This is a genomic window from Paraburkholderia kururiensis JCM 10599 = LMG 19447, assembly GCF_003986935.1.
Classification (GTDB): domain Bacteria; phylum Pseudomonadota; class Gammaproteobacteria; order Burkholderiales; family Burkholderiaceae; genus Paraburkholderia; species Paraburkholderia kururiensis.
Genome location: NZ_RJZE01000021.1, coordinates 56100 through 140322 on the forward strand (window position 1 = coordinate 56100; position 84223 = coordinate 140322).

At 67.1% G+C, this 84223-nt stretch carries 74 protein-coding genes (1 of these 74 running past the window's edge); 45 read left to right on the forward strand and 29 right to left on the reverse strand.

The window, feature by feature from the left end:
* The 3 genes in view from PKKP23_RS23915 to PKKP23_RS23925 are tightly spaced (at most 12 nt apart) and all read right to left on the reverse strand, a layout consistent with a single transcriptional unit that may run on beyond the window.
* Positions 1 to 785, reverse strand: partial view of an efflux transporter outer membrane subunit gene (locus PKKP23_RS23915; protein ID WP_240659117.1) — the 5' end (the start) only. The gene continues 814 nt to the left of window position 1, outside the view; only the first 785 of its 1599 coding nucleotides appear in the window; it begins with the start codon at positions 783 to 785; its stop codon lies beyond the left edge, outside the window.
* A complete protein-coding gene (locus PKKP23_RS23920) occupies positions 782 to 2116 on the reverse strand; it encodes an efflux RND transporter periplasmic adaptor subunit (protein ID WP_126878693.1) in 1335 nt (444 codons plus the stop codon). The genes PKKP23_RS23915 and PKKP23_RS23920 overlap by 4 nt, the downstream gene beginning before the upstream one ends.
* Before the next feature lie 12 nt (positions 2117 to 2128).
* Positions 2129 to 5371 carry an efflux RND transporter permease subunit gene (locus tag PKKP23_RS23925; RefSeq protein WP_126878695.1) on the reverse strand — a complete coding sequence of 1081 codons (3243 nt, stop codon included), beginning with the start codon at positions 5369 to 5371 and terminating at the stop codon, positions 2129 to 2131.
* A 210-nt stretch (positions 5372 to 5581) separates the two neighbouring features.
* Between PKKP23_RS23925 and PKKP23_RS23930 the strand changes: the two genes are divergently transcribed.
* The 3 genes from PKKP23_RS23930 to PKKP23_RS23940 all read left to right on the forward strand — a co-directional run bounded on the left by PKKP23_RS23930 (position 5582) and on the right by PKKP23_RS23940 (position 8397).
* A complete protein-coding gene (locus PKKP23_RS23930; protein WP_126878696.1) occupies positions 5582 to 6256 on the forward strand; it encodes a heavy metal response regulator transcription factor in 675 nt (224 codons plus the stop codon).
* Entirely contained in the window at positions 6256 to 7662 is a 1407-nt protein-coding gene (locus PKKP23_RS23935; protein WP_126878698.1) for a heavy metal sensor histidine kinase, read from the forward strand. The genes PKKP23_RS23930 and PKKP23_RS23935 overlap by 1 nt, the downstream gene beginning before the upstream one ends.
* Positions 7663 to 7998: 336 nt before the next feature.
* A complete protein-coding gene (locus PKKP23_RS23940; RefSeq protein ID WP_126878699.1) occupies positions 7999 to 8397 on the forward strand; it encodes a DUF2917 domain-containing protein in 399 nt (132 codons plus the stop codon).
* A 130-nt stretch (positions 8398 to 8527) separates the two neighbouring features.
* On the opposite strand, the gene PKKP23_RS23945 is transcribed toward PKKP23_RS23940, so the two are convergent.
* From PKKP23_RS23945 to PKKP23_RS23955, 3 genes are all read right to left on the reverse strand, one after another.
* The gene (locus PKKP23_RS23945; RefSeq protein WP_126878700.1) at positions 8528 to 9688 is read right to left on the reverse strand and encodes a porin; all 1161 of its coding nucleotides are present in this window, start codon (positions 9686 to 9688) and stop codon (positions 8528 to 8530) included.
* A gap of 323 nt (positions 9689 to 10011) precedes the next feature.
* Entirely contained in the window at positions 10012 to 10380 is a 369-nt protein-coding gene (locus PKKP23_RS23950; RefSeq protein ID WP_126878702.1) for a hypothetical protein, read from the reverse strand.
* Positions 10381 to 10400: 20 nt separating this feature from the next.
* Positions 10401 to 11252 (reverse strand): LysR family transcriptional regulator, encoded by an 852-nt coding sequence (locus PKKP23_RS23955; RefSeq protein WP_240659118.1) that lies wholly within the window; start codon positions 11250 to 11252, stop codon positions 10401 to 10403.
* A gap of 92 nt (positions 11253 to 11344) precedes the next feature.
* On the opposite strand from PKKP23_RS23955, the gene PKKP23_RS23960 reads away from it, so the two are divergent.
* The 3 genes from PKKP23_RS23960 to PKKP23_RS23970 all read left to right on the forward strand — a co-directional run bounded on the left by PKKP23_RS23960 (position 11345) and on the right by PKKP23_RS23970 (position 16780).
* Positions 11345 to 12220, forward strand: a complete 876-nt coding sequence (locus PKKP23_RS23960; RefSeq protein WP_161978135.1) for an EamA family transporter — start codon at positions 11345 to 11347, stop codon at positions 12218 to 12220.
* A 472-nt stretch (positions 12221 to 12692) separates the two neighbouring features.
* Positions 12693 to 15320 (forward strand): bifunctional lysylphosphatidylglycerol flippase/synthetase MprF, encoded by a 2628-nt coding sequence (gene mprF / locus PKKP23_RS23965; protein WP_126878705.1) that lies wholly within the window; start codon positions 12693 to 12695, stop codon positions 15318 to 15320.
* 44 nt (positions 15321 to 15364) lie between these two features.
* Positions 15365 to 16780, forward strand: a complete 1416-nt coding sequence (locus PKKP23_RS23970; RefSeq protein WP_240659119.1) for a virulence factor family protein — start codon at positions 15365 to 15367, stop codon at positions 16778 to 16780.
* Positions 16781 to 16923: 143 nt separating this feature from the next.
* On the opposite strand, the gene ahpF is transcribed toward PKKP23_RS23970, so the two are convergent.
* Positions 16924 to 18522 (reverse strand): alkyl hydroperoxide reductase subunit F, encoded by a 1599-nt coding sequence (gene ahpF, locus PKKP23_RS23975; RefSeq protein ID WP_126878706.1) that lies wholly within the window; start codon positions 18520 to 18522, stop codon positions 16924 to 16926.
* A 137-nt stretch (positions 18523 to 18659) separates the two neighbouring features.
* Positions 18660 to 19223: an alkyl hydroperoxide reductase subunit C gene (gene ahpC, locus PKKP23_RS23980; protein WP_017775308.1), complete on the reverse strand. Its 564-nt coding sequence runs from the start codon at positions 19221 to 19223 to the stop codon at positions 18660 to 18662.
* A 461-nt stretch (positions 19224 to 19684) separates the two neighbouring features.
* Between ahpC and PKKP23_RS23985 the strand changes: the two genes are divergently transcribed.
* From PKKP23_RS23985 to PKKP23_RS24000, 4 genes are all read left to right on the forward strand, one after another.
* Positions 19685 to 21043 carry an aspartate aminotransferase family protein gene (locus PKKP23_RS23985; RefSeq protein WP_126878707.1) on the forward strand — a complete coding sequence of 453 codons (1359 nt, stop codon included), beginning with the start codon at positions 19685 to 19687 and terminating at the stop codon, positions 21041 to 21043.
* A 25-nt stretch (positions 21044 to 21068) separates the two neighbouring features.
* On the forward strand, positions 21069 to 21716 hold the full coding sequence (locus PKKP23_RS23990) for a GntR family transcriptional regulator (protein ID WP_126878708.1): 648 nt from the start codon (positions 21069 to 21071) through the stop codon (positions 21714 to 21716).
* A gap of 32 nt (positions 21717 to 21748) precedes the next feature.
* Positions 21749 to 22354, forward strand: coding sequence for an FUSC family protein (locus tag PKKP23_RS23995; RefSeq protein WP_126878709.1), 606 nt, complete (start codon positions 21749 to 21751; stop codon positions 22352 to 22354).
* Between the two features lie 178 nt (positions 22355 to 22532).
* Positions 22533 to 23144 carry a DUF4337 domain-containing protein gene (locus PKKP23_RS24000; RefSeq protein WP_126878710.1) on the forward strand — a complete coding sequence of 204 codons (612 nt, stop codon included), beginning with the start codon at positions 22533 to 22535 and terminating at the stop codon, positions 23142 to 23144.
* A 49-nt stretch (positions 23145 to 23193) separates the two neighbouring features.
* On the opposite strand, the gene PKKP23_RS24005 is transcribed toward PKKP23_RS24000, so the two are convergent.
* Positions 23194 to 24315, reverse strand: coding sequence for a succinylglutamate desuccinylase/aspartoacylase family protein (locus PKKP23_RS24005; RefSeq protein WP_126878711.1), 1122 nt, complete (start codon positions 24313 to 24315; stop codon positions 23194 to 23196).
* A 170-nt stretch (positions 24316 to 24485) separates the two neighbouring features.
* Between PKKP23_RS24005 and PKKP23_RS24010 the strand changes: the two genes are divergently transcribed.
* The 7 genes from PKKP23_RS24010 (at position 24486) to PKKP23_RS24040 (ending at position 29022) form a co-directional block, all read left to right on the forward strand.
* Positions 24486 to 25430, forward strand: a complete 945-nt coding sequence (locus tag PKKP23_RS24010; protein ID WP_126878712.1) for a LysR family transcriptional regulator — start codon at positions 24486 to 24488, stop codon at positions 25428 to 25430.
* A gap of 161 nt (positions 25431 to 25591) precedes the next feature.
* A complete protein-coding gene (locus tag PKKP23_RS24015) occupies positions 25592 to 26215 on the forward strand; it encodes an RNA polymerase sigma factor (RefSeq protein WP_126878713.1) in 624 nt (207 codons plus the stop codon).
* Between the two features lie 71 nt (positions 26216 to 26286).
* The gene (locus PKKP23_RS24020; protein ID WP_017775300.1) at positions 26287 to 26517 is read left to right on the forward strand and encodes a RebB family R body protein; all 231 of its coding nucleotides are present in this window, start codon (positions 26287 to 26289) and stop codon (positions 26515 to 26517) included.
* Positions 26518 to 26892: 375 nt separating this feature from the next.
* Complete coding sequence (locus PKKP23_RS24025; protein WP_199542271.1) at positions 26893 to 27378, forward strand: hypothetical protein; 486 nt, start codon at positions 26893 to 26895, stop codon at positions 27376 to 27378.
* 69 nt (positions 27379 to 27447) lie between these two features.
* Complete coding sequence (locus tag PKKP23_RS24030) at positions 27448 to 28203, forward strand: hypothetical protein (protein ID WP_126878714.1); 756 nt, start codon at positions 27448 to 27450, stop codon at positions 28201 to 28203.
* Positions 28204 to 28282: 79 nt separating this feature from the next.
* Positions 28283 to 28609, forward strand: coding sequence for a RebB family R body protein (locus PKKP23_RS24035; RefSeq protein ID WP_042303906.1), 327 nt, complete (start codon positions 28283 to 28285; stop codon positions 28607 to 28609).
* Between the two features lie 74 nt (positions 28610 to 28683).
* Complete coding sequence (locus tag PKKP23_RS24040) at positions 28684 to 29022, forward strand: RebB family R body protein (protein WP_042303905.1); 339 nt, start codon at positions 28684 to 28686, stop codon at positions 29020 to 29022.
* Between the two features lie 130 nt (positions 29023 to 29152).
* On the opposite strand, the gene PKKP23_RS24045 is transcribed toward PKKP23_RS24040, so the two are convergent.
* A complete protein-coding gene (locus tag PKKP23_RS24045; protein ID WP_240659120.1) occupies positions 29153 to 29893 on the reverse strand; it encodes a Crp/Fnr family transcriptional regulator in 741 nt (246 codons plus the stop codon).
* Positions 29894 to 30087: 194 nt separating this feature from the next.
* Here PKKP23_RS24045 and PKKP23_RS24050 point away from each other — a divergent pair, with 194 nt between their 5' ends.
* The 4 genes from PKKP23_RS24050 to PKKP23_RS24065 all read left to right on the forward strand — a co-directional run bounded on the left by PKKP23_RS24050 (position 30088) and on the right by PKKP23_RS24065 (position 35035).
* Complete coding sequence (locus PKKP23_RS24050; protein ID WP_126878715.1) at positions 30088 to 31131, forward strand: glycosyltransferase family 9 protein; 1044 nt, start codon at positions 30088 to 30090, stop codon at positions 31129 to 31131.
* A gap of 144 nt (positions 31132 to 31275) precedes the next feature.
* A complete protein-coding gene (gene fusA, locus PKKP23_RS24055; RefSeq protein ID WP_017775292.1) occupies positions 31276 to 33324 on the forward strand; it encodes an elongation factor G in 2049 nt (682 codons plus the stop codon).
* Between the two features lie 242 nt (positions 33325 to 33566).
* On the forward strand, positions 33567 to 33833 hold the full coding sequence (locus tag PKKP23_RS24060) for a DUF4148 domain-containing protein (RefSeq protein ID WP_126878716.1): 267 nt from the start codon (positions 33567 to 33569) through the stop codon (positions 33831 to 33833).
* Between the two features lie 329 nt (positions 33834 to 34162).
* Entirely contained in the window at positions 34163 to 35035 is an 873-nt protein-coding gene (locus tag PKKP23_RS24065; protein ID WP_126878717.1) for a phage tail tip lysozyme, read from the forward strand.
* A 172-nt stretch (positions 35036 to 35207) separates the two neighbouring features.
* Here PKKP23_RS24065 and PKKP23_RS24070 read toward each other — a convergent pair whose 3' ends face one another.
* The 3 genes from PKKP23_RS24070 to PKKP23_RS24080 all read right to left on the reverse strand — a co-directional run bounded on the left by PKKP23_RS24070 (position 35208) and on the right by PKKP23_RS24080 (position 38600).
* A complete protein-coding gene (locus PKKP23_RS24070; protein ID WP_240659121.1) occupies positions 35208 to 36827 on the reverse strand; it encodes a glycosyltransferase family 2 protein in 1620 nt (539 codons plus the stop codon).
* Positions 36824 to 37426, reverse strand: coding sequence for a cytochrome b (locus tag PKKP23_RS24075; protein ID WP_017775288.1), 603 nt, complete (start codon positions 37424 to 37426; stop codon positions 36824 to 36826). Before PKKP23_RS24075 ends, PKKP23_RS24070 begins: the two co-directional genes overlap by 4 nt.
* Positions 37427 to 37703: 277 nt before the next feature.
* The gene (locus PKKP23_RS24080) at positions 37704 to 38600 is read right to left on the reverse strand and encodes a DMT family transporter (RefSeq protein WP_126878718.1); all 897 of its coding nucleotides are present in this window, start codon (positions 38598 to 38600) and stop codon (positions 37704 to 37706) included.
* A gap of 294 nt (positions 38601 to 38894) precedes the next feature.
* Between PKKP23_RS24080 and PKKP23_RS24085 the strand changes: the two genes are divergently transcribed.
* Positions 38895 to 39773: a helix-turn-helix domain-containing protein gene (locus PKKP23_RS24085; protein WP_126878754.1), complete on the forward strand. Its 879-nt coding sequence runs from the start codon at positions 38895 to 38897 to the stop codon at positions 39771 to 39773.
* Between the two features lie 94 nt (positions 39774 to 39867).
* Here PKKP23_RS24085 and bla read toward each other — a convergent pair whose 3' ends face one another.
* On the reverse strand, positions 39868 to 40806 hold the full coding sequence (bla, locus tag PKKP23_RS24090; protein WP_126878719.1) for a class A beta-lactamase: 939 nt from the start codon (positions 40804 to 40806) through the stop codon (positions 39868 to 39870).
* A gap of 130 nt (positions 40807 to 40936) precedes the next feature.
* On the opposite strand from bla, the gene PKKP23_RS24095 reads away from it, so the two are divergent.
* The gene (locus tag PKKP23_RS24095; RefSeq protein ID WP_126878720.1) at positions 40937 to 41809 is read left to right on the forward strand and encodes a LysR family transcriptional regulator; all 873 of its coding nucleotides are present in this window, start codon (positions 40937 to 40939) and stop codon (positions 41807 to 41809) included.
* 61 nt (positions 41810 to 41870) lie between these two features.
* Here the strand turns inward: PKKP23_RS24095 and PKKP23_RS24100 are convergent, their stop codons facing one another.
* Positions 41871 to 42752: an MOSC domain-containing protein gene (locus PKKP23_RS24100; protein ID WP_126878721.1), complete on the reverse strand. Its 882-nt coding sequence runs from the start codon at positions 42750 to 42752 to the stop codon at positions 41871 to 41873.
* A 277-nt stretch (positions 42753 to 43029) separates the two neighbouring features.
* Here PKKP23_RS24100 and PKKP23_RS24105 point away from each other — a divergent pair, with 277 nt between their 5' ends.
* Positions 43030 to 43218 carry a hypothetical protein gene (locus PKKP23_RS24105; RefSeq protein WP_017775282.1) on the forward strand — a complete coding sequence of 63 codons (189 nt, stop codon included), beginning with the start codon at positions 43030 to 43032 and terminating at the stop codon, positions 43216 to 43218.
* Positions 43219 to 43411: 193 nt separating this feature from the next.
* On the opposite strand, the gene PKKP23_RS24110 is transcribed toward PKKP23_RS24105, so the two are convergent.
* Positions 43412 to 44326 (reverse strand): LysR family transcriptional regulator, encoded by a 915-nt coding sequence (locus PKKP23_RS24110; protein ID WP_017775281.1) that lies wholly within the window; start codon positions 44324 to 44326, stop codon positions 43412 to 43414.
* A gap of 172 nt (positions 44327 to 44498) precedes the next feature.
* Between PKKP23_RS24110 and speB the strand changes: the two genes are divergently transcribed.
* Together speB and PKKP23_RS24120 are read left to right on the forward strand one after the other, a co-directional pair.
* The gene (speB, locus tag PKKP23_RS24115; RefSeq protein ID WP_126878722.1) at positions 44499 to 45452 is read left to right on the forward strand and encodes an agmatinase; all 954 of its coding nucleotides are present in this window, start codon (positions 44499 to 44501) and stop codon (positions 45450 to 45452) included.
* A gap of 207 nt (positions 45453 to 45659) precedes the next feature.
* A complete protein-coding gene (locus PKKP23_RS24120) occupies positions 45660 to 46415 on the forward strand; it encodes a COG4705 family protein (RefSeq protein ID WP_017775279.1) in 756 nt (251 codons plus the stop codon).
* 167 nt (positions 46416 to 46582) lie between these two features.
* On the opposite strand, the gene PKKP23_RS24125 is transcribed toward PKKP23_RS24120, so the two are convergent.
* A complete protein-coding gene (locus tag PKKP23_RS24125) occupies positions 46583 to 47467 on the reverse strand; it encodes a manganese catalase family protein (RefSeq protein WP_126878723.1) in 885 nt (294 codons plus the stop codon).
* A 113-nt stretch (positions 47468 to 47580) separates the two neighbouring features.
* Here PKKP23_RS24125 and PKKP23_RS24130 point away from each other — a divergent pair, with 113 nt between their 5' ends.
* On the forward strand, positions 47581 to 48459 hold the full coding sequence (locus PKKP23_RS24130; RefSeq protein WP_126878724.1) for a DUF2306 domain-containing protein: 879 nt from the start codon (positions 47581 to 47583) through the stop codon (positions 48457 to 48459).
* 127 nt (positions 48460 to 48586) lie between these two features.
* Here the strand turns inward: PKKP23_RS24130 and PKKP23_RS24135 are convergent, their stop codons facing one another.
* Entirely contained in the window at positions 48587 to 48775 is a 189-nt protein-coding gene (locus PKKP23_RS24135) for a CsbD family protein (RefSeq protein ID WP_017775276.1), read from the reverse strand.
* Positions 48776 to 49086: 311 nt separating this feature from the next.
* Between PKKP23_RS24135 and PKKP23_RS24140 the strand changes: the two genes are divergently transcribed.
* Positions 49087 to 49503 carry a response regulator gene (locus tag PKKP23_RS24140; protein WP_126878725.1) on the forward strand — a complete coding sequence of 139 codons (417 nt, stop codon included), beginning with the start codon at positions 49087 to 49089 and terminating at the stop codon, positions 49501 to 49503.
* Between the two features lie 73 nt (positions 49504 to 49576).
* On the opposite strand, the gene PKKP23_RS24145 is transcribed toward PKKP23_RS24140, so the two are convergent.
* Positions 49577 to 50152, reverse strand: a complete 576-nt coding sequence (locus PKKP23_RS24145; protein ID WP_017775274.1) for a flavin reductase family protein — start codon at positions 50150 to 50152, stop codon at positions 49577 to 49579.
* A 37-nt stretch (positions 50153 to 50189) separates the two neighbouring features.
* Positions 50190 to 51098 (reverse strand): LysR family transcriptional regulator, encoded by a 909-nt coding sequence (locus PKKP23_RS24150; RefSeq protein ID WP_126878726.1) that lies wholly within the window; start codon positions 51096 to 51098, stop codon positions 50190 to 50192.
* Between the two features lie 131 nt (positions 51099 to 51229).
* Here PKKP23_RS24150 and PKKP23_RS24155 point away from each other — a divergent pair, with 131 nt between their 5' ends.
* Together PKKP23_RS24155 and PKKP23_RS24160 are read left to right on the forward strand one after the other, a co-directional pair.
* Positions 51230 to 51883 carry a glutathione S-transferase family protein gene (locus tag PKKP23_RS24155; RefSeq protein WP_126878727.1) on the forward strand — a complete coding sequence of 218 codons (654 nt, stop codon included), beginning with the start codon at positions 51230 to 51232 and terminating at the stop codon, positions 51881 to 51883.
* Between the two features lie 167 nt (positions 51884 to 52050).
* A complete protein-coding gene (locus PKKP23_RS24160) occupies positions 52051 to 53076 on the forward strand; it encodes a pyridoxamine 5'-phosphate oxidase family protein (RefSeq protein WP_420873247.1) in 1026 nt (341 codons plus the stop codon).
* Here the strand turns inward: PKKP23_RS24160 and PKKP23_RS24165 are convergent.
* Positions 53021 to 54001, reverse strand: a complete 981-nt coding sequence (locus tag PKKP23_RS24165; protein WP_126878729.1) for a LysR family transcriptional regulator — start codon at positions 53999 to 54001, stop codon at positions 53021 to 53023. The two genes, PKKP23_RS24160 and PKKP23_RS24165, sit on opposite strands and share 56 nt — an antisense overlap.
* Before the next feature lie 139 nt (positions 54002 to 54140).
* Between PKKP23_RS24165 and PKKP23_RS24170 the strand changes: the two genes are divergently transcribed.
* Positions 54141 to 55016 carry an aldo/keto reductase family oxidoreductase gene (locus tag PKKP23_RS24170; RefSeq protein ID WP_126878730.1) on the forward strand — a complete coding sequence of 292 codons (876 nt, stop codon included), beginning with the start codon at positions 54141 to 54143 and terminating at the stop codon, positions 55014 to 55016.
* Between the two features lie 241 nt (positions 55017 to 55257).
* On the opposite strand, the gene PKKP23_RS24175 is transcribed toward PKKP23_RS24170, so the two are convergent.
* Entirely contained in the window at positions 55258 to 56178 is a 921-nt protein-coding gene (locus PKKP23_RS24175) for a LysR family transcriptional regulator (protein WP_126878731.1), read from the reverse strand.
* Positions 56179 to 56335: 157 nt separating this feature from the next.
* Between PKKP23_RS24175 and PKKP23_RS24180 the strand changes: the two genes are divergently transcribed.
* From PKKP23_RS24180 to PKKP23_RS24195, 4 genes are all read left to right on the forward strand, one after another.
* On the forward strand, positions 56336 to 57589 hold the full coding sequence (locus PKKP23_RS24180; protein ID WP_126878732.1) for an MFS transporter: 1254 nt from the start codon (positions 56336 to 56338) through the stop codon (positions 57587 to 57589).
* Positions 57590 to 57716: 127 nt separating this feature from the next.
* Positions 57717 to 59102 carry a cytochrome c gene (locus PKKP23_RS24185; RefSeq protein ID WP_126878733.1) on the forward strand — a complete coding sequence of 462 codons (1386 nt, stop codon included), beginning with the start codon at positions 57717 to 57719 and terminating at the stop codon, positions 59100 to 59102.
* Positions 59099 to 59593, forward strand: coding sequence for a (2Fe-2S)-binding protein (locus tag PKKP23_RS24190; RefSeq protein ID WP_126878734.1), 495 nt, complete (start codon positions 59099 to 59101; stop codon positions 59591 to 59593). Before PKKP23_RS24185 ends, PKKP23_RS24190 begins: the two co-directional genes overlap by 4 nt.
* A 16-nt stretch (positions 59594 to 59609) precedes the next feature.
* Complete coding sequence (locus PKKP23_RS24195) at positions 59610 to 61892, forward strand: xanthine dehydrogenase family protein molybdopterin-binding subunit (RefSeq protein ID WP_126878735.1); 2283 nt, start codon at positions 59610 to 59612, stop codon at positions 61890 to 61892.
* Positions 61893 to 61935: 43 nt separating this feature from the next.
* Here the strand turns inward: PKKP23_RS24195 and PKKP23_RS24200 are convergent, their stop codons facing one another.
* Positions 61936 to 64995 carry an ATP-binding protein gene (locus PKKP23_RS24200; RefSeq protein WP_126878736.1) on the reverse strand — a complete coding sequence of 1020 codons (3060 nt, stop codon included), beginning with the start codon at positions 64993 to 64995 and terminating at the stop codon, positions 61936 to 61938.
* A 246-nt stretch (positions 64996 to 65241) separates the two neighbouring features.
* Here PKKP23_RS24200 and PKKP23_RS24205 point away from each other — a divergent pair, with 246 nt between their 5' ends.
* A complete protein-coding gene (locus PKKP23_RS24205; RefSeq protein WP_126878737.1) occupies positions 65242 to 66291 on the forward strand; it encodes a helix-turn-helix transcriptional regulator in 1050 nt (349 codons plus the stop codon).
* 31 nt (positions 66292 to 66322) lie between these two features.
* Here the strand turns inward: PKKP23_RS24205 and PKKP23_RS24210 are convergent, their stop codons facing one another.
* Complete coding sequence (locus tag PKKP23_RS24210; protein WP_126878738.1) at positions 66323 to 68182, reverse strand: FAD-dependent oxidoreductase; 1860 nt, start codon at positions 68180 to 68182, stop codon at positions 66323 to 66325.
* Between the two features lie 354 nt (positions 68183 to 68536).
* On the opposite strand from PKKP23_RS24210, the gene PKKP23_RS24215 reads away from it, so the two are divergent.
* The gene (locus PKKP23_RS24215) at positions 68537 to 69445 is read left to right on the forward strand and encodes a LysR family transcriptional regulator (protein WP_017775260.1); all 909 of its coding nucleotides are present in this window, start codon (positions 68537 to 68539) and stop codon (positions 69443 to 69445) included.
* Here the strand turns inward: PKKP23_RS24215 and PKKP23_RS24220 are convergent.
* The 5 genes from PKKP23_RS24220 to PKKP23_RS24240 form a co-directional block, all read right to left on the reverse strand.
* Positions 69432 to 72137 carry an ATP-binding protein gene (locus PKKP23_RS24220; RefSeq protein WP_240659122.1) on the reverse strand — a complete coding sequence of 902 codons (2706 nt, stop codon included), beginning with the start codon at positions 72135 to 72137 and terminating at the stop codon, positions 69432 to 69434. The two genes, PKKP23_RS24215 and PKKP23_RS24220, sit on opposite strands and share 14 nt — an antisense overlap.
* A gap of 362 nt (positions 72138 to 72499) precedes the next feature.
* On the reverse strand, positions 72500 to 72934 hold the full coding sequence (locus PKKP23_RS24225; protein ID WP_017775258.1) for a PRC-barrel domain-containing protein: 435 nt from the start codon (positions 72932 to 72934) through the stop codon (positions 72500 to 72502).
* A gap of 167 nt (positions 72935 to 73101) precedes the next feature.
* Complete coding sequence (locus PKKP23_RS24230; protein ID WP_126878740.1) at positions 73102 to 73539, reverse strand: DUF3331 domain-containing protein; 438 nt, start codon at positions 73537 to 73539, stop codon at positions 73102 to 73104.
* Positions 73540 to 73850: 311 nt separating this feature from the next.
* Positions 73851 to 74615 carry a YoaK family protein gene (locus PKKP23_RS24235; protein WP_240659123.1) on the reverse strand — a complete coding sequence of 255 codons (765 nt, stop codon included), beginning with the start codon at positions 74613 to 74615 and terminating at the stop codon, positions 73851 to 73853.
* Positions 74616 to 74640: 25 nt separating this feature from the next.
* Positions 74641 to 74922, reverse strand: coding sequence for a DUF1427 family protein (locus tag PKKP23_RS24240; RefSeq protein ID WP_205703013.1), 282 nt, complete (start codon positions 74920 to 74922; stop codon positions 74641 to 74643).
* Positions 74923 to 75361: 439 nt separating this feature from the next.
* Here PKKP23_RS24240 and PKKP23_RS24245 point away from each other — a divergent pair, with 439 nt between their 5' ends.
* The 8 genes from PKKP23_RS24245 to PKKP23_RS24280 form a co-directional block, all read left to right on the forward strand.
* On the forward strand, positions 75362 to 77266 hold the full coding sequence (locus PKKP23_RS24245) for an amidohydrolase (RefSeq protein ID WP_126878742.1): 1905 nt from the start codon (positions 75362 to 75364) through the stop codon (positions 77264 to 77266).
* A gap of 35 nt (positions 77267 to 77301) precedes the next feature.
* Entirely contained in the window at positions 77302 to 77721 is a 420-nt protein-coding gene (locus PKKP23_RS24250; RefSeq protein ID WP_126878743.1) for a DoxX family protein, read from the forward strand.
* Between the two features lie 11 nt (positions 77722 to 77732).
* Complete coding sequence (locus PKKP23_RS24255; RefSeq protein WP_017775252.1) at positions 77733 to 78374, forward strand: HD domain-containing protein; 642 nt, start codon at positions 77733 to 77735, stop codon at positions 78372 to 78374.
* A gap of 95 nt (positions 78375 to 78469) precedes the next feature.
* Positions 78470 to 80149, forward strand: a complete 1680-nt coding sequence (locus PKKP23_RS24260; protein ID WP_240659124.1) for an MFS transporter — start codon at positions 78470 to 78472, stop codon at positions 80147 to 80149.
* A 97-nt stretch (positions 80150 to 80246) separates the two neighbouring features.
* Positions 80247 to 81401: an HlyD family secretion protein gene (locus PKKP23_RS24265; protein WP_126878744.1), complete on the forward strand. Its 1155-nt coding sequence runs from the start codon at positions 80247 to 80249 to the stop codon at positions 81399 to 81401.
* A 53-nt stretch (positions 81402 to 81454) separates the two neighbouring features.
* Complete coding sequence (locus tag PKKP23_RS24270; RefSeq protein WP_161978136.1) at positions 81455 to 82903, forward strand: efflux transporter outer membrane subunit; 1449 nt, start codon at positions 81455 to 81457, stop codon at positions 82901 to 82903.
* A gap of 165 nt (positions 82904 to 83068) precedes the next feature.
* Complete coding sequence (locus tag PKKP23_RS24275; protein WP_017775248.1) at positions 83069 to 83890, forward strand: alpha/beta fold hydrolase; 822 nt, start codon at positions 83069 to 83071, stop codon at positions 83888 to 83890.
* Positions 83891 to 84074: 184 nt separating this feature from the next.
* A partial coding sequence (locus PKKP23_RS24280; RefSeq protein WP_126878746.1) for a catalase occupies positions 84075 to 84223 on the forward strand: 149 nt, incomplete at its 3' end.

Genomic DNA, 84223 nt, shown 5'->3' on the forward strand with positions numbered 1-84223 from the left:
TCGAGCAGGCGTTGCGTGGCGTCGAGCGTGCGCAGGTTGAAATAGTCGACGGCCAGCTCGGACTGCATGGCGAGCCGCACGCTTTCCAGATCCGCGGCGCTGGCCTGCTCGTTCGCGCGGGCGGCGTCGTTTTCATGCGCGACGCGGCCCCAGAGGTCCGGCTCCCATGTGGCGTCGGCCACCACGGCGTAGTCCTGGAACGTCTTGCCCGCCGTCTGCTGGTGACCGATGACGTTCGCCGAATCATGCAGGTTCGACGCAGCCGTGGAGGCACCAATGGTCGGGAACCAGTCCGCGTGCGCGGAGGCCACCATGGCGCGCGCCTCGCGCCATTGCGCGGCGGCTTTCTGCACAGTCAGGTTCGACACGTCGACACGCGACTCCAACGCAGCGAGCTGCGCGTCGCCGAAGCGCGTCCACCATGGGCCGCGGGCGGCGGCATCGGCAGGCATGGCGTGCGTCCAGGCGGACGACGCCGCGTCGCCGCCCGCTGCATCAGTGGCAACGGCAGTGGCCACGGCCGGCGACGAGGTGGACAGCGCGCCCTCCTTGTACGCCTCAGGCACATCGACCTGCGGGCGCACGTAGTCAGGGCCGATCATGCAGCCACCCAGCAGCAGCGCTGCGAGCACGCCCGCAAGCGCGACACGAGCGTGCCGCATCGTGCCTTCATCGTTGTGGCGGCAGCGCTGGTCCGCAGCGCAGAGTCCACCCTCGCTTGCCGCCCTGGCGCCGACACGCTGCCTGATACGCCCGACGAGCCCGCAGAAAACATCGTCTCTCATGATTGCGCCCCACCCGCTTGCGCGATGCGCACCTGCTCGCCATCGGTGATCGAGTCCGACGGATTCAGGACGACCTGATCGTTCGCCCCCACGCCGGCGGCCACCTCGATGCGCGTACCGAAGTCGCGCCCCGGCGTGATCGTTTTCAGCACGACGCGATGGCGGGCATCGACGGTCGCGAGTTGCACGCCCTGCGGACGGTACAGCAACGCGTTCACGGGCACCGAAAGCCCCGGCCGCGCGCGGTGCAACGTCAGCCGCAGTTGGCCGTACGAGCCGGGCAGCACCGCGCCGTCGTCGTTGGGCACATCCACTTCCACGCGCAGCGTGCGGGTGGACGGATTGATCGCCCCGCTGTTGCGCACCACGGTGCCGGCATGGCATTCGCCCGGCTGCTGCGTAAGGATGAGGCACGCCGGCGTGCCGTCGCTCACGGACGGCGCATCGTTCTGCGGCACGTCGGCATAGACGCGCAGCGTGCGCGTCTGCGCGAGGTCGAACATCTCTTTGGCCGGACCGCCCGCGCTGCCCGCATCGATCAGCGCGCCCACGTCGACGTTGCGCGCCGTCACCACGCCGTCGAACGGCGCATAAACCTTCTCGTACGACTGCATCTGCGCAAGCCGCGCCACGTTCGACTGCGCCGCGAGCAGCGCGGCGTGCTTCGCCTGCGCGTCGCTCACCTTGATGTCCGTCTCCTGCTGCGAGACCGCGTGCGTGTCGACGAGCTGTTGCCAGCGCGAGGCCGTTACCTGCGCAAGCTGGTCGTTTGCCCGTGCCTGCGCTTCGTCGGCGCGCGCGGCGCGCAGGGCTGCGTCCACTTCGGGAGCATCGATCACGGCGAGCAGTTGCCCCGCCTTCACGTGGGTGCCGATGTCGGCGTACCACGCTTTCAGATAACCATTCGTGCGCGCGAAGACGGGCGTCTGCTGGTTGGCCTCGATGTCGGCCGGCAGCACGAGCGGCTGGTCAGCGGGCGCCACGGTAGGCTTCGTCACCTGCACCGTTGGGACTTCGAGCATCGCGGTCTGCTTCTTCAACGCCGCGTGGGCGGACAGGCGCGGCACGATGCCCGCCGCGAGCGCTGCCGCCACGGCGGCGGCCACCAAGGCAATACGTCGACCACGCCGACCGCGCCGACCGCGCCGACCGCACCGATTCCGTGCTGAGGCCGGTTTGCCGGCAGGCACGTCGGCGGCGGCGTCGGCGGCGCTGCGCTCGCTGTCGTTCGTTTGGCTCGTCTGGCTCGTCCGGTCCGTGTTTTCACCGGCCGAAGCCTCGCCGGGTGCCTGCGCGTCGCGCGCGGCCGTGTCGAAATCGCTGGGAGACATGGTCAACTCCGCTCAATTCAGGATGCTGGTATCGATGGGCTGCTCCACCGCATGGCGCCGCCGCGAGGCGAGCCAGCCGTGCACGAGGGCGAACACCACGGGAAGAAGGAGCAGCGTCGTGGGCGTGCCGGCCAGCAGTCCGCCTATCACGGCGCGGCCCAGCGGCGCGTTCTGCTCGCCGCCGTCGCCGAGACCGAGCGCCATCGGCACCATGCCGATCACCATGGCGAGCGCCGTCATCAGCACCGGACGGAAGCGGCTCACGCCGGCCTCTAGCGCGGCCTTCAGCGGCGCCATGCCTTCGGCGATCCGCTCGCGCGCAAAGCTCACAACGAGAATGCTGTTCGCCGTCGCCACACCGATGCACATCATGGCGCCCGTGAGTGCGGGCACGCTGAGCGTGGTGTGCGTGACGAACAGCATCCAGAGAATGCCGGCCATCGCGCCGGGCAGCGCGCAGACGATCACGAGCGGATCGAGCCACGACTGGAAGTTCACGACCATGAGCAGGTACACGAGCAGCACGGCAAACGTGATGCCGGCCGCCAGACCCGCAAACGAGTCGTGCATGGTCTGCACCTGGCCGCGGATCACGACGCGCGCGCCGCGCGGCAACTGCGCTTTGGCCGCATCGACGATGCGCGTGACGTCCGCGGCCACACCGCCCAGGTCGCGCCCCTGCACAGAGGCGTAGATATCGATGACGGGCTGCACGTTGTAGTGCGACACCACCGCCTGCTGCGAGCCGCGCGAGAACGTGCCGAGCGTGCCGAGAATGCCCGTGACCGCGCCCGCGTTGCTGCCCGATCCGCCCGTGCCCGGCGTGAAGGTGGCCGCGAGCGGAATGTTGGCAAGCGTCTGCAGCGAGTGAATGTCGTACTGCGGCGTCTGCGTAATGACGGGGTAGCTCACGCCATTGGCGGGATTCAACCAGAAGTTCGGCGACGTCTGCGCGCTGCCCGACAGCGCGATCAGCAGGCTGCGCGCCACGTCCTGCTGTTGCAGGCCCGCCTGCAATGCCTTGGTGCGATCCACGTCTACGTTGATGGCAGGCTGGTCGGCGGGCTGCTGAATGCGCAGGTCGACAAGCCCGTCCACGCTCCGCAGCTTTGCGAGCAGTGCATCGGCGAACGCGCGGTTCTGGTCGAGGTTCGTGCCGATCACCTGGATGTCGATGGGTGCGGGCAGTCCGAAGTTGAGGATCTGGCTCACCATGTCCGCAGGCAGGAATGAAAACGTGATGTCCGGAAACGCGGTGCCGAGTTTCTGCCGCAGCGCGGCCACATACTGCGCCGTGGGATGGTGCTTCGCGTTGAGCGTAATGAGGATGTCGGCATCCGCGCTGCCGATGGGCCCCGAACTCGTATAGGAGAGGTTGATGCCGCTCGCCGGCAGCCCGATGTTGTCCACGATGGTGGAAAGCTCGGCAGGCGGAATCACGGTGCGGATGGTGCCTTCCACCTCGTCGGTCAGACGCGCCGTCTGCTCGATGCGCGTGCCCGTCTTCGCCCGCATGTGCAGGCGGATTTGTCCCGAATCGATCTGCGGGAAGAAGTCGCGGCCAAGGAACGGGGCAAGCGCGAGCGAACCGAACGCGATCACGATGAAGCCCGCCACGAAGCGACGCGGCTGCGCGAGCGCCCGTTCGAGCGTGCGGCGATAGCGCTGGCGCAGACCTTCGAACGCGGCCTCGAAGCGCTGCTGGAAACGCCGCAGCGCCTGGAAGCGCGGCGCGCTGCCCGCGTCAGGCAGACCCGCCTCGCCTGTCGATTTCGTGTGTCGCAGTAGATACATCGCGAGCGTGGGCACCAGCGTGCGCGAGAGAAAGTACGACGCCAGCATCGCGAACACCACCGCTTCGGCCAGCGGCGTGAACAGATAGCGCGCCACGCCGGAGAGCAGCAGCATGGGCACGAACACGATGCAGATGGACAGCGTGGAGACGAGCGTAGGCACCGCGATTTCGCCGGAGCCGTAGAGAATGGCCTGCAGCAGCGGCTCGCCCTGCTCGAGATGGTGCGTGATGTTCTCGATGGCGACCGTCGCGTCGTCCACGAGAATACCCACCGCGAGCGCGAGTCCGCCGAGCGTCATGATGTTGATGGTCTGCCCGAGCAGCGAGAGCGCGATCAGCGACGAGACAATGGCGAGCGGAATCGAGATCGCGATGATGAGCGTGGCGCGCCAGCTGCCGAGAAAGAGCAGGATCATGGCCGCCGTGAGCCCCGCCGCGATCAGGCCTTCGCGCACCACGCCCGAGACTGCCGACTTCACGAAGGTGGACTGATCCGTCACGGTGCGGATGTCGAGCGCCGCCGGCATTTGCGAGCGGATGCGCGGCAGGAGCTGCTTGATGTTCGAGATGATGTCGAGCGTCGATACGCTGCCGCTCTTCTCCACTTCGAGCAGCGCCGCGCGCTGGCCGTCGTGGCGCACGATGTTGGTCTGCGGCGCGTAGCCGTCGCGTACGGTAGCGACGTCGTGCAGATAGATCACGGTGCCGTCCGGATTCGCGCGCACCGGAATCGCGTTGAGTTCGGCCACCGAGCGCGCGGCGCCGTTCATGTTCACGTTGTATTCGAACGTGCCGATCTTCGCGGTGCCGCCGGGCAGCACGAGGTTTTGGGCGTTGACGGCGTTCACCACGTCCGTCGGTGTGAGGTGCTTTGCGGCGAGCGCCTGCGGGTCGATGTCGACCATGATCTGCCGCACCTTGCCGCCGTACGGAATGGGCACCGCGGCGCCCTGCACCGTGGCCAGCTGCGTGCGGATGAAGTTGTTGCCGAGGTCGTAGAGCTGCTGTTCGGGCAACGTCTTGCTCGACAGCGCGAGTTCCATGATGGGCACGGTCGAGGCGTTGTACGTGAGCACGAGCGGCGGCAGCGTGCCGGGCGGCAGGATGCGCAAGAGCGACTGCGCGCCCGTGGACGCTTCGCTCATCGCACGCGTGATGTCCGCGCCCGGATGGAAGAAGATCTTGACGACCGCCACGCCGTTCAGCGACTGCGATTCGATGTGTTCGATGTCTTCCACGTCGGACGTCAGCGCGCGTTCGTACGGCGCCACGATGCGGCGCGACAGGTCTTCCGACGAGAGACCGTTGTAGCTCCACACCACGCTGATGACGGGAATGTCGATGTTCGGGAAGATGTCGGCGGGCGTGCGCAGGATCATCAACGGCCCGAGAATCGCGAGCAGCAGCGCGAGAACGATGAACGTGTACGGGCGCCGCAGCGCGACTTTGACGATCCACATGGCGAAGACCCGGGCGCAGAAAAGATGTGCGCAGTCTGCGGGGTCCGCATTTGCGGCTCCATGGCGCAAGAATGACAAAGATGTAATGATGGCCGCGCCGCGCGCCGGGTATCATCGGCAACAGTTTTTGGCTCGTTTGTCTGCTCACTTCCAGCTCTTTCCAGCTTATTTTCTTAGCTCATTTTCCAGTTCACCAACGAGGGTGCCGTAATGAAGGTTCTCGTGATCGAAGACGAGCCCAAGGCCGGCGACTATCTGAAGAAGGGCCTCGAAGAATCCGGCTTTGTCGTGGACGTCGCCCGCAACGGCGTGGACGGGCTGCACCTCGCACTCGAGGAAGCACACGACGTGATCGTGCTCGACGTCATGCTGCCCGGCATGGACGGCTGGCAGGTGCTGCAGCAGTTGCGCGGCCGCAAGGACACGCCCGTGCTGTTCCTCACCGCGCGAGACGAAGTGGAAGACCGCGTGCGCGGCCTCGAACTCGGTGCGGACGACTACCTCATCAAACCGTTCGCGTTCGTCGAACTGCTCGCGCGCGTGCGCACCCTCGCGCGCCGCGGCCAGGCGCGCGAGGGCGACGCACTCACCGTCGCCGACCTCGAAATCAACGCGAGCCAGCGGCGCGTGCGGCGCGCGGGCAAGCGCATCGACCTCACGCCGCGCGAGTTCGCGCTGCTGCATCTGCTCGCAAGACGCACCGGCGAGGTGCTGAGCCGCACGCAGATCGCCTCCTACGTCTGGGACATGAACTTCGACAGCGACACGAACGTGGTGGACGTCGCCATTCGCCGCTTGCGCGCGAAGATTGACGACGACTTCGCCGTGAAGCTGATTCATACCGTGCGCGGCGTCGGCTACGTGCTCGAAGCGAGAGAAGGCTGATGCGCCGGCCGCTGTCGCTCACCGCGCGGCTGGCGCTCTGGTTTGCCGCCATCACGGTGCTCGTGTTCGCGGCGGGCGGCGCCGTGCTCTACGACGCACTCGCCGACCAGATCCGCGCGCAGGACGACCTCGATCTCGTGCTCACCGCGCGCCACCTGCGCCGCCTCGCCGAAGAACTGCAGGGCATCGACGACATCCGCGAGCACGAGTCGCGGCTCAACAGCCTCGTGCTCGGCAACCAGGCGTTCTTCATGCGCATCACGGACAAGGCCGGCAACGTGCTGCTCGAACGCAACCCGTCGCAGTTTGCGATCGGCACGCTGAAGCAGGTCTCGTTCACGCACCGCATTCTCGAACACGACGTGACTGCGTGGCGCGGTGCGGGCGGCTTGAGCCTGCGCGGCGTCGCCACCGGCATGCAGTTGCGCGACGGCAGCGTGATCGAAGCCGTGGTGGGCCGCGAGATGAGCGACCGCGAAGCGTTGCTCGCGCGTTACCGGCTCATCATTGCGGGCATCACGCTGTGCGCGTTCACGGCGGCGGCCATACTCGGCTACGCGGCCGTGCGCGAGACGCTCAAGCCGCTGCGCGACATGGCGGGCAGCGCCGCGCGCGTCACGGTGGGCGCGCTCGATACGCGCATCGATGCGGCACAAGCGCCCGCCGAACTGCGCGCGCTGGCCGACGCGCTGAACGCGATGCTCGCCCGGCTCGAACTCGGCTATCAGCGGCTCTCGCAGTTCACGGCGGACCTCGCCCACGATCTGCGCACACCGCTAGGCAACATGCGCGGCGCGAGCGAGGTGGCGCTCGCGCGACCGCGCTCCGTCGACGAATATCAGGCGCTGCTGGTGTCGAACATCGAGGAATGCGAGCGCCTGTCGCGCATGGTTGAAAACGTGCTGTTCCTCGCGCGCGCCGAACATCCGCAATTCGCGCGCAGCGCGAGCACGTTCGCAGCGCAGGAAGAACTCACGCGCATTGCGGACTACTTCGAAGGCATCGCGGACGAAAACGGCATTGCCCTTCGCGTGGACGCGAAGGGCACGTTGCGCGCCGACGTGGACCTGTTCCGCCGCGCGGTGAGCAACCTGCTCGCCAACGCGTTGCGCTACACGCCGCGCGGCGAGACCGTGACGCTGAGCACCGCGCCAAACGCCCAGGGCATCACGGTCACGGTGGCCAACCCCGGGCCCGTCATCGCACCGGAGCATCTCGAACGGATCTTCGACCGCTTCTACCGCGCCGACGAATCGCGCACGAGCACGGCGGCCGGCTCCACGGGCCTCGGCCTCGCGATCGTGCGGACCATCATGGACCTGCACGGCGGCACCGTGAGCGTGCAAAGCGACGAGGCAGGCACGCGGTTCCATCTGCATTTCCCATCGGCGCGGAAGGCTGCATGAAGGGCCGCATGAGTGACCGCATGAAGGGCTGCGTCCGCTGCGGCGAGCCTGCTCGCGAATGTTTTTTCGGCGCAGGCCGACACAAAGATTGACAATTACCCGCCAGTCGAGACACACTCGTTCGCATGCATACGCCAGCCCTCGCCACCATCGCGATTAATAAGCCAATGAACAACCATTGGGGTTACGCCCGTTGGTTCGAGTCATGGGGGACGCGTGCGCGATAGCAGGTAGCATCACTTGCGTATCACAAGGCCCCGCCGACAAGGTTTGGGGCCTTTTAGTTTGTGGTGACGGCGCCCTTCCTCTGTCGGCTTCTACTGACGGAGAAAGAAGATGGAAGAGGCGTCACAGCAGTCCAGCTTGCAGTCCGCATCTCAGTTGTTAAGCCACCGGCCCGCGCAGCAAAACCCGCGCGACGACGAGGCATTGCCGAAGCTCGTGCTCCATTTCGCGGTGAACCCAGCCGTCACCGTCACCTGGCGCGTCACCGCCGACGCCGAACTGCGCGTGCACAGCGAACGCATCTGGCTCACGCGCATTCGCTCGCCCTACGACTACTGGATGAAGGCGGGCGAGACAATGCGCCTGCAACGCGGCGAGCGGATCTGGCTCAGCACCGACAGCCACGAAGCCGCGCGGGTCTCGCTGACGAGTGCGTGGCGGGCGCCGCGCACGGTGCTCGCGCGTTTCTCGGGCCTGTTCGCCGGCTTGTTCCGCGTGTTCGCAACGTGACGGGAGGCCCGCATTGAAGCGCCATCCGGTCACGACGATGCGGAGCCGCCGCCGCGTACCGCGTTCGCCCTTTCACCCTTTTGGGGGCAACGCGGCCGCGCGGCGACGTGCATGGCGCGACCAACACCGGTCAGAACTTGTGGCGCAGCCCCAGATTGACCATCTCCTGCGTGCTCGTGCCGGCATAGCCGTACGAGCCGATGGACGCCTGTGCCGGCATCGAACCGCCCGTACCGTTGCCCGTCTGGCCGCTCGCGTGCTGATATGCGGCGGTCAAATAGACGTCGGTGCGCTTCGAGAGGTTGTAGTCGGCGCCCAGCGAAACCTGGTGATAAGTGGCGGACGTATCGCCGCTTGCCTTCGTGTAGCTGTAGCCGAGACCCACCAGCAACGGCGCAGCAACCTGGTAGTTCAACCAGCCCTGGCCCGTGTTGTACTTCTCGCTGGAAACGAAGGTCGAGCTGCTGTCGGGACGGTATTGCGCGTTGCTGTAGGCAAGGCCGAACGTGAATTGTCCAAGGGCGTACTGCCCCGCCACGCGTGCGATGGAAAGCGAATGAGCAGTCTGGTAGCCGGTGTTGACGGGACCGTCGAAGGTGCCGTCCGAGGTGCTGTCCCATGTCGTACGCGGCACTGCTGTCGCCTGGCTGTTGGCGGCATAGAAGTAGCCCGCGGCCACGCCGAGCGGCCCGTTCGTGTACGACACCGCCGCCGCGTACGACTGGCCCGCGCCCGTGCTGCCCGCCACGCCGCCGAACGAATACATCGCCTCGGCCTGCAGGCCGTACCAGACCGGCGACGCGTATTTCACGGCGTTGTTCACGCGAAAACTGTTGTCGTAGTTGTCCACGTCGCCCGCCGTGGCGAAGGCGCTGCCGAAGTAGTTGTCTTCGGTGAGGCCCTGCACGAGGTCGATCAGCGGATCGTACTGACGCCCGAGCGTGAGCGAGCCGTACTGCGCGCTCGCCAGCCCGACATAGGCCTGACGGCCGAACAGGCGGCTGCCCTGGCCGAGTTGTCCCGTCGAAGGATTGAAGCCGTTTTCGAGCTGAAAGATTGCATGGAGACCGCCGCCCAGGTCTTCCGAACCCTTGATACCCCAGCGCGTGCCGGAGAGGTTGCCGTTGCTGCTGTTGCCGAGCGCCCAGAGATTCTGGTTGCCCTGAGCGTTGTGCACGTAGGTGATCGAGGTATCGATGGTGCCGTACAGCGTCACGCTGGTCTGCGCGTGGGCCGCGCCGGCCGCAAGCAGTGCGGACGGCGCCAGCATGGTAAGGGCGAGTCTTTTCATTGATGTTCTCCTGTTTATAAACGAGGCAATGCGCGCGAAATGGGCAGCCAATGAGGCACCCATGAGATTGACCCATGCTGCAATTGCCCGAGGGGACTAACCCGCCTTAATTCCAGTCGATTCGCTGACTAAACGCGTTGTATCAAAATGGTGACGAGCGGCCAATGGAATTCCCATTATTCCGCACAATTGTTATTCGACGGATAAGAAATAATGACGGCACCTGCATGCGGTGTATCAGCAGGACCTGTCGCTTTGTACGGCATTCGCCCTGAAACAGCGGCTAAACGGGCACCAGGCGAGCCCGCGAGCGACCGGCTTCGTCATTCCTGCATCACATTCAACACTGAATTGCCATTTCCGGAATCAATATCGTCAGTAGATTTCGCTATATTCGGGCGGCTTTGTTGCATCGTCTTCCCGAAGGCGATCTCCTCGATCTCCACGCTGATTCGGCCCGTCCGGCCGCATGATGCGCTTACGCGGTTTCGGCCGCGTTTTTCTTTTTCGGCGGCTTCGGCCGCGTTTTTCTTTTCCGGTGGCTTCGGCCGCGTTTTTATTTCCTGGCGGCTTCGGCCGCGTTCTTCCCTTTTAATGGCTTCGGCTGCATTTTTCCCATTCGGCGATTCTGGCTGCGCCTTTCTCTCTCGGACTTCGGCTGCACCTCTTTCCCACTCAGCGGCCTCTACCACGTGCGCTCTGCGCGCTTTCTCTACGCCACCAACTGCTTGAGCAACGCCTCCACCGCGTTCACGAGACCGTCCTCTTCATTGCCGGCCCGCCGCGCGAGTCCAATTTCGATGTCGGGCAGCACGGGCAGACCGACCGCGTCGGGCAAGCGCGCGATGCCCGGTCCGGTCGCCGTGGGCAACAGCGTAGCCACGCCGACGCCCGCCCGCACCGCCGCCTGAACCGCCGAAAGACTGCCGCTTTCGAACGCCACCTTCCACTGGCGCCCCGCCTGCGCGAGCGCCGAAAAAATGACGTTGCGCCAGCGGCACGGCTCCGAGAACAGCACGAGCGGCAGCGGGTCCGCGAACGCATCAAAGCCCTCGGCCGCCGCCCACCAGAGCGGCACATGCGTGCCCCAGCGCAGCGGCCGTTCCAGAAACGCAGCATCGCAGAGCGCAAGCTGAATGCGGCCCGCCTCCAGCGCGGCCATCGTCTCGGCACCGCCCAGCACCAGCAGTTCGAGCGTCGTCGAGGGATGCAGACAACTGAAGTCCGCGAACGCGGCGGGCAACGCAGTACCGGTGAGGTCTTCCAGGAGACCCACGCTGCAACGCCCCGACAACGTGGCGCGGGGCGCGCCCGCCAGCGCCTCGCCCGAAAGCGCGACGATGCGCTCGGCGTAGGGCAGCAACGCCATCCCCGCATCGGTCAGCGAAACGCCTTTGGCCGCGCGCTGAAACAGCGCGTCGCCCACCAGTTCTTCGAGCCGGCGCAATTGCTGGCTGAGCGCCGGCTGCGTGCGCCCGAACGCCTGCGCCGCGCGGCTGATGCTGCCGAGCCGCACGCAGGCAAGAAAGACGCGCAACGATCCAATATCGAGATCCATAGCCATAAGAGAACGTTATGGGAGGCGATAGATTCTGCCACGTTCCTTTGAACCCAGCGCGCGCGTACTGTGGTGACACTATCGACGGAGACTCGACCGTGACACCGCAAGCCACCGAATCCGCATCGCCGCGCCTCGCGGGCCCCGCGCTCGCGACGGGCTCCATGATCAGCGTGCAGTTGGGCTCGGCGCTCTCCGAGCCGTTGATGGCCGCGCACGGCTCCGCCTCCGTCACCGCGTCGCGGCTGGTGTGCGCCGCCCTCGTACTGCTCCTGTTGGCGCGGCCGCGTCTCTTGCGGTTGACCGGCGCCCAATGGCGGGCGGCGCTCGCGCTCGGCACGGCGATGGCGGGCTTGACGCTCTGCTACTTCGAGGCAGTGCTGCGTATTCCGCTTGGCGCCACGGCGACCATCGGCTTTCTGGGGCCGCTCGCGGTGGCCGCCACGGCGCTGCGCGGCTGGCCGCGCTTCGCGTTGCCGGTACTGGCCGGCGCCGGCGTGCTTGCCATGAGCACGGGCAGCGCCCACGGTCCGCTGGACCCGGCCGGCATGCTGCTGGCGTGCGGCGCCGCTTTGGGCTGGGGCGCGTACATCGTCCTTACCCGTCGCGTCGGCCAGCTGTTTTCGCAGCAGGAAGGACTCGCGCTGTCGCTCGCCGTTGCCGCCGTCGTCGCCTTGCCGGTAGCGCGCACACTCGATCCGGCCGGCTTGCCCGCCGCCCTGTGGCCGAGCGCCGCAGGTCTCGCGCTGCTCGTGCCGCTCCTGCCGTATTCGCTCGAAATGATGGCGCTGCGGCGCATGAACATGGGCGCCTTCAGCGTGCTCATGAGCCTCGAGCCCGCGATCGGCGCGGCGCTGGGCTTCGTGGTGCTGCATGAACGGCTCTCGGCGACGCAACTGCTCGGCATGCTCGCTGTGATGGCCGCGAGCGTCGCCGCCGTGCGGCTCACCACGCAAGGCCGGGCCGAGGCTTAGTTCCCGAGGCCTGATCCCTGGGACCTGGTCCCCTGAACGCTCGCTTCGACGCGCCCCGTTTGCCCCCATTTACCCCCATTTACCGGCCCACCTTCAGCGGCACTGACTTCCCGGGCTGGCCCCGCTCATCGCCGGCCCGATCGACAAAGCGTCCGCAAAACGCAAATAAACGCCGGCCCGGATTAAATCTTTCATTAACACAACAAATCCAGACATTTCCCTAAAGCCCGTCAACCATTCGGCCGTTATAAGCGTTTGCTGTCTTTTACGAAATCTTTACGCGCGCTAACGGGCGGAACACGCCGGTGGGCGCATACGCAGGCGCGCGGTCACGCGCTAGAAGGGTCGGCGGAAGCTCCGCCCGCCCGACACGCGTAAACAAGCTGTAAAGGATCGACCGTGCCGCCGCCGGACAGCGCCTCGAACTTCGAGGTCACAGCGGCACGATGCCAGTCCATATCCTTGCCGATACATGTCCGACACTGATTCATCCCGCTTCGCCCGTGTCCGTGCTCTTGCGCGGCGCGTCTGTGGCTCGCGGCACCTGCAGCGCTTTACGGTGCCCGTCCTTGCGGCAAGCGTGTGCGCGCTCCTGCTGCTGGTCTTTCAACACCTCTCGCAAACCGTCAATTACCGCTCCGTCGTCTCGCACCTGTATCACCTGAGCGCGAGCGAGTGGATCGGCGCGCTCGGCGCCACCGCCGCGAGCTTCGTGGCGCTCGTCGGCCGCGATGCGGTGGGGCTGCGCTACGTCGATGCCAAAGTGCCGCGCCTGCCGCTGTGGGTGGGCGCCACCGTCGGCTCGGCACTGGGCAACGCCACGGGGTTCGGCGCGCTGACGGGCGGCGCCGTGCGCTGTCGCGTGTACGGCGTGGCGGGCGTCACGCCCGTGCAGGTGGGCCGCATGACCGTGTTCACGAGCGTCACGCTCGCACTGGCCCTCGCGATGATGACGGCGGCCGGCATGGTCGCCTCGGCAGGCACGCTCGCCGGCATGATGGGGCTCGCGCCCGACACGCTGCGGCTCTTCGGCGCAGTGCTGCTCGCCGGCAGCGGCGCCCTGATCGCGGCGTGCGGCACGGCGCCTAAAAAGCTGCGACTCTTCGGTCGCGACGCCCTCTCGTTCAACATTCCGGCACGCCGCGACCTCGTGGCGCAACTCGCGCTCGCCGCAGTCGACGTGGTCGCGGCCGGCCTCGCGCTCTGGGCGCTCTTGCCGCACGGTGACACGTCGGCAGCCGCGCACGTGGGCTTTGTCCAGTTCGTCACCGTCTACGCGGCCGCGATGCTGCTCGGCATGATCGGCCACACGCCGGGCGGCGTGGGCGTCTTCGAGGCGGCGATGGTCTACGCGCTCGGCGGCAGCGTGCCGATGCCGCAGGTGCTCGCCGCGCTGCTCGCCTATCGGGCGATCTACTTCGGCGTGCCGCTCGCGCTCTCCGCCGGCGTGCTCGCCGTCTTCGAAGGATGCGCGCTCAAGGCCCCGCTCGCATCCGGCTTCGCGCAGCGCGGTGCGCAAAGCGTCTCGCAGCTCGCGCCGCTCTTTCTCGCCATCTGCACCTTCGTGGTGGGCGGCATGCTCGTGATTTCGGGCGCGACGCCCGCGTTCATGAAGCGCATCGCGATCCTGCAAACGGTGCTGCCGCTGTGGGTCATGGAAAGCTCGCAGATGCTCGCGAGCCTGTTCGGCGTGCTGCTGCTCTTCGTGGCCCGCGGTCTGCTGCGGCGCCTCGACGCAGCCTGGTGGTTCGCGCTCATCATTGCGTCGCTGAACCTCGCGCTCTCGCTCGCCAAGGGTCTCGCGTTCGTGGAAGCGGGCGTGCTGTGCGTGCTGATTGCGTTGCTGCTCGCCACGCGCAAGCGCTTCAACCGTCATTCGTCGCTGTTCGCCGAACGCTTCACGCCGGGCTGGCTGGTCTCGGTGGGCATGGTGATCGCGCTCGCGGTGTGGCTGCTCTTCTTCGCTTTCCGCGACGTTCAATACTCGCAGCACCTCTGGTGGCAGTTCGCATTCGACGAACGCGCGCCGCGCGCCTTGCGCGCCACGCTCGCCGCCGGTCTGCTTGCGGCGGCGCTCGCGTGCTGGCAACTGCTGCGGCCCGCGCCGGGCCGTTTCGAAAAACCCGAGGAGGCCGATCTGCTCGAAGCCGCGCGTATCGTGCGCGCCCAGGAGCGCAGCGACGCCGTGCTCGCGATGATGGGCGACAAGAGCTTCCTGTTCTCCGAGTCGCGCGAAGCCTTCCTCATGTACGCCAAGCGCGGACGCACGTGGGCCGCGCTGCACGACCCGGTGGGTTCGCGCTGCGAATGGCCCGGCCTGATCCGCCAGTTCGTCGCACTCGCTCACGCGCACGGCGGGCGCGCCGCGTTCTACCAGGTGCGCGCCGATGCGCTGCCGCTCTACCTGGATGCCGGTCTCACGCTCATGAAACTCGGCGAGGAAGCGCACATCGCACTGCCCGAGTTCGAACTGAAGGGCTCGCACCGTGCGCATCTGCGCTACGCGTTGAAGCGCGGCGAGCGCGACGGCTTTTCCATCGAACTGATCGAGCCGGACCGCGTGCCCGACTGCCTGCCCATCCTGCGCGAGATCTCCGACGCGTGGCTGGAAAGCCGCGTGGCGCGCGAAAAGAGCTTCTCGGTGGCGGCCTTCACGGCGGGCTACCTCGCGGCGCAATCCGTGATGCTGGTGCGCCAGCAGGGCAAGCCGCTCGCCTTCGTCACCTTCATGACCACCGACCTCCATACCGAAGCGACGGTCGGCGTGATGCGCCACCTGCCCGACGCTTCGCCCTACGCCATGGAATATCTGTTCACACAGCTCGCGCTGCATCTGAAGAGCGCGGGCTTCCGCTCGCTGAGCCTCGGCGTCGCGCCGCTCTCGGGCATGCAGCCGACACCGCTCGCTTCGCCCTGGCACCGCGCCGCGGCGCTCGCCTGGCGCTTCGGCGGCTGGTTCTACAACTTCCGCGGCCTGCGCGGCTTCAAGAACAAGTTTCAGCCGCACTGGGAGCCACGTTATCTGGCGGCTTCCGGGTCGGTTAGCGTGCTGCTCACGCTGGCCGATCTTTCGCTTTTGGCGGGAGGGTCGCGGTCGTGAAGGCTACTGGGTTGATCCGAGTGGGTTTGATTCGGGCCGCACGCATGGTTCGTGAGCGGGCTTCGGCTTCGGCAGGCCGCAAGGTAGCCGGCTCGCCGCGCCTCGTGCGCGCGGCGTCGGCCGCGCTGTTGACGTTCGCTTCGGCTCTCGCCTTCGCGCCTTCCGCGCACGCCGAAACACCCGACCACGTAGCGGGCGGCCGCTACGGCGACGTCACCGTCACGAAGCCCGCGGGCGACATGCGTGGCTTCGTCGTGCTGTTTTCGGAGGCAAGCGGCTGGGCGCCGTCCGACCAGCAAGCCGCGAACGCGCTCGCGCGCCACGGCGCCCTCGTGGTGGGCGTGGATACGGCGCGCTACGCCGCGAAGCTCACCGCCGCCACGCGCGAAAACTGCCACAAGCTTTACGGCGACGCCGAAGCGATCGGGCATCAGCTTGAACGCCAGGTGGATTCGAACCGCTATTACTCGCCGATCGTCGCCGGCACGGGCGAAGGCGCGCTGCTCGCGGAACGCACGCTCGCGCAGGCGCCGGCCAATACGATTGCAGGCGCGGTATCGGTCGATGCGGACAAGACGCTCGACGCGCGCTTCGCGCCCTGCCCCGCCGACCCGGCTCTGAGCCGCGGCCCCGGGCTGCCTGGATTCCTCGCCAAAGGCGTGACCCGCGCGGCGAATTCCGCGGCCGGCTCCGCGATTCCTGCGACGACAACCGGCGCACACCAGATCACCCAGGAGACGTTCGCTCCCGGCATGACGAAGGCCGCGCGCCTCGTCGCGCTGACCGAGCCGCATCTGCGCGCCGAGGTCCAGAGCGAAGAGGACGTCTCCGACCTACCGCTCGTCGAACTGCCTGCCGCACATCCTTCGGACATGCTCGCTGTCGTGATTTCCGGCGACGGCGGCTGGCGCGATCTCGACAAGACCATTGCCGAAGCGATGCAGCGGCAAGGCGTTTCGGTGGTGGGATGGGATTCGCTGCGCTATTTCTGGCGCGAAAAGACGCCCGCACAAACCAGCCACGATCTGGCCCGCGTGCTGAAGACCTACAGCGCGCGCTGGCACACGCGCCAGATCGCGCTCGTCGGCTATTCGTTCGGCGCCGACGTCATGCCGTTCGCGTACAACCGCCTGCCCGAGGCGCTGCGGGCGAAGGTGTCCTTCGTGTCGCTGCTGGGCTTCGCGCCCGACGCCGATTTCCAGATTCGCGTGACCGGCTGGCTCGGCATGCCCGCGAGCGACAAGGCGCTGCCGGTGAGCCCCGAACTCGCGAAGATGCCGCCCGCCATCGTGCAGTGCGTGTACGGCGAGCGCGAGCCCGATTCGCTGTGTCCGTCGCTCGCGGGCAAGGGCATCGAACTCGTGCGCACGCCGGGCGACCATCACTTCGGCGGTAATTACGATGCGCTCGCGAAGCGCATCGTCGATAGCTGGAAGAAGCAGATCGGTTTGCGCGGCTGAGTGCGGCTAAGTGCGGCTAAACGCGCGCGGCTGATCGCGCCGCATTCCACGCGATCGCATCCCGTCGCGCCCAATGAAAAAACGGCCCGCCATTCATGGCGGGCCGTTTCTTTGCTGAGCTGACCAGCTGTGCCGGCGTCGGCTTATTCCACTTCGGCCAGTTGCTCCGCGTCCTGCTCGCGCTCCACCGACGAGCGGATCAGATGCTCGAACGCGCCCAGCGAAGCCTTCGCGCCTTCGCCCACCGCGATCACGATCTGCTTGAACGGCACCGTCGTCACGTCGCCGGCGGCGAACACGCCCGGCACCGACGTCTGGCCCTTCGCGTCCACTTCGATCTCCCCGTGCTTCGAGAGCGCAACCGTGCCCTTGAGCCATTCCGTGTTCGGCACGAGGCCGATCTGCACGAATACGCCTTCCAGTTCGAGATGACGCTTCTCGCCCGTGGTGCGCTCCAGATAGTGCAGGCCCGTGACCTTGCTGCCGTCGCCGGCCACTTCCGTGGTCTGCGCCTGCTTGATGACCGTCACGTTCTTGAGGCTGAAGAGCTTGCGCTGAAGCACCGCGTCGGCGCGCAGTTCAGCGCCGAATTCGAGCAGCGTGACGTGGCTCACGATGCCGGCGAGGTCGATCGCCGCTTCCACGCCCGAGTTGCCGCCGCCGATCACGGCCACGCGCTTGCCCTTGAAGAGCGGACCGTCGCAGTGCGGGCAATACGCCACGCCGCGGTTGCGGTACTCGCGCTCGCCCGGCACGTCGATTTCACGCCAGCGTGCGCCCGTCGCAATCACCACGCTCTTCGCGCGCAGCACCGCGCCGCTCGCGAGGCGAATCTCGATCTGCTCGCCCGGCACGAGCGCCTCGGCACGCTGCAGATTCATGATGTCGACGTCATAGGCGCGCACGTGCTGCTCCAGCGCCGCCGCAAACTTGGGTCCTTCCGTTTCCTGCACCGAGATGAAGTTCTCGATGGCAAGCGTATCCAGCACCTGGCCGCCGAAGCGTTCCGCCACCACACCTGTGCGGATGCCCTTGCGCGCCGCGTAGATCGCGGCGGCGGCGCCCGCGGGGCCGCCGCCCACCACGAGCATATCGAAGGTTTCCTTCGCGTTGAGCTTCTCGGCCGCGCGCGCACTCGCGCCGGTATCCAGCTTCGCGAGGATCTCTTCCACGCTGCAACGGCCCTGGCCGAAGACCTCGCCGTTCAGGTACATCGTGGGCACCGCCATGATCTGGCGCGCTTCCACTTCGTCCTGGAACAGTGCGCCGTCGATCGTCACGTGGCGAATGCGCGGATTGATCACCGACATCACGTTGAGCGCCTGCACCACCTCCGGGCAGTTCTGGCACGACAGCGACACATAGGTCTCGAAGGCGAAATCGCCGTCGAGGTTGCGAATCTGTTCGATCACTTCCGGCTCGAGCTTCACCGGATGCCCGCCCACCTGCAGCAGCGCCAGCACGAGCGAGGTGAACTCGTGGCCCATCGGAATGCCCGCGAAGCGCACGGCGATGTCCGTACCGGGGCGGCGCAGCGTGAACGAAGGCGCGCGCTCGCCCTGGGCTGCCGCGTCACGATGCTCGGCAAACGTGATGCGATCCGACAGCGAAGCGATTTCCTGCAGCAGCCCCTGCAATTCCGCCGACTTCTCGCCGTCGTCGAGAAATGCGGCGATCTCGATAGGCTGCGTGATTTTTTCGAGATAGCTCTTGAGTTGATTCTTGAGATTGGCGTCGAGCATGGCGATTTCCGGCGAATGGCGGTACAGAAAAAAGGCAAACACCGGGCCACCCGCAGGCGCGAATGGCGCCTGCGGCTCATGCAAATGAGTGGGAAAAGTGGCCCGGTCGGGAACGACCGTGGTCGTTATGAGAGCGTTTAGATCTTGCCGACGAGGTCCAGCGACGGCTTCAGCGTTTCGGCGCCGGGCGTCCACTTCGCCGGGCACACTTCGCCCGGGTGCGTTGCCACGTACTGCGCAGCCTGCACCTTGCGCAGCAGTTCCTTGGCGTCGCGGCCGATGCCATTGTCATGCACTTCGTACAGCTTGATCTGGCCTTCGGGGTTGATCACGAACGTGCCGCGCAGCGCGAGACCTTCTTCTTCGATCAACACTTCGAAGTTGCGGGCAAGCGTAGCCGTCGGGTCGCCGACGAGCGGATAGCGGATCTTGTTGATCGTGTCCGACGTGTCGTGCCACGCCTTGTGCGTGAAATGCGTATCCGTCGACACGCCGTAGATTTCGACGCCCAGCTTCTGGAACTCGGCGTAGTGATCGGCCAGGTCGCCCAGTTCCGTCGGGCACACGAACGTGAAGTCAGCCGGGTAGAACACGACGACCGACCACTTGCCCTTGAGGTTCTCTTCCGAAACCGGCACGAATTCGCCGTTGTGGTATGCCGTGGCCTTGAACGGTTTGACTTGCGTGTTGATGAGAGACATGCGTGCTTTCCTTACGCGGTTGGGTTGAGACGTTTGGGTTGAAACGTGAATAAAACTGCGACAGACGAAGATTACGGGAATGCTGCACCGCTGCAAAATTGGTTAGTTTGATCGCGGGAATTGCCTATCCCTATCGCCTGCTGAGCCGCGCCAGACGGGGCTCGGCGGCATTTTACCCTGCCCGCGCGACGCTCGCCGGAGCGCGGCGGGAGGGCACCGGCATGGCCGGCGCAGCGGGAGCCCGCGGTTTATGACGGTTTCGCGATGCCACACGACAAACAACGCGGCGCCTTCGTTCCTTGCCACGCCGGGCCACGGCGCCGTGCGCGCACGGGCAAATTTGATCAAATTTACAGCGTCCGCTTTCCGTGCCAGGATTTGATCAAATCCAATGCCGCCACGAACCGGTGCGTGTGGCTCACACGCACCCAGCCGCGGGTCACCATTCGAAGGAGCGTCGCTTGAAGATTCGTCACGGTGTGAACTGGGAACGCGCGCAAGCGCTGCTCGAGCACGAACGTCATGCCTTTGCCGCCGCGCGGCCGAAGTCGCAGGCGCTCTCCGCGCAAGCCGCGCAGCATTTGCTCTTCGGCGTGCCGCTGCACTGGATGAACGACTGGTCCACGCCCTTCGCACTCTACGTGGACGAAGCACGCGGCGCCCGCTTCACCGACGTGGACGGCCACCGCTACGTGGACTTTTGCCTCGGCGACACGGGCGCCATGTTCGGCCACGCGCCGCCACCCGTCGCACGTGCGCTCGCGGCCCAGGCCGAACGCGGCTTCACCACGATGCTGCCCAGCGAAGACGCGGTGTGGGTCGGCGCCGAACTCGCGCGCCGTTTCGGCCTGCCCTACTGGCAGTTCGCCATGACAGCGAGCGACGCCAACCGCTTCGTGCTGCGCTGGGCGCGCGCCGCCACGGGGCGCGACAAGATCGTCGTGTTCAACGGCTGCTATCACGGCACGGTGGACGACGTGTTCGTCGATCTGATCGACGGACGGCCCACCCAGCGCGCTAGCCTGCTGGGCCAGGTGCACGGCCTGCTCGAACACACGCGCGTAGTCGAATTCAACGACCTCGCCGCGCTGGCCGATGCGTTGAAGCACGACGACGTGGCCTGCGTGCTCGCGGAGCCGGCCATGACGAACATCGGCATGGTGCTGCCCGAGGCCGGCTACTGGCAGGAAGCCCAGGCGCTCATCCGGCGCCACGGCACGCTGCTTGCCATCGACGAAACGCACACCATCAGCAGCGGCCCCGGCGGCTACGCGAAGGCGCACGGCATCGAGCCGGACCTCTTCGTGCTCGGCAAGCCCGTGGGCGGCGGCGTGCCGTGCGCGGTCTACGGCTTCAGCGCAGAACTCGCGGCCCGCGCGCAGCAGGCGAAGCGCGCCGCGCCGCCCGGTCACTCGGGTATCGGCACCACGCTTACTGCGAACATGCTCGCCATGAGCGCGATGCGCGCAACACTCGCCGAGGTCATGACCGAAGCGGCCTATGCCCACATGTTCGCGTTGGCGAGCCGTCTCGAAGACGGACTCAACGAGGCGATTGCGCGCCACACGCTGCCCTGGTGCGTGACGCGCGTGGGCGCGCGCACCGAATTTCAGTTCACGCCCACCCCGCCGCGCAACGGCAGCGAGGCGAGAGCGCAACTGGACGACGAACTCGAGCACATCGTTCATCTGTACCTGCTCAACCGCGGTGTGCTCATCACGCCGTTCCACAACATGATGCTGGTGTGTCCGGAAACGACGGCCGAAGACGTGGATCGCCTCGTCGATACGTTCGCCGCGTGCCTCGCCGCGCTCACGTGACCCACGCAAAGACACATCGAGGTCAATGAAAACCCGCCATCATCATTCGCTCCAGGACGAGACCTACGCCACGCTGCGTCAGTGGCTCACCGTGGGCCGCTTCATGCCGGGCGAGCGGCTCAAGATCCATCATCTCGCGGCGCAGCTCGGCGTGGGCGAGATGCCCGTGCGCGCGGCGCTGCAACGGCTCGCGGCCGAATCGGGCGTGGTCAATGTGCCGAACTGCGGCGTCGTGGTGCCCCAGCTCACGAAGGCGAAATTCGACGACGTGCTGAACGTGCGCCTGATGCTCGAAGGTGAGGCCGCGGAGCGCGGCGTGCCGCACCTCTCGGCGCGCGACATCGGCCGGCTCGACACACTCGCCGCCGCCATGGCCGACGCGCTCGCGCAAGGCAAGCACAAGCGCTACCTCGACGCCAACGAGAAGTTCCATCTGATCCTCTATCGCGCAGGCGGCTCGCCGCTGCTCGTCGATCTGATCGAAACGGTGTGGCTACAGGTGGGCCCGATTTCGAACCTGCTGTTCGGCGACGCCGCTTTCGCGCAAACGCTCAACCACGCCCACGAAGCACTCATGCAACAGTTGAAGCAACACGACGCAGCCGGCGTGCGGCGCGCCATCGAACACGACCTCGAACACGCGGCCCAATACCTGCGGACGCTCTGCGTATGAAAACACCTCCTGAAGCACCCCCTCGTTCACCGATGAAAACACGCGAAGAAAACCGCATCGATGCCCTCGACGCCCTGCAACGGTCGATGTTCGATCTCATCAAGGGGCTGCCGTTCAAGGGACGTCTGGCCCAAGGTCTGTTGATGGCGTTGCAGGCCGTGTTGAGCGCGAGCCTCGCCTATGGCATCGGCCTCGCGCTGCATACCGAACAGGCGTTCTGGGCGGCGATCACGGCCATCGCCGTCACGCAGAACAGCTACAGCGACACGATGCATCTCTCGCGCGACCAGTTCATCGGGGCGATAGCGGGCGGGCTGGTCGGATTCGCGGGCGCCATGCTGGGCGGCGGCCCGGGCGCCACGAACGCGTGGCCGCATTTCACGCACGCGTGGCTGCATTTCGCGGTCTATATGGCGAGCGTGGCCATCGTCATTGCGGGCTGCTGGTGCTTCAACATGGGAAGCGCCGCGCGCCTCGGCGCGATTACGACCACCATCGTGCTGCTCGTGCCCGCGAGCGGTCCGGCATGGAACATCGCGCTCGTGCGCTTCGCGGAAGTCACACTCGGCACGGTGTGCGCGCTCGCGGTGTGCTGGGTCACGGAGCGCATCGAGCAGCGCCGCACGACCGCCTCGTAACGCCTACGGCCGACTGTCGTGACCACAGCCCTGTGACCACTACCCGGCGGTCACCTCCGGCAGCCACGACGAGCCGCTGCGACAAGACGCGCCCGCCATGGTTTTCCCGCCTGACCGCCCGGGCCTGCTTTGCTTTACCCTAACGCCTTTCTTACGTCTCCTCGGAACGCCTCGAGCCATGCCTGAAGAATACGAAGTTCACGGACCCCACGATCACGCCGTGGAGCACGCGGCACATGGACACAGCGGACACAGCGCCCACGGCGGCGAACCATCCGCAGACCCGCTGCCGGGCCGCATCGCCGTGATGACCGCGGTGCTCGCCACGGTGGGCGCGATCCTTTCCTACCAGAGCGGCACGACCGAGAACCTTGCGCTCTACTACAAGAACGAGGCCGCCATCCGCAAGACCGAAGCGGCCAATCAGTGGGCCTACTACCAGGCGAAGGGCGAAAAGCAGAATCTCGCGGAACTGGGCGCGGCGCTCGCACCCGCCGATTCGCCCGCGCGCGCCAAATTCGAAGCCGACGTGAAGAAGTATCGCGACCAGAAGGAGCCCATCCGCACGCAGGCGGAAGCGCTCGAAAAGGAAGTGGAACGAAACGACGCCGCAGCCGAAACGCAACTGCACCGGCACCACCGCTGGGCGCAGGCCACCACGCTGATCCAGATCTCGATTGCACTCGCGGCCATCACGCTGCTCACGCGGCGCAACTGGCTGCAAGGCGTGACCATCGCCGCGGCGGTGGCGGGTATCGCGACAGGCGTCGCGGCCGCGCTCGCGCTTTGATGAACGAGGTGGGCAACACGTGCCCACGTTCAGTGCGCGATGAATGCGCTCACGCGCTCAGCAGCACTCCACTGCGAATGGGCCGCACGCCGCTTACGCGACCCAGCGGCGCACCGGCCGTCACGAAACGCACGGCGCGCCGCATGTAAAGGATGCCGTCAGTGCGGCTCGTGAGCGTGACCGTTTCGTCGGTGATCGGATCGACGATATCGAAGAGCGCATCGCCGGCGCGCACCGCAGCGCCCGGCTCCACGCGATGCACCAGAATGCCGCTCACCGGCGCGTAAAAAGGCTCGCTGCCCGCAAGCGGCGTAGCGTCGGCGAGTAGCGCAGGCAAGGGCTTCGGCTCGCCGCGAATCGCGCCGCGCAGCATGAGGAAATCGACAATGGCGTCGGCGTCCTGTTGCGCCGTCTCCCACGTCACGTCGCGTTGACCGCGACACTCCACCGTCGTCGCCACCGTGCCCGCCCGCACGGGCCGCCCTGCCGGCGCACGTTGCTGCAAGCGCCACCAGAAGAGGCTGTGCGCTTCGTCGAACGCGAGGCCGCCCGAATCCGTGGCGAGCAGCGACGCCCGCGCGCCCAGGTAGCGCGCAAGCGGTTCGAACGCCTCCCATCCCGCGTCGCTCGTGTACAGGTGCATGGTGGCTTCGAGCGAGCAATGCAGGTCGATCACGACGTCCGCGTCGAACGAAAGCCTCAGCAATTCCAGCTGCAGCGATTCGAACTCCGTCTGCGGCGTCTGCGCGGCAAGCGCCGCTCGCACGGCTTCGCGCACGATCTCGACGTTGCGCCCGGCATCGCTCGTCAAGGCCTCTTCGACGCCTGCCGTCAGCGCGGCGAGATCGAGGAAATGCCGGTTGAAGTTCTTGCCGCTCAGCAATTCGAAGCGACCGACGAACTGCCCCAGCACGTTCTGCGCAAGACCCACGGGATTCGCCACCGGCACGAGCACGATCTCCGCGGCCAGCACGCCTTGCGCCTCGAGCGCGGCAAGGCGGCGTCTCAGCATCACACCTGTCAGCATGGCCGGCGTTTCGTCGGCGTGCAGGGAACACTGGATGTAGATCTTGGCGCCGTCCCCCAGGGACGAAGAACCGAAATGGAAACTGACAAGCTCGCGCCGCGTGCCGATGGCAGGCGAGAGCAAGGGCGTGATGCGTGTGTGCATGATGGACGTGACGATCGTGACGAGCCGGGCAAACGGCGGGAGGGTTCGCGTGCGACCTTCGGTGGGGCATGCCGGGGCCGCCGCGACGCAACGCCATGGTACGTTCGGCCGCCTGCCTGCACGAGTGCTGATCCCGCTATCATGATCGTCTTTTCCGATCGTCCATCGCCATGGCCCTCACGCTCACGCAATTGCGCATCTTCACCGCTGTCGTGGAGCACGGCAGTCTGCGCGCCGCGGCGCGCGCGCTCGGCACCGCGCAGAGCGGCGTCACGCAACAGCTGCAAAACCTGGAGAGCACGCTGGGCGCCACGCTCTTCACGCGCACGAACCGCGGCATCGCGCTCACGGCGTTCGGCCAGCGGCTGCTCGCGCGCGCCGGCGCGATTCTGGGCGAGTGCGAGCGCACCGAACAGGAGATGGCGCAATTGCGCGGTGCATTCGAAGGCACCGTCTCGCTCGGCATGACCACGGAACCGCTCGTCGATACGCTCGCTCCCGTGCTCAGCGAGTTTCGCGCGCGCTACGAGCGCGTGGCGGTGCATCTCATGAGCGGCACGTCGCGCATGATGGTCTCGTGGATTCGCGACGGCACGCTCGACTTCGCCGTGGCCCCCGTGTCGAAACATACGGACGTCACCGGGCTGACAGTCACGAAGCTCTATGCGTCGGACCCGGTCGTGGTGTGTCGGCGCGGGCACCCGCTCGCCGCCGCCACGTCGCTGCGCCAGCTCGCGGGCTGCCAATGGATCGCGACACGTGCGCCGCATCAGCCCGGCATCGCCGCGGGCACGGCACCCGCCAGCCGCCTCGTCGATCTGTTCGCCGAACATCGTCTGCCGCCGCCCAAGATTTTCGTGACCACCGAGGCGCTGTTCGACGCGCTGCACCTGATCATCGAAACCGATTGCCTCTCGCTCGAGCCTTCGGTAGTGACGCGGCACCGGTCGTTCTCGCGCATGCTCACCACCGTTCCCATTCGCGAGCGCGTCAAGCGCACGGACATAGGCTTGCTGCAACGTGCGGACGCGCCCCTCACGCCCGCCGCCCAGGAACTGGCGGCCATGGTCGCCTCTTATGCGCGGGCCATGCAGGCTCGCAAAAGCCGCACGTAGCATCCGATTCAACCAGCGCGCATGAGCGCTGCCCGCATTCAGATGCAGTGGGCATGAAGTTGAGCCGAATCGAACACGAGGGGCGTTTGTTGTCACCCAGGTAACAGCTACGCACTCTGCGCATCGCCAATCTCACGTGCACCCCATCACGCGAGATAGCGATGAGACCCGAGACCAACGTGTTACCCACGGGCACGTTTCGCCCGCGCGCCGATGCGTCATGCACGGCGAATGCCGCATTCGAACGCGCGTGGCGTTCCGTTCGCGGCCACCTCGAACAACGCGCGCGCAACCTTGCCAAGGGCGATCGCGTCGCCGCAGACGATCTTGTCGCGAACACCGCGCTCAAGGCCCTGCTCTACATGCGGCGCATGCCAGATCGCATCCGCAACCCCGAAGGGTTTCTCTTCACCGTGCTCAATCACGTGTTCCTCGACAGCGTGCGCCACGCGAGCCGCGAGGGCCGCGTGCTGTACTACTGCGACGAGTCCGATGCCGACTACCTGGGCGCAGCCGCGGCCACCACCATTTCACCCGCGCACATCGTGGAGCTTGGCGAAGGACTGGCGCTGATCGCCGAGGCCATCGAACGGCTCACGCCCGCGCAGCGCCAGCTCTTCTCGCTCAAGTTCGAACACGAGCTTTCCTACGCCGCGATTGCCGAAGAGCTGCACATCAACGAAGCGCTCGCGCGCAAACGTGTCGAGCTATTGCGTCGCAAGCTGCGCGCCGCCGTGGAAAAGCATCACACGCAGCCACACCCGCATTCACGAATACGCGGCTGAGACGTTCTTACTGCCGTTACCCGAGCCGCGCCTCGCGATCCAACGGACCCACGACCTCAAGGAGAAACTCCATGGCGGATTCCACCGCAGTCAATGCCCAGATCACCGACGCCGTCACGCAAACCAACGTCAAGGTCGTTGCCGAGGCGCCGGCGCAGGCCATCGCATCGCTCTACCAGGTTGCGAGCCACTCCGCGGGTTTGTCGCTGCAGAACGCGGTGCAGAGCCAGCAGTCGCTGAACCAGATATCGACCGCCGTGGTGTCGAAAGCCGTGGCGCTGATCATGGCCATCGGCGAATAGCGCAGCCGATGCGCATAACGCGAGCGGTCGAGGTCAACACTGGAGCACTCCGTCATGGCTATCTGGGATCTGTTTACGAAGGGGGCGCGGCCGGCGGCTGCGACGCAGGGCGCAAGCGCGGCGCCGGGGGCCGATGCGGGCAAAGGCGCTGCTACGGGTACGGGCACGACGCAGGACGCGCCGCCTGCCCAGCAGGCACAAGACGCTGCGCCTACGCCTACGCCTACGCCTACGCCGACACCGACACCGACACCGACACCGACACCAACACCAACACCAACACCAACACCAACACCAACACCAACACCAACACCAACGCCGACCCCGACACCAACGCCAACGCCGACCCCAACACCAACACCAACGCCGATACCCATGCCCCAACAACCCACTCCGCTGTCGCGCATGAACACGCTGCTCGCCGCGCAGATGCAAGCCGCCACGCCGCCCACGGATGCGCTCAACAGCCAGATCGTGCAGGCGGTCCAGCTCACGAACGCGGAGACCGCGAGCTACGCGGCGTCGCAGATCGCGACTGCGCCGGACATGATGATCAGCCAGGCATCGGGGCTCGTTGCACAGTCGGCGGCGAACTACTTCGACGGCGTGAGCAAGCTCGCGCTCGCAAGCCAGGCCGTGCTGCTCAAGAAGATGACCGAAGACATCGCCAAAGAGAACCTGACCGGCGCCGCCGAAGACGCACTGGGTGCACTGGCCACCGATCTGTTGATGGGCGCCGCGGCCGCCGTCGCCGCAGCGGCCGGCGCGATCGAGGCCGATGCCGCGAGCTTCGCCATCGACAAGATCGATCAGAGCATCGCGAAGTACAGCCAGACACTCGCGAACCGCAAGGCAAGCTGAATCGCACCACGCCCGCTCACACCGATTCAGGCCGATTCAGCCCATTCACGAAGAACTCAAGGACACCCCATGAGCGATATCGAATCGCAGGTCTCCTCCTCGTTGCGCCGTCTCGCGGAGACCTGGCTCAAACGCAGCCTGACGCCGGCCGAGGCGCGCGAACTGGAGAACTTCCAGCAGTCGTGGGCAAGCGGCGACGCTCCTGCCGCGATGCCTGCCACCACTCAGGTACAAGGCAACACGACGTCGAGCGACCCCGCCGACCACGCACGCGCGCAGGCCGCGCAGGCACTGGCTGAGGGACGTCAGCGCTCGGAGAACGTCATCCGCGACATCCTGCAGAAACTGCAGAGCACGGCGGCGCAGGCGTTGCAGGCCCACGAGCACGAAGAGGCCGCCATCCTCAAGATCGTCGAGAGCGCACGCTCGCTGAACGACCTGCGGCCTTCCGCGCTGAGCCTTCCAGGCAGCGGCGTGCCGCCCGCCGCGCAACTCGTGCTGCCGCAGATCGCAGACCGTCTCGCGAATCTCGTGAAGAGCGAGGTGGAACGCTGCTTCCAGCAGAACTTCGGCCCCTTGCAGCGCGAGCTTGCGAATGCGCTCACGCAGCTGCACGACGCGAACAAAACGCCCGCGGACACGCAGCCGGACAGCGCGCAGCAAGCCTCGACGCAACAGGCCTCTACGCAACAAGCCTCACCGCAGCAAGGCCAGGCGACACAACAAACCTCAACGCCACAAAGCACCGCCACGAGCAACACGGCAGGCAACGCCGCGCCCAACCCCAACACCGCCGCACAGCCCGCCCCGCCGCCCGCGGCCTGAGAGCTTCACAGAGTCCCATGGTGGACGTTCATGCAACCAGCGCGGCACGTGCCGTGCACCAACCTCAAGGAGTCTCAACATGGCCTTTCCCACTTCCGTGAACGACCAGGTCACCGATGCCGTCACGCAGTCCAACGTCAAGGTGGTCGGCGAAGCGCCCGCCATGGCGATGGGTTCCATCTATCAAACGATGGCCCACTCCACCGGCATCCTGTTCGAGAACGCCGTGTCCGCGCAGCAGCAGCAGAACACGCTCACGCAGGCCGCCACCAACCAGGGCGTGATGCAGATCTACACGCTCGACACGACCGCGGCCGCGGGCGCCACCGAAAAGGTCGCGCAGACGGGCGTCTCGGACAACCTCACGAGCCTGCTCACGGTGCTCAACGCGTTCCGTCAGCGCTAAGGCGCGCCGCCGTCACGCGTGATACGCAGGGCATCATCCTCAACGCATGAAACGCATGATTCAGGAGCACAGCAATGGCCTTTCCCACTTCCGTCAATAACCAGATCACCGACGCCGTCACGCAGTCGAACGTGAAAGTCGTCGCCGAGGCCCCGGCCATGGCGATGGGTTCGATCTACCAGACGATGGCCCACTCCACCGGCATCCTGTTCGAGAACTCGGTGTCGTCGCAGCAGCAGCAGAACACGCTGTCGCAGGCCGCGGCCAACCAGGGCGTGATGCAGGTCTACACGCTCGACACGACGGCTGCCGCCGGCGCCACCGAAAAGGTCGCGCAGACGGGCGTCGCCGACAACCTCACGAGCCTCCTCACGATCCTCAACGCACTGAACCCTTCGGGCAGCGCGATCTGAGCGGTCCGCCCTCGCGAGTGGCGTTCACCGGCGACACTCGTCACAGTCGTGACAGTCGTGAAACTCGCAGGCAGCACGCCGAAGCGGCACACCGCTTCGGCGCTTTCGTTTCAAGGGCGCGCGTTGAGCATCAGCCGCCGGCCACGTTGGCCATGTAGCGCAACTGATCGACATCGACGATGAGCAGCTTGTCCTGCGTCCACGTCACAAGACCGTTGCGGCGCCACGTCTGCAATTGCGCATTGAGCTTGGGGCGGCTCGCGTTCACCATCGCGGCGAGGCTGCTCTGGCTGGGCGGCAGCGGCACGACCACGCCGCCGAATTCGGCGCGCCCGCACCGGTCCACCACGGAAACCAGATAGCGCGCAAGCCGCGACTCGAGCCGATACAGGCAGACGGATTCCACGAACGCCGCCGCTTCGCGCAGCTTCAGGCGCAGCAGCATGAGTAGACGCTGCAGAAAAAGCGGCTCCTTCGTGAGTTCGGGAAAGTGGCGTCGGCCGAGAATGAAAATGCGCGTGTGCCCGCACGCGAACGCCGCGGATTCGCGCACGCCGGATTCGACGAGCGCGGTCTCGCCCACCACATCGCCCGGTTCGGTGCTGTTGATGATGAGCTCGCGTCCGTCGGGCCCGTACATGACCGAATACACGCGGCCCGACACCACGAACGCGACGAAGTCGTCCGGGTCGTGCTTGAGAAACAGCGCTTCCCCGTCGTTCAGGCGGCGCTCCACCACGTGGGTCGCGGCATGCCGCACCAATGCCTGAGGCATGTCGCGAAACAGCACCGACTGCTGGAGAATCGCGCCGCGGTCTTCGCATGCGCCCGCCCCGGCCTCCCATGATGAACCCCGTCCCCTTGTTCCCACTTTGGCCCCCGGCACAGTTTTCTATGGAACACGTTTGAACGTTCGATTTGGCGTTCCGTGAAGCATTCATCATAGGAGTCGCGCGGCTCGCACATCTCCCTGCATTGCGCGCACGACTGCGTGTCTGAACGCAGTCGTGTACGATCCGCATCGATCGACAGATCGACAAACGGGCCCGCCAGAGGACAAGGACAATGACGACGTTGCGCCCCGACGAAGCGCTTACGCATCCCGGCTCACTGCTGAGCGCAGACGCGCAGATCGTCGCGCCGTACGACTTCGAAGTGACCGGCCGCGACATCGAGAGCGCCCGCGCGCTCGGCGTACAAGACGGCATCGTCAGCGCGCTCGCCGAACCGCTGCGCATCGACTACACCGAAGCGCATGCGGCGCACATCATCAATGGCATGGGCGTGACGCTGGGCGACTCCATCATCGGGCTCACGGCGATTCAGGCTATCGCGCATGCACATCCTCACGTGCGCTTCACCGTGTACCGGCCCGCCGAAGCGCCGCGCTATGTCGAAGCACTTTACGCACTCGCGCAAGGCGTGATCGCCGACTTTCGCCCCTTGCCCTGGCCGCTCGCCGCGCTGCCCGCAGACGGCCCGCGCATCGACGTGGGCAATCATCTGTTCTGGCCCGCGTTCATGAAGCTGCCGATGATCGACTTCTTTCTCGAAGCGCTCGGCGTGGATGCGGCCACGGTCCCGGCCGCACACAAAGCCAACCGCTGGCTGCAACGGCTGCGTCTGCCCGCATTGCCCGCGGCCTGGCAAACCGCTCCGTACGTGATGTTCTGCCCCACCGCGAGCACGCCGGTGCGCAGCATTCCGGCCTCGGCGCATACACGGCTCGTCGATGCGCTCGCGCGCCGATTCGATCTGCCTGTGCTCGGCTTCGGCGCGGTGGATCATCCTCGCTACATCGACGTGAGCGCACTGTCGCCGGATACCGCGCACTTTCTCGCCTGGGTCGCCAAGGCGCGCCATCTCGTCACGTCGGACACGGCGGCCGTGCACATCGCCGCCGGCTTCGACGTGCCCACCACTGCGTTCTTCACCACCGTCGCGCCGGAACTGCGCGTGCGCGACTACCCGCACTGCCGCGCCATCGCGCTCGACGTTTCGCCATTGCGCGACATCCAGGCGAGCAGCCGCGAAGCCGACCTCGCGCTCGTCGAAGCGGCCTTGCGCGCGTTGCCGATAGACGACTCGCTCTTCGCCGGCAACGCATAGCGGGAGCGGCGCCACGCCGTTATTGCGTTGCAGCGTAAGCGGCCGCGCTCACGCGTTCTGCCGGCCACGCTCGAATACCCAACTAGCCGTGCCCGCTTTTTTCGCCAATAATGGCCGCACCTCCATCTCCGGACGAGGGCGGCCATGCACTACAGCCCCGAAGCCATCCGCACCATTGCTCTGGTGGGACACGCAGGATGCGGAAAGACATCGCTGGCGGAAGCACTCCTGTTTCAGGGCGGCGCAGTGCATACGCCGGGCAGCGTGGAGCGCGGCACCGCCTTGTGCGACTTCGATCCGCTCGAACGCAAGTACCACCACTCCCTCTCCTCCGCCGTCACCCACTTCCACTACCACGACACCCGCATCTATCTGCTCGACACGCCGGGCTATCCCGATTTCGCCGGCCTTTCGATCAGCGCCTTGCCCGCCGTGGAGACCGCGGCCATCGTCATCAACGCGCGCACCGGCATCGAGATGACCACGCGGCGCATGATGGCGTACGCCGAGCAACGCAAGCTGTGCCGCATGATCGTCGTGAACGGCATCGACGGCGAAAAGGTGGACCTGCCGCGTCTCTTCGCCGAGATTCAGGAAGCGTTCGGCAAGACCTGTCTGCCCATCAATCTGCCGGCGCAGCAGGGGCGCGACGTGGTGGACTGCTTCTTCAATCCGTCGGGCGAAGCGGACTTTCTTTCGGTGGGAGCGGCGCACGACGCGCTCATCGATCAGGTGATCGAACTCGACCCGGAACTGATGGAGCTTTATCTGGAGCAAGGCGAGGCCATTCGCCCCGAGCAGTTGCACGCACCGTTCGAGCGCGCGCTGCGCGAAGGGCATCTCGTGCCCGTGTGCTTCACGTCGGCGGCCACGGGCGCGGGCATCGGCGCGCTGCTCGACATCTTCGTGCGGCTCCTGCCGAATCCCACCGAAGGCAATCCGCCGCTCTTCTATCGCGAAACAGAAGGGCATGTCGAAGTCGTGCATGCGCAACCCGTGGCGGACAAGCACGTGCTCGCGCATGTCTTCAAGATCGTGATGGACCCGTACATCGGCAAGATGGCGGTGTTTCGCATCCATCAGGGCACCGTGACGCGCGACAGCCAGCTTTATATCGGCGAGGGACGTCAGCCGTTCAAGGTGGCGCACCTGCTGATGCTGCAGGGCAAGGACCACGCCGACATCCAGCGCGCCGGCCCCGGCGACATCTGCGCCGTGGCGAAGGTGGACGAGATCGGCTTCGACGCCGTGCTGCACGACGCGCCCGAGGACGGCAACATCCACCTCACGCCGCTCGATTTCCCCACGCCCATCTACGGCCTCGCTATCGAGCCCGCGCGGCGCGGCAACGAGCAGCGCTTGTGGGAAATCCTGCAAAAGCTGGCCGCCGAAGACCCGTGCCTCGTGATCGATCACCCTGTGGGCACCAACGAGACCGTGGTGCGCGGCCTCGGCGAATTGCATCTGCGCTACATGCTGGAACGCCTCACGGAGCAGTACAAGCTCGAAGTCGTGACGCGCCCGCCCAGGATTGCATGGCGCGAAACGATTGGCGGCAAGGCCGAGGGCCATTGCCGCCACAAGAAACAAACCGGCGGCGCGGGGCAATTCGGCGAAGTCATGTTGCGCGTGGAGCCGCTGCCGCGCGGCGCGGGCTTCGAATTCGTGGACGCCGTGAAGGGCGGCGCCATTCCGGGGCAGTTCATTCCCGCCGTGGAGAAAGGCATTCTTCAGGTGATCGAGAACGGCCCGCTCGCGGGCTTTCCGATGCAGGACGTGCGCGTGACCGTCTACGACGGCAAGAGCCATCCCGTCGATTCGAAGGAAGTAGCCTTCGCCACGGCGGGCCGCAAGGCCTTCATCGAGGCCGTGCTGAAGGCGCAGCCCATCGTGCTCGAACCGATCGTGGATATCGAAGTGATGGCGCCCGAAGCCGCAATGGGCGACGTGATAGGCGACCTCTCCGCGCGCCGCGGCCAGGTGCACGGCACGCGCACCCTGGGCGGCAACGCGATCGTGGTGGCGGGCAAGGTGCCGCTCGCGGAACTCAACGACTACCAGTCGCGGCTCAATGCGATGGCGGGCGGCGACGGCAATTACAGCATCCAGTTCAGTCATTACGACCCGGTGCCGCCGGGCCAGCAGGAGCGGCTCGCCGCGCAGCACCGCAGTGAGGCGAACAACGGCGAGTGATGAGCGCCGCAACTGATCGCTGCCCGCCCCGACTAAATAAATCTTCCTGAGCGGGAATAACCCGCGTCCACGCACGGTTCGCCCTGCACGTGCCGCTTTCGTGCATGTGCCGCGGCCTCCATCGCGGTCATTTCATCCGCACAAAGCCGCACGCGAACCCGTGCATATCGCGTTCCAGCTACGACGGACGCATCGCATCGAGACGACCGACTCCGGTCCCATTTCGGCGAATGGAGCACATCATGAAGCTTTCACTCCTGATTACAGCAGCCGCGCTCGCACTCGGCACCGCTCAGGCCTACGCACAGACCGACGCCACCAGCACGGCGACGGCGCAAGGCGACAACGCAGCCATGACAAACGACGCCGTGGGCGGCCAGCTGCCCGGCATGAGCGCGAGCGGCGCGCCTCACGCGAAGACACGCGCCGAGGTCTATCAGGACTTCCTGCGCGCGAAGCAGGACGGCACGCTCGACCGCATCAACGCGCTGTACGGCGGCGGCGATTGATCTCCGGCGCCGCATCATCCGAAACAACCCCACCTCACCTCCTGGAGCGCCGCCGGCCGCTGACGGCGGCGCGTCCTTCCCTTGTCTTGCCGCTTCAGGTGTCCCTCGCGGGATTCCCCTCGCCGGGTCCCTCCCGGCACGCCTGCGTTCGCTTCGCGACACGCCGCTTCGCGCCCTTACCGGCGCTGCCATGACACATGAATAAAGTGTCCTGAAGCAACCAGGCGGTGCGCCCTCGCCTGCGCGCGGCCCTGTCGTTCCCGCCGTACGTGTCGTTCGTGCTTTCGTTTGTCCGGCTTTCCGTTCTTTCTCACGACCCGGTCACTACCATGAGCAACACCATCACCAATCAGTACCTCCGCACGCAGACGCCCGTGGACGACGCGCAGGCCGGCAACACGCCGTCTGCGTCGGACATCGAGTTGCGCATCATGCAGGACATCGAACAGCTGCTCGCCGACCTCAGCGTCGCCACGGCGAACGGCGACTTCGACACCAGCAGCGGCAACACGGGCAGCGGCGGAGGCGGCGGCTTCGGTTCAGGCACCTCGAACTTCCAGGCGCCGGCGTTCAATCTCGGCTCCGCAACCGGCACGACCGGCGGTACCACGACACCCGCCACGACCGGCACCACGAACGCCCCCGTCACCGGCAACAGCGGCGCGCCGAACGGTCAATCGGGTTCGCCGCAGCAAACGGGCTCGGTCATTGCGCTCAGCACCGCGCCGCAAACCACGGCGCTCACGCCCGAACAGAGCAAGCAGACCGCGGACGCCTACGTCTCGAACCTCCAGCACGATTTCGGTCTGACGCGCGACCAGGCCGCCGGCATCGTGGCGAACCTCTGGCACGAGAGCGGCGGCATGAATTCAGGCATCAATCAGGGCGGCGCGATCGGCGCGCCCAGTTCCAACATGGCCGACGACAACGGCAACGGCTACGGCATTGCCCAGTGGGGCGGCTCGCGCAAGCAGGGGCTCATCGACTACGCGCACGCGCACGGGCTCGACCCGTCGAGCCAGGCGGCCAATTACGGTTATCTGAAGCAGGAACTCGAGACCTCGGAATCGGGCGCCATTTCCGCGGTGAAGAGCACGAACAGCGCTCAGGCGGCCACCGTCGCGTTCTGCGACGTGTTCGAAAAGCCGAGCGACCCGGAGATGGCTTCGCGCCTCGACCACCTTTCGGAGATTCTCGCGTAAGCGGCCCTTTGCGTTTGCGGCGGCTACCTCGTCCGGCGGCTGGGCTCATCAGCTCGTAGAAAGGGGGCGTAGAAGGGGGAGTAAAAGCGGACGTAAAAGCGGACGTAAAAGCGCTGCGACCGCTGAGCAGCGCAACGCTTCAGCCCTTCTTCTTCAGCGCTTCTTCAGCCCTTCACCGACGCGCCTCGTCGACGAGTCCCGTTCGTTCCTGCACGCCCCAGCTCTTGCGCGCCGTCAGCAGGTGCAGCCAGCCGAGCGCCGCGCCCGTGTGCCGCAGCAACTGGAAGCTGAACGGCTCGGCCAGCGCCGCGAGAACCGCGAGCGCGAAATGCGAGCCGCGGCGCTCGCCGGTCCAGCGTCGGTACAGATGCACGGACCACAGGTGAAACGCGAGGTCCACCCCGATCTTCGCGACGATCACCGCCGACACCGAAAGCGCAATGCCGATGCGCCCCGTGAACAGGAACGTCAGCAGCAGCACGAACGCCGTGAGTCCGTAGATGGGCTGCAACGTGTCGATGGCCTTCACCGGCATCATCAGCAGACCCAGCGCGCCGTAGCGTCGATTGCCCGCCATGTCGCGGTTCCAGTACTGCGTCTGCAGGAAGCCTGCGAACCAGCGGCGGCGCTGGCGCAGGAACGCGGCGAGCGTGCCGGGCGCGTCGGTGTGCGCGTGCGCGGTGCCGATCACGCGTACGCGCCACGTCTTGCCGTGCTCCACGGCGTAGCGGCGCAGCCGGTGGATCAGTTCGTAGTCTTCCACGAGGCATTGCGTGTCGAAGCCGCCCACCGTGACGAGCGCGTCGCGACGAAAGCACGCGAACGCGCCGGAGACCAGCAGCAGGCTGTCCGCCCGCATCCACGCAAAGCGCGAAATGAAGTTGCGGATGTACTCGTAGGTCTGAAACCACTGGAAAAAGCGGCCCGTCAGCGTACGCGCGCACATCGGCGTGATGATGCCCGTGGCCGCGACCAGTTCGGGTTCGCGCGCAAACGCGTCGCGCATCGCGGCGCACGCCGTGCCGGCAAGACGCGTGTCGGCGTCTACGGTGAGCACCGTGTCCGTCTCCATCAGCGCAATTGCCGCGTTCAGTGCGTGCGCCTTGCCCGCATGCGGCAGACGCAGCCAGCGCAGCGTGGGAAACAGCACGCTCGGCGCGCTGATCTGCCCTTCGAGCGGCGGCACGAGACCGTAGCGGCCGGCGAGCAGCGCGGCGGTGCCGTCCGTGGAGCCGTCGTCGGCAATCACGATCTGCGCGGGCGGCGCGTCCTGTTCGAGCAGCGCCTTGAGCGTGACGGGCAGCACCGACGCCTCGTTCCAGGCTGCCACGATCACACCGAGCGTGGGCTGCACGGCTTGCGCTGCGGCGTCCGGTGCGTGCGAGGGCTGCGACTTCATCAGCGGCAGCGTCTTGAAGGCGACGAACGCGAGCAGCAGCGTGTCGTACACGACATAGGCAATGCCCACGGACCACGCCACCACGTTGTGCAGGAAGAACGCGCGGGCGAACAGCACGATCCATACAGCAAGCACGCCGCCGTGGATCAGCACGCTCACGAGCGGCGTGCCGCGCGGCGTGATGCGCGACGAGGCCTGGGCGAAGGCGTCGCCGAGCGTATGGGTCGCGGCAGCCGCCGATCGAGTCACGGAAGACGCGCAGCGCGGCGGGCGAGCGTGCGTGTCCGCCGCCTGGCTCACCGGATTGCCCTGGTCGTTGCGCCTGGGATTGCACTTGACGTCGCGCTCGCCATTACGCCTTTCGAGCGCTGCAAAATCGGGCACGGAACTCATGGCCACATCCGCCGCAAAACGGAATGTCGATCGATCAGCTCGTGCTTGAGCGCGCCGCCCACGTGCAACGCCAGCACCAGATAGAGCGCGTAGCCGAACCACGTATGCACGGCGCCAAGCACGTCGTGCATGTGCTCCTTGAACTGCGGCTCGAGATGCATGATGAAGCCCACGCGTGGCCACGGCACGAGATGGAAGAGCGTCATCGGGTGCGTGCCCGCGTCCTTCCAGGCCGAGTCGTGAAACCAGCCCGAGAGCGGCAGGCCCAGCATGATCGCGTAGAGCAACCCATGCGCCACGTGCGCCGCGAAACGCTCGGCCCGGGGAAACGCGAGCGGTAGCGGCGGCGGCCGGTGCGATGCGCGCCACAGAATGCGCATGAGCACGAGGCCCAGCACCGTGATGCCGATGGACTTGTGCGTGTCGATGACGGGGCGCACCCAGTCGTCGGGCAAGGCATCCACCGTCCAGGCAAGCACCACGTTGCAGAGGATGCCGGCGGCAATGGCCCAATGAAGCAGGATGGCGACGCGGCTGTAGCGCGCAGCCGGCCCGGGGCGCGCGCGTTCGGCCTGGGCTCGTAGGGTGTTGGTGTTCATCGTGGCTCTGCTGGAAGCTCGAAGGGTGCGTACCAAAGTGCGTACCAGGGTGCATAACGGCCGCGCGGATGAAAGCCCGCCGCCGGACACCGCGCAAGAGACGCGCGGCACTGCCAGCGATAACGCCTGGCCCACGTACTTTATTCCCTCGCGCGTCAGTCCAGCAGTTGCTTCCGGCCCTCAAAAGACGCCAACACGCTCAACACGAACCCCTCGCAGGCTATGCCGAATGCCACGCGCCCCGGCGCCAACCGGCCGCGCTCACCCCACTCTCAGCCTACGAACTCGCGCGCCGCACGAAGACGCGGCGCGTGACGTCGAACGCTACGAGGTTGCCTGCCACCACGAGCAGCAGGCCCACCACAGCGAGAGGCGACCACTGGTAGCCCTCGAACACCGTGGACACTGCAAGCGCGACCAGCGGGAACAGCACCGTGCAGTAGGCCGCGCGTTCCGGTCCAATGCGTCCCACGAGCGTCAGATACGCGGTGAAACCGATCACCGACCCCGGCACGGCGAGATAGGCGAGCGCGCCCAGATAGCGCGGCGTGAGCTCCACGGTGAACGGCAGGCCGGCGAGCGCGCTGCCCAGCGTGAGCACCGCCGCGCCGATCAGCATGGCCCAACCGTTGGTGACGAGCGGATTGAGACCGATCGATTGCATCCGGCTGGAGAGCAGGTTGCCCGCCGAAAAGCACATCGTGCCGAGGAACGCGATGGCAAGGCCTTGCCACGTGCCATGATCGCCGACGTGCCCCGCCATCTGTTGCAGGAACAGGCAGGCAATGCCGGCGAGGCCGAGCACCGCGCCGGCAATGGCCGACGGCTGGAGCGGCCGGCCCATGAACAGCCGGCCGTTGATCGAATTGAGCAGCGGCGCGGTGGAGAACACCACGGCCACGAGCCCGCTCGGCACCGCCTGCTCGGCGTAGTAGAAGCACAGGAAGTTGATGCAGAAGAGCGCAAGGCCCTGGGCGACAAGAAAGCGCCACGCGCCGCGCGGCGGCTTCATGGGCCGCCTGAGCAGGCGCAGCAGCAGAAACATCGCGGCGGCCGCGAGCCAGAAACGCCACGCAATGGAAACCGGCGGCGGCACGGCGCCGAGCTGCCATTTGATGGCAATCCACGTGGTGCCCCAGATCAGCACGGTGACGGCGTAAAGAAAGAGATTCATGGCGCAATGAACGGTGGTGGGTAGCGAGCCTGGGCGTCGGTTGTAGTGTTCGCCCCGCCGCGCGGCTCGACGCACGTCGGGCCGCGGGCGAAATCTGCCCAGGAACGCCCACTATGCCGCCCTGCGCGGGCAGTCCGTTGTCCAGAATTGCGGTCTTTTCTGGGCTGGCCGGTAGCTCCCCGGCAAGGGGCCCGCGCCGGGCCTTATACTGGCGCGACCATGCGCGATCCCACCCTTGCCCCCGCGAACGACAGCACGCCCGACATCCTCGCCCGCCTGCGCGAGGCCGGCGAGATGCCGTTCGGGCTGCATTCGGTGTGCCGCACATTGAGTGAAACGGACGCGAAGCTCGAACGCTTCGCGTGGCTCGGCGACCAGCTCGCCATCGCCGAATGGTCGCGCTTCACCGACGAAGTCGAAACCGCCTACGACCATCCCGGCCATCACACGCTGTCGTGCTACCTGGACGGCGGCTATCGCACCGAGCGCCGCAAGCTGCCGGGCCGCTACGGCGCGCCGAGCCGCCTGTGCGCGCTGCCGGGCGATCACGAGTCGTCGTGGTGGGTGCGCGGCGAAATGCACTTCCTGCACCTCTACTTCCTGCCCGAGCATTTCACGCGCCGCGCGGTGCAGGAACTGGACCGTGAGCCACGCGAACTCACGCTCGCCGACCGCACCTATTTCGAGGACGAACGCATCGCGGCGCTGTGCCGGATGCTGATCGACGAACACTGGGACGACGCCGACGGCAGGCTGCGCGTCAACGAAACCGCGCACGAAGTGCTGAGCCTGCTGCTGCGCGGGCAGAGCGCCACGCGCGCCGGCCTCGCGCTGAAAGGCGGCCTCGCGCCGGCTGTGCGCCGGCGCCTGTGCGACTACATCGACGCGCATCTCACGCAGCCCGTCACGCTGGGCGACCTGGCGCGCGAGGCCGCGCTCTCCGAATACCATTTCGCGCGGATGTTCCGCATCTCGTTCGGCGCAGCGCCGCATGCGTGGATTGCGGGCCGGCGCATCGAGCGGGCGCGCGCACTGCTGCGCAACACGGCGCTGCCGCTAGCCGAGGTGGCCGCGCAATGCGGCTACGCGAACGCAGCGCACTTCAGCCACCGCTTTCGCGAAGCGCTCGGCGTAGCGCCGAATGCGTTCCGGCGCATCACGCAGGCGGCTTGAACACCGCCTGCTGCGGGCTGCCTGCGGCCTGTCGCCTGAAGCGGCCGCCCGAAACAAAAGCTGACACCGAAACCGAAGCGCGCCCGCAAGCGCCCTATCCCAACGCCCCTGCCACGATGCGCGCCGCTGCCGCGATCACGTCGTCGCGCGCCTTCGCCTTCGGCTCGCGCTGGGTGAAGTAGACGGCGAGCATGATCGGCGCACGCCCGGGCGGCCAGAGAATGGCCAGATCGTTGGCGGTGCCGTAGTCGCCGGTGCCCGTCTTGTCGCCCACTTGCCAATCTGCCGGAACACCCGCGCGAATGCGATGCGCGCCCGTCGTGTTGCCGCGCAGCCACGTCACGAGCTGATCGCGCTGTGCGGACGGCAGCGCCTGCCCCACCGTAAGCGTCTGCAGCGTTCGCGCCATCGCGGCCGGCGTGGACGTGTCGCGCAGGTCGCCGGGGATAGCCGTGTTGAGTTCGGTCTCCCAGCGATCGAGCCGGAAGGCGGCGTTGCCCGTGGCGTGCGCGTAGGCCGTCACGGCCTGCGGACCGCCCAGCACCTTCATGAGCTGGTTCGCCGCCGTGTTGTCGCTGTACTGAATGGCGGCCTGACATAGTTCCGCTACTGTCATGCCGTCTTCCACATGCTTCGAAGAAACCGGCGAGTAGTGCGCGAGATCGTGCTTCGTGTAGCGGATGCGCCGTCGCATCAGATCCGGCACGTCGAGGCTTCGCGCGAGAATCGCCGCGGCCAGAACCACCTTGAAGGTGCTGCAAAAGGGAAAGCGCTCGTCGGCGCGATAGCGGATTTCGCGCGGCTTGCAGCCTGCCTCGCTGCCCACCTCGCCGCCCGCGCAGGTCGGGATGGCGCATACGCCCAGACGCCCGCCCGACGTGCGTTCCAGCGCAGCGAGCGCGTCTCGCACCGAAGCGTCCTGCGAAAGCGTGGACGGAGTCTGCGCTCGCGTTTCCAAAGTGAACGCAAACGGCAGCATGCCGGCGGCAAGCAACAGGGTACGGCGCGAAGGGCGATGTGGGCGATGGGTCATGATGGGTCGTCTCTTGTCGTGATGGTCGGGCAAGGGGGCTGCCGGAACAGCACTATCGGCCCGTTGCGGGCAGTCCACAATCGACGATAATTGCCGCCACGCAAAAGAAAATCTATCGGCTTCGGCGACCATGCGTCTTCATCTTCCCCTCAACGCACTGCGGGCATTCGAGTCGTCGGCGCGGCATCTGAGCTTCACGCGCGCGGCGCAGGAACTCAACGTCACGCAAGCCGCCGTGAGCCAGCAGGTGCGCACGCTCGAAGCGCGGCTCGGCTGCGCGCTCTTCAAGCGCCTGCCGCGCGGCCTTGCCATCACCGACGAAGGGCTCGCCCTGCTGCCCGTGCTCAGCGAATCGTTCGGGCGCATCGAGACCGTGCTCAAGCAGTTCGAAGGCGGACGGCGCCGCCAGGTGCTCACGGTAGGCGCCGTGGGCACATTCGCAGTGGGCTGGCTGATTCCGCGGCTGCGGCAGTTTCGCGAAACGCATCCGTTCGTGGAACTGCGCCTCCTCACGCACAACAACCTCGTGGACCTCGCGGCTGAAGGGCTCGACTTCGCAGTGCGCTTCGGCGACGGCGGCTGGCCCGCCACCCACAACACGCTGCTGCTCGATGCCCCGCTCGCGGTGCTCTGCGCACCGGCTATCGCGAGACGCCTCAAGAAGCCCGCCGATCTCGCCAACGAAACGCTGCTGCGTTCGTATCGCATCGACGAATGGCCGAACTGGTTCGCGGCGGCCGGCATGACGCCCCTCGCCGCCACAGGGCCGGTATTCGATTCGTCGCGGCTGATGGCGGAAGCAGCCGTTCAGGGCGCGGGCGTGGCGCTCGCGCCGCCGCGCATGTTCGTGCACGAACTGCAGACGGGCACGCTCGCCCGCGTGTTCGAGGCGGAATTGCGTGCGGGCGCCTACTGGCTCACGTGGCTGAAGTCGCGCCGCCTGTCGCCCGCGATGCAGTTGTTTCGCGACTGGATCTTGCAGGAAGCGGCGGCTACGGCGTGATGTTCGGCAAGCGTGGGCGCCGCTATCAACGCCTCATGCACGCTTGCCCGAGGGCCGGCGCTCAGGCGTCGAAGCCCAATTCGGCATTCACGGTCATGCCCACTTCGAGCCAGGTCCCGCTGCCGGCCACCACGATGCCGTTGTTGCCGAACGTGAGCGCGCCGTCGAAACGCGGGTTCGCACGATAGGCCTGCATCGTGTCGAGCGGCTCGTGCGGCCACGCCGGGTCAGGTGCGCCGGTCTGCTGGTCGATGGTGGGCATCGGGCAGCGCGTGCAGAGCTTCACGAGCCGCACATCCACGGGCACGCCGTTCGCGTCGATCTCGATGCGCTCCACGTAGTCTTCTTCGTAGGGGTCGAGCCCTGTCACCACGATATTGGGACGAAAGCGGTTCACGGGCACGGGCGGCGCGCCCCTCGCCGCGAGCCGCGCATTGAGATCGTCCAGCGACGCCTGGCCCAGTACGAGCAGCGGATAGCCGTCGGCGAATTGCGTCGTTGAAACGAATTCGCCGGTCCACTTGCGGCTCACCTCGCGGCGCGCCGAGGGCGCGAAGCGCACGAGGCGCACGGGAAAGCCCAGGAAGTCGCTGAACCACGCGGCGGTTTCGGCGCCGGTGTCGAGCGCTTCGACCGTGTCCTTCCATACCGTGGCTGCCACGGTGGGTGCGCCGGCAAGAGAGTCGAGAAGCGCGTGGGCAGCGAGCGGCGTGGTGAGCGGGGCGCGGCCCGGCGCGCTGATCGTCAGCACGCCGTCGCCGAGGGCAGGCTTCACGAGCGCGAGCCGCGGATGAACGCGCTGCGTGAGCATCGCGCCTGCGGCATCGACGAGCATCCAGTTGCGGTCGTAATCGAAGCCGGTTTCGCCGAGGCGGACACGGGCAGGCGCAATGCCTGCGCACGACTTGATCGGATAGACGAACAGTTCGCTGATGATCGGCATGGGGACAAAGCAGCCAGAAGGTGGGGCGAGCCGCAAACATAGCACAGGGCATGCGGCGGGCATGCGCGGTCCCGTGCCGCGTGCCGGGCCGTGCCGAAGCTTGCCGCCTTGCCGCATCCGCAGGCTCAGTCCTATATTGAAAAGATCGACATGCCGGTGCGCACGCACGAGGTGCCGCGCACCGGCGCATCACTGCACATGTCCAAGCCGAAGGGGGCAGATCGTGAGGACCACGACAGACGTGCTCAGGACCGGACGACGCGAAACGATACGACACGTGGCTTACAGCCTGGCCGACAGCGGACGCTATGCCGACTGGCAGGCCATCGAGGGCATTCTGTGCACCCGCTACGGGCTGCTCGAAACTCGCCGGCTGCTGGCAGACCGCTTCATCCGGTCGGAACTGAACCGGCGCTGCACGGCGGCGGCGCGCGGCCGGGGCAGCCGGGAGGGATTGAACGGGTAGGCGCAAGGCTGGCCCGTTCGCGTGGATTGCGAGGCGTGGGATGGCGCGCGACGAACGCCCCTTCCGGAATTCGCGCGCAAAGAGACCGTTTTATGCGGCATGGATAAGGATGAGCGTTGCCCCCTGTAGTGCCCATGTGCCCATGTGCCCATGTGCCCACGTGCCCACGTGCCCACGTGCCCCTCTGCCCCTGTCACGTTGGCGTTGGCGTCCCTCCATGCGCCCGCCGCATGTCTTCGAGAAAGGCCTCGACAATCGGCCCCCGGCGGCTGCGCTGTTGCGTCACCATGTGGAACGTTACGTCGTAGCGTAGCTTCGCGGGGTTCAGCGCCGCGAGCAGCCCCTGCTTCACATACGGCGCCGCGAAATGCTGGGGCAGATATCCCAGGTGGTGGCCCGAAAGAATCAGCAGCGCGACGGCCTCCATGTTGTCCGCCTGAGCGGTCACCTTCGCGGGCGTCGTGGAAAGCTGCACCTCGGGCAGCGGATACGTACGCCACGCCCATTCGAAGTCCGCGGCCTTCGCCGGATCGACGCGCCCCGCCTGCCGATACAGCGGGTGGCCGCGCCCGCAGTACGCCACCTGCCGCTCTTCGAACAGCGGCGTGTAGTCGAGCGTGGGCACGCGGTGCCAGAAATAGCCGATGGCGATGTCCACGTCGCCCGCCAGCAACCGCTCTTCGAGTTCGCCCGGCGGCCGCACCGAAATCGAGAAACGCACCGCTTCGTCGCGCCGCCTGAAGAGCGCAATCGCTTCGCTGATACGCGCGTTATGGCTCACGGGCGTATGTCCGATCAGGCCGATGTGGAGCGCGCCCACGAGCTGCTTGTCCATGTGGCGCGCCTCGCTGCTGAATTCGTCCACGGCCGCGTAGAGCTTCTTTGCTAGCGCGTAGAAGCGCTCGCCCTTCGTCGTGAGCCGAAAGCCGCCGCGGCCGCGCTCGCAGAGCCGAAAGCCGAGCCGCGTCTCCAGGGTGGAAAGCTGCGTGCTGATGGTGGGCTGGCTCACGTTGAGCGTGGACTGCGCAACGCTCACGCCGCCGGCGTCCGCCACGGCGACGAACACGCGTATCAGGCGCAGGTCGAGATCGGTCAGCGCGCCGAGCATGTCAACTCCAGGGCGCCTGTAGATACATATGAATTCATCAATGTGAACGTTGCAAATTAGCGATTCAAGTTTCGATTCTGGCGCGACAAACTACTGCTGCAAAGGGTCATGAGCATGATAGGCCACAACAGATGAATATCGAAAACCCACCCGCAAACCACGAGGAACGGCGATGAGCGACGAATACTTCCAGCCCATGAGCGGCAACGCGATGCCCCGCTTCGGCGGCATCGCCACGATGATGCGTCTGCCGCACGCGCCAAGCGCCGAAGGGCTCGACGCCTGTTTTGTCGGCGTGCCGTTCGATCTGGGCACGTCGAACCGCACGGGCGCGCGCTTCGGGCCGCGCCAGATTCGCAGCGAATCGGTGCTGCTGCGGCCTTACAACATGGCGACGCGCGCAGCGCCGTTCGACTCGCTGCGCGTGGCGGATATCGGCGACGTGGCGACCAATCCCTACAACCTGCATGACTCCATCGCCCGCATCGAAGCGGCCTACGACGCGATCCTCGCCCACGGTTGCCGGCCCATTTCGCTGGGCGGCGACCACACCATCGCGCTGCCCATCCTGCGCGCCATGCATCGCAAGCACGGCCGCGTCGGCCTGATTCACGTCGATGCGCACGCCGACGTCAACGACACCATGTTCGGCGAGAAGATCGCCCACGGCACGCCGTTTCGCCGCGCGGTGGAAGAAGGGCTGCTCGACTGCGAGCGCGTGGTGCAGATCGGCCTGCGCGGCACGGGCTACGCGGCCGAAGACTTCGACTGGTGCCGCGAGCAGGGCTTTCGCGTCGTGCAGGCCGAAGAATGCTGGAACCGCTCGCTGAGCCCGCTCATGGACGAGGTGCGCGAACGCGTGGGCGGCGGGCCCGTGTACATCAGCTTCGACATCGACGGCATCGACCCAGCCTACGCGCCGGGCACGGGCACGCCCGAGATCGCGGGGCTCACGGTGCCGCAGGCGCTGGAGATCGTACGCGGCGCGTGGGGGCTCGATATCGTCGGCGCGGATCTCGTGGAAGTGGCGCCGCCCTACGATCCGTTCGGCACCACGGCGCTGCTGGGTGCAAACCTTGCATACGAACTGCTGTGCGTGTTGCCGGGAGTCGCACGACGCGCCTGATCCACATGATCCACGCGTGATGGGGCGCAATGGAGCGCACGAGCCCCGAGGCGCAAATGAGGAAGCGAAGGCCGCACGATGCGGCCTTCGTCGTTTCCGGGTCCCCAACGTCGCCGTGCCTAAGACTCTCTTAAGCGCCTGCGGATACTCTGGAGCTCGCCTGCACTCACAGCACTATCCCAAACACGAGGAAACAAGGAACCGCGCATGACGAAACAACCGCTCGCCATTACCAAAGTGCCCGAGGTCACACTCGGCTTCTGGATCGTAAAAATTGCCGCCACCACGCTGGGCGAAACAGGCGGCGACGCCGTCTCGATGTCGATGAATCTCGGCTATCTGATCGGCACCGCCATCTTCGCGGTCATCTTCATTGCCGCCGTCACCGCGCAGGTTCGCGCGAAACAGTTTCATCCCCCGCTCTACTGGCTCACGATCATCGCGACCACCACCGTCGGTACGACGCTCGCCGACTTCGCGGACCGCTCGCTCGGCATCGGCTACGCGGGCGGCAGTTCGATCCTGTTCGCGCTGGTGTTGATTTCGCTGCTCGCGTGGTATCGCACAACGGGCTCGGTGTCGGTCAGCACGGTGTCGTCACCGAAGGCCGAGGTGTTCTACTGGGTCACCATCATGTTTTCGCAGACGCTCGGCACCGCACTCGGCGACTGGACCGCGGACTCGGCGGGCTTCGGCTACAGCGGCGCAGCCGTTCTGTTCGGCGGCCTGCTGCTCGTGCTCGCCATTGCGCACTACTGGACCCGCATCTCGAAGACGCTGCTGTTCTGGTGCGCCTTCATTCTCACGCGACCGCTCGGCGCCGTAGTGGGCGACTTTCTCGACAAGCCCGTCGATCACGGCGGGCTTGCACTGAGCCGCTATACGGCGTCGCTTGCGCTGGTGCTCTTCATCGCCGCGTGGATGGCATTCTTCAGGCAGCGGCCGGCCACTGCCGCGCATTGAAGCAACCGGGCGGTGTACGACACCTGCCCGGTCCGTTCGTCTCCATCACGCCGGCCGCGTTTGCAGCTTTTGGCCGGCAGCTTTTGGCCGGCAGCCTTTTCCCCGGCAGCTTTTTCAATCGCGCGGCACGGCGCTTACAACGCCGCAAACACAGCATCCGATGCGGCCTACTTCTCCTCGCCCTCGATGCCCGTCATGCCGAGTTCGGCACCGGTCTCGGGGTCGGAGGCGGTGTCCGATGCAAGACGCTGCTTCATCGCCTCCACGGCCGCCACCTCCTTGCCGTCGAGTTTCCCGCTCGCCAGTCCGTCGCCGCCACCCACCGCGACCTGCGGCTCGGGCACGAGTTCGAGCCCGCGGCCCTGGTTCCACGGGCCGGGCACCGGCGGCTCGCCCACCTGCATCCTGAAGTACTGGCTCGCGTACTCCTTGACCGGCGGTAGCTTGCCCGGCGGAAAGTTCGGGCTGATCGAATACAGCGCCTTCTCGAACGACTTCTGGTGCGAGACCTCGCGCGTCATGAGAAAGCCGAGCGCCTCGCGCACGCCCGGGTCGTCGCTCACGTTGATGAGCCGCTCGTAGATGATCTTCGCGCGTGCCTCCGCCGCGATGTTCGAGCGCAGGTCCGCCGTGGGCTCGCCGATGGTGTCGATATACGCGGCGTTCCACGGCACGCCCGCGGAGTTCGTGAGCGGCGTGCCCGCGCCGTACAGCACCTGCGTGACGTGGCTGTCGTTGCCCGCGCCGTTGAGCTTGCGGTACAGCTCGGCCTGGGCGTCCACGGCTTCGGCCAGTTCGCCCTTCGCGCCGCGGTTCAGCATCGCCACGATGGAGCCGATGATTTCGAGGTGGCTCAACTCTTCCGTTGCGATGTCGAACAGCATGTCCTTGCGGCCGGGGTCCTCTTCGGTGATGGCCTGCGTGAAGTAGCGCATGGCCGCGGCGAGTTCGCCTTGTGGACCGCCGAACTGCTCGAGCAGCAGATTCGCAAGCCCGGGATCGCATTCCCCGACCCGCACGGTGTACTGCAGACGCTTGTTGTGGACGAACATGACACTCCCCCTTGGTGAGCGATTGAACGAGCCATCAGCACCGCATCGAACATTCCCGGCGACGCCTGCGCGCCGCGCTGCGACCTCGCCTGCGCGTTCCTATAATCGGGCGCATGAAACCCGACCTGCCGCTGTCTTCGCCCGCCGCGCAGCCGCCGCTGGGCCCGCTCGATGTTTCCGGTTCGCTGCGTTCATCGCCTGCGCTTCGTTACGGATGGCGCGCGCTCGTTGCCGTCACGTGGGCGAGCATGGCGATCTTCGGCGTCTACATTGCGGTTTATTACGGCGGCGCGATTCCCGCGGGCGAACCTCGCGACTGGAACGCGGTACTGCCGCGCCTCTACGTGCCCGGCGAGCGTTGGGGCAGCGTGGCGATTGGGGCGCACTTCCTCGCGGGGTCGATGCTGCTCGCCATGGGGCCGGCGCAATTGATCACGGGCCCGCGCGGCACGACGCCCAGGCTGCATCGCTGGATGGGGCGCGTCTACGTTGCGGCGGCGGCCATCGCGGGCCTGGGCGGCACGCTCTACATCGCCTTGCGCGGCACCGTGGGCGGCACGCCGATGAACATCGGCTTCGGCCTCTATGGCGCGCTCATGGTGGTGGCCGCCGTGGAAACGTTCAGGCATGCAAGAGCCCGGCAGCTTGCACGGCATCGCGCGTGGGCCATCCGGCTCGTCGCACTCGCGGTGGGCTCGTGGCTGTATCGAATGGATTACGGCCTCTGGCTGAAACTGGCACACGGCATCGGCCATCACTCGCGCACCTTCGATGGCCCCTTCGACGCCTTCATGGCGTTCTTCTTCTACGTGCCGAACCTCGCCGTGGCCGAAGCGCTGATTCGCGCAGGGAACACGCCGCCGTCGCGGCGCACGCGGCGCGTGCTGACGCCGCTCGTGATCGTGGCCGCGGCGCTCATTGCGCTTGCCACGTGGCTATTCACGGCGTCGTATTGGGCGCCGCATATCGTGGCACGCATCGCGGCGTTGTGAGGGACGTCAAGCAGACGCAAGGCAGAGGTAAAGCGGGCGCAAAGCGCAAGGCAAGGTTTGCACGCAAGCGCTCCAGCACGGTCGGGACGGCCGGCGCTGCGCGCCGTGCCGTCCCGCCGCAGACACATCAGTGACGGCGCGAAGCGTCGTCCTTGATGGCTTCCTTCATGTCGCCAATATCCTTGCGCGCCTGGCCGGCGCCCTGCTGAAGATCGCCCTTGAGCTCGCGGCCCGGGTTGTCGGTGGCCTTGCCCACCTCTTCGTTGACCTTGCCCTTCACCTTTTCGGCTACGCCCTTCACCTGGTCTTTGTTCATCTGGGTTCTCCCATAGGACTGCGACAACCTTGTCGCCCCGGTGAAATAGCAGCCGGCGTGCCTGCCGAGGCCATGCCCACCATGCGGCAAGGCCGCAAGCATCCGCGCGGCGCACCATGAAAGAAACGCCACCACCGTGCAAACAGGAGCGGCGAGCGGACGCCATCGGCGGCCGCGGAAAACGCCTGCACGCACCCACAGCACAAGACAAACGTCAGGCCCGCGAGGGGCAGGCACGGCAATCGCTACGCCACTTAACGGCGGCGGCACCGCGGTTGCAACGGTGACACCGCCCAGGAATGGAAAGGCTTATGACTACGCTGCTGCTTGTAGACGACGACCGGAATTTCCTGCGCGCGCTGCGGCTCGTGTTCGAGATCGACGGGTACCGCGTGCTCACCGCGCACGACGGTGTCGACGCAATGGCGCTCGCCGCCGCGCAACGGCCGGACGCCATCGTCACGGACCTGATGATGCCGGGCGTCGACGGGCTGGAGCTGTGCCGCCGTCTGAAAGTCGAGTGGCCCACGCTGCGCATTCCCGTCGTCATGCTGACCGCCACCTTCCCGCTGCCCGCGCAGGGCGACTGGCCGTGGGACGTGCTGCTCAGCAAGCCGGTGTCGGCGGCGCTGCTACGGCGCGTGGTGGATTCGCTGCTGGGCGGCAGGACAGCCACACCGCAGGCGCATGGCCACAGGCCGCCGACGCGTGGCTTGATGGAGCGGTAAGCCGGGCGTCAGAGCACGCCGCTACGCCAACACAACCATCAATGCGCGAGGCCGAGGCCCCGCCGCCCATGCCTCACAACGGCTTTGCTCTCACCTGATTCGATACCGGCACGAAGATGCCCGCGCCCAGGTGGTGGATGGTGTGCAGCCCGGCGTTCGATCCGTCGAAGCTCCAATGGCCGTTCGCAAACACGCGGCTGTCCGCGGCGGCGGCAACCACTTCGCCAAAGCAGGTGTCGTAGGCGTCTTCGGTATGCGGCTCGCGAATCAGGCGGCACTCCATCCAGGCCGCGCATCCCGCTTCGATCAACGGCAACCCCAGCACCGGGCCTTGCACGGTTTCGATGCCGTACTTCGCGAACTTGTCCCCCTCGCGCCCGCTCGACGAACCCACCGCATACGTGTGGTCGATGAAGGCGGCACCCGGCACGCAGATGCCGAAGGTGCCGCTCGCCATGGCGAGTTCGCGTGTGAAGGTGTGCTTGTCGATCACCACGGCGATGCGCGGCGGCGTGAACTCCACGGGCATCGACCAGGCCGCGGCCATCACGTTGCGGCGGCTGCCGTCGGCGCTCGTAACGAGCACCGTGGGACCGTGGTTGATGAGGCGGCTGGCGTGTTCGAGTGCAACGGGTTTGAAATGGCTCATGTCGGTCTGGGCGGAAGTGTATGTAGATGGGGTGAAGTCAGAACGGATGCCTTGGGCGGGTCTTGAGCGCATCGATCAAGGCCCGCACCTTGGGCGACGGATGGCTCGTGGAAGGATAAACGACGTGCACGCCCGCCGCCGGCGAGCGCCACGCGGGCAAGAGACGCACGAGGCGGCCCGCTTCGACGTCGGCGGCAATCGAAAAGTCTGTGAGGTAGCCGAAGCCCACGCCCGCGAGCGCGGCGGCGCGGGCGGCGGGCGCGGTGTCGGTGGTGAACGCGCGCTTGCAGCGCACGCTGCGCTTGTCGCCGCGCGCGTTCACGAGTTCCAGCGCCTGCGGACGGCCCGGCACGGGCCGCGCCACGTAGGGCCGGTCCGCGAGCGCCGCGGGCGTGCGCGGCTCGCCCCATGCCGCAATCCATTCGGGGCTCGCCACGAGCCAGCGCTCGTAGCCGTCCACCTTCGCCGCGCGGTAATTCGAATCGGCGAGGCGGCCCAGCCGCACCGCGACATCCACGTTTTCCGTCACAAGGTCGATGACGCGGTCGTTGCAGAGCAATTCGACATCGAGTTCGGGGTTCGCCGCGCGCAACGCCGCGAGCGCGGGCACCACCACGACCGACCCGTAGTCCACCGGCGCGCTCACGCGCAGCGTGCCGCGCAACGGCCCCGTGCCACCCGATACGGCCGCGAGCGCCTCGTTCGCGGTGCGCAGAATCGCCACGCTCGCTTCATAGAACGCGCGGCCGGCGTCGGTTACGTTCAGGCGCCGCGTGGTGCGCACCAGCAGGCTCGCGCCCACCTCGGCTTCCAGCCGCTGCATGTGCGTGCTGACCATCGTCTTCGCGAGACCCAGCCGCCCGGCCGCGGCCGTCAGGGAACCGGCCTCCACCACGGCGGCGAAGATCGCCAGCCGGTTCAGATTCACGTCGCGTACGTCGGCCATCGCTGATTGTCCACTCGGAAAGGATTATGTTTCCGCGATTATCCGTCTTCACCGGACGCGGCGCACGCCCTACGCTTCAGTCCACGCCCTTTCAGGTGCCCTCTCAACCCGACACCAGACGGAGACCTCGCATGTCGCCCACGCCCGCTACCTCGCGTCCGCGCCACCCCATTCGCCTTTACACGACGCGCCTGTCGGGCCACGGCCACCGCGTGCAGCTGTTTCTCACGATGCTCGATCTGCCGTTCGACGTGGTCGAGGTGAACATGAAGGCCGGCGACAACCGCCGCCCCGAGTTTCTCGCGCTCAATCCGTTCGGGCAGGTGCCCGTGATCGAAGACGGCGAAACCGTGCTGTTCGATTCGAACGCGATTCTCGTCTACCTCGCGAAGCGTTACGGCGACCCGTCGTGGCTGCCCGACGACCCGCAAGGCGCCGCGGCCGTGCAGCGCTGGCTCTCGCTGGCCGCGGGGCCCATCGCCTACGGTCCGTGCGCGGCGCGGCTCGTCACCGTGTTCGGCGCGCCGCTCGACCACGCATTCACTCAACGTGTCGCGGTGAAGCTCTTCGACGTAATCGAAGGCGAGTTCGCGAACAAGCGCTTTGCAGCGGGCGACACGCCGACCATCGCGGATGTCGCCGCCTACGCGTACATCGCCCACGCGCCGGAAGGCGGTATTTCACTCGATCCGTATCCGAACCTGCGGGCGTGGCTGCGCCGCATCGAAGCGTTGCCGCGCTTCGTGCCGATGCCGCAGACGAAGGCCGGGCTGCTCGCTGAATGAGTGGCCCGGCGAGTCGCTGAAAGAACGGGTGAATGCGTTGCCGGGTGAGGAGCCGGGTAAGCAGCAGAATGCGTCGCCAAATGAGTGGCCGAAGCGAGCGGCACACGCCCGGTGCCGCGCCGTCCGTGCAGCTTCAGCGTGCCATCGTGTCTCAGGAGAAGCCCATCATGTCCGACCTTTCGACGTTACCGCCGCCTCTTTCGCTTGACGAGCCGCGTGCCGACTGGCCGTTTCACGCCGGCGAACTCGAAGCCCAGGTGCGTGCGGGCGCAGGCAGCGGCGGTAATAGCGGCAATGGCGGCAATAGCGGCGGAACGCGCGGCATCCGCACCTACCTGCCGGAGCAGCATCGCGCGTTCTATGCGGAGCTGCCTTTCATGGTGCTGGGCGGGCTCGATGCCAACGGCCAGCCGTGGGCGACGCTGCGCGTGGGCGAGCCTGGCTTCGTCTTCTCGCCGGACCCCGAAACGCTGCGTATTGCGGGTCACGCGTTGCCCGGCGATCCGCTGGCCGATGCATGGAACGTGGGCGCGGCGCTGGGCGGCCTCGGCATCCAGTTCACGACGCGGCGGCGCAATCGCGTGAACGGTATCGTCACCGCTGCCGGCAACGGCACCTTCACGCTGCATGTGAGCCAGAGCTTCGGCAACTGCCCCAAATACATCCAGCGCCGCGAACCGCAGCCGCTGCCCCAGCCGCTGCAACGCGATGCATCCGCGCGTGCCGCGGCACCGCAGCGCGTCGCCACCGCGCTCGACGACGCCGACCGCGCGCTGATCGCGACCGCCGATACGTTTTTCATTGCCAGCGCCAACCTGGCCGACGACGCCGGACCGGCGCGCGGCGTGGACGTCTCGCATCGCGGCGGCCTGCCGGGCTTCGTGCGCGTGGACGACGCCCGCACGCTGACCGCGCCCGACTTCAAGGGCAACCGCTTCTTCAACACGCTCGGCAATCTGGTCAGCCAACCGCGCGCGGGGCTTCTTTTCATCGACTTCGAACGCGGCGATCTGCTCTATCTCGCCGTGCAGGCCGAGGTGATCTGGAGCGGCCCGGAACTCGATGCGTTCGCAGGCGCCGAGCGGCTGGTGCGGTTCCACATCGAAGAGGTGAGGCGCAGCGCGGCAGTGGTGCCGCTCAGGTGGTCGGCGGTGGAGTATGCAGCGCAGTTTGCGCAGCAGCGGTCAACATAGCCGGCCCCGCCGCCGCAGCCGCAGCCGCAGCAGCCTCGCCCCGCTTCAGAAAATCGATGAACGCCCGCAGCGGCGCAGGCACGTGGCGATGGCCCGGGTAGTACAGGAACGGCCCCGAAAACCGCTGCCACCACGGCGCCAGAATCGGCTCCAGCGCGCCGCTTTCCAGGTGGGGCCGCAGCATGTCCTCGAACAGGTGCACCACGCCGACGCCCGCGAGCGCCGTGCTCACCACGAGGTCCATCGCCGCCGCGGGCCGCACCACCAGCGTGCCGGGCGGGTCGAGCCGCACCACTTCCCCGTCGCGCTCGAAGGTCCACATGGCCATCGCGCCGCCCGCGAACTGGCCGCGCAGGCATACGTGGCCGAGCAGGTCGCGCGGATGCTCGGGGCGTCCGTGCAGATCGAGGTAAGCCGGCGTCGCGGCGGTCGCGAAACGCTCCACGCGCGGGCCGATGGGCACCGCGATCATGTCCTGTTCGAGCCGCTCGTCGTAGCGGATGCCGGCGTCGCAGCCCACCTCGAGCACGTCGACGAAGCCATCCTCCACCACCACTTCCACGCGGATGCCGGGATACGCCTGCAAGAACGGCGGAATCACGCCGGGCAACACGATGTGCGCGGCACTGGACGGCACGTTGAGCTTCAGCGTGCCGGCGGGCTTGTCGCGAAAGCCGTTCAGCACGTCGAGCGCGGCTTCCATCTCCGCGAAAAGCGGCGTGAGCTTTTCGATGAGGCGCTGGCCCGCCTCGGTGGGCGCCACGCTGCGCGTGGTGCGGTTGAGCAGGCGCAGACCCAGCTTCGTCTCGAGGCGCCGCACCGCCGCGCTGAGACTGGACGCCGACACGCCGCTCGCGCGCGCCGCGTCGCGAAAGCCGCCCGCGCGCGCGACGGCGACGAAGGCGGCCAGATCGTTCATTTCCATGCCGGGGGTGTCCTGAGAAGGCATTAACTGTGCATATTTTCGAACAACCTGTACACACTAGCCTGGATTATCGAACAACGCAGTTGCGCTCATACTGGCCCTCGCCTCCTGTCCCACCACCCCACCCGAGGAGAACGACATGGCTACCCTCCATTCCACTCGCACCTTCCAGCTTGGCGATCGCACCGTGAACCGCATGGGTTACGGCGCCATGCAGCTGGCCGGCCCCGGCGTGTTCGGACCGCCGAAAGACCGCGCCGCCTGCATCGCCGTGCTGCGCGAAGCCGTGGAAGCGGGCGTGAATCACATCGATACGAGCGACTTCTATGGCCCGCACGTCACCAACCAGATCATTCGCGAAGCGCTGCACCCGTACCCGGACAACCTCGTGATCGTGACCAAGGTAGGCGCCGTGCGCAACGCCGAGGGCGCCTGGCTGCCCGCGCAGGAACCCGCGCAGCTCGCCCAGGGCGTGCACGACAACCTGCGCAATCTGGGCCTCGACGTCATGGACGTCGTGAACCTGCGGGTCATGGGCGACGTTCATCGCCCTTCGGAAGGATCGATCGAAAAGCAGGTGACCGCGCTCGCGGAGCTTCAGCAGAAAGGGCTCGTGCGCCACATTGGCCTTAGCAACGCAACGGCCGCGCAGGTGGCCGAAGCGCAGCGCATCGCGCCGGTGGTGTGCGTGCAGAACCACTACAACGTGGTCCACCGCGACGACGACGCGCTCATCGACCACCTCGCCGCACAAGGCATCGCCTACGTGCCGTTCTTTCCGCTGGGCGGCTTTTCGCCGATCCAGTCGACGAAGCTCGCGGAGGTCGCCCACGCGCTGGACGCCACGCCGATGCAGGTCGCGCTCGCCTGGCTGCTGCACCGCGCACCCAACATCCTGCTGATTCCCGGCACGTCGTCGGTGGGGCATCTGCGCGAAAACCTGAAGGCTGCGGCGTTCGAATTGAGCAGCGACGTGCTGGCCGAGATGGACGCGATCGGCGCCGAGGGGCGCTGAGGGGCACTGAGGGGAGATAAGGCCGCGCGTGGCATGTCGTGTCCCATGCCGTGCACGCAATCGGAGCACGCAGCTTGCTTCGCCTCTCTTGAGCCCACGGATGCGCCGCATCCGCTCGATGTGATGGCCTTGGCTGTGCGGAGCCGGGACGACGGAAGATCGCCACGCGCGTTCCGCCCGCAGGTGTCCGGCACGTGCGCACGATCTGTGCCGCCAACAGGGCCGATCCGGCAGAACGCCGCTACGCGTCTTCGCGCAGCGCGAGCCGCGCTTCGAGGAACTGCAGCAACGCGCGCACCTTCGACGAATTGCGCCGGTTCGGCAGATACGCGGCGTAAGCCACCACCTCGCCGCTTTGCGGTGTGACGCGGTAGTCGTGAAAGAAACGCAGCAGGCGGCCGGCCGCGAGATCGTCGTTCACGAGCCAGTCGGGCAATAGCGCGAAACCCTGCCCCGCGTGCACGGCTTCGAGCAGCATGTCGAGGCTGTTCGACACCAGCCGCCCGCGCACCGGTACACGTTCCTCGCCGTCGTCGCGCGTGAAGGTCCACACCTGGCGCGCGCGATAACTGCCGCCGTAGGCAATGCGCACGCACTCGCGCCCGGCAAGTTCCGCGGGCGTTTGCGGCGCGCCCGCGCGCTCCACGTAAGCCGCGCTCGCCACCACGAAGCGCGGGTTCGCCGCGAGCGTTCTCGCGATCAAGCCAGGATCGTTCGACGGCAAGCCGATGCGTACCGCCACGTCGATACGTTCCAGCGCAAGGTCCACGAAGCGGTCGGACACCAGCACGTCGAGCGCCACGCGCGGGTAGGCGTCGAGGAACGCGGCCAGATGCGGCGCGAGCACCATGCGGTTGTACGTGGTGGGCACGGTGACGCGCAGCGCGCCCACGGGTTCGGCGCCGCTGTCCAGCACGCTCTCGTCGGCCTCGGCGAGTTCGTCGAGCAGCTTCGAGACTTGCGCCACGTAGGCCACCCCGGCGTCCGTGAGGCTCACGCGGCGCGGCGTACGCGTGAGCAGCGCGGTACCGAGCGACGCTTCGAGCGCATCCATGAGCCGCGTCACCGACGACGTGGCCACGCCAAGCCGCTGCGCGGCCTTGGCGAAGCCGCCGGCATCGGCCACTTCGAGCAGCGTAGTGAGGGCGAGCAGTTTGTCCATGCGGCGGATTATGCCAGCGCAGGCGCGGCCCACAGGCCGCCGTTGCGCTGTGCGCAATGCCGGGTTGCGCACCGTACGTATTCCGCGCGAGGGACCGGCCACCTATGCTTGGCGCGGTCGGTACCTATCGCTGGTACTCATCGTTCAAGGAGTCGTCATGTCCACGCCGTCACCTGCTCTGACCCACCCCGGCCAGGCCGCCGGACTCAGCCAGGGGCTCATCGCGCTGTTCGCTTTTAGTTGCGGCGCCATCGTCGCGAACCTCTACTACGCGCAGCCCATCACCGAACTGATCGGGCCGTCGCTGCACATGTCGGACGGCACGGCGAGCCTCATCGTCTCGCTCACGCAGATCGGCTACGCGCTCGGTCTCTTCTTCATCGTGCCGCTCGGCGACCTGCTCGAAAACCGCAAGCTCATGATCGCGACCGCCGTGGTCTCCATTGCGAGCCTCGCGGTGGCGTCGATGGTGCATTCGGCGGGCGCGTTCCTCGCGGTCTCGCTGCTGATCGGCTTCAGCTCGGTGGCCGTGCAGATCCTGATTCCGCTCGCCGCGCACCTCGCACCGGACCACTCGCGCGGGCGCGTGGTGGGCACCATCATGGGCGGGCTGCTGCTCGGCATTCTGCTGTCGCGACCGCTTTCCAGCATCGTGGCCGGGCACTTCGGCTGGCGTGTGGTGTTCGCGGGCGCCGCGGTCGTGATGACCATCGTCACCGCCGTGCTCGCGCTCACCATCGCGCCGCGCAAGCCCGATCATCGCGCTACGTACTTCGAGCTGATCGGCTCGCTGCTGCACCTCGTGCGCACGATGCCGGTGCTGCGCCATCGCGCGCTGTACCAGGCGCTCATGTTCGCGTCGTTCAGCCTGTTCTGGACCGCGGTGCCCATCGAACTCACGCGCCACTACGGGCTTTCGCAAACTGCCATCGGCGTGTTCGCGCTGGTGGGGGCAATCGGCGCGACGTCTGCGCCGGTAGCGGGCCGGCTAGCCGATGCGGGCCACTCGCTGCGCGCCACGCTCGTCGCCCTCGTGGCAGGGGCGCTGGCCTTTGCGCCGGCGCTGATTCATCCGGCCTGGGGTGTGCTCGGCCTTGTCGTGACCGGCATCGCGCTCGACTTCGCCGCGCAGATGAACATGGTGCTCGGCCAGCGCGAAATCTATGCGCTGCACGCAGCAAGCCGCAACCGGTTGAACGCGCTTTACATGACGAGCATCTTCGTGGGCGGCGCGACCGGCTCGGCGCTCGCCAGCGTGCTCTACGAACATGGCGGCTGGCCGCTCGTGGCGGGCGTGGCCATGACGTTCCCGGTTCTCGCGCTGCTGCATTTCCTCGCGGTGGGACGGCCGCATGTGCGCAATCAGGCGCGCCAGCCGAGCCAGGAGGGCCAGGCCACGCCGTCGGCGTGAGCATGCGTGTGACCAGTACGCGCTTCAGAACGATTAAGCCCCAGTTTCAGGCCTCGTCAGGACAAACAGGGCGGGTCTGACACAGACTAGGCGCCATCGTTGAACCCGCAAGCAGGCCAGGAGCGACATGAATCGCAGACGACTATGGATCGCCGCAGCCGGTCTCGCCATCGCGGCGTTCGCTGTAGCAGCCGGCATCCTGTACGAGCCCGCCATCAACCCCGTGCCGGTGCCCTCGCCCGCCGGCTTCGACCCGCAGCTCGTGCGCGAAGGCGCGCGCGTGGTGGCGCTGGGCGACTGCGTGGTGTGCCACACGTCGCAAGGCGGCCGGCCCTTTGCGGGCGGCCTGCCGCTCGCCACGCCGTTCGGCACGATCTACGCCACCAACATCACGCCCGACGCCGACACGGGCATCGGCAACTGGTCTGAAGCCGCATTCGCGCGCGCCTTGCGGCACGGCATTGCGCGCGACGGCCATCAGCTTTATCCCGCCTTTCCCTACGTCCATTTCACGCGCATGCCGGAGCACGACATCTCGGCGGCCTACGCGTATCTCATGAGCCGCGAGCCGGTTCGTGCGACCACGCCCGCGAACCAGCTGGTCTTCCCGCTCAACTTCCGGCCGCTCGTCGCGTTCTGGAACGTGCTGTTTTTAAGGCCTGGTCCACGCGAACCCGATGCTTCGCACGACGCCGTCTGGAATCGCGGCAAGCTGCTCGTGGACGGCCTCGGCCACTGCGCCTCGTGTCATTCGCCGCTCAACGCGATTGGCGGCGAAAAGGCGGACCGCGCGTTCGACGGCGGCATCGTGGACGGCTGGGAAGCCCCGCCGCTCAATGCGCTTTCCGAAGCGGTGCGGCCCTGGAGCGAGGCGCAACTGGTCGAATACCTGCGCACGGGGCGGGCCTCGGAACACGGCGCCGCGGCAGGCCCCATGCTGCCCGTGACGCGCGACCTCGCCCGTGTGCCGACCGAAGACGTGCAGGCCATTGCGACTTACCTCCTTTCGATCCAGAAGACGCCCGCCTCTACCGCCTCTACCGCCTCTACCGCCTCTACCGAGGCAACAGCCAACGCAAGAGCGAACGCAATGACGGACGCAACGGCGGACACAACCGCCGCGATCACGCCAGCCTCGTCGCATCCCACCACGCCCGCCGAACAACGCGGCGCCGTGCTCTTCAACGCGTCCTGCGCGCAATGCCACGGTCCGGCGTGGCCGATGCAGACCATCGGCGAGCGCCCCACCCTTGCGTTCAGCACCGCGGTGAACGCCGCGACCCCGCGCAACGCGATCCAGATGATGCTCAACGGCATCGCGTGGCACGGCGAAGACGCCATCAACTACATGCCCGCATTCAGCGGCCTCTACGACGACCGCCAGATCGCGGATCTCGCCGCCTACCTCCGCGGCGCGTATTCGGCGAAGCCAGCATGGCCCGCGTGGTCCGATGCCGCACCGCTCGTCGCCGACCTCAGGAAGACGCTCAAAACGGAGAACTCTGCACGATGATCTCCCTCACCGTGAACGGCGTGCAGCACACGCTCGACATCGATCCTTCCACGCCGCTGCTCTACGTATTGCGCAACGATCTGCATTTGCACGGCGCGAAGTTCGGCTGCGGCCTCGGGCAATGCGGCGCGTGCACCGTGATCGTGGATGGCGAAGCGACGTTCTCGTGCCTGCTGCCCGTGAGCGCCGTGGGCACGCGCCCCGTGCGCACCATCGAAAGCCTGGGCACGGCAACGCATCCGGGGCCGCTGCAAAAGGCGTTTATCGAGCACCAGGCCGCGCAGTGCGGCTACTGCATCGCGGGCATGATCGTGCGCGCCCAGGCGCTGCTGGAGCGCAACCCGCATCCCACCGAACAACAACTGCGCGAGCACATGGAGCCGAACCTCTGCCGCTGCGGCACGCACATGCGCATCCTCGCCGCCATTCGCGAGGTGGCCGGGCTGCCGGAGCCGAAGGCAGAAGCCGCCGCTGCGCACATCCCCACCTGAGAGCAAGGGCCGACCGATGAACCCTCAAGACGAATCCATCGACGAAGGCCGCCGCCGCTTCATGGTGTCGGGCGCGCTCGTCGTGACGTTCAGCCTCGTGCCGGGCGCCGAGGCGCTCGCCCAGCAGGTGATCGCTGACGAAGGCGCGGCCGTGCACGTGGCGAAGGAAACGCAGATGCTGGCGGGCAGCCTGAAGACCAACCCGCTGCTCGACGCGTGGATCAAGATCACGCCCGAAGGCAAGGTCACCGTGTTCACGGGCAAGGTGGAACTGGGCACCGGCGTGCGCACCGCGTTGCTTCAGGTGGCCGCCGAAGAACTGGACATGGCGCCCTCGCTCATCACGTTTCTCACGGCGGACACGGGCGCCTCGCCCGACGAAGGGCTCACCGCGGGCAGCCACACCATGGCGGATAGCGGCAGCGCGCTGCTGAACGCCTCGGCGCAGGTGCGCGGCCTGCTCGTGGAAGCCGCCGCGAAACGCTTCGGCGTGGCGAGCAGCGAACTCGTGACGCGCGACGCCGTGATCCACGCGCCGGACGGCCGCACCATGACGTACGGCGAAGCGGTGGGTTTCGTGGATCTGCATCGCAATGCGACGCCCACCTCGCCGCTCAAAGACCCGAAGACGTTCAACGTGATCGGCACGTCGCTGCCGCGGCTCGACATTCCGTCGAAGGTCACGGGCGGCGTGAGCTACGTGCAGGACATGCAGCTGCCCGGCATGCTGCACGCACGCGTCGTGATGCCGCCGACATACGACGCGAAACTCGTCGACACCAACGAGCAGGACGTGATGAAGCTGCCTGGCGTCGTGAAAGTGGTGCGCAACGGCAGCATGCTCGCCGTGGTCGCGAAGGGCGAGTGGCAGGCCGTGGTGGCGCAGCGCGCGCTCATGGCGGGCAGCAAGTGGTCGCCTGGCCGCGCCTTGCCCGACCCGGCCGCCGTGCATCGCGACCTCAAGACGCTTGCTACCCAGCAAATCAAGATCGCGGACCAGCACGCACCCACGTCGCCTGCCGTGAAGACGCTCAACGCGCGCTACGAAAAGCGCTACCTGCTGCATGGATCGATTGGTCCTTCGTGTTCGGTGGCGTTGTTCGACGCGGGCAAGCTCACGGTATGGACGCACTCGCAAGGCGTCTATCCACTGCGCGACGCGCTCGCCGAAATGCTGAGCCTGCCGAAAGAGAACGTGCGCTGCATCCACACCGAAGGCTCTGGCTGCTACGGCCACAACGGCGCCGACGACGTGGCCGCACACGCCGCGTTGATCGCCGCGGCGCTGCCGGGCGAGCCTATCCGCGTGCAATGGATGCGCGAGCAGGAGCACGTCTGGGACCACTTCACGCCCGCGATGGTGACGGAAGTGAGCGCGTCGCTGGATGCGAACGGGCAGATCGTGGACTGGCGCTACGCGCTCTGGAGCAGTTCGCACAACGAGCGCATCGTCAACGCGGGGCGCTTGCTGCCTGCGCGCATGCTCGACAAGCCCTTCGTTTCGGCACCTTCCGTGCCCATGCTGCAACCGGAGGGCGGCGGCGACCGCAACGCGATTCCGCTCTACGCACTGCCGAACCTGTACGTGATGAACAACTTCTCGCCGACCATGCCGCTGCAGACCTCGGCCATGCGCTCGCTGGGCGCGCATACGAACGTGTTCACCATCGAAAGCTTCATGGACGAACTCGCGCACGCCGCGAAGATCGACCCTGTGGAATTCCGCCTGCGGCATCTGGACGACCCGCGCGCGAAGGACGTGATCCGGCTCGCGGCGGAACGCTTCGGCTGGCAACGTGCGATGTCTTCGCCGCGCGCCCGTCATCACGGCGTGGGCTTCGGCTTCGCGAAGTACAAGAACCTGATGGCCTACGTGGCGATGGCCGTGGAAATATCGGTGGAACCCGAGACGGGCCAGGTGACGCTGGAGCGCGCCGAGGTGGCCGTGGACTCGGGGCAGATCGTGAATCCGGACGGCATCCGCAACCAGATTGAGGGCGGCGTGATCCAGTCCGCAAGCTGGACGCTGCACGAAGCACTGCGCTACGACACCGAACGCATTCGCAGCTTCGACTGGAGCAGCTATCCGATCCTGCGTTTTTCGTCGGTGCCTAAGCGCGTCGCCGTGCATCTGATCGACCGGCCCGGCACGCCGTTTCTGGGCGCCGCCGAAGCCGCGATGGGACCGACGGCGGGCGCACTCGCGAATGCGCTTTTCGACGCGACGGGTCTGCGCATTCGCGAGATGCCGCTGGCCGGCGACGCGCTACGGCGCCGGATGGAACAAACGCAAGCGTAAAGGCGCCCGGCGCCCCCGCGGCTTCACCACCTCATGCACAGGCTCACTGCAACGACCGCGCCGCCGGATGGACGGCAAGCGCGGGCGTTTGCCAGGCCTGCTGTGCCGGCGACGCCGTCGCCTTCTGCGACGAAGCGGCCTCGCTGCCATAACCGGCCTCGGCGGCGCGCGAAGTGCCCATCTTCTTCGCCAGCGTGTCGCCCAGCGTGACGAGACGGCGAATGTCCGGCGCATCCGAGTGCAGGTCGAAACGCGGCGAGAGGTCCGCCGTGAGCGCCGCCGCCTGCCGCACCTGCCCTTTCTCCGCCAGATGCCCTGCGAAGTCGAGCGCCGCGCGCAGTTCCCACATGGGCGCGTCGTGCTCATGGGCAAGCTTCATCGCATCGGAAAGCAGCCGACGGCCCGCGGCCTCGTGCATTTCTGCGGCGTCGGGTGCGCGTTCGGCCACGCGGCGTGCGCGCTCCAGTTCCACGACGCCGCGCACGCGCAGCAGCTCCGGCAAGAAGATGTGCTCGCCGTTCGCCTGGCCATGCGCGAGCGTTTCGTCGAGCCTTGCGCGCGCTTCGTCGATGCGCCCCGCCCGCGCGAGCCCCTCGGTCCACACCACGATCAGGGGCGTGACGAGCCGCCGAAAGCCGCGCGCGAGCAGGCGCGCCAGCGCGGGCCCCATGCGCGCAAGCCCCGCCTCGGTACGCCAGCATTCGATATCGATCTGCCCGGCGAGGCATTCCGCGTAGTCCTGCCAGCTTTCGAAGCGATGGATCGCAACCTGCGAACGCAGGATGGTGAGGTAGCGCGACGCAGCCTCCAGCTCGCCGCATTGCAGCGCGAGCGGCACGACGCCCACCGCAAGCAGATGGCTGAGCGACGGCTCGAGCATGTCGGCCCTCACGCGATTCATGGCCTTCTCGATGTACTGCATGGCACGTTCGGCGTCGCCCTGAATCCAGGCAATGCGCGCGAGCGTGGCGTTGCCGATGATGAGCGGATCGACCGAAAGCGAGCACTCCGAAGGCCGCGACTCGTCGATGGAATCCATGACGCGTTCGATGCGCTGGCGCGCCTGTTCGTGCTCGCCGAAGAGGTGCAGCGACACGGCCACCATCAGCGCGGCGAGCGCCTGCTGGAACGGCGAGCCGCTGCGCTCCGAGAGATGCTGGAAGCGCGTCGCGAAGCGCATCGAGGCGTGAATGTCGCTCGTGGTGAGCATGGTGTTCCACAGGCCCCAGAGCGCGCGCGCCTGAAACGTGTCGTCGCCTGCGTCGCGCGCGAGCCAGAGCACCCGGTTCCAGAGCGACAGGGCGTTCTGCACGGGCACGTCGGTGTAGAGCAGCGTGGAGGCATACGCGGTGCACAGGCGCATTTCGCAGACCGTGTCCACGGCGCCCGCGGGCAACGTGTCCAGTATCGCGAGCGCGCGTTGTGCGCGGTCGCGGCATTCGTGCACAAGGCCCGCTTCGAACAGCGTGCAGACCAGCGCGCCGGCCAGCGCCACGCCGAGCGCGCGGTCGCCGTCGCCGGCGAGCGCCCAGTCGCAGGCCGTGCGGGCCTCGTCGAGCGATGGCTGCGGGCGCTCCTGCGCGGCGCCGCCGGCCGGGTGCCCGCCCGCGGGCAGCGCGCTTTCTTCCATGCGCTTTTGCACGTGCAACATGTGGCGCGTGCCGATCAATTGCACCTCGCCCTCGTCGCGCAGCTTTTCCATGGCGTAGGCGCGCGTCGATTCGGTGAGCCGGTATTGGGCAATGGCGCCGCGGCACTCCACGTTGACGAGCGACTTCGTGGCCAGCTCGCCGAGGCTCGTGATGACGGACGCGACCGGCATGCCGGGCTCGGTCGCCACCGCGCACACGGCGTCGAAGTTGAACGTGCCCGTGAAGAACGCAAGCCGTCTGAAGAGCGCCTTCGAGGTGGCGTCGAGCAGCGCATAGCTCCAGTCGAACGTGGCGCGCAAGGCCTGGTGGCGCGGCAACGCCGAACGCAGGCCGCCCGTGAGCAGATTCAGGCGGTCGTCGAGCCGCGAGGCCACGCCTTCCACGCCGAGCGTGGCGACCCGCGCCGCGGCGAGCTCCACGGCAAGCGGCAAACCTTCGAGGCGCCGGCAGATGTCGGCCACGATCGCAAGGCTCGCTTCGTCCGTCGCACAGCCGGGCACGATGGCGCGTGCGCGATGCAGGAACAGCTCGACGGCAGAATGGGCGAGGATCGCATCGGCGGATGCTCCGTTGGCCGGCACGGCGAGCGGCTCCACGCGAAACACGCATTCGGTCCAGATGCGCAGCGGCTCGCGGCTCGTCACGAGCACGCGCAGCGCCGGGTTGCGCACCACCAGCACTTCGACAAGGCTCGCCACCGCGTCGATCACGTGCTCCGCATTGTCGAGCACGAGCAGGCAGCCGGTGTCGGCCAGGGTGTCGGCTAACGCGTCGGCCACGCTCTGTGCACTGAGCGGCGCGGCAGCATCGGCCAGGCCCAGGGCGGCTGCGAGCGTGGCGAGCACGGCATCGGGCGACGACGCCTGGGCCAGCTCGACGAAGTACACGCTGAGGTTGCCGCGATCGCGCATTTCCCGCGCGACGTGCACGGCAAGGCAGGTCTTGCCGATGCCGCCCGCGCCCACCAGGGTGGTAACGGCCGTGCGGGTGGTTTGATCGACGATCTGCTCGACTTCGGCCTGCCGTCCGATCAGACGCGAAACGCCCACGGGCAGCATGCGGCCTCGCGGCGTTGTAGTCGATTGCCGCGAGCCTGCGGCCCGGGTGTCGAGGTCGGCATCGGCGTGGGAGGCGGCATCGGTGCCTGGATCGGCCGTGCGCGCGGCATGGGCCACGAGCAGATAGCCGCGGCCCGGCACGGTCTTGATGAGATCGCGGTCGCCGCCCAGCAGCTTGCGCAGCGCGGCAATGTGCACCTGAAGCCGGTTCTCTTCGACGATCAGGCCGGGCCAGACGGCATCCATGATGTCGTCCTTGGAAAGAATCGCGCCGTTGGCACGAAAGAGCACTTCCAGAATGTCGAGCGCCCGCGCGCCGACACGCAGCGAGCGGCCGTGCTGATGAACTTCGCGCTGGTCGAAATTCACCAGCAATGTGCCGATCCTATTCATGGCCACTCTCCTCGCTTCTGGCAGCGTTTTGCAATGGCGCCTCGGGCGCGCACCCGCCTGATGAAATGTCAAAAATGTAAACGGGCGGTAATATCCTGTCTTGAACAATAGTGCTCACGCACACCATGGCGCAGTCCTGCGCAGCCGTCCGTAGTTGTCCCGTAGTTGTCCTGCAATTGTCTTTAGCCGGGCCGTCTGCGCCGCCCGTCACGACGACGCCACACACGGTCTCGAGGAATCCGCCCCATGTCTCACGCACACACCGCAACGGCCGGCGCTGCGAAGGCGTCGAAGGACACGCTGGGTTGCGTGTCGAGCAAACTGCTCAAGGACGTTCAGTTCGATGGCGACGACATCCGCTTCTACCGCAAGTGCATGGAAGAGGCGCAACTGGACCGCATCGCGATGCCCGCCTGCGAGCGCGGCTTCCTGATCGGCGTTTCGCTTGCAGCAGGGCACCGGCGCAAGATCTTCCGCGGCGCGCGCGCGGTGGACCGTCGCTTCGAAGCAGGCTCCATCTATATCCGCGATTTCTCCGAGGATTACCGCGCCGACCTCTACGGCGGCTTCGACTTCGTGCTCGTGGAGCTTCCGCGCGCCTTCCTCATGCGGCTCGCCGACGAGCATGGCATTGCCGACATCGCAGGGCTCGCCTGCGCCACGCATCAGAAAGACCGCGTGCTGGGCCGTCTCGCGCAGGCGCTCGCGCCGGGTCTCGAAGCGCCTGGCCCGCTCGGCAAGCTGTTTGTCGAAGAGATAGGACTCGCCATCGGCACGCATCTCGCGCGGCAATACGGCAACGCACGCGTGGCGCATGGTGCGCCTGATGCGCAGCCGCCGCTGAAGCCCCTGAAAGGCGCGCTTTCCATGGCGGCCGAAGCGCGGGCCAAGGACATGTTGATGAATGCCTCGCACGCGGGCGCGTCGATTTCGGACATTGCCCGCGAATGCGAACTGTCGCGCGCCTACTTCATCCGCGCATTCGCGAAGACCACGGGGCGCACGCCGCACCAGTGGCTGCTGGAGCAGCGCACGGCCCAGGCGCGCAACCTCATCGAGGCAACCGGCCTGCCGCTTTCGGACATTGCGGCTATCTGCGGCTTCGCGGACCAGAGCCATCTGAGCCGCGTGTTCCAGAAAACGGTGGGCATGTCGCCAGGCGCCTGGCGGCGCAATGGTTCGCCGCCCGGGGGTGCGACGCGTGGTGGATCGCGGCGCACGCAGTCGCAGCCTGGATCGGAACCCGTCCCGCTCGACACGGCCCCGGCCCCGAACGCGGACGCTGACGCGGACTGAACCCGCCCGCGACGCGACCGGCGGCTGGTCGCTACACATGCGCTTTCATGTTCGCCAGGTACGCGTGAATCTGCGCGACCACGGCCGCGCCGTCGCCCACGGCCGCGCCGTCGCCCACGGCCGCGGCCACGCGCTTGGCCGACTCCGAGCGCACGTCGCCCACGGCGAAGAGGCCCGGCACGTTGGTCTCCAGCGCATAGCGGTGTCCCGTCACGACGAAGCCGCGGCTGTCCAGTTCCACGCCGCTGGTGGCAAGCCAGTCCGTTTTGGGATCTGCGCCGATGAAGAGGAACAGGTGCCGCGTCGAGATCGTCTCGCGCGTCTTGCCGTGGGCCTGGGCGCAGGCCGACTCCGCTTCTGGTTCCGCTATTGGTTCCACTTTTGGCTCCGCTTCCGGTTTCGTTTCTGGCTCCAGCCCTGCTCGCGCCCCCGCCCCGTCCCGCACGATGTGAATCTGCGCGAGTCCGCATGCGTCGCCCTCCAGCGCATCGAGCACGCAGCCCGTGCAGACCGAGACATTGGGCAGCGCCGCGATGCGATCGATCAGATACCGCGACATGCTCGCGCGCAGGTCCTTGCCGCGAATCAGCATGCGGATGCTGCGCGCGAAGCCCGCGAGGTACACCACGGCCTGCCCCGCCGAGTTGCCGCCGCCGATCAGCACGATGTCCTGCCCCTTCGCGAGCCGCGCCTCGATGGGCGAGGCCCAGTAATAGAGGCCGCGCCCCTCGAAGCGCTCGAACCCCGGCACCGCGGGCTTGCGATACGCGGCGCCGCTCGCTGCCACCACGGCATGGGCGCGCACGCATTGCCCATCGGTGAGGCCCAGCACGAAACCAGCGGAGGATCGGGGCGCATCCCGCGTCGCATCGCGGGCCACGTCACGATGCACGTCGACCACGCACCCCGGAATCGCCACATGCGCGCCGAACTTCAGTGTCTGCTGGAACGCGCGCGCCGCCAGCGCCTGGCCCGAAATGCCCGTGGGAAAGCCGAGATAGTTTTCAATGCGCGCACTCGCGCCGGCCTGGCCGCCCGGCGAGCGCCGGTCGAACACCACGACCGAGAGCCCCTCCGAGGCCGCATACACTGCGGCCGCCAGCCCCGCGGGCCCCGCGCCGACAATGGCCACGTCGTAGACATGCGAGCGCTCGAAGGTGGGCACGAGACCGAGGCGCGTGGCGAGTTGCGCCTCGTCGGGCGCGCGCAGCACCGAGCCGTCGGGGCAGAACACGAGCGGGAAATCCGCTGGGCCCGTGGTGAGCCCCGAGAGCAGGCGCACCGCGTCGGCGTCCGTGCGGGCATCGACGATGGAAGCCGGATAGGCGTTGCGGCGCAGGAAACCTTGCAGGCTCACGAGGTGCGCATCGCCGGCATCGCCCACGATGATGGGCCCGAGCCCCTGCTCGATGAGCCCGAGGCGCCGCAGGATCAGCGCACGCATGATGTGCTCGCCCAGTTGGGCGTCCGCGACGATCAAGGCACGCAGACGTTCCGGCGTGACCACGAGCGTGTCGCAGTCGGTCAGGGCGAAGCCGTCGATCAGCGCGGGCTTGCCCGCAAGCTGCGCCATCTCGGCCATGAAGTGGCCGTCTTCGTGTTCCGTGACGAGCGTCTGGCGACCCAGTCGGTCGCGCGAACAGATGCGCACGCGGCCCTTCAGCAGCACGAAGAGACCCGGCGCCACCTGGCCCGTCTCGAACACGAATTCGCCTGCCGCGAAGTGCATGGGCATCGCAAAGCGCCGCAGGCTGGCGATTTCCGCGGCAGAGAGCTTCGGAAACATCTGGTGCTGACGATGTTCGAGCGACGAGTAAGGCGTATCGAGTTCCGCTGCCGGCACATCGGGCAAGTCGGGCAAAGCGGAAAGGTTCGGCGGGCTGGCGCTCATGGTCGACCTCGGCAAACGGGTGCGCCGCGCGGCAGGCGGCATGGCTGGATTGACGAGGTTAGCGAAGGCCCGCGTGTTAAGCCTTGGCCGCGGGTTAAACGTTCTGAACGTGCGGATGCGGCACGGCGGGCATCTGCCGTTCCTTGCATCGGATGAAAACCATGACGCGCCGCGAGCACGTCGAATTCTGCGCAAACCCGCATGCATGCGGTGGCAAAGCCCCTTGAAACGTTCTGAAGCGTGCTCATAACCGGCTCCAATCAAGCTACGATGCCGCTGATGCGCCGTGGATGCCGGCACGGCCGACCTGCCCTGCGCCCGCCGCGACGTCCCCATACGAACAGGAATCTGGCCATGAAGCTGTCATTCGAAGCCCTCGAAGCACTGGACGCGATCGATCGGGCCGGCACCTTTGCCGAAGCAGCGGAACGGCTGCACCGCGTGCCGTCGTCGCTCACCTATCTCGTCCAGAAGCTCGAAAGCGATCTCAACGTCGAACTGTTCGACCGCAGCGGCCGGCGCGCGCGCCTCACGCATGCGGGTCGCGTGGTGGTGGAAGAAGGCCGGCGCCTCTTGCATGCTGCCGAGCAGCTCGAACTCAAGGCGCTGCGCATCCAGCACGGCTGGGAGTCGGAGCTGCGCCTGTGCATCGACGAAATCCTGCCGTTCGGCGCGCTGTGGCCGTACGTCCATACGTTCTACGGCCTCGCCATGGATACGCGGCTGCGCCTGTCCACCGAAGTGCTGGGCGGCACGTGGGACGCGCTCGTCACACGCCGCGCGGATCTCGTGGTGGGCGCAACCGGCGAGCCGCCACCGCTGCCGCACATCGTGGCGCGGCCCGTGGGCACGCTGCGCCACGTGTTCGCGGTCGCGCCCAACCATCCGCTCGCGCAGCTGCCCGAACCGCTTTCCCTCGAAACGGTGCTGCGCTATCGCGGCGCCGTGATCAGCGACACCTCGCGCGAACTGCAACCGCGGTCCGTGGCCACCGAAGACGGCCAGCCCTACATCGCCGTGCCCACGCTCGCCGCGAAGCTCGCGGCGCAATGCGAGGGGCTCGCCGTGGGCACGCTGCCCGAGTGCCTCGCCCAGCGCGCCATCGACGAAGGCAAGCTGGTGGCACGCCGCGTCACGGGCATGCGTGAATTCACGCACTGCTACCTCGCATGGCGCGAAGACGAAGCGGGACGTGCGCTGCAATGGTGGGTGGAACAGCTCGACCGCCCCGACCTGATCGACCGCTTCATCACGCAGATTTGAGCGTACGGCGCGCGAGCGGCGCGGCGCCGGCCACTTCATCGCTCATGCCGCTCATGTTGCTCAGGTTGTTCATGGCGCCTGGCCCGTGTACGCGGGGAATGCTCGCGCCGATGCGGCGCAGTTCGGCATCGAACCAGTGCTCGCCATTGGCTTCGCTGTGGCGCTTCGCTTCGTCGAGCGCGGCTGCAGCTTCGTCGTGCCGTCCGCAGGCACGCAAACCACGCGCGTATTGGCCCAGCAGCAGGGTGAGCGGCGCGAGATAACCGGTCTTGCGCAAGCCGTCGAGCGCGGCGGCGAATTCGCGCAAATGAGCCGGCTGCGGATCGACGGCACATTTCAGGCTCGCGGCATAACAGGCGCAGCAGGCGCTCCAGATCACGAAGCCGGTGCGTGCCGCGCGCGTCTCCAGCAGCGCGATGCCTTCTCGCGCAGCGTCGTGCGCCCCCGTCAGCAGCGCGACCGGCACGAGCCCTTCCACCAGCACGTAGCAGGTCACGATGTCGTGCTCGTAGCGCATCGCGGCATCGAGCGCGTCTTGCGCCACGCGCAACGCCTCGCGCGTCTCGCCCTGTGCCCACAGCACGCGCGCAAGCGTGGCCCGCGTGGCAATGCCGTGCTCGATGCGAAACCCCACTACGTTCCAGCGATGCACAGGATGCGCGTAGACGGCCAGCATTTCGTCGAGCCGCTCGCGCGCGGCCTCCTGCTCGCCGGCATAGTGCAGCGCGATAGCCTCGAGCCGCAGGCCGATCAGGCCCACCGGCAGATCGGCCTGCCGCGTCGCGAGCGCGCGAAAGCGCTGCGCGAACGCGAGCGCCGCGCGGACGTTGCCTGCGTAGCGGCATGCGCTCGCGAGCCCCCACAAGGCGCGCAGCTGATACTCGCCGCTGTCCGTTTCGAGCGCGAGCGTGAGCACGTCGGCCCAGACGTCGAGCACCTCGCGCACGGGCCCGTGCGTATAGACGCGTGCAGCGCCGTAGGCGGCGAGCAGGCGCAACCGCGTCTCGGGCGGCACGGGCGCCACGGCGGGGTCGAGCGTGGCATCGAGCGCGGCGCGCGCACGTTCGCAGCATTCGTCGATCAGCGAGGCATCGAAGAGGCACGGCACCGCGACCGCCGCGAGCGCGATGCCCACCACCGCGTCGCCACCGGGCGCGAAGGCCCAGTCGAGCGCCGCGCGCAAGTTGCCGAGTTCGCGGCGAAACGCGAGAAACCAGGTGCCGGGCGCGTGGCCACTGGTGAGCGAGGGCGCCTGCGAGAACACCGCATGGAAATAGGTGGCATGCGCGAGCGCCGCCTCCTTGCGCTCGCCGCAGTCTTCGAGCTTTTGCAGCGCATAGGCACGCGTGATGGCGAGCAAGCGGTAGCGCGTGTCCGTACCGGTACCCGCGTCCGCGCTTTCGCGAATCACGAGCGACTTTGCGACCAGCCCGCTCAACGCGTCGAGCAACTGCGGCTGGGAAAAGCCGCGCGGCGCGCTGCTGCTTTCCACGCTGTGCTCCATGCCGTTGCTCGTCATGCCGCTCACGACGTAATACGCGGCGTCGAACGAGAAGCCGTCCATGAAGACACCGAGCCAGCGCAGCAGCGTGCGCTCGGTTTCGTCGAGCAGGCGATAGCTCCAGTCGAGCATCGCCTTCAAGGTCTGATGCCGCGGCAGCGCCGTGCGAAAGCCGCCGGCCAGAATGCGGAAGTGGTCGTCCAGATGGTCCGCGAGCACTTCCACACCGAGCACCGCCGCGCGCGCCGCCGCAAGTTCGATGGCAAGCGGTATACCGTCCAGCCGCCGGCATACGGCGGCCGTGAGGCACAGCGTGCGTTCGTTGAGCGGGAAGCGCGCGTCCGCGGCACGTGCGCGCGCAATGAACAACTGCACGGCGCTGGCCTGCACGATGGCATCGCCCGTATCCGCCTCACCGGGCACGTCGAGCGGCGGCACCTGGTGCAGCAGTTCGCCGGGAATGCGCAGCGCCTCGCGGCTCGTGGCCAGCACGCAGAGCCCTTCGCTCGCAGTCGTGGCCGCGGTGGCCACCTGCGCGGCCACGTCGATCAGATGCTCGCAGTTGTCGAGCACGAGCAGCATGCGCCGGCCCGCGAGGCCCGGCACGATGTCGGCAAGCGCCAGGCGGCCGGCCGGCCTCGCCATGCCGAGCGAGCCCGCGAGCGCAGCCGGGAGTGCATCCGCGAGCGCGTCTGCAACGAAGCGCGGGTCCGATACCGAAGCGAGCGGAACGAACACCACGCCGTCGGGAAAGCGCGATGCCACGCGCGCCGCCACCTCGGTGGCCACACGCGTCTTGCCGATGCCGCCCGAGCCCACCAGCGTGACGATGCGCAGCGCGCCGAGTGCATCCGCGACCTGCGCTATCGAAGCCTCGCGCCCCACGAGCGCCGACGCGGATACCGGCAGCGGCGGCACGAGGTCTGCCGTGCTGCGCTTCGGCGCCGCGTCGCTGAGCGCGCCGACCAGACAATAGCCGCGTCCGGGCACCGTGCGAATGAGATCGCGCTGTGGGCCCAGCGCCTTGCGCAAGGCGGCGATGTGAACCTGCAGGTTGTTTTCCTGAACGATCGTTGTGGGCCACACGCACCGGATGATCTCGTCCTTCGACACCAATGCGCCTTCGGCCCGAATCAACAATTCGAGAATATCGAATGCGCGGCTGCCGATACGCACCCGTTCGCCGTTCAAACGAATTTCGCGGCTCTCAAGAAAGACGTGGAGTTGCCCGATCTGAATCATTGCAAGCTGTCTTTCGACAAATGAGTCGGTATTAAGTCATCAGTTCCGCCGGCGCGCCCCGCGCGGCACGCTCATGCTACGGCATTCCCCTCATTCGAAGATTTAAATATTCCGAACTGAATGTTCGATATTTTTGATTAGAGGATTTTTTTATTGGAGGCGTGAATCTCTCAGGCAGTACGGCTTGCTTCTATTCCGGTTTTCCAATAAGCAGCTTGCCGTGAGCGGCGGCGCATGCCTTCGGGGCCGCCGCGCCGAACGATCGGCTGGCCGCGAAGGCATGCAGGCACTTCACTTCATGTCACTTCACGTCACGGGTGCTGATAGGCGTCGCGCGGCTTCGGCACCACGGGCATCTTCGTGTACTGGAACACCGGCATGGCCTTCAGCGCCTCACGCGTGGCGCCGGCCAGCACGAGCTTGCCGTCGGCGAAATCGAGCTGCTCGATGGGCACCGCCACGTCGTGACGCATGCCGACGAAGCGCTGGGCATCCACGATCGCGTACGAGACGGACTTGTCCGGCGCCACGACGATGTCATAAACCTTGCCCACCTGCTGCCCTTGCTCGTTGAACACGGGCTTGCCGAGGATGGAGCGCTTCACGCTCCAGCCCGCGAGAATCGCGTCGGCCTCGGTCACCGAAATGCCGATCGTCTGATGGCCCACCACCTGCGCCTGTGCGGTCTGCACGCAGACGGCGGCACACGCCGCCACCGCCACCGAGATCCACGTCTTTCGAATCATGCTGTTTTCTCCAATTGCAATGCGAACTACGAAACGGCGCCGTCCATCGTGTTGGGCAGCGCCGGACTGGTTTCGGGCGGCAAGCGTCGCAGCCGGGGCCCGGGGCGCGCGTGAAGCCGTACATGAAGCTGCGCATGTGAGTCGCGCATGTAAGCCGGATCGCTGCTTCAGCGCGCGGCCATCTGTTCCAGCTCCGCGGCGAGAATCATCTCCATGCTGTTCGCCGGACGATGCGCGCCGCGCCACTGCGGCTTGTAGATCGGATCGCCGCGACGGATGGCGCGCCCCGTGAGCGCGCAGTAGCCGCTCGAGCGCGACTTGGCGCTGATCCAGCGCTGGTCGATGTAGCGGCAACGCGTGGAGTCGCTCCACGACACCAGCATGGAGCTGTCGTTCTGCTTCTCGAGCGCGATGATCGACGTGCGGTTCAGCCCCACACCGGCCGCCGCCCGCGCGGCATTGCCGCCCGCCTGCTTGCGTGCGCCTGCGCCGCCGCGCGCGTGCGAGCGCGCGGCTTCGGGCCGCACGGCGTGCATCGGCTGCCGCGCCTCGGACTGCAGCCACAGCAGCATGACGACGTGTTCCCAACGATCGAGTTCTTCCATTTGGCGTGTCCTCGCACAGGAAGGAATGGCTATACCGCGGGCTGCGGCCGCATCCGTCATGCGTTGCTCGCAGCGTGCTCATGGGCCGCCGACGGGTAATGTGAACCGCGACGTGACCCGCGCAGTGAACCGCGAAGTGACCTGTGACCCCAGGCGCGACGCGGCGGACATTGCGGCGACCGACCACGCGACACCCGCAGCATGACGTTATGCGCGCCGCGCTGAAGAGTCCTTTGCGTTCGCTTAAATCTTCTTGTGGCGGCGAGGCCGCATGGCGAGCCGGCCGCCACGTCCTGTCACGAACCGCCGCGTCATTCGGCCACCGCGCATGAGTCTGTTCCGGCACGCAGCGCGAGGATAGCCAGCAGGATGACGGGGAACAGCAGCGCCCAGAACGAAGCCTGCACAAACGCGATGGACGCGACGATCGCGCCCATGGCAAAGCCCGCCACCGGCAGCAGGATGTCGGCAAGGCGCTCGCGCGCCGCGCGCTTCGCGTCGCTCGTGTGGCCGGTGAGAGCGTCGATGGTGTAGAGCACGCCCAGCGTGACGTTGAGCGTCATCATCGTGGTGGGCGGCTGGCCGGGCAGCACGAGCCGGCTGTGGGCGTTCTGCACGCCCATGGCCGCGGCCCCGAAAAGCGCCGCCACGATGGCCCACGCGCTCTCGGGCCCGTAGTGGGGCCAGACGACGAGACCCGCCGCCATCATCAGACACAGGCAGACAGCCTGAAGCACATAAAGGCCGCGCTCCGCGGGAACGCCGCGCCGCTGCGCCATGCCCACGACGCCGCGGGCCACCGCCACGCCCGCAATGAACGCCGGAAACGCGAGCAGCTTGATGAGAATGCCCTGGCCCTCTCCCACCACGTTCGCGCCGATCAGCACGAAGTTCGCCGTGACGTGCGCGGCGAAGAGGCCGAACAGCGCGACGAAGCCGAACGCGTCCACGTAACCCGCAATGAACGCGAGAATGGTGACGAGGCGTTGCGGCGTCGATGCTTCGGCGCGCACCTCGTGCGCCTCGTGCATCTCGCGCGGCTGGCCGCCCTGCACGGCAGACGGTGGGAAGTTCATGTCGGGGTCCTCTCGTGCGCCGTGCTCATGGCTTCGGCTGGTCGTCGGCGCCCGCGTCGCGCTGCGCGGTGACGATGGGCGCGGAGGTGTGGGTAGGCGTGGACGACGTGGACGCCGGCGCGCTCACCGCAGCCGGCGCGTTGCGGGCCGCGAGGTGCGCCTTCAGCTGCGTCACGAGCTGGTCGCCGCCCAGCATGCCCAGCAGCCCCGCCAGCGCGATCAAGGGCGGCGCAGGCGATTTCAGGCCCAACAGCCCGTAGCCGATGCCGAACAGCAGGCCCGATAAGAGCGAGTAGACGTATTGCATGACGTCGGTCCTTGCGGTGCGCAATGGTGAGAAAAAGCGCCTGCAGGTGCCGCGGCGACAGAGCTTCGCGCCACGGCCAGGACGCGAAACCATCGTAACAACGCGCCGCTGCCGCACCGATTTAATCGTTCTGAATTCTCCTGCCGCGCTGTCGCCTGCTTCTGCCTGAGGCCGCCTGCCGCCCCCTGCCGCCGCCCGCTTCTTCCCGTTATGCACCGATGCCCGCCGTTCAGCCCGCGTGCGCGCTCGCTTCAGAACGTTTCAGGTGCGGCTAAGGACTTTCAGCCAGCCCTTGCGTAGTGTTGAAAAACAGACGGCGCAGCACGAGGCGACCCTCAACACGGCGAACAGGCCACACCACCACACGGCCGCACCGCCACCGCCCATCGCCTTCACGCCATTTCGGACAGCCCTGTCCACCCACCTACAGGAACGCACGATGACTGCCCAGTTCGACGACACGGCGACCGCGGATACGGTCTTCTTCAACGGCAAGATTGCGACCCAGGACGAGAAGCGCTCGTTCGTCACGGCGCTGGCCGTCAAGGACGGCCGCGTGCTCGCCACGGGCAACGACCGCGACGTGATGCAGCGCGCGGGCGCCAACACGCGGCGCATCGACCTGCAAGGCCGCACCGTGATTCCGGGGCTCAACGACTCGCACCTGCACGTGATTCGCGGCGGCCTCAACTTCAACATGGAGCTGCGCTGGGACGGTGTGCCCTCGCTCGCCGACGCGCTCGACATGCTGCGCCGCCAGGTGGCCCGCACGCCGGCCCCGCAGTGGGTGCGCGTGGTGGGCGGCTGGAACGAGCTGCAGTTCGCCGAACGCCGCGGGCCCACGCTCGAAGAGATCAACGCCATTGCGCCCGACACGCCGGTCTTCATCCTCCACCTCTACGACAGCGCGCTCCTGAACGCCGCCGCGCTGCGCGCCGTGGGCTACACGAAAGACACGCCGAACCCGCCCGGCGGCGAGATCCAGCGCGACCGCGGCGGCAACCCCACGGGCATGCTGATCGCGCGCCCCAACGCAGGCCTGCTCTACGCCACGCTCGCCAAAGGCCCGAAGCTGCCGTATGACGACCAGATGAATTCGACGCGCCATTTCATGCGCGAGCTGAACCGGCTGGGCGTGACGAGCGCCATCGACGCGGGCGGCGGCTACCAGGCCTACCCCGACGACTACGCCGTCATCATGGAACTCGCGAAGCGCGGCGAGCTGACCATGCGCATCGCCTACAACCTGTTCACGCAGAACGCGAAGAAGGAGATCGACGACTTCGCTCGCTGGGTGAAGATGACGAAGCCCGGCGATGGCGACGAGTTCCTGCGCGTGAACGGTGCGGGCGAAATGCTGGTGTTCTCCGCCGCGGACTTCGAAGACTTTCTCGAGCCGCGCCCGGACCTGCCGGAGTCGCTCGAAACCGAGCTGAAGGGCGTTGTGAAGCTGCTCGTGCAGAACCGCTGGCCGTTCCGCCTGCACGCCACCTACGACGAATCCATCAGCCGCTTTCTCAACGTGTTCGAAGAGGTGAACCGCGAAGTGCCGTTCGACGGCCTGCGCTGGTTCTTCGACCACTGCGAAACCATCTCGGAGGCCAACATTGCCCGCATCGCCGCCCTGGGTGGCGGCATCGCGGTGCAGCACCGGATGGCCTATCAGGGCGAGTACTTCATCCACCGCTACGGCGAGGAAGCCGCGCAACGCACGCCGCCCATCCAGAAGATGCTCGCGGCGGGCCTGCCCGTGGGCGCCGGCACGGACGCCACGCGCGTGGCGAGCTTCAACCCGTTCGTCTCGCTCTACTGGATGATCTCGGGCCGTACCGTGGGCGGCACGCTGCTGTACCCCGAGCGCAACCGGCTGGAACGCATGGAAGCGCTGCGCCGCTACACCGTGGGCAGCGCATGGTTCTCGAACGAAGACGACCGCAAGGGCGCCCTCGTGCCGGGCCAGTACGCAGACTTCGCCGCGCTTACCGACGACTTCTTCACCGTGGACGAAGAACGCATCAAGTACCTCTCGTCGGTGCTGACCGTGGTGAACGGCAAGGTGGTCTACGCCGACGAGGAATTCAGCCCGCTCGCGCCGCCCGCCTTGCCTGTGAGCCCCACGTGGTCGCCGGTGGCGGAGTTCGGCGGCTACAGCCGCTACCGGCCGGCTGCTTCGGCCACATCGATGACTGCGGCCGAGGCCACGGCGCGCGCCTGCATCGACGGTTGCGCGAACCAGTGCGGCGTGCACGGCCACGGCCACATGTGGGCATGGCGCAGCAACGTACCGACGGGCGACGACAACGGCTTCTGGGGCGCGCTCGGCTGTAGCTGCTTCGCGTTCTGATCGCGCTTCGTTCCCTGTCACCCGGATCGCACACCATGAACCTGGCACTCGCTCGCATCACGACGCATTTCGCAGCGAACTCCAACGACATCGCCCTGCTCTTCCTGCGCGTGAGCGCGAGCGTGCTGCTGCTCATCGTGCACGGTCTGCCGAAGGTGCGGCACTACGCCAGCGAGGCCGCGGCCATAGAAGACCCGTTTCACTTCGGCAAGCAGCTCACCATCGCGTTCGCGATCTTTGCGGAAGTGGTGTGCCCCGTGCTCGTGATCGCGGGCGTCGCGACACGGCTCGCTGCGCTGCCCGTCATGGCCGTGACCGCGATCGCGCTGCTGCGCGTGCATCCCGAATGGACCGTGGAACAGGGGCAGTTCGCGTGGATGCTGCTGATCCTGTTCGGCACCATCGCCATCGGGGGCGCAGGGCATTACTCGCTCGCCGCACTGCTCGATCTGTGACAGGAGACACGATGAGCCGCTGCGTCGCCGGCATTCCGATACCGGACAGCACCATGGCACAGGCCGCGCTCGCCACGGTCATGGCGATGGAACCGGACATTCTCTACCGGCATTCGGTGCGCGTGTTTCTGTTCGGCGCGCTGGTTGGCAAGCATCGCGCGCTGGCCTGCAACACCGAATTGCTCTACGTGGCCGCGCTTTTTCACGACATCGGGCTCACGCCGCTCTATCGCGATTCGCAGAAGCGCTTCGAGCTGGACAGCGCCAATGCATTGCAGGCGTTTCTCTCGTGCCACGGCGTGCGCGACGACGACGTGGCCGAAGCCGCCCGCGCCGTGGCGCTTCACACGTCGTTCGGCCTGCACGCGGAAATGCCCTCGCTCACGGCGCTGTTGGGCGCGGGCGTGGAAACCGACCTGCTCGGCATGCACTTCGACGAGGTGTGCCAGGCCGATCGCGACGAAGTGGTGAACGCGTTTCCGCGCGGCCCGCGCTTCAAGGAACAGATTCTCGAAACGTTCGCGCAAGGCATGGAGCGGCGCCCGCTCACCACCTTCGGCACCGCGAATGCCGACGTGCTCGAACGGTGCGACCCGAACTACCGCCGCAGAAATTTCTGCGGCCTGATTCTCGGCTCGCACTGGAAGGACTAGCGGCGAAGCACGGCGGCACCGCTTTCGTGCGTCGTACCGTTTTGTTTGCACCGTTTCCGTCGATTCGCCCGCACGCATCACCTGAGCCGTCATTCATGACCGACCTTGCCCGTTCGACCTCCGCATTGCACGCCCCGGCGCAGGCTGGGGGCGCCGCCGCGTCCGCCGCTTTGCCCACCATTCCCCCGGCCCACACTGGGCCGCTGCTGATGGGACTCGGGCTCGCCACCGGCATGGAGTTCTACACGTTCGACAGCATGAATCTCGTGCTGCCGGACCTCACGGGCTCGCTCGGCGTCTCCGGCGACGAGGCGAGCTGGCTGCTCACCCTCTACAGTTGCGCGCTCTTTCTCGGCGTGCCGGTTTCCGTGTGGCTCGCGGGCCATGTCGGTTACCGGCGCTTTCTGCTCGCCACCATCGTCGCCTTCGCGGGCACCTCGATGGGCGTGGCGCTTTCGCCCGGCTTCGAGACGATGCTTGTCTGGCGCGCGCTGCAGGGCCTCGCCGCGGCGGGGCTCGTGGTGTGGTGGCGCGCAAGCATCTACGTGCTGATGCCCAAGCCGCAACGCAGCGCCTCGCTCATGCGCGTCTCCACGGTGCTCTATCTGTCGAGCGCCGCCGGTCTGCTCGCGAGCGGCTACATCACCGACCACTACGACTGGCGCCTCATCTTCCTGCCGAACCTCGTTTATGCCGGCGCCGCGCTGTGGCTCATTGCGCGCTACTTTCCGGTCATGCCGCCCGCCTCGTCGCAACGCGTCGTGCAGACGGACTGGCCCGGCATCGCGCTGCTCGCCATTGCGCTCATTTCGCTGCAGGTCATTCTGAATCGCGGCGAGATAGACGGCTGGTTCGGCTCGCCGCATCTGCGCACGCTCGCCTTCGCGGGCGCGGCTGCATTCGTGCTGTTCGTGGCCTGGCAAGGCAGTCCTGCCAACCGGTCGCCGCTCATGTGCATCGACCTGCTGCGCGACCGCCACGTGCTTTCGTCCGCGGTGCTGGGCGTGTTCACGGGCATGATTCTCTCGGGCAGCGTCTTCGTGCTGCCCGAATTCCTGCGCAACCTCGCGGCGAACACCTACAGCGCGACGCAGACGGGCCAGATCATGTGCGTCTACGCGCTTTCCGCCGCGGCCATGCGACCGCTCATCGTGCCGCTCATCACACGCGTGGGCCAGCGCAGGACGATCGCGATCGCGCTCGTCATGCTGATCGCCTCGATGGTCGTATTCCACCGGCTGCTCACCACGGGCACGCCCGGCCCCTACTTCGTGCTGCCGCTCGTGCTCTATGCGGCCTGCCTCTCGCCGCTCCTGCCCGCCGTGGGCAGCGGCACCGTGGCGAGAATCGAGCAGAACCGGCTGCTGGACGGCGTATCGCTCTACATGACGTTCCGCCAGTTCGGCGCGTCGCTGGGCGTGGCGCTGCTCACTATCCTGATCACCCATCGCGAGACGCTGCATTCGTCGCGCCTCGCCGACCACGTCCGCATGGACCGCGACGTCACGCGCGACTGGCTTGCCACGCTGGGCGCCACGCTCACAGGCAACGGCGGCTATACGAGCTTCGACAGCTCGCGCGCCGCAGTGCGCATGCTGGCCGAAGAGACCGCGCATCAGGCCGCGACGCTCGCCTACGCCGACGCGTTCGCCTTCATGGCCGCCGTGGGCGTGCTCACGCTCTGCGTGCTCCCGCTCGTGCCGCCTACGCCCGTTGCAGCCCCGCCGCTCACGCCGCTTACGCCTCTCACGCCCGTTCCGAAGAAACCATCATGAATCACGACACACCCTGCTGCGCTGCCCGCGCATGGCAACCGGCCCGAAGGCACGATGCGCTCCCGTCACTCGCCGCCTCCGCTGACAGGGGGGCGCAATGAGCGAGACCCCGCTGCACGAAACGCCCGCTGAAAAGCGCAATGCGGCTGCGCCTGCGGCCGGGGTGTCGCCTGGTCCCGCCGCGCCGCCTCCGGTCGCCGTGCCGCCCGCAAGCCGGCGCTCGCTGGTCTTCGGCGCGCTCGGGCTCGCCGTGCTCGTGCTCATCGCGCTGTACTTCCTCGTGCCCGATCTCTACGAGAAGCGCACGAACGACGCCTACGTGGACGCCCACGTCGTATCCGTCATTCCGAAGGTGCCGGCCTACGTGAAAAAGCTCTACGTGGACGACAACAGCAAGGTGCAAGCGGGCCAGCTTCTGATCGAACTGGACCCGCGCGATTACGCGGTGCAACTGGAGCAGGCCAAAGCAAGCCTCGCCGATGCCGAAGGCAAGCTCCAGGAAGCGCGCGACCAGATTCCCGTGGCCGATGCGGAAATCGCACGTCAGCGGGCCGAACTCGAAGTCGCCGAAGCCAACGCGAAGCTTGCCCAGGTGAACCTGAGCCGCCTGCAATCGGTATCCGACATTCGCGCCGTGTCTTCGCAGCGCGTGGACGAAGGCAAGGCGGCGGCCTCGAGCACGCGTGCCTCGGTCATCGCGGCGCAGGTTCGCGTTCAGGCCGCCCAGGCGCAAGCGAAACTCGTACGCTCACAGACCGCCACGGCGCAAGCCGCCGTAGCCCAGGCGCGCGCCGCCGTGGACCAGGCCGCGCTCAACCTCACGTACACGAAGATCTATGCCGGCGAAGCAGGCAGCATTGCGAAGAAAACGGTGGAGCCCGGCAACTTCGTGCAGCCGGGTCAATTGCTGCTCTCGGTGGTGCCCGAACACCTTTACGTCATCGCCAACTACAAGGAAACGCAGCTCACGCGCGTGCGTCCCGGCCAGGCGGTGGCCGTCGACGTGGATGCCTTCCCCGACCTGCACCTGCGCGGCCACGTGGACAGCATCCAGCGCGGCACGGGCTCGCGCTTCGCGCTGCTGCCGCCGGAAAACGCCACGGGCAACTTCGTCAAAATCGTGCAACGTGTGCCGGTCAAGATCGAGTTCGACAACCCCGGCGAAGCGATGAAGTGGATCGCGCCGGGCATGTCGGTGGAAACGCGGATCTTCATCAGGGAGCAGCCGAAATGGCTCGAATTCCTGAACTAGCGCGGGGGCGTCGACGCTCGCGGGCGTGGCTCGCGGGCGCGGTGTCCTGTGTCATGGCCGGCATGGTTGCGGGCTGCACCGTGGGGCCCGATTACGTGGCGCCCAAAACGGCGCTGCCCGCGGCGTATGGGGAGCGCGCGCAGGCTTCGTCGAAGGCGGCTTCGCCCGATGCGTCGCTCGATAGCTGGTGGCAGAACCTGGGCGACGCCACGCTGAACGCGCTGATCGAAGACGCGTTGCAATCCGCGCCCGATATCGCCGAAGCCGAGGCACGCGTGCGCGAAGCCCGCGCGTTGCGCGGCATCGCGGGCGCGGCCGACTATCCCGAGGTCGATGCCGGTGGCCTCTATCGCCGCACCCACGGCAGCGCCAACGTGCCCACCGGCGTGCAACCCGGCGGCATGGGGCCGGGCAAGAACGGCAACCTCTGGCAAGCGGGCTTCGATGCGTCGTGGGAAATCGACGTGTTCGGCGGCACGCGGCGCAGCGTCGAATCTGCGAACGCTTCGTATGAAGCCGCCGTTGCCGGCAGTGAGGACGTGCGGCTCACGCTGGCCGCCGAAATCGCGCGCAACTATATCGAGCTGCGCGGCGCGCAGCGCCGGCTCGACGTGGCGCACCGCAATCTCGCCATCCAGCAGGACGGGCTCGTGCTCACGCGCGCCCAGTTCGACGCGGGCCTCGCGTCGCGGCTCGATATGCTACGTGCCGAAGCGCTGGTCTCGGACACACAGGCCGAAATCCCCTCTCTCACCGCGGACGCGCGCGGCTCGATCTATCGGATCGGCGCGCTCGTGGGGCAGCAACCCGAAGCACTGCTCGCGCAACTCGATGCGCCCCAGGCCATTCCGGCGCCGGTCGCCGACGTGCCCGTCGGCCTGCCCTCCGACCTGCTTCAGCGGCGCCCCGACATTCGCGCGGCAGAGCGCCGGCTCGCGGCGGCCAACGCGCGCATCGGCGTGGCGAAGGCCGACCTCTATCCGCACTTCTCGCTCACGGGCGCAGCGGGGCTGGAGAGTCTGGATGCCTCCACGTTCCTCACCTCGCCCAGCCGGTACCTCTCGGTGGGGCCCAGCATCCGCTGGCTGATTTTCGACGCGGGCCGCGTGCGCTTTCAGGTGCATGCCGAAGAGGCGCGCACCGACGCCGCCGCGGCCGCCTACCAGCGCACCGTGCTGGGCGCGCTGCGCGACGTGGAGACAGCGCTGGTGTCGTATGGCCAGTCGCGCGTGCGTCGCGATCAACTGAGCGCGGAAACCGCGAGCGACCGCGAAGCCGTGACCGTGGCCACGCGCCTGTACCGCCAGGGTCTGGTGGACTTCCTGCCCGTGCTCGACGCCGAACGCTCGCTCTATGCCGCCGACGACAAGCTCGCGCAGACCGACCGCGACACGGCGCTCGCGCTGGTCGCGCTCTACAAGTCGCTGGGCGGGGGCTGGTCTGCGCCGAGCGAGGCCGCGGACTCCAGGGTATCGACCATCACGCGAGTCGCGGCACCGTAGTGCGGCGCGTCGGTTGGCGCGGCACACGCGCCAGCCGGTTGTTCCGGTTATGCCGGTCGTGCCGGTTGTTCCGCATCAGTCAGGCATCACGTTCTTTTCAACCGCGTTGGCAGCCCGCAGCACTCCGTGCGACGCGTGGCCGCCATCGCTCACAGGAGCACACACATGAGCACCATCACCACGAAAGACGGTACGCAAATCTTCTACAAGGACTGGGGCACTGGCCGCCCGGTCGTGTTCTCGCACGGCTGGCCGCTCAATGCCGATGCCTGGGATGCCCAAATGTTGTTCCTCGTGCAGCACGGCTTTCGCGTGATCGCACACGACCGCCGCGGCCACGGCCGCTCGGACCAGCCGTTCGAGGGCAACGACATGGACACGTATGCCGACGACCTCGCGGCGCTGCTCGACGCACTCGACGTGCGCGAAGCAACGCTCGTGGGTCACTCCACCGGCGGCGGCGAAGTGGCGCACTACATCGGCCGTCATGGCACGAAGCGCGTGGCGAAGGCCGTGCTGATCGGCGCCGTGCCGCCCATCATGATCAAGACGGACGCGAACCCCAACGGCCTGCCGCTCGACGTGTTCGACGGCATCCGCAAGGGCGTGGCCGAAAACCGTCCGCAGTTCTACAAGGATCTGGCAACGCCGTTCTTCGGCTTCAACCGGCCGGGCGCCAAGGTCTCGCAGGCAGCTATCGACGCGTTCGTGATCCAGGGCATGGCGGGCAGCATCTACGGCCAGTACCAGTGCATCCACGAATTCTCGGAAGTGGACTACACGGAAGACCTGAAGAAGATCGACGTGCCCACGCTGATCCTGCACGGCGACGACGACCAGATCGTGCCCATCGACAATGCCGGCCGCCTCTCCGCGAAGATCGTGAAGAACGCCACGCTGAAGGTCTATGCCGGTGCCTCGCACGGCATGTGCGTGGTGAACGCGGACCAGGTCAATGCGGACCTGCTCGCGTTCCTGCAGTCGTAAAGCACGCGGTGCGCCGGCCTTCAGCGCGCGGTGAGGCCGCCCGTTTTCAGGGCGTCTTCCGCGGGCTGAGGGTCGACTCCACGTGCCGCAGAGGCGGCGCATGTCCTGCGCGTTGCGTCCGCTGCACGCGGCGGATTGCGCCGCGCTCCTTCCCGTTTCTTCGACCTCGCGTCGACCCAAGGCCATGACTTCCAACACCCTCACCCATCTCACCTCGGCCGCCGGCGCGCCCGTTGCCGACAACCAGAACTCGATGACCGCGGGCCCGCGTGGCCCGGTCATGCTCCAGGACGTGTGGCTGCTCGAAAAGCTCGCCCACTTCGACCGCGAGGT

Excerpts from the sequence above, each read along its gene's own strand:
- PKKP23_RS23970 (WP_240659119.1), top strand. The coding sequence starts at position 15,365 with ATGGTTCGTGAGCGGGCTTCGGCTTCGGCAGGCCGCAAGGTAGCCGGC.
- PKKP23_RS24150 (WP_126878726.1), bottom strand. The coding sequence starts at position 51,098 with ATGGCCGACGTACGCGACGTGAATCTGAACCGGCTGGCGATCTTCGCC.
- PKKP23_RS24075 (WP_017775288.1), bottom strand. The coding sequence starts at position 37,426 with ATGAACACCAACACCCTACGAGCCCAGGCCGAACGCGCGCGCCCCGGG.
- PKKP23_RS24195 (WP_126878735.1), top strand. The coding sequence starts at position 59,610 with ATGAACCCTCAAGACGAATCCATCGACGAAGGCCGCCGCCGCTTCATG.
- PKKP23_RS24250 (WP_126878743.1), top strand. The coding sequence starts at position 77,302 with ATGAACCTGGCACTCGCTCGCATCACGACGCATTTCGCAGCGAACTCC.
- PKKP23_RS23945 (WP_126878700.1), bottom strand. The coding sequence starts at position 9,688 with ATGAAAAGACTCGCCCTTACCATGCTGGCGCCGTCCGCACTGCTTGCG.
- PKKP23_RS24155 (WP_126878727.1), top strand. The coding sequence starts at position 51,230 with ATGTCGCCCACGCCCGCTACCTCGCGTCCGCGCCACCCCATTCGCCTT.
- PKKP23_RS23955 (WP_240659118.1), bottom strand. The coding sequence starts at position 11,252 with ATGGCTATGGATCTCGATATTGGATCGTTGCGCGTCTTTCTTGCCTGC.
- PKKP23_RS24095 (WP_126878720.1), top strand. The coding sequence starts at position 40,937 with ATGCGTCTTCATCTTCCCCTCAACGCACTGCGGGCATTCGAGTCGTCG.
- PKKP23_RS24235 (WP_240659123.1), bottom strand. The coding sequence starts at position 74,615 with ATGAACTTCCCACCGTCTGCCGTGCAGGGCGGCCAGCCGCGCGAGATG.
- PKKP23_RS24085 (WP_126878754.1), top strand. The coding sequence starts at position 38,895 with ATGCCGTTCGGGCTGCATTCGGTGTGCCGCACATTGAGTGAAACGGAC.
- PKKP23_RS24110 (WP_017775281.1), bottom strand. The coding sequence starts at position 44,326 with ATGCTCGGCGCGCTGACCGATCTCGACCTGCGCCTGATACGCGTGTTC.
- PKKP23_RS24245 (WP_126878742.1), top strand. The coding sequence starts at position 75,362 with ATGACTGCCCAGTTCGACGACACGGCGACCGCGGATACGGTCTTCTTC.
- PKKP23_RS24015 (WP_126878713.1), top strand. The coding sequence starts at position 25,592 with ATGAGACCCGAGACCAACGTGTTACCCACGGGCACGTTTCGCCCGCGC.
- PKKP23_RS24025 (WP_199542271.1), top strand. The coding sequence starts at position 26,893 with ATGCCCCAACAACCCACTCCGCTGTCGCGCATGAACACGCTGCTCGCC.
- PKKP23_RS23995 (WP_126878709.1), top strand. The coding sequence starts at position 21,749 with ATGAAAACACGCGAAGAAAACCGCATCGATGCCCTCGACGCCCTGCAA.
- PKKP23_RS24120 (WP_017775279.1), top strand. The coding sequence starts at position 45,660 with ATGACGAAACAACCGCTCGCCATTACCAAAGTGCCCGAGGTCACACTC.
- PKKP23_RS23940 (WP_126878699.1), top strand. The coding sequence starts at position 7,999 with ATGGAAGAGGCGTCACAGCAGTCCAGCTTGCAGTCCGCATCTCAGTTG.
- PKKP23_RS24010 (WP_126878712.1), top strand. The coding sequence starts at position 24,486 with ATGGCCCTCACGCTCACGCAATTGCGCATCTTCACCGCTGTCGTGGAG.
- fusA (WP_017775292.1), top strand. The coding sequence starts at position 31,276 with ATGCACTACAGCCCCGAAGCCATCCGCACCATTGCTCTGGTGGGACAC.
- PKKP23_RS24205 (WP_126878737.1), top strand. The coding sequence starts at position 65,242 with ATGTCTCACGCACACACCGCAACGGCCGGCGCTGCGAAGGCGTCGAAG.
- PKKP23_RS24145 (WP_017775274.1), bottom strand. The coding sequence starts at position 50,152 with ATGAGCCATTTCAAACCCGTTGCACTCGAACACGCCAGCCGCCTCATC.
- PKKP23_RS24265 (WP_126878744.1), top strand. The coding sequence starts at position 80,247 with ATGAGCGAGACCCCGCTGCACGAAACGCCCGCTGAAAAGCGCAATGCG.
- PKKP23_RS24060 (WP_126878716.1), top strand. The coding sequence starts at position 33,567 with ATGAAGCTTTCACTCCTGATTACAGCAGCCGCGCTCGCACTCGGCACC.
- ahpC (WP_017775308.1), bottom strand. The coding sequence starts at position 19,223 with ATGTCTCTCATCAACACGCAAGTCAAACCGTTCAAGGCCACGGCATAC.
- PKKP23_RS24215 (WP_017775260.1), top strand. The coding sequence starts at position 68,537 with ATGAAGCTGTCATTCGAAGCCCTCGAAGCACTGGACGCGATCGATCGG.
- PKKP23_RS24255 (WP_017775252.1), top strand. The coding sequence starts at position 77,733 with ATGAGCCGCTGCGTCGCCGGCATTCCGATACCGGACAGCACCATGGCA.
- speB (WP_126878722.1), top strand. The coding sequence starts at position 44,499 with ATGAGCGACGAATACTTCCAGCCCATGAGCGGCAACGCGATGCCCCGC.
- PKKP23_RS24200 (WP_126878736.1), bottom strand. The coding sequence starts at position 64,995 with ATGAATAGGATCGGCACATTGCTGGTGAATTTCGACCAGCGCGAAGTT.
- PKKP23_RS24100 (WP_126878721.1), bottom strand. The coding sequence starts at position 42,752 with ATGCCGATCATCAGCGAACTGTTCGTCTATCCGATCAAGTCGTGCGCA.
- PKKP23_RS24000 (WP_126878710.1), top strand. The coding sequence starts at position 22,533 with ATGCCTGAAGAATACGAAGTTCACGGACCCCACGATCACGCCGTGGAG.
- PKKP23_RS23920 (WP_126878693.1), bottom strand. The coding sequence starts at position 2,116 with ATGTCTCCCAGCGATTTCGACACGGCCGCGCGCGACGCGCAGGCACCC.
- ahpF (WP_126878706.1), bottom strand. The coding sequence starts at position 18,522 with ATGCTCGACGCCAATCTCAAGAATCAACTCAAGAGCTATCTCGAAAAA.
- PKKP23_RS24040 (WP_042303905.1), top strand. The coding sequence starts at position 28,684 with ATGGCCTTTCCCACTTCCGTCAATAACCAGATCACCGACGCCGTCACG.
- PKKP23_RS24185 (WP_126878733.1), top strand. The coding sequence starts at position 57,717 with ATGAATCGCAGACGACTATGGATCGCCGCAGCCGGTCTCGCCATCGCG.
- PKKP23_RS24165 (WP_126878729.1), bottom strand. The coding sequence starts at position 54,001 with ATGGAAATGAACGATCTGGCCGCCTTCGTCGCCGTCGCGCGCGCGGGC.
- mprF (WP_126878705.1), top strand. The coding sequence starts at position 12,693 with ATGTCCGACACTGATTCATCCCGCTTCGCCCGTGTCCGTGCTCTTGCG.
- PKKP23_RS23930 (WP_126878696.1), top strand. The coding sequence starts at position 5,582 with ATGAAGGTTCTCGTGATCGAAGACGAGCCCAAGGCCGGCGACTATCTG.
- PKKP23_RS24070 (WP_240659121.1), bottom strand. The coding sequence starts at position 36,827 with ATGAGTTCCGTGCCCGATTTTGCAGCGCTCGAAAGGCGTAATGGCGAG.
- PKKP23_RS24080 (WP_126878718.1), bottom strand. The coding sequence starts at position 38,600 with ATGAATCTCTTTCTTTACGCCGTCACCGTGCTGATCTGGGGCACCACG.
- PKKP23_RS24030 (WP_126878714.1), top strand. The coding sequence starts at position 27,448 with ATGAGCGATATCGAATCGCAGGTCTCCTCCTCGTTGCGCCGTCTCGCG.
- PKKP23_RS24260 (WP_240659124.1), top strand. The coding sequence starts at position 78,470 with ATGACCGACCTTGCCCGTTCGACCTCCGCATTGCACGCCCCGGCGCAG.
- PKKP23_RS24210 (WP_126878738.1), bottom strand. The coding sequence starts at position 68,182 with ATGAGCGCCAGCCCGCCGAACCTTTCCGCTTTGCCCGACTTGCCCGAT.
- PKKP23_RS24240 (WP_205703013.1), bottom strand. The coding sequence starts at position 74,922 with ATGCAATACGTCTACTCGCTCTTATCGGGCCTGCTGTTCGGCATCGGC.
- PKKP23_RS24130 (WP_126878724.1), top strand. The coding sequence starts at position 47,581 with ATGAAACCCGACCTGCCGCTGTCTTCGCCCGCCGCGCAGCCGCCGCTG.
- PKKP23_RS24065 (WP_126878717.1), top strand. The coding sequence starts at position 34,163 with ATGAGCAACACCATCACCAATCAGTACCTCCGCACGCAGACGCCCGTG.
- PKKP23_RS24180 (WP_126878732.1), top strand. The coding sequence starts at position 56,336 with ATGTCCACGCCGTCACCTGCTCTGACCCACCCCGGCCAGGCCGCCGGA.
- PKKP23_RS24050 (WP_126878715.1), top strand. The coding sequence starts at position 30,088 with ATGACGACGTTGCGCCCCGACGAAGCGCTTACGCATCCCGGCTCACTG.
- PKKP23_RS24190 (WP_126878734.1), top strand. The coding sequence starts at position 59,099 with ATGATCTCCCTCACCGTGAACGGCGTGCAGCACACGCTCGACATCGAT.
- PKKP23_RS24225 (WP_017775258.1), bottom strand. The coding sequence starts at position 72,934 with ATGATTCGAAAGACGTGGATCTCGGTGGCGGTGGCGGCGTGTGCCGCC.
- PKKP23_RS23935 (WP_126878698.1), top strand. The coding sequence starts at position 6,256 with ATGCGCCGGCCGCTGTCGCTCACCGCGCGGCTGGCGCTCTGGTTTGCC.
- PKKP23_RS24170 (WP_126878730.1), top strand. The coding sequence starts at position 54,141 with ATGGCTACCCTCCATTCCACTCGCACCTTCCAGCTTGGCGATCGCACC.
- PKKP23_RS24135 (WP_017775276.1), bottom strand. The coding sequence starts at position 48,775 with ATGAACAAAGACCAGGTGAAGGGCGTAGCCGAAAAGGTGAAGGGCAAG.
- PKKP23_RS24275 (WP_017775248.1), top strand. The coding sequence starts at position 83,069 with ATGAGCACCATCACCACGAAAGACGGTACGCAAATCTTCTACAAGGAC.
- PKKP23_RS24160 (WP_420873247.1), top strand. The coding sequence starts at position 52,051 with ATGTCCGACCTTTCGACGTTACCGCCGCCTCTTTCGCTTGACGAGCCG.
- PKKP23_RS24125 (WP_126878723.1), bottom strand. The coding sequence starts at position 47,467 with ATGTTCGTCCACAACAAGCGTCTGCAGTACACCGTGCGGGTCGGGGAA.
- PKKP23_RS24230 (WP_126878740.1), bottom strand. The coding sequence starts at position 73,539 with ATGGAAGAACTCGATCGTTGGGAACACGTCGTCATGCTGCTGTGGCTG.
- PKKP23_RS24140 (WP_126878725.1), top strand. The coding sequence starts at position 49,087 with ATGACTACGCTGCTGCTTGTAGACGACGACCGGAATTTCCTGCGCGCG.
- PKKP23_RS24020 (WP_017775300.1), top strand. The coding sequence starts at position 26,287 with ATGGCGGATTCCACCGCAGTCAATGCCCAGATCACCGACGCCGTCACG.
- PKKP23_RS23990 (WP_126878708.1), top strand. The coding sequence starts at position 21,069 with ATGAAAACCCGCCATCATCATTCGCTCCAGGACGAGACCTACGCCACG.
- PKKP23_RS23925 (WP_126878695.1), bottom strand. The coding sequence starts at position 5,371 with ATGTGGATCGTCAAAGTCGCGCTGCGGCGCCCGTACACGTTCATCGTT.
- PKKP23_RS24175 (WP_126878731.1), bottom strand. The coding sequence starts at position 56,178 with ATGGACAAACTGCTCGCCCTCACTACGCTGCTCGAAGTGGCCGATGCC.
- PKKP23_RS24270 (WP_161978136.1), top strand. The coding sequence starts at position 81,455 with ATGGCCGGCATGGTTGCGGGCTGCACCGTGGGGCCCGATTACGTGGCG.
- bla (WP_126878719.1), bottom strand. The coding sequence starts at position 40,806 with ATGACCCATCGCCCACATCGCCCTTCGCGCCGTACCCTGTTGCTTGCC.
- PKKP23_RS24005 (WP_126878711.1), bottom strand. The coding sequence starts at position 24,315 with ATGCACACACGCATCACGCCCTTGCTCTCGCCTGCCATCGGCACGCGG.
- PKKP23_RS24035 (WP_042303906.1), top strand. The coding sequence starts at position 28,283 with ATGGCCTTTCCCACTTCCGTGAACGACCAGGTCACCGATGCCGTCACG.